At 72.7% G+C, this 112,227-nt stretch carries 104 protein-coding genes and 1 pseudogene (2 of these 105 cut by a window edge); 45 read left to right on the top strand and 60 right to left on the bottom strand.

What is annotated here, in order from left to right:
• The 5 genes from Srubr_RS03915 to Srubr_RS03895 form a co-directional block, all read right to left on the bottom strand.
• Positions 1–1,536: the 5' portion of a DUF885 domain-containing protein gene (locus Srubr_RS03915; protein ID WP_189998504.1), read on the bottom strand. Its footprint begins 153 nt before the window's first position; the window shows 1,536 of its 1,689 coding nt (coding positions 1–1,536); the start codon lies at positions 1,534–1,536; its stop codon lies beyond the left edge, outside the window.
• A gap of 53 nt (positions 1,537–1,589) precedes the next feature.
• Positions 1,590–1,766, bottom strand: a complete 177-nt coding sequence (locus Srubr_RS03910) for a hypothetical protein (RefSeq protein WP_373313623.1) — start codon at positions 1,764–1,766, stop codon at positions 1,590–1,592.
• A gap of 208 nt (positions 1,767–1,974) precedes the next feature.
• On the bottom strand, positions 1,975–3,426 hold the full coding sequence (locus tag Srubr_RS03905) for a GNAT family N-acetyltransferase (protein ID WP_229926937.1): 1,452 nt from the start codon (positions 3,424–3,426) through the stop codon (positions 1,975–1,977).
• A 126-nt stretch (positions 3,427–3,552) separates the two neighbouring features.
• Positions 3,553–5,139 (bottom strand): alkaline phosphatase D family protein, encoded by a 1,587-nt coding sequence (locus tag Srubr_RS03900; protein ID WP_189998502.1) that lies wholly within the window; start codon positions 5,137–5,139, stop codon positions 3,553–3,555.
• A gap of 177 nt (positions 5,140–5,316) precedes the next feature.
• Positions 5,317–6,147, bottom strand: coding sequence for an alpha/beta fold hydrolase (locus Srubr_RS03895; RefSeq protein ID WP_189998500.1), 831 nt, complete (start codon positions 6,145–6,147; stop codon positions 5,317–5,319).
• A 137-nt stretch (positions 6,148–6,284) separates the two neighbouring features.
• On the opposite strand from Srubr_RS03895, the gene Srubr_RS03890 reads away from it, so the two are divergent.
• The gene (locus Srubr_RS03890) at positions 6,285–7,169 is read left to right on the top strand and encodes an RNA polymerase sigma-70 factor (RefSeq protein WP_189998499.1); all 885 of its coding nucleotides are present in this window, start codon (positions 6,285–6,287) and stop codon (positions 7,167–7,169) included.
• A gap of 282 nt (positions 7,170–7,451) precedes the next feature.
• Complete coding sequence (locus Srubr_RS03885) at positions 7,452–8,213, top strand: GntR family transcriptional regulator (RefSeq protein WP_189998497.1); 762 nt, start codon at positions 7,452–7,454, stop codon at positions 8,211–8,213.
• 663 nt (positions 8,214–8,876) lie between these two features.
• On the opposite strand, the gene Srubr_RS03880 is transcribed toward Srubr_RS03885, so the two are convergent.
• The 3 genes from Srubr_RS03880 to Srubr_RS03870 form a co-directional block, all read right to left on the bottom strand.
• The gene (locus Srubr_RS03880) at positions 8,877–10,031 is read right to left on the bottom strand and encodes an ROK family transcriptional regulator (protein ID WP_189999919.1); all 1,155 of its coding nucleotides are present in this window, start codon (positions 10,029–10,031) and stop codon (positions 8,877–8,879) included.
• A gap of 95 nt (positions 10,032–10,126) precedes the next feature.
• Positions 10,127–10,783, bottom strand: coding sequence for a response regulator transcription factor (locus Srubr_RS03875; RefSeq protein WP_189999918.1), 657 nt, complete (start codon positions 10,781–10,783; stop codon positions 10,127–10,129).
• 14 nt (positions 10,784–10,797) lie between these two features.
• On the bottom strand, positions 10,798–11,952 hold the full coding sequence (locus Srubr_RS03870) for a sensor histidine kinase (protein WP_189999917.1): 1,155 nt from the start codon (positions 11,950–11,952) through the stop codon (positions 10,798–10,800).
• A gap of 107 nt (positions 11,953–12,059) precedes the next feature.
• On the opposite strand from Srubr_RS03870, the gene Srubr_RS03865 reads away from it, so the two are divergent.
• Genes Srubr_RS03865 through Srubr_RS03855 form a run of 3 tightly spaced genes read left to right on the top strand, consistent with a single transcriptional unit; the run spans position 12,060 to position 14,178 of the window.
• Positions 12,060–12,980: an ATP-binding cassette domain-containing protein gene (locus Srubr_RS03865; protein ID WP_189999916.1), complete on the top strand. Its 921-nt coding sequence runs from the start codon at positions 12,060–12,062 to the stop codon at positions 12,978–12,980.
• A gap of 2 nt (positions 12,981–12,982) precedes the next feature.
• Positions 12,983–13,693, top strand: a complete 711-nt coding sequence (locus Srubr_RS03860; RefSeq protein WP_189999915.1) for an ABC transporter permease subunit — start codon at positions 12,983–12,985, stop codon at positions 13,691–13,693.
• A gap of 41 nt (positions 13,694–13,734) precedes the next feature.
• On the top strand, positions 13,735–14,178 hold the full coding sequence (locus tag Srubr_RS03855; protein ID WP_189999914.1) for a hypothetical protein: 444 nt from the start codon (positions 13,735–13,737) through the stop codon (positions 14,176–14,178).
• Between the two features lie 79 nt (positions 14,179–14,257).
• On the opposite strand, the gene Srubr_RS03850 is transcribed toward Srubr_RS03855, so the two are convergent.
• From Srubr_RS03850 to purB, 3 genes are all read right to left on the bottom strand, one after another.
• Complete coding sequence (locus tag Srubr_RS03850; protein ID WP_189999913.1) at positions 14,258–15,649, bottom strand: cellulase family glycosylhydrolase; 1,392 nt, start codon at positions 15,647–15,649, stop codon at positions 14,258–14,260.
• Positions 15,650–15,844: 195 nt separating this feature from the next.
• Positions 15,845–16,339, bottom strand: a complete 495-nt coding sequence (gene mug, locus Srubr_RS03845; RefSeq protein WP_268257610.1) for a G/U mismatch-specific DNA glycosylase — start codon at positions 16,337–16,339, stop codon at positions 15,845–15,847.
• Between the two features lie 71 nt (positions 16,340–16,410).
• On the bottom strand, positions 16,411–17,853 hold the full coding sequence (gene purB, locus Srubr_RS03840) for an adenylosuccinate lyase (RefSeq protein WP_189999912.1): 1,443 nt from the start codon (positions 17,851–17,853) through the stop codon (positions 16,411–16,413).
• 191 nt (positions 17,854–18,044) lie between these two features.
• Between purB and Srubr_RS03835 the strand changes: the two genes are divergently transcribed.
• On the top strand, positions 18,045–18,218 hold the full coding sequence (locus Srubr_RS03835) for a hypothetical protein (protein ID WP_189999911.1): 174 nt from the start codon (positions 18,045–18,047) through the stop codon (positions 18,216–18,218).
• An 83-nt stretch (positions 18,219–18,301) separates the two neighbouring features.
• Here Srubr_RS03835 and Srubr_RS03830 read toward each other — a convergent pair whose 3' ends face one another.
• The 5 genes from Srubr_RS03830 to Srubr_RS03810 form a co-directional block, all read right to left on the bottom strand.
• Positions 18,302–19,090 carry an SGNH/GDSL hydrolase family protein gene (locus tag Srubr_RS03830; protein WP_189999910.1) on the bottom strand — a complete coding sequence of 263 codons (789 nt, stop codon included), beginning with the start codon at positions 19,088–19,090 and terminating at the stop codon, positions 18,302–18,304.
• Between the two features lie 176 nt (positions 19,091–19,266).
• On the bottom strand, positions 19,267–20,286 hold the full coding sequence (locus Srubr_RS03825; RefSeq protein WP_189999909.1) for a hemolysin family protein: 1,020 nt from the start codon (positions 20,284–20,286) through the stop codon (positions 19,267–19,269).
• Positions 20,283–21,746, bottom strand: a complete 1,464-nt coding sequence (locus tag Srubr_RS03820) for a hemolysin family protein (RefSeq protein WP_189999908.1) — start codon at positions 21,744–21,746, stop codon at positions 20,283–20,285. Before Srubr_RS03820 ends, Srubr_RS03825 begins: the two co-directional genes overlap by 4 nt.
• A gap of 208 nt (positions 21,747–21,954) precedes the next feature.
• Positions 21,955–22,380, bottom strand: coding sequence for a GNAT family N-acetyltransferase (locus Srubr_RS03815; protein ID WP_189999907.1), 426 nt, complete (start codon positions 22,378–22,380; stop codon positions 21,955–21,957).
• A 46-nt stretch (positions 22,381–22,426) separates the two neighbouring features.
• Positions 22,427–23,314, bottom strand: coding sequence for an LLM class F420-dependent oxidoreductase (locus Srubr_RS03810; RefSeq protein WP_189999906.1), 888 nt, complete (start codon positions 23,312–23,314; stop codon positions 22,427–22,429).
• A 163-nt stretch (positions 23,315–23,477) separates the two neighbouring features.
• Here Srubr_RS03810 and Srubr_RS03805 point away from each other — a divergent pair, with 163 nt between their 5' ends.
• Together Srubr_RS03805 and Srubr_RS03800 are read left to right on the top strand one after the other, a co-directional pair.
• A complete protein-coding gene (locus Srubr_RS03805; RefSeq protein ID WP_189999905.1) occupies positions 23,478–23,714 on the top strand; it encodes a toxin-antitoxin system HicB family antitoxin in 237 nt (78 codons plus the stop codon).
• Positions 23,711–24,085, top strand: coding sequence for a fic family toxin-antitoxin system, toxin component (locus tag Srubr_RS03800; protein WP_189999904.1), 375 nt, complete (start codon positions 23,711–23,713; stop codon positions 24,083–24,085). The genes Srubr_RS03805 and Srubr_RS03800 overlap by 4 nt, the downstream gene beginning before the upstream one ends.
• Positions 24,086–24,239: 154 nt before the next feature.
• On the opposite strand, the gene bioD is transcribed toward Srubr_RS03800, so the two are convergent.
• Genes bioD through bioB form a run of 3 tightly spaced genes read right to left on the bottom strand, consistent with a single transcriptional unit; the run spans position 24,240 to position 27,424 of the window.
• On the bottom strand, positions 24,240–24,956 hold the full coding sequence (bioD, locus tag Srubr_RS03795; RefSeq protein WP_189999903.1) for a dethiobiotin synthase: 717 nt from the start codon (positions 24,954–24,956) through the stop codon (positions 24,240–24,242).
• A 1-nt stretch (position 24,957) separates the two neighbouring features.
• A complete protein-coding gene (locus Srubr_RS03790) occupies positions 24,958–26,238 on the bottom strand; it encodes an adenosylmethionine--8-amino-7-oxononanoate transaminase (RefSeq protein ID WP_189999902.1) in 1,281 nt (426 codons plus the stop codon).
• Complete coding sequence (gene bioB, locus Srubr_RS03785) at positions 26,231–27,424, bottom strand: biotin synthase BioB (RefSeq protein ID WP_189999901.1); 1,194 nt, start codon at positions 27,422–27,424, stop codon at positions 26,231–26,233. Before bioB ends, Srubr_RS03790 begins: the two co-directional genes overlap by 8 nt.
• Before the next feature lie 147 nt (positions 27,425–27,571).
• Between bioB and Srubr_RS03780 the strand changes: the two genes are divergently transcribed.
• On the top strand, positions 27,572–28,699 hold the full coding sequence (locus Srubr_RS03780; RefSeq protein WP_189999900.1) for an 8-amino-7-oxononanoate synthase: 1,128 nt from the start codon (positions 27,572–27,574) through the stop codon (positions 28,697–28,699).
• 80 nt (positions 28,700–28,779) lie between these two features.
• On the opposite strand, the gene Srubr_RS03775 is transcribed toward Srubr_RS03780, so the two are convergent.
• Positions 28,780–29,001: a DUF397 domain-containing protein gene (locus Srubr_RS03775; RefSeq protein WP_189999899.1), complete on the bottom strand. Its 222-nt coding sequence runs from the start codon at positions 28,999–29,001 to the stop codon at positions 28,780–28,782.
• A 9-nt stretch (positions 29,002–29,010) separates the two neighbouring features.
• Positions 29,011–29,871 (bottom strand): helix-turn-helix domain-containing protein, encoded by an 861-nt coding sequence (locus tag Srubr_RS03770; protein WP_189999898.1) that lies wholly within the window; start codon positions 29,869–29,871, stop codon positions 29,011–29,013.
• Positions 29,872–30,085: 214 nt separating this feature from the next.
• Between Srubr_RS03770 and Srubr_RS03765 the strand changes: the two genes are divergently transcribed.
• Complete coding sequence (locus tag Srubr_RS03765) at positions 30,086–30,523, top strand: ATP-binding protein (protein WP_189999897.1); 438 nt, start codon at positions 30,086–30,088, stop codon at positions 30,521–30,523.
• Between the two features lie 1,521 nt (positions 30,524–32,044).
• Here the strand turns inward: Srubr_RS03765 and Srubr_RS03760 are convergent.
• From Srubr_RS03760 to Srubr_RS03750, 3 genes are all read right to left on the bottom strand, one after another.
• A complete protein-coding gene (locus tag Srubr_RS03760; RefSeq protein WP_189993650.1) occupies positions 32,045–32,518 on the bottom strand; it encodes a C40 family peptidase in 474 nt (157 codons plus the stop codon).
• A gap of 585 nt (positions 32,519–33,103) precedes the next feature.
• Positions 33,104–33,409 (bottom strand): hypothetical protein, encoded by a 306-nt coding sequence (locus Srubr_RS03755; protein ID WP_030775161.1) that lies wholly within the window; start codon positions 33,407–33,409, stop codon positions 33,104–33,106.
• A 7-nt stretch (positions 33,410–33,416) separates the two neighbouring features.
• Positions 33,417–34,052 (bottom strand): ATP-dependent Clp protease proteolytic subunit, encoded by a 636-nt coding sequence (locus Srubr_RS03750; protein WP_189993648.1) that lies wholly within the window; start codon positions 34,050–34,052, stop codon positions 33,417–33,419.
• An 85-nt stretch (positions 34,053–34,137) separates the two neighbouring features.
• Here Srubr_RS03750 and Srubr_RS03745 point away from each other — a divergent pair, with 85 nt between their 5' ends.
• The 8 genes from Srubr_RS03745 to Srubr_RS03710 all read left to right on the top strand — a co-directional run bounded on the left by Srubr_RS03745 (position 34,138) and on the right by Srubr_RS03710 (position 40,969).
• Positions 34,138–34,425: a type II toxin-antitoxin system Phd/YefM family antitoxin gene (locus tag Srubr_RS03745; RefSeq protein WP_189993646.1), complete on the top strand. Its 288-nt coding sequence runs from the start codon at positions 34,138–34,140 to the stop codon at positions 34,423–34,425.
• A 234-nt stretch (positions 34,426–34,659) separates the two neighbouring features.
• Complete coding sequence (locus tag Srubr_RS03740; RefSeq protein ID WP_189993644.1) at positions 34,660–34,962, top strand: urease subunit gamma; 303 nt, start codon at positions 34,660–34,662, stop codon at positions 34,960–34,962.
• Positions 34,963–34,972: 10 nt separating this feature from the next.
• Entirely contained in the window at positions 34,973–35,284 is a 312-nt protein-coding gene (locus Srubr_RS03735) for an urease subunit beta (protein WP_189993642.1), read from the top strand.
• Positions 35,277–36,998 (top strand): urease subunit alpha, encoded by a 1,722-nt coding sequence (locus Srubr_RS03730; RefSeq protein WP_189993624.1) that lies wholly within the window; start codon positions 35,277–35,279, stop codon positions 36,996–36,998. Before Srubr_RS03735 ends, Srubr_RS03730 begins: the two co-directional genes overlap by 8 nt.
• A 14-nt stretch (positions 36,999–37,012) precedes the next feature.
• On the top strand, positions 37,013–37,687 hold the full coding sequence (locus Srubr_RS03725) for an urease accessory protein UreF (protein ID WP_189993622.1): 675 nt from the start codon (positions 37,013–37,015) through the stop codon (positions 37,685–37,687).
• 101 nt (positions 37,688–37,788) lie between these two features.
• A complete protein-coding gene (ureG, locus tag Srubr_RS03720; RefSeq protein ID WP_189993620.1) occupies positions 37,789–38,466 on the top strand; it encodes an urease accessory protein UreG in 678 nt (225 codons plus the stop codon).
• The gene (locus Srubr_RS03715) at positions 38,454–39,227 is read left to right on the top strand and encodes an urease accessory protein UreD (RefSeq protein ID WP_229926607.1); all 774 of its coding nucleotides are present in this window, start codon (positions 38,454–38,456) and stop codon (positions 39,225–39,227) included. The genes ureG and Srubr_RS03715 overlap by 13 nt, the downstream gene beginning before the upstream one ends.
• Before the next feature lie 146 nt (positions 39,228–39,373).
• Positions 39,374–40,969, top strand: a complete 1,596-nt coding sequence (locus Srubr_RS03710) for an alpha/beta hydrolase (RefSeq protein ID WP_189993618.1) — start codon at positions 39,374–39,376, stop codon at positions 40,967–40,969.
• 51 nt (positions 40,970–41,020) lie between these two features.
• On the opposite strand, the gene Srubr_RS03705 is transcribed toward Srubr_RS03710, so the two are convergent.
• The 6 genes from Srubr_RS03705 to Srubr_RS03680 all read right to left on the bottom strand — a co-directional run bounded on the left by Srubr_RS03705 (position 41,021) and on the right by Srubr_RS03680 (position 48,675).
• A complete protein-coding gene (locus Srubr_RS03705; protein ID WP_229926606.1) occupies positions 41,021–42,043 on the bottom strand; it encodes an NAD-dependent epimerase/dehydratase family protein in 1,023 nt (340 codons plus the stop codon).
• Positions 42,044–42,101: 58 nt separating this feature from the next.
• Positions 42,102–42,815, bottom strand: coding sequence for a lysophospholipid acyltransferase family protein (locus tag Srubr_RS03700; protein WP_189993616.1), 714 nt, complete (start codon positions 42,813–42,815; stop codon positions 42,102–42,104).
• Between the two features lie 125 nt (positions 42,816–42,940).
• Complete coding sequence (locus tag Srubr_RS03695) at positions 42,941–43,558, bottom strand: NADPH-dependent FMN reductase (protein WP_189993614.1); 618 nt, start codon at positions 43,556–43,558, stop codon at positions 42,941–42,943.
• 151 nt (positions 43,559–43,709) lie between these two features.
• Positions 43,710–45,179, bottom strand: coding sequence for an MFS transporter (locus tag Srubr_RS03690; RefSeq protein WP_189993612.1), 1,470 nt, complete (start codon positions 45,177–45,179; stop codon positions 43,710–43,712).
• Between the two features lie 398 nt (positions 45,180–45,577).
• Positions 45,578–47,353, bottom strand: a complete 1,776-nt coding sequence (locus tag Srubr_RS03685) for a S9 family peptidase (protein WP_189993610.1) — start codon at positions 47,351–47,353, stop codon at positions 45,578–45,580.
• On the bottom strand, positions 47,350–48,675 hold the full coding sequence (locus Srubr_RS03680) for a M20/M25/M40 family metallo-hydrolase (protein ID WP_189993608.1): 1,326 nt from the start codon (positions 48,673–48,675) through the stop codon (positions 47,350–47,352). Before Srubr_RS03680 ends, Srubr_RS03685 begins: the two co-directional genes overlap by 4 nt.
• Positions 48,676–48,758: 83 nt before the next feature.
• On the opposite strand from Srubr_RS03680, the gene Srubr_RS03675 reads away from it, so the two are divergent.
• The 5 genes from Srubr_RS03675 (at position 48,759) to Srubr_RS03655 (ending at position 53,462) form a co-directional block, all read left to right on the top strand.
• Complete coding sequence (locus Srubr_RS03675; protein ID WP_189993606.1) at positions 48,759–49,295, top strand: winged helix-turn-helix domain-containing protein; 537 nt, start codon at positions 48,759–48,761, stop codon at positions 49,293–49,295.
• A 251-nt stretch (positions 49,296–49,546) separates the two neighbouring features.
• Positions 49,547–50,218 (top strand): NAD(P)H-binding protein, encoded by a 672-nt coding sequence (locus tag Srubr_RS03670; RefSeq protein WP_189993605.1) that lies wholly within the window; start codon positions 49,547–49,549, stop codon positions 50,216–50,218.
• A gap of 480 nt (positions 50,219–50,698) precedes the next feature.
• A complete protein-coding gene (locus Srubr_RS03665; RefSeq protein ID WP_189993603.1) occupies positions 50,699–51,976 on the top strand; it encodes a helix-turn-helix domain-containing protein in 1,278 nt (425 codons plus the stop codon).
• A complete protein-coding gene (locus tag Srubr_RS03660) occupies positions 51,973–52,791 on the top strand; it encodes a class I SAM-dependent methyltransferase (RefSeq protein WP_203854912.1) in 819 nt (272 codons plus the stop codon). The genes Srubr_RS03665 and Srubr_RS03660 overlap by 4 nt, the downstream gene beginning before the upstream one ends.
• 8 nt (positions 52,792–52,799) lie before the next feature.
• Complete coding sequence (locus Srubr_RS03655; protein WP_189993601.1) at positions 52,800–53,462, top strand: O-methyltransferase; 663 nt, start codon at positions 52,800–52,802, stop codon at positions 53,460–53,462.
• Positions 53,463–53,657: 195 nt separating this feature from the next.
• Here the strand turns inward: Srubr_RS03655 and Srubr_RS03650 are convergent, their stop codons facing one another.
• The 8 genes from Srubr_RS03650 to Srubr_RS03615 all read right to left on the bottom strand — a co-directional run bounded on the left by Srubr_RS03650 (position 53,658) and on the right by Srubr_RS03615 (position 69,269).
• Positions 53,658–54,752 (bottom strand): HAD-IIIC family phosphatase, encoded by a 1,095-nt coding sequence (locus tag Srubr_RS03650; RefSeq protein WP_229926605.1) that lies wholly within the window; start codon positions 54,750–54,752, stop codon positions 53,658–53,660.
• Positions 54,749–55,885, bottom strand: a complete 1,137-nt coding sequence (locus Srubr_RS03645) for an acyl-CoA dehydrogenase family protein (protein ID WP_189993597.1) — start codon at positions 55,883–55,885, stop codon at positions 54,749–54,751. The genes Srubr_RS03650 and Srubr_RS03645 overlap by 4 nt, the downstream gene beginning before the upstream one ends.
• On the bottom strand, positions 55,878–56,174 hold the full coding sequence (locus Srubr_RS03640) for an acyl carrier protein (protein ID WP_189993594.1): 297 nt from the start codon (positions 56,172–56,174) through the stop codon (positions 55,878–55,880). Before Srubr_RS03640 ends, Srubr_RS03645 begins: the two co-directional genes overlap by 8 nt.
• Positions 56,171–57,025 (bottom strand): 3-hydroxyacyl-CoA dehydrogenase family protein, encoded by an 855-nt coding sequence (locus Srubr_RS03635; RefSeq protein ID WP_189993592.1) that lies wholly within the window; start codon positions 57,023–57,025, stop codon positions 56,171–56,173. Before Srubr_RS03635 ends, Srubr_RS03640 begins: the two co-directional genes overlap by 4 nt.
• Positions 56,998–59,508 carry a type I polyketide synthase gene (locus Srubr_RS03630; protein ID WP_189993590.1) on the bottom strand — a complete coding sequence of 837 codons (2,511 nt, stop codon included), beginning with the start codon at positions 59,506–59,508 and terminating at the stop codon, positions 56,998–57,000. The genes Srubr_RS03635 and Srubr_RS03630 overlap by 28 nt, the downstream gene beginning before the upstream one ends.
• Positions 59,509–59,569: 61 nt before the next feature.
• Positions 59,570–63,955: a MupA/Atu3671 family FMN-dependent luciferase-like monooxygenase gene (locus tag Srubr_RS03625; protein WP_189993587.1), complete on the bottom strand. Its 4,386-nt coding sequence runs from the start codon at positions 63,953–63,955 to the stop codon at positions 59,570–59,572.
• Positions 63,952–69,030, bottom strand: coding sequence for a non-ribosomal peptide synthetase (locus Srubr_RS03620; RefSeq protein ID WP_189993586.1), 5,079 nt, complete (start codon positions 69,028–69,030; stop codon positions 63,952–63,954). The genes Srubr_RS03625 and Srubr_RS03620 overlap by 4 nt, the downstream gene beginning before the upstream one ends.
• Positions 69,031–69,074: 44 nt before the next feature.
• Positions 69,075–69,269, bottom strand: coding sequence for an MbtH family protein (locus Srubr_RS03615; protein ID WP_189993712.1), 195 nt, complete (start codon positions 69,267–69,269; stop codon positions 69,075–69,077).
• A 632-nt stretch (positions 69,270–69,901) separates the two neighbouring features.
• Here Srubr_RS03615 and Srubr_RS03610 point away from each other — a divergent pair.
• Together Srubr_RS03610 and Srubr_RS03605 are read left to right on the top strand one after the other, a co-directional pair.
• The gene (locus Srubr_RS03610; protein ID WP_189993584.1) at positions 69,902–70,300 is read left to right on the top strand and encodes a DUF6153 family protein; all 399 of its coding nucleotides are present in this window, start codon (positions 69,902–69,904) and stop codon (positions 70,298–70,300) included.
• A gap of 95 nt (positions 70,301–70,395) precedes the next feature.
• Entirely contained in the window at positions 70,396–71,040 is a 645-nt protein-coding gene (locus Srubr_RS03605) for a DUF305 domain-containing protein (protein ID WP_189993582.1), read from the top strand.
• A gap of 48 nt (positions 71,041–71,088) precedes the next feature.
• Here Srubr_RS03605 and rocD read toward each other — a convergent pair whose 3' ends face one another.
• The 8 genes from rocD to Srubr_RS03565 all read right to left on the bottom strand — a co-directional run bounded on the left by rocD (position 71,089) and on the right by Srubr_RS03565 (position 78,449).
• Positions 71,089–72,306, bottom strand: a complete 1,218-nt coding sequence (gene rocD / locus Srubr_RS03600) for an ornithine--oxo-acid transaminase (RefSeq protein ID WP_189993580.1) — start codon at positions 72,304–72,306, stop codon at positions 71,089–71,091.
• The gene (gene ddaH, locus Srubr_RS03595) at positions 72,306–73,115 is read right to left on the bottom strand and encodes a dimethylargininase (protein ID WP_189993578.1); all 810 of its coding nucleotides are present in this window, start codon (positions 73,113–73,115) and stop codon (positions 72,306–72,308) included. The genes rocD and ddaH overlap by 1 nt, the downstream gene beginning before the upstream one ends.
• Before the next feature lie 160 nt (positions 73,116–73,275).
• Complete coding sequence (locus Srubr_RS03590; RefSeq protein ID WP_189993576.1) at positions 73,276–73,761, bottom strand: Lrp/AsnC family transcriptional regulator; 486 nt, start codon at positions 73,759–73,761, stop codon at positions 73,276–73,278.
• A 34-nt stretch (positions 73,762–73,795) separates the two neighbouring features.
• Entirely contained in the window at positions 73,796–73,972 is a 177-nt protein-coding gene (locus Srubr_RS03585) for a hypothetical protein (protein ID WP_189993574.1), read from the bottom strand.
• A gap of 136 nt (positions 73,973–74,108) precedes the next feature.
• The gene (locus Srubr_RS03580; protein ID WP_189993572.1) at positions 74,109–75,059 is read right to left on the bottom strand and encodes a cytochrome c oxidase assembly protein; all 951 of its coding nucleotides are present in this window, start codon (positions 75,057–75,059) and stop codon (positions 74,109–74,111) included.
• Between the two features lie 138 nt (positions 75,060–75,197).
• Positions 75,198–76,223: a 6-phosphofructokinase gene (locus tag Srubr_RS03575; protein WP_189993571.1), complete on the bottom strand. Its 1,026-nt coding sequence runs from the start codon at positions 76,221–76,223 to the stop codon at positions 75,198–75,200.
• A 237-nt stretch (positions 76,224–76,460) separates the two neighbouring features.
• Complete coding sequence (locus Srubr_RS03570) at positions 76,461–77,189, bottom strand: type 1 glutamine amidotransferase (RefSeq protein WP_189754472.1); 729 nt, start codon at positions 77,187–77,189, stop codon at positions 76,461–76,463.
• Between the two features lie 21 nt (positions 77,190–77,210).
• On the bottom strand, positions 77,211–78,449 hold the full coding sequence (locus Srubr_RS03565) for a Mur ligase family protein (protein WP_181793633.1): 1,239 nt from the start codon (positions 78,447–78,449) through the stop codon (positions 77,211–77,213).
• A 153-nt stretch (positions 78,450–78,602) separates the two neighbouring features.
• Between Srubr_RS03565 and def the strand changes: the two genes are divergently transcribed.
• Entirely contained in the window at positions 78,603–79,160 is a 558-nt protein-coding gene (gene def, locus Srubr_RS03560) for a peptide deformylase (RefSeq protein WP_189993569.1), read from the top strand.
• A gap of 18 nt (positions 79,161–79,178) precedes the next feature.
• Here def and Srubr_RS03555 read toward each other — a convergent pair whose 3' ends face one another.
• Positions 79,179–79,823: a TetR family transcriptional regulator gene (locus tag Srubr_RS03555; protein ID WP_189993567.1), complete on the bottom strand. Its 645-nt coding sequence runs from the start codon at positions 79,821–79,823 to the stop codon at positions 79,179–79,181.
• 164 nt (positions 79,824–79,987) lie between these two features.
• Here Srubr_RS03555 and Srubr_RS03550 point away from each other — a divergent pair, with 164 nt between their 5' ends.
• Positions 79,988–81,244 (top strand): acyl-CoA dehydrogenase family protein, encoded by a 1,257-nt coding sequence (locus Srubr_RS03550; RefSeq protein ID WP_189993565.1) that lies wholly within the window; start codon positions 79,988–79,990, stop codon positions 81,242–81,244.
• A gap of 40 nt (positions 81,245–81,284) precedes the next feature.
• On the opposite strand, the gene Srubr_RS03545 is transcribed toward Srubr_RS03550, so the two are convergent.
• The 8 genes from Srubr_RS03545 to Srubr_RS03510 all read right to left on the bottom strand — a co-directional run bounded on the left by Srubr_RS03545 (position 81,285) and on the right by Srubr_RS03510 (position 89,303).
• On the bottom strand, positions 81,285–81,806 hold the full coding sequence (locus tag Srubr_RS03545) for a cupin domain-containing protein (RefSeq protein ID WP_030603852.1): 522 nt from the start codon (positions 81,804–81,806) through the stop codon (positions 81,285–81,287).
• A gap of 7 nt (positions 81,807–81,813) precedes the next feature.
• A complete protein-coding gene (locus Srubr_RS03540) occupies positions 81,814–83,028 on the bottom strand; it encodes a cytochrome P450 (RefSeq protein ID WP_189993563.1) in 1,215 nt (404 codons plus the stop codon).
• Positions 83,025–84,089: a type III polyketide synthase gene (locus Srubr_RS03535; protein WP_189993561.1), complete on the bottom strand. Its 1,065-nt coding sequence runs from the start codon at positions 84,087–84,089 to the stop codon at positions 83,025–83,027. Before Srubr_RS03535 ends, Srubr_RS03540 begins: the two co-directional genes overlap by 4 nt.
• 400 nt (positions 84,090–84,489) lie before the next feature.
• Entirely contained in the window at positions 84,490–84,723 is a 234-nt protein-coding gene (locus Srubr_RS03530) for a DUF6213 family protein (protein WP_030603860.1), read from the bottom strand.
• Positions 84,724–84,749: 26 nt separating this feature from the next.
• On the bottom strand, positions 84,750–86,135 hold the full coding sequence (locus tag Srubr_RS03525; protein ID WP_189993559.1) for an NADP-dependent succinic semialdehyde dehydrogenase: 1,386 nt from the start codon (positions 86,133–86,135) through the stop codon (positions 84,750–84,752).
• A 77-nt stretch (positions 86,136–86,212) separates the two neighbouring features.
• The gene (locus Srubr_RS03520) at positions 86,213–86,686 is read right to left on the bottom strand and encodes an NUDIX domain-containing protein (protein ID WP_189993557.1); all 474 of its coding nucleotides are present in this window, start codon (positions 86,684–86,686) and stop codon (positions 86,213–86,215) included.
• Positions 86,683–88,221 (bottom strand): ATP-dependent DNA ligase, encoded by a 1,539-nt coding sequence (locus tag Srubr_RS03515; RefSeq protein WP_189993555.1) that lies wholly within the window; start codon positions 88,219–88,221, stop codon positions 86,683–86,685. Before Srubr_RS03515 ends, Srubr_RS03520 begins: the two co-directional genes overlap by 4 nt.
• A 155-nt stretch (positions 88,222–88,376) precedes the next feature.
• Entirely contained in the window at positions 88,377–89,303 is a 927-nt protein-coding gene (locus tag Srubr_RS03510; RefSeq protein ID WP_189993553.1) for an NAD(P)/FAD-dependent oxidoreductase, read from the bottom strand.
• Positions 89,304–89,380: 77 nt separating this feature from the next.
• Here Srubr_RS03510 and Srubr_RS03505 point away from each other — a divergent pair, with 77 nt between their 5' ends.
• The 6 genes from Srubr_RS03505 to Srubr_RS03480 all read left to right on the top strand — a co-directional run bounded on the left by Srubr_RS03505 (position 89,381) and on the right by Srubr_RS03480 (position 94,825).
• On the top strand, positions 89,381–89,953 hold the full coding sequence (locus tag Srubr_RS03505) for a helix-turn-helix domain-containing protein (protein WP_189993551.1): 573 nt from the start codon (positions 89,381–89,383) through the stop codon (positions 89,951–89,953).
• Between the two features lie 247 nt (positions 89,954–90,200).
• Positions 90,201–91,172, top strand: a complete 972-nt coding sequence (locus tag Srubr_RS03500; RefSeq protein ID WP_189993549.1) for an NADPH:quinone oxidoreductase family protein — start codon at positions 90,201–90,203, stop codon at positions 91,170–91,172.
• Positions 91,169–92,350, top strand: coding sequence for an acyl-CoA dehydrogenase family protein (locus Srubr_RS03495; protein WP_189993546.1), 1,182 nt, complete (start codon positions 91,169–91,171; stop codon positions 92,348–92,350). The genes Srubr_RS03500 and Srubr_RS03495 overlap by 4 nt, the downstream gene beginning before the upstream one ends.
• Positions 92,347–93,420, top strand: a complete 1,074-nt coding sequence (locus Srubr_RS03490) for an acyl-CoA dehydrogenase family protein (protein ID WP_189993545.1) — start codon at positions 92,347–92,349, stop codon at positions 93,418–93,420. Before Srubr_RS03495 ends, Srubr_RS03490 begins: the two co-directional genes overlap by 4 nt.
• Before the next feature lie 155 nt (positions 93,421–93,575).
• Positions 93,576–94,529, top strand: coding sequence for a phosphatidylinositol-specific phospholipase C/glycerophosphodiester phosphodiesterase family protein (locus tag Srubr_RS03485; protein ID WP_189993543.1), 954 nt, complete (start codon positions 93,576–93,578; stop codon positions 94,527–94,529).
• Between the two features lie 101 nt (positions 94,530–94,630).
• The gene (locus tag Srubr_RS03480; protein ID WP_189993541.1) at positions 94,631–94,825 is read left to right on the top strand and encodes a hypothetical protein; all 195 of its coding nucleotides are present in this window, start codon (positions 94,631–94,633) and stop codon (positions 94,823–94,825) included.
• A gap of 12 nt (positions 94,826–94,837) precedes the next feature.
• Here the strand turns inward: Srubr_RS03480 and Srubr_RS03475 are convergent, their stop codons facing one another.
• Both Srubr_RS03475 and Srubr_RS03470 read right to left on the bottom strand, forming a co-directional pair.
• Positions 94,838–96,076 (bottom strand): phosphodiester glycosidase family protein, encoded by a 1,239-nt coding sequence (locus Srubr_RS03475; RefSeq protein ID WP_189993540.1) that lies wholly within the window; start codon positions 96,074–96,076, stop codon positions 94,838–94,840.
• Positions 96,077–96,288: 212 nt separating this feature from the next.
• On the bottom strand, positions 96,289–97,767 hold the full coding sequence (locus tag Srubr_RS03470; protein WP_189993538.1) for a purine-cytosine permease family protein: 1,479 nt from the start codon (positions 97,765–97,767) through the stop codon (positions 96,289–96,291).
• 90 nt (positions 97,768–97,857) lie between these two features.
• Here Srubr_RS03470 and Srubr_RS03465 point away from each other — a divergent pair, with 90 nt between their 5' ends.
• Positions 97,858–98,493 carry a TetR/AcrR family transcriptional regulator gene (locus Srubr_RS03465; RefSeq protein WP_189993536.1) on the top strand — a complete coding sequence of 212 codons (636 nt, stop codon included), beginning with the start codon at positions 97,858–97,860 and terminating at the stop codon, positions 98,491–98,493.
• A 99-nt stretch (positions 98,494–98,592) separates the two neighbouring features.
• A complete protein-coding gene (locus Srubr_RS03460) occupies positions 98,593–100,254 on the top strand; it encodes an amidohydrolase (RefSeq protein WP_189993534.1) in 1,662 nt (553 codons plus the stop codon).
• A 60-nt stretch (positions 100,255–100,314) separates the two neighbouring features.
• Here Srubr_RS03460 and Srubr_RS03455 read toward each other — a convergent pair whose 3' ends face one another.
• A complete protein-coding gene (locus tag Srubr_RS03455; protein ID WP_189993710.1) occupies positions 100,315–100,980 on the bottom strand; it encodes a DedA family protein in 666 nt (221 codons plus the stop codon).
• Between the two features lie 760 nt (positions 100,981–101,740).
• On the opposite strand from Srubr_RS03455, the gene Srubr_RS03450 reads away from it, so the two are divergent.
• From Srubr_RS03450 to Srubr_RS03440, 3 genes are all read left to right on the top strand, one after another.
• Positions 101,741–102,853, top strand: coding sequence for an aminotransferase class I/II-fold pyridoxal phosphate-dependent enzyme (locus tag Srubr_RS03450; RefSeq protein ID WP_229926604.1), 1,113 nt, complete (start codon positions 101,741–101,743; stop codon positions 102,851–102,853).
• Positions 102,850–103,992 carry a GNAT family N-acetyltransferase gene (locus tag Srubr_RS03445; RefSeq protein WP_189993532.1) on the top strand — a complete coding sequence of 381 codons (1,143 nt, stop codon included), beginning with the start codon at positions 102,850–102,852 and terminating at the stop codon, positions 103,990–103,992. The genes Srubr_RS03450 and Srubr_RS03445 overlap by 4 nt, the downstream gene beginning before the upstream one ends.
• A 209-nt stretch (positions 103,993–104,201) precedes the next feature.
• Positions 104,202–104,366 carry a hypothetical protein gene (locus Srubr_RS03440; protein WP_189993531.1) on the top strand — a complete coding sequence of 55 codons (165 nt, stop codon included), beginning with the start codon at positions 104,202–104,204 and terminating at the stop codon, positions 104,364–104,366.
• Positions 104,367–104,481: 115 nt separating this feature from the next.
• Here the strand turns inward: Srubr_RS03440 and Srubr_RS03435 are convergent, their stop codons facing one another.
• Positions 104,482–104,682 (bottom strand): cold-shock protein, encoded by a 201-nt coding sequence (locus Srubr_RS03435; RefSeq protein WP_189993529.1) that lies wholly within the window; start codon positions 104,680–104,682, stop codon positions 104,482–104,484.
• A gap of 332 nt (positions 104,683–105,014) precedes the next feature.
• Between Srubr_RS03435 and Srubr_RS03430 the strand changes: the two genes are divergently transcribed.
• Positions 105,015–105,410, top strand: coding sequence for a DUF2267 domain-containing protein (locus Srubr_RS03430; RefSeq protein ID WP_189993526.1), 396 nt, complete (start codon positions 105,015–105,017; stop codon positions 105,408–105,410).
• Between the two features lie 119 nt (positions 105,411–105,529).
• Here Srubr_RS03430 and Srubr_RS03425 read toward each other — a convergent pair whose 3' ends face one another.
• Complete coding sequence (locus Srubr_RS03425; RefSeq protein WP_189993524.1) at positions 105,530–105,982, bottom strand: hypothetical protein; 453 nt, start codon at positions 105,980–105,982, stop codon at positions 105,530–105,532.
• Between the two features lie 117 nt (positions 105,983–106,099).
• On the opposite strand from Srubr_RS03425, the gene Srubr_RS03420 reads away from it, so the two are divergent.
• From Srubr_RS03420 to Srubr_RS03405, 6 genes and pseudogenes are all read left to right on the top strand, one after another.
• Positions 106,100–106,663 (top strand): GNAT family N-acetyltransferase, encoded by a 564-nt coding sequence (locus Srubr_RS03420; protein WP_203854911.1) that lies wholly within the window; start codon positions 106,100–106,102, stop codon positions 106,661–106,663.
• A 176-nt stretch (positions 106,664–106,839) separates the two neighbouring features.
• A complete protein-coding gene (locus tag Srubr_RS03415) occupies positions 106,840–107,763 on the top strand; it encodes an MBL fold metallo-hydrolase (protein ID WP_189993522.1) in 924 nt (307 codons plus the stop codon).
• Positions 107,764–107,973: 210 nt separating this feature from the next.
• Positions 107,974–108,519 (top strand): annotated as a pseudogene (locus tag Srubr_RS41810) (TnsA-like heteromeric transposase endonuclease subunit); the annotation flags it as partial.
• Positions 108,520–108,598: 79 nt separating this feature from the next.
• Positions 108,599–108,784, top strand: a complete 186-nt coding sequence (locus tag Srubr_RS40215) for a hypothetical protein (RefSeq protein WP_229926603.1) — start codon at positions 108,599–108,601, stop codon at positions 108,782–108,784.
• Positions 108,754–109,296, top strand: a complete 543-nt coding sequence (locus Srubr_RS40210; RefSeq protein ID WP_229926602.1) for a hypothetical protein — start codon at positions 108,754–108,756, stop codon at positions 109,294–109,296. Before Srubr_RS40215 ends, Srubr_RS40210 begins: the two co-directional genes overlap by 31 nt.
• A 1,940-nt stretch (positions 109,297–111,236) precedes the next feature.
• On the top strand, positions 111,237–112,227 hold the 5' portion of the coding sequence (locus tag Srubr_RS03405) for a hypothetical protein (protein ID WP_189993519.1). Its footprint extends 755 nt past the window's final position; 991 of the gene's 1,746 nt are visible here — the first part of the coding sequence; it begins with the start codon at positions 111,237–111,239; the stop codon falls past the right edge of the window.

Here is a 112,227-nt window from a genome sequence, read left to right as displayed (position 1 = left end):
GCCGATCGCCTGGCCCGGCATGGTCAGATACCGGGTCAGCTCGCTCTCCACGAAGTCCGCCGGGCGGCTGCTGTGCGCCCCGAAGAACTCCTGCGCCAGTTCCGGGGTCCAGCGCTCGCCTGGGTGGAACGGCGAGTCGGCCGGGATCTGGAGCCCCAGGTGCATGCCGATGTCGATGATCACCCGCACCGCGCGCATCATCTGCGCGTCCAGATAGCCGAGGCGCTCCTCCGGGTCGCCGAGATAGCCCAGTTCGTCCATCAACCGCTCCGCGTACAGCGCCCAGCCCTCGACGTTGGCGCTGACCATGCCCACCGTCGCCTGGTAGCGGGAGAGGCTGTCCGCCACGTGCGCCCACTGCGCGAGCTGGAGGTGGTGACCGGGTACGCCCTCGTGGTACCAGGTCGACACCAGGTCGTAGACCGGGAAGCGGGTCAGGCCCATCGTGGGCAGCCAGGTGCGGCCGGGCCGGGAGAAGTCCTCCGACGGGGACGTGTAGTAGGGGGCCGCCGCGCCACCGGGCGGCGCGATCCGCGACTCCACCCGGCGCACCCGCTCGGCCAGTTCGAAGTGCGTGCCGTCCAAGTCCGCGATCGCCCGGTCCATCAGGCCCTGGAGCCAGTCGCGGACCTCGTCCACGCCCTCGATGTGCCGCCCGTGCTCGTCCAGGTGCGCGAGCGCCGCCCACGGCGTCTCGGCGCCGGGCAGGATCTTCTCCGCCTCCTCGCGCATCTCGCCGAGGATCCGGTGGAACTCCGCCCAGCCGTAGGCGTACGCCTCGTCCAGGTCCAGGTCGGTGCCGTTGAAGTAGCGGGCCGAACGCGCGTACCGCTCCCGGCCGACCACGTTCGGGGCGCCCTCGACGGCCGGTGCGTACACCCGGCGCAGCCAGTCCCGCAGTTCCACCACGGCACCGGTGGCCGCCCGCGCCGCCTCGTCCAGCTCCGCGCGCAGGGCGTCGGGACCGGCGGCGGCGAAGTCCTCGAACCAGCCGCGCCCCTCGCCGGTGTCCGCCCACTCGGTCAGCTGGCCGATGAACGTGGCGGTCGGCCGCGGCCCCGCGAACAGCTTGCGCTCCAGGCCGAGTTCGAGGGAGGCGCGGTAGCCCGCGAACGCCTCCGGCACCGCGCGCAGCCGCTCGGCGATCGCCGCCCAGTCCTCCTCCGTCTCCACCGGGGTGATGGTGAAGGCCTCCCGGACCGCGTGGCCGGGCGTGTGCATGTTGCCGACCTCACGCAGGTGTTCGCCGGCCTCGTGCATCGCGAGCTGGGCGGTCAGCCGCTCCCGCAGCAGCCGCCCGCAGCGCCGCTCCACGTCACCGCCGGCGCCGGGCCGCCGCTCCGCCTCGTCCAGCCGCGCGAGCGTGTCCCGGGCCAGCCGCGCCTGCGCGTCCCAGCCGTCGGGCGAGTAATCGGGCAGCCTGCTGGAACTCTCCCGCACACCGAGGAAGGTGCCGGTGACCGGGTCGAGGGCGATGAGGTCGTCCACATAGGCGTCGGCGACCTGACGGGGCAGCGGGTTCTGGGTATCGGACATGCGGCCCATCCTCGTACGCCGGGGATCTCCGCGTCACCCGGGTACGTCGGTATTCAGCTCTGGGCGTGGCCGGGCGGCAGCCGGGGCCCGCACGCCCACTGCCGGAAGACCGGCCGGGGCTCCGCCCGGGCGACCTCCCGCCGTGCCGTGAACTCGTTGGGCACCAGCCGCCGGAGGCAGGCCGTGTGCGTGAGCCGCTGTTGGCCGGCCGTGTGCGCGACGGGCCGCATGCACCGGACGGTCGTCCACGGCCGCGGCAAGCGCAGCGCGACGACCTGGGCCGGCCGGGCCCGGCCTGGACCGGGCACCGGGCGCTCCGATCCGGGCGCTCCGCGCGGACGGCAGGGGGGCGAAGGCGTCGCGGGAGGCGGTGCGTCGAGGGTGGGCAGGCCCCGCGGGGATGATCGCGCGGGGCCTGCCTCGGCGGTGCGGCGGCCGTCAGTCCCGGTGGACCGGGTCGGTGTGGCGGCGGTGTGCGGTGGGGTCGAGCGGGGAGGCCGAGGAGTGCCCGGGGGCGTCCAGGCGGGCCGTGATGACCAGGGTGCCCTCCTCGATCTGGTAGTCCAGGGGCAGGCCGAGGGCGCGCATCGCGGCGATCATGCCGGTGTTGGACGCCTTGGTCACGGCGTACACGCTCGCGCACCCGGCCTCCGCCGCCATCCCGACCAGCCGGCCGAGCAGTTCGCCGCCGACGCCCCGCCGCTGCCACTCGTCCTCGACCAGCAGCGCGACCTCGGTCTCGTCGCCGTCCCACAGCAGATGCCCGAGGCCGACGATCCGGCCGGAGGCGGTCTGCGCGGCCAGCGTGCGGCCGAAGCGGGGGCTGAGCAGATGGTTCAGATAGCGGTCCGCGTCACCGACCGGGCCGTGGTAGCGCAGCCCCAGCGTCCGCGCCGAGCACCGGTCGTGCATCGCCCTGGCCGCTGCCAGGTCCCCGGTGTCGACCCGGCGCACCGTGATGTCGTCGCCCTCGGGCAGCGTCAGCACATCCTGCCCGCGGGGGATCCGCGGCCCGAGCCGGCCGTCCAGCTCCACCAGCGCCCGGGCGCGCGCGAACTCCGTCGGGGTGAACGGCAGATACGGCCGCTCCACGGTGAGCACCCCGCCCTCGGGTGCCGGCAGCCGCATCACGGTGTCCTCCAGCACCCCCTCGGCGGGCACCGGCAGCGGGCCCCGGCCATCGCCGGCCGGCGTGGCGGGCAGCGACCGGATCGTGCACCGGCCCAGCAACTGCCGCAGTGCCAGCGGCAGTTCGGAGGCGTCCAGCGCGGTACGGGCGGCCAGGCCCAGCACCCGGGTCGGCGCGTCGACCAGGTCGTGGGCGTCGGCCCGCTCGATCCACGTGGACGTGCCCCCGGCCAGCGCGACCGCCCGGGTGAGGCCGGCCGCCGTCAGCGTGCCCGGTGCCCGCAGCAGGAACTCGTCCACCGTGCCGTGGGCCAGCGGGTGGGTCTGGAGGCTGAGGATGTCCACCCGGTGCCCGGCGAGCGCCGTGCACAGGGCGGCGAGGGACCCCGGTTCGTCCTTCACCGTCGTCCGCATCCGCCACAGCGTGCCGGGACCGGCCGGAGCGGCCACCGGGGCGCCGGGCTGTCCGGACGGCCCGGCCGGCCGCGTCTCGGCGGCCGGCCGGGCACCGGTATCGCTCAGGGGCGGCGCGTGTCCGTGGCGGCGTGACCACCACACGTGGAAGCCCGCCGTCGCGGCCAGCACCATCGCCGAGATCACGAGCAGGGCCGGTCCGTCCGGCCCGTGCCCGATCAGGTTGGCCACCGCGTCCGCGATGGCCACCGCCGTGAACAGCGCGGCGAGTTCGACGACGTCCCGCCGCCAGTGGTGCACGGGCCGTCCGTGCCGGGCCCGGGTCACATCAGGCATCTCTGGAGTCATGCGGCCACTGTGCAGGAGGGGTGTTGCGCGATCACGAACTGATTGTGTCCGACGAGTAAAAGCATGCTCCGCCCCATTTGTTGCGTTTTCTACGGCCGACCGGTCACCCTCCCCGCTCCGGCCCGCCTACTGGCCGACCCGGCCCGGCTGGAGCGTCCGGCTGAACAGCACGCCGCCGTCCTGCTCCCGCAGCCGTACCGTCAGCTCGCCGCTGTCCCCGTCGATGTCCACCTCGCCGAAGAACTGGTAGCCGCCGGCCGGGGAGACGTTGGACGCGGCCGGCGCCTTCACGAACACCCGCTCCGGGCCGAACGTGCCGTCCAGCGGGCTGGCCGGGAACGCGCCGGCGTTCAGCGGCCCGGAGACGAACTCCCAGAACGGCTCGAAGTCGGTGAACGCGGCCCGGGACGGCTGGTAGTGCTGGGCCGAGGTGTGGTGCACGTCCGCCGTCAGCCACAGCGTGCCGGTGATCCGCCGGTGCTTGACGAACCACAGCAGCTCGGCGATCTGCAGCTCGCGCCCGAGCGGCGCGCCGGGGTCGCCCTGGGCCACCGCCTCGAAGTTCGGCCGGCCCTCCGTCGCGTCCGGTACGACGAGACCGATCGGCATGTCGGCGGCGATCACCTTCCACACCGCCCGGGAGCGGGCCAGCTCCCGCTTGAGCCACTCCAGCTGCTCCCGGCCGAGGATGCCCTGCGGGTCGGTCGTCTGGTCGTCCGGCGAGTTGGCGTTGCGGTAGGTGCGCATGTCCAGCACGAACAGGTCCAGCAGCGGGCCCTGGCGCAGCACCCGGTAGACGCGGCCCTCCCTGGCGCCCGGCCGCAGCGTGGGGAGGGGGAAGTACTCGCCGAACGCCCGCTGGGCGCGCGCGGCGAGGACGTCGACGCTCTTCTCGGTGTACCGGGTGTCGGTCGTGGCGATCACCTCGCCCGGGTACCAGTTGTTGCGCACCTCGTGGTCGTCCCACTGGATGACCGAGGGCACCCGGGCGTTGAACGCGCGCAGGTTGGCGTCCAGCAGGTTGTAGCGGAAGTTGCCCCGGTACTCGGCCAGGGTCTCGGCGACCTTGGCCTTCTCCTCGGTGGTGATGTTGCGCCAGGTGCCGCCGCCGGGCAGTGCCTGGGTCTCGGGGATCGGGCCGTCGGCGTATATGTTGTCGCCGCTGCACAGGAAGAAGTCGGGGTCCAGCCGGGCCATGGCGTCGTAGATGCGGTAGCCGCCGAGGTCGGGGTTGATGCCCCAGCCCTGGCCGGCCAGGTCGCCCGACCACAGGAAGCGCACGCCGTCCCGGCGGCGCCGGGAGACCGTGCGGAAGGTGCCGGTGACGGGCTCGCCGGTGCGGCGCGAGTCGTCGGGGTCGGCGAGCAGCACGCGGTAGTGGATCTGCTCGCCGGACGGCAGGCCGTGCAGCCGGGTGGTGCCGGTGAAGTCCGTGCCTGCGCCCAGCAGCGGGCCGCGCCAGCGGCGCGGGTTGCGGAACGACTCGGTGGCCGAGGTCTCCACGATCATCCGGGCGGGCCGGTCCGCACGCACCCACACCAGGCCCGAGTCCGCGGTCACGTCCCCGGTCTGCACCCCCCAGCCCGCCTCGGGGCGGCCGGAACGGGCGAACGCCGGGGCCGCGCCGAGGCCGACGGGCAGGGTCAGGGCCGCCGACGCGGCGAGCGAGCCGCGCAGTACGCTGCGGCGGCCCGGGAGTGGACGATGGGACATGGCTGCGCCTCCAGGGACGGGATCCGGCCAGTGTGCGCAGCCACACCTACTGGGGCGGCGCGGCGCGCACGCGAACCGGAGGTGAACTCCCGTCGCGGGCAGGACCGTCTGAGCGGCGCGCGACAGCGGACGGCCGGACTCGCCGCCCGGCCGCGCCGCCCCGGTCCGCAGGCTGCGTCAGCGGCTGCCGTCCAGGATCACCCGCGCCACCAGCGCCGGGTCGTCGTTCATCGGGACGTGACCGCAGCCGGGCAGCCGGACCAGCCGGGCGTGCGGGACGATCCGCTTGGCGCGGACGCCCTGGCGGGGCACCAGGAGCCGGTCCCGGGCCCCCCAGGCCACCGTGACCGGCAGGCCCGGCACGGCGTCGGTGAACCGGACCGTGGCGCCCGCCCGCAGGGTCGCCGTGAAACCGGTGGCCGTCGCGAGCGCGCGCGTCTCGGCGACCACCGCCTCCGGCGAACGGCGTGCCGGGCGGGCGTAGATGGTGCTGGTCAGCGCGGTGCGGCCGGCCGCCGTGCGGGACAGCCCCGCCACCACCGGCGGCGGTAGCCGGCGGGCGATGCCGCGCATGCCGAGCAGCACCGTGAAGGCGTACCGCCGCTCGGCCTGTGACCAGAAGCCGGCGGGGGACAGGGCCGTGACGGACCGTACGAGCTTCTCCCGGCCCAGTTCGAGGGCGAGCAGGCCGCCCAGCGAGTTGCCGGCGACGTGCGGGCGGTCCAGGTCCAGCGCCTCGAACAGGGCGCCGAGCACGGCGCCGGTGGTGGGCAGGTCGTAGGCCAGCCCCTGCGGCAGGGCCGGGGACGCGCCGAAGCCCGGCAGGTCCACGGCGATCACCTCGCGCTCGGTGGCCAGGATGTCCACGACCGGGTCCCAGGCCTGCCGGTGGTGGCCGATGCCGTGCAGCAGGACCAGCGGTTCCCCGCGGCCCACGCGCGCGTAGGACATGGTCACCTCGCCCGGGCCGTGGGGGGCGGGGACCTGGAAGGAGACGGTGGCGGACATGGGGTGCTCCTCGTCTGTGCTGCCGACGGACGCCGTAGACAGCTTGTCAGCAATCGCCTACCGGCGGGTAGCCCCGCGCGGACACCGACTCCGATACCAGGTGGACACCGGCGGGCGGGTGACGATGGGATGGACCGGTGACCACACAGCCCGCCACCGATGTCTTCGAAGAACACCGGCCCCTGCTCATGGGCGTCGCCTACCGCATGCTCGGCCGCGTCGCCGACGCCGAGGACGTGGTCCAGGAGGCATGGCTGCGCTGGTACCACGCCGACCGCGACGAGGTCCGCGAACCGGGCGCCTACCTGGTGCGCGTCACCACCCGGCTGGCCATCGACCGGCTGCGCCAGGCCCAGCGGCGCGCCGAGGCCTACGTCGGCCCCTGGCTGCCGGAGCCGTACCTGACCGAGTTCGCCGACACCGCCCCCGACTCCGCCGACCGCGCCGTGCTCGCCGACACCGTCTCCCTCGCCGTCCTGGTCGTCCTTGAGTCGCTGTCCCCGCTGGAACGGGCGGTGTTCGTGCTCAGGGAGGCGTTCGGCTACCCGTACGCCGAGATCGCCACGCTGCTGGAGCGGACCGAGCAGGCGGTACGGCAGCTCGCCGGGCGGGCCCGCCGGCACGTGGCCGAACGACGCCCCCGCTACGACGTCGAACCCACCCGGCGCCGGGAACTGACCGAGCGTTTCCTCGCCGCCGCCGGCGAGGGCGACCTGGAGGGGCTGATGTCCCTGCTCGCCCCGGACGTCCGGCTGGTCGGCGACAGCGGCGGCAAGGCCAAGGCGCCGGTGCGCGTCCTGCACACCGCCGACAAGGTCGGCCGCTTCCTCGTCGGCGCCGCGCGCAACGCCCCGGCCGAGCGGACCTACCGCGTCCTGGAGACCAACGGCGGCCCCGCCCTGCTGATCCTGGCCGACGGCAAGCCCGACAGCCTGTTCCAGGTGGACATCGCCGACGGCCGCATCACGTCCGTCTACATCATCCGCAACCCGGACAAGCTCCGGCACCTCACCGCCCGCTGAGCCACCGCCCCGGCCCGCGAGCCCCCGTCGTCCCGGCGGGGGCTTCGCCGTACCCCGGTCATCCCCGCCGTACGACGGGAGCTTTGCCGCGATGTCACACACACGGATGCGCGCGAACGCCTCGTGAACGCTTCGCTGCCGGTGGTCCGGATACCGGCGGGGCGGCCGAGGATTGGTCTTGACCAAGGGTGAGCGCCGCCCTATGGTCGCAGAGAAGTGCAACAACCTTTAATAAACAAGGGCGCCAAAAACCGCCGGACCACGGCTCTCGCGGAGGACAGGGTGGGGACGACGCAGCTGGAATCGGTACCGGAACCGAAGTACTGGCATCTCAAGACCGTGCTCAGCGAGGCACTCGACTCCGAGTTCTCGGTCGGCGAGATCCTGCCCAACGAGCGTGATCTGGCCGCCCGCTTCGGCGTGGCCCGCGCGACGCTCCGCCAGGCCCTCGAACAGCTGGAACTGGAGGGCCGGCTCCAGCGCAGGCGCGGGGTCGGCACGACCGTCGCGCCCCCGCGCGTGGGCGTGGCCGTCGGCACGCGGCAGCACATCTGGCCCGGCGCCGCCGGAGACGCCTGGCAGCCCGTCGACAGCGCCCAGGCGGTGCCGCCCGCCGCGGTCGCCGCCGCGCTGGGGACCGGCGCGGACGAAGCCGTGCACACCGTGCGCCGCTCCCGGATGTCCCACGGCCAGCAGGTCGCCACCGAACTGCTCTACATCCCGGCGGCCTCGGTACCCGGCCTGACCGCGATCGACGCCCCGTCCGGCGCGGCACGCGCGCGTGCGGTGCTGCGGGAGCTCCAGCACCTGCCGCTGGAGGGGGAGGACCGCGCGGTCGAGCTGGGCTCCGCGCGCGCGGACGACGCCAGGGCCCTGGACCGGCTCCCCGGCTCCCCGGTGCTCGTCGTCACCACCCGCTTCCTCGCCCAGGGCAGCACCGCGGTCCTGTCGGTGGCGACCTACCGCGCCGACACCTGCCGGCTCACCTTCGGCGACTCGGCGGGCGTGGAGATACACCACGACCCGCGGCAACGGGCCTCCTGAGCCCCGGCCGGGGAGTTCTCCGGTGCGGGGCCGCGATCGCCGTGCGGCCCGGCGTCCAAGACCTCCGTGGCCCGGACGGTGGCCCGACCCGTACGCACTGTGCGGCCGGGTCCGGCCTGGACACCGCCGCCAAGTCATCCCGGCCCGCGTTTGCGGCACGCCGGGTCCGGCCAGGACACCGCGAGGCACCCGGCCCGCGCTTTCCACGTGGCCGGGCGCGGCGGGGACAGTGCCGGGGCGGTACGCGTTCCCGAGTCCGGGCTCAGCGCCTCGTGCCCACTATGCGGCCGAGTTCGGCGGCCCGTGCCCATGCCACGTCCGGGCTCAGCGCCTCGCGCTCACCTCGCGTCCGGGCTCAGCGCCTCGCGCGCTCACCTCGCGTCCGGGCTCAGCGCCTCGTGCCCACTATGCGGCCGAGTTCGGCGGCCCGTGCCCATGCCACGTCCGGGCTCAGCGCCTCGCGCTCACCTCGCGTCCGGGCTCAGCGCCTCGCGCGCTCACCTCGCGTCCGGGCTCAGCGCCTCGTGCCCACTATGCGGCCGAGTTCGGCGGCCTGTGCCCATGCCATGTCCGGGCTCAGCGCCTCGTGCCCACGCCGCGTCCGGGCCCAGCGCCCCGTACCCGCTTCGTGCCCACGCTCGGCCTCCGCCCCGGCGGCCGGGCTCAGCGTCGCGTCACCGTGCCGTCCACGGTGAACAGCTTCTCCTCCACGTGGTCCATCGCGAGCCGCAGCGCCCCCGTGGCCACCGCCGCCTCGCCCAGGACCGACAGGGCCACCCGGGGCGGACGCAGGCAGTAGCGGGCCAGTTCGCGGCGCAGCGGCTCCAGGACGCCGTCCAGGCCGGCCGCCCAGCCGCCGATCACGACCAGCTCCGGATCCAGCGCCAGCACCAGCGCGGCCACGTCGTGCACCAGCCGCTGGATGAACCGCTCCACGGCCGCCCGCGCCCGCAGATCACCGCCGCGCGCCAGCGCGAACACCTCGGCGACCGCCTGCTCGTCCAGCGGGTGCAGCGGCTCGTCGGTGGTGGACAGCAGCGCCTCCGGCGTCGCCTCCCGGCCCAGCAGATGCAGCGCGCCGATCTCCCCGGCCGCCCCGCCGTAGCCCCGGTGCAGCCGCCCGCCGATCAGCGAACCGGCCCCGGGGCTCAGCCCGGCCAGCACGAACACCACGTCGTCCGTTTCGATCGCCGCGCCCTTCCAGTGCTCCGCGAGCACCGCCGCGTTGGCGTCGTTCTCCACCAGCACCGGGCAGCGGAAGGACCGGCCGAGCCGCTCCCCGAGCCGCAGCCCCGTCCACCCGGGCAGCGCCGTGCCCAGCCGTACCGTGCCGTCCGCCTCCACGATGCCCGGCGTGCCCACGCCCACCGCGCGCAGCGAACCGCGCGCGACCCCGGCCCGGCGCAGCAGCTCGGCGACCGCGCCGCGCAGCCGGTCGAGCCGCTCGTCCGCCGGGGCGCCCGCGCCGACCTCCTTGGCCTGCGCGCCCAGCACCCGGCCGTCCAGGTCGGACAGCAGCGCGGCGACCCGGTGCGGCCCGATCTCCAGGCCCAGCAGATGCCCCGCCTCGGCCCGGAACCGGAACCGCCGCGCGGGCCGCCCCTGCCGGCGCGTGCCCCCCTCGTCGGCCGCCGTCTCCACCACGAGACCGGCCTCGATGAGCCCCTCCACGACGCCCTCGACGGTCGGCCGGGACAGTCCGGTGACCCGGGTGATCTCGGTGAGCGTCGCGCAGTCCGTGGTGCGCAGCGCGTGCAGCACCACCGCGGAATTGATCCTTCGCAGCAGCGAGGGATCGCCGCCGGTCAGCTGCCCCACCGTCCGTCCTCCCAGCTCGCGGGCGTGTTGGCCGGATCGTACTCGGCCGGGGGCACCCCGGCGAGTGCCGGGTTCCGCGCGCGGTCGCGGCCCGCTCAGCCCGGCTCCACGAACCCCGACTCGTAGGCCGCGATCACCGCCTGCGTGCGGTCGCGCGCGCCGAGCTTGGCCAGGACGGCGCTCACATGCGACTTCACCGTCTCCGCGCTCACCACCAGCCGGGCGGCGATCTCCGCGTTCGACAGCCCGCGTGCCATCTGCCGCAGCACCTCCGCCTCCCGCTCGGTCAGCCGGGCCCGCTCCAGCGCGGCCCGCGCTGGCCGTCCGCCGTCGCCGTACCGGGCGGCGAGCCGCCGTACGGAGGCCGGGAACAGCAGGGAGTCGCCCGCCGCGACCAGCCGCACCGCGTGCACGATCTCGGCCGGCCGGGCCCGCTTCAGCAGGAACCCGTCGGCACCCGCGCGCAGCGCCTCGTACACGAACTCGTCGTCCTCGAAGGTGGTCACGACCAGGATCTTCGGCGGATCGGGCACCGTGCGCAGCACCGCGCGCGTCGCCTCGATGCCGTCCATCAGCGGCATCCGGACGTCCATCGCGACCACGTCGGGCCGCACTTGGCGCACCAGCGGGATGACGGCCGCGCCGTCGGCCGCTTCGCCCACCACCTCGATGTCGGGCTGCGCCTCCAGCACGGCCCGCAGACCCGTGCGGACCAGGGGTTCGTCGTCGACGAGCAGGACGGTGACCGGCATCCGGCCAGCCTAGATCACCCCAGCGGCAGTTCCGCCCGCACCCGCCAGTCGCCCTCCTGGGGGCCGGTGACGGCGGAGCCGCCGAGCAGCGCGGCCCGCTCCCGTATGCCGCGCAGACCGCTGCCCCGCCCGGGGCCGGGTATCGCGCCCGGCAGCGGATTGCGCACCTCCAGGGCGAGCGTGCCGCCGGTGACCGCGACCCGGACCCGCACCGGCACCGGACCCGCGTGCCGCAGCGCGTTGGTGAGGGCCTCCTGGAGGATGCGGTACCCCTCCCGGGACACCGGTCCCGGCACGGCCTCCACCGGACCCGTCACCTCGGCGTCGACCTTCGCGCCCGAGGCCCGCGCCGACTCCAGCAGCCGGCCGGCGTCCGCCAGCGTGGGCCGTGCGCTCAGCGGCCGTTCGGCCTCCCGCAGCACGCCCAGGACCCGCTCCAGGTCCTCCAGCGCGGCCCGGCCGGTGTCCTCGATGGCGGTCAGCGCCCGGTCGGTGAACTCCGGATCACCGGCCGCGCGCGCGGCACCCGCCTGCACCACCGCCAGCGTCAGGGCGTGCCCGATCGAGTCGTGCAACTCCCGCGCGATCCGGGTGCGTTCCAGCAGCTGCTCGGTGCGCTGCTCCAGCGCGGCCAGCCGCTCGGCCGCCGACGGCCCGAGCAGCCGGCGCGCGGCGGCCGTGATCAGCTCGCCGAGTCCGACGACCGCACCGTAGAAGACGAGCAGCGGCAGCGGCGTCAGCAGGGCCCACGCGCGGTGCGAGGGCAGCCGTTCCAGCAGCGGCATCCCGGTCGTCGGCGCGCCCCACGCGCACCGCGCCAGTTCGTACGCGATGACGGGCAGCCACACGGACGCGAACATGGCCACGGCGCCGAGCCCCATCCGCAGCTCCAGCCACAGCACCGTACGCAACCGGTCCCGCCAGGTCGCCGCCGGCGCCTCGGAGATGCCGGGGTCCGGCTCGCCGGGCGTGAGCATCAGCCGCGCCTGCACCCCCTCCCCCCGCCGCACGGCGGGCACCAGACCGAGCGGCACGAGGAACAGGGCGGGCATCCACGGGGCCGACGGGTCGATGAAGAGCCAGACGCTGACCACCAGCATCGGCACCCACAGGTGCAGCAGGCGCGTGTACGTCGTCGCGCGCAGCAACGGGCGGAGAAGGCGGGGCATGACCTCATCGTCGCAGCCGGCACTGACAACGGGCCTCCCCCGCACGGGGGAGACGGTCCCCGCCGACGGGGGAGGCCCCGGCCGCCCGGCCCCGCCAGGCTGGTGCCATGACCAGCATCGACGTTCGCGACCTCACCAAGGAGTACGGCGGCCGACGGGCCGTGGACGGCCTCACCTTCAGCGTCCGCCCCGGCCGGGTCACCGGCTTCCTCGGCCCCAACGGCGCCGGGAAGTCCACGACCTTCCGTCTCCTTCTCGGCCTCGACCGGCCCACCGCCGGCACCGCCACCATCGGCGGCGACACCTACGCCCGGCTCCGTGAGCCGCTGCGCCGGGTGGGCGCCCTCCTCGACGCCCGGGCCGCGCACGGCTCGCGCACCGCCCGCGGCCATCTGCTGGCCCTCGCCGCGAGCAACCGGATACCCGCCCGCCGGGTCGACACCGTGCTGGAGGAGACCGGCCTCGCCGCCGTGGCCCGGCGGCGGGTGCGGACGTACTCGCTCGGCATGCGCCAGCGGCTCGGCATCGCCGCCGCCCTGCTCGGAGAGCCCGAGGTCGTCCTGCTCGACGAACCCGCCAACGGCCTCGATCCCGAGGGCATCGTGTGGATCCGCACCCTGTTGCGCCGGCTCGCGGACGAGGGCCGCACGGTCCTGGTCTCCAGTCATCTCATGGGCGAGACCGCCGCGTTCGCCGACCACCTGCTGATCCTGGGCCGGGGCCGGCTCCTCGCCGACACACCGGTGAGGGACTTCATCCACGCGCGCGTGCGGCCCCACGTCCGCATCCGCACCACCGATCCCGCCGCCCTGGCCGATCTCCTCGCCCGGCACGGTCACGACGCCTCCCGCGAGGAGGACGGGGCCTGGGCCGTGCGGCACGCGAGCGTGGACGACCTCGGCCGGCTGATGTCCGAGGCGGGCGTCCCCGTGCTGGAACTCGCCGCCCAGGAGGCCACCCTGGAGGAGGCCTACCTCGATCTGACCGCGTCCGAGACCGAGTTCAGCGCACCGCGCCAGGAGGCCTGACCATGCCGTTCGTCCCCGTCCTCCACGCCGAGTGGATCAAGATCCGTACCCTGCGCTCCCACCTGGGCGCCCTCGCCGCGATGCTCGTCGCCACCGCCGCGTTCTCGGCGCTCGCCGCGGCCGACGCCGACGACTCCGACCCGCTGTTCTCGGTGTTCTTCGGCGTCAGCTTCGGGCAGATCGCCGCGATCGGCTTCGGTACGACGGCCGTCTCCTCGGAGTTCCGGGGCGGCGCGCTGCGGCTGACGCTGGCGGCGGTGCCCGACCGGGGGCGCTGGTTCGCGGCGAAGGTGACGGCGATCGCCCTGCCGACGCTGGCCGTCGGGCTGCTCACCGGGCTCGTCACGCTCCTGGTGGGCCGGGCGGTCCTCGGCGCGTCCGCGCCCGGCTGGGCCGAGGGTGTGCGCGGCGCGGTCGGCTGTGGTGTGCACCTGACGCTGATGGCCCTGTTCGCCGCCGGGCTGGCGGCCGTGCTGCGCAGCGGAGTCGCCACCCTCTCCGTGCTGATCCCGTTCCTGCTGATCGTGTCCTTCGTCATCGGCGACCTGTCCGGCTCGATCGCCGACTTCCTCCCCGACCGGGCCGGTCAGGTGGCCCTGCACAGCAGCTGGGACGGTGCCCTCGGGCCGTGGAGCGGGATCGGGGTGACCGCGCTGTGGACGGCGGCGGCCCTCGCGGCGGGCGCCTGGCGGGTGCGGCGCAGGGACGCCTGACGGAGGACCAGTTGTCAGTGGTGCCCGCTTTACTGGACCGCATGGACATCGCGGAGAGCCTGACCCTCATCGAGCTGCTGTGCGCCCGGGAGTTCCCGGCGGTGCCCGGCAGGACGGAGCACGGCGAGAGCGGGCCCGGCTACCACATAGCCGCCTTACGGACCAGCGAGGGGTTCTGGGAGGGCGACGGCAGCGAACGGGAGGAGACGGAGGCGCAGTACGAGGCCGACCGGGACGGGCTCGCCGAGCGGCTGGGCGAACGGTGGGGGGGTCCGCAACACCTCAGCCTGTACAGCGTGTTCGAGCGGACCATGGCGGGCGAGGAGATCGCCGAACCCTGGGCCGGGCTCAGCGGTCACGTCCCGGACGTCCTGCTGTGGCGGACCCCGGAGCCGGACCGCTGGGTCGCCCTCGGCGTCTCCCAGTGGGACAAGGAGTCGCCCTTCCAACTGCTCGGCGTGGTGACGGAGACGGACCCGCCGTGAGACGGGTCCGGGCCGTGATGATTGGGAGCGCTCCCAATCGCCGGTGCGGGGCTCCGGTCCCGCCGGAGCCCCGTCGGGGTCAGCTGGTGGGGAAGGAGTCGGCGGTGCTGATGCGGCTCTTGAGCAGTGCCCCGGACTCGCTCAGCACACCGCTGCTGCTGTAATCGGTGCCGTCGCAGGTGCCGGGCTTGAACGCCGCGCTGCTCTCGTTGGCATCGGAGTAGGTCCAGTTCGCGTAGCTGATCTTCAGCTGGTCGAGCAGGTCCAGCCAGGCCGTGGTGCTGGTGCGGTCCATCGCCCCGCCGCCGGTGGCGCTCACCGTGCCGAACTCGGTGACGAACAGCGGCAGCTTCGAGGCCGCCCGGCTCACCGTGGCGCGGTAGTTGTCCTTGTGGCTCGCGGCGTAGAAGTGGAAGGCGTACATGATGTTGGTGGCGTTGACCGGGTTGTTGACGACCTCGGTCTCATTGGAGCCGTCCGAGACGCCCAGCGAGGACCAGCCCCGGGTGCCGACGATGATCACGGCGTCCGGGTCGGCGGCCCGGATCACCGGGATGACCTGCTCGGCGTAGCTCTTGATGGCCGTCCAGCTCACGCCGTTGGGCTCGTTGGCGATCTCGTAGATCACGTTCTTCTTGGCGGCGTTGCGGGCGGCGACGGACGCGAAGAACGTCTTGGCGCGGTCCAGGTTGTAGTTGGGGTCGCCCGGCGTGAGGGTGTGGAAGTCGATCAGGGCGTACATGCCCCGGGCCTCGGCCATGTCGACGAGGCTGTTCACCCGGCTGGTGAAGCCCGCCGGGTCGGTCTCGTAGCCGTTCTCCTGCACGTACATGGCGATGCGCAGCAGGTCCGACTTCCAGTCCTTCGCCAGCGCGTCCAGGGACGCGTTGTTGTAGCACTTGCTGAACCACTGGATGCCGTGCGTGCTCATGCCCCGCAGCTGGATGGGGCGGTTGTACTGGTTGCACAGGTTGACGCCGCAGACGTGCAGCTGTCCGTTGACGCCCACGGGCGTGCCGGTGCCCGGGTCGGGGTTGGGGTCGGGGTCCGGCGGCGGGTCCACCACGGAGCCGGTGCAGGCGACGCCGTTGAGCGTGAACGCCGAGGGCTTGGGGTTGGAGCCGGTGAAGGAGCCGACGAAGCCGAGGTCGGTCGACGCGCCGGTGGCCAGGGTGCGGTTCCAGTCGATGCCGGCGGCGCTGACCGTGGAACCGGACTGCGACCAGGTGGCGTTCCAGCCCTGGACGAGCTTCTGGCCGGAGTCGGGCAGGGCGAACTTCAGCGTCCATCCGGTGACCGGGTCGCCCAGGTTGGTGATCTTCACTCCGGCCTGGAAGCCGCCCTGCCACTGGCTGGTGACGGTGTAGTCGACCTTGCAGCCTGCGGCGGCCGCCGCAGGCTGGGGGCTGAGCAGTGTCGTCAGGCCCACGGCCGTGGCGCAGGTCGCCAGCAGGGCCACAATGCGTTTCAAAGCGTTCCTCCTCGTGTGAAGCGGGAACAGCACGATGGGAGCGCTCCCAAAGCCCATCGGCCCGAGACCGTACACCGGTGGATCGAGGCGCGTACAGACGTACGACAGTGAACGATGAGGCGTTCCGGGTGATGGCCGATTGACGACGGTGCCGCGGCCAGGGCGCCTTCCGGGGCCTCCCGGGCGTCGGGCGGGTCAGCCGGGCACGCCGGCCGCCTCGCGCAGCCGCCGGAACTCCTCCGCCATCGCTGCGGGGCTCCAGTGCGCGTTCAGCCCGCTGGGGTTGGGCAGGACCCAGATCCTGGTGCCGCCGATGGTCCGCTCCTGCGGACCCACCTTGGCCGTGCGGTCGCCGAAGGCGGCGCGGTAGGCGGTCACGCCGACGACGGCCAGCCATCCCGGCCGCAGCCGCGTCACCTTCTCGGCCAGCAGCCGCCCGCCCTCGACGTACTCCTCGGCGGTCAGCTCGTCCGCCCGCGCGGTCGCCCGGGCCACGACGTTGGTGATGCCGAGCCCGTACGTCAGCAGCTCGTGCTGCTCGGCGGGGATCAGCAGCCGGGGCGTGAAGCCGGAGCGGTGCAGCACCGGCCAGAAGCGGTTGCCGGGGCGGGCGAAGTGGTGGCCGGTCGCGGCCGACATCAGCCCCGGGTTGATGCCGCAGAACAGCACGCGGAGGCCGTCCGCGACCACGTCCGGGACGAGACGGTCGCGGGCGGCCTCCAGCTCCGCCTGGGTGAGGCGCGGGGTGCGGGGCGCGCGGGTCAGAGGATCGCTCCGGGGGTGTAGCCGGCCGCCTCGGGGTGCTGCTTCACGATCTCCTCGATCCGGGCGACGACCGCGCCGACCTGACCGGCGGCGGCGCCGGTGAAGGACAGCTTGTCGGCCATCAGCTCGGCCAGGCGCTCCCGGTCGAGCGGCAGGCGCTCGTCGGCGGCGAGCTTGTCGAGCAGGTCGTTGCGCTCGGCACCCTGCTCGCGCATCGCCAGCGCGGTGGCGACCGCGTTCTCCTTGATCGCCTCGTGCGCGACCTCCCGGCCGACGCCGGCCCGCACCGCGCCCATCAGCACCTTGGTGGTCGCCAGGAACGGCAGGTAGCGGTCCAGTTCACGGGCGATCACCGCGGGGAACGCGCCGAACTCGTCGAGCACCGTCAGGAACGTCTCCAGCAGGCCGTCCAGGGCGAAGAAGGCGTCCGGCAGGGCGACCCGGCGCACCACCGAGCAGGACACGTCGCCCTCGTTCCACTGGTCGCCCGCCAGCTCGCCGGTCATCGAGGCGTAGCCGCGCAGGATCACCATCAGGCCGTTGACGCGCTCGCAGGAGCGGGTGTTCATCTTGTGCGGCATCGCCGAGGAGCCGACCTGGCCCGGCTTGAAGCCCTCGGTGACCAGCTCGTGGCCGGCCATCAGCCGGATCGTCTTGGCCAGCGACGACGGGGCCGCCGCGAGCTGCACCAGCGTGGTGACGACCTCGTAGTCCAGCGAGCGCGGGTAGACCTGGCCGACGGAGGTGAAGGCCTGCGAGAAGCCCAGGTGGCCCGCGATGCGCTGCTCCAGCTCGGCGAGCTTGGCGGCGTCCCCGCCCAGCAGGTCCAGCATGTCCTGCGCCGTGCCCACCGGGCCCTTGATGCCGCGCAGCGGGTAGCGGCCGAGCAGCTCCTCGACGCGGCCGTAGGCGACGAGCAGCTCGTCGGCGGCGGTCGCGAACCGCTTGCCGAGGGTGGTGGCCTGCGCGGCCACGTTGTGCGAGCGGCCGGCCATGACCAGCTCGGCGTACTCGCCGGCCAGCTTGCCCAGGCGCGCCAGCACGGCCACCGTGCGGTCCCGCATCAGCTCCAGCGAGAGCCGGATCTGCAGCTGCTCGACGTTCTCCGTGAGGTCACGGGAGGTCATGCCCTTGTGCACGTGCTCGTGCCCGGCGAGGTCGTTGAACTCCTCGATCCGCGCCTTCACGTCGTGCCGGGTGACCTTCTCGCGCTCGGCGATCGAGGCCAGGTCGACGGTGTCCAGGACGCGTTCGTAGTCGGCGATCGCCTCGTCCGGCACCTCGATGCCGAGGTCCTTCTGGGCCCGCAGCACGGCGAGCCAGAGCCGGCGCTCCAGCCTCACCTTCTGCTCGGGCGACCAGAGCGTGGCGAGCTCGGCGGAGGCGTACCGTCCGGCGAGGACGTTCGGGATGCGGGGCTTGGCGGGCGCTGAAGTCACGTGTCCAGAGTTTACCGTCCGTCCATACAGGGTCCGTACCGTCCAGGGATGTAGGAAAGTACAGGTCAACGGGTTGCTGCGCAGGTCTTCGCGGGCCCGTCCGCAGGAGGGGTCGCGGGCGCGTGGGTTGCCCTCCGGGGGTTCCCCAGTTTGCCACGAGCACGTCACACTGACCCAGGAAAGGGGGACGCATGAAGAAACTCATCCGATACGGCGACGCCCTCGCCGTCGCCGCCGGCGGCGCCACGCTCGCCGCGGCCGGCACCCTCGGGACGGTGCACCCCGCCCTCTGGGCATGCTGGGGCGCGGCGGCGGCAGCGGTAGCCGCCTCCCAGTGGTACCGGTACGGCCTCACGCGCCGGTAGCCGCCGACGGCACATGCGGCGGGCCATGTCCCGCGCACCCCCGGAGAGTCGTACAGCCCTACGAACGGCGGAGTACGTCGACGCTAGGCGCGAGCCTCGTAGGGCAGCAGTTCCGGGCGCTTGGGCGGGCGGCCGTCGCCGGAGGAGCGGCCGGTGAGGCGGCGGCCTATCCACGGCAGCAGGTGCTGCCGGGCGAACCGTACGTCGGCGATCCGGCGGGCCACCCAGTCCGGCGGGGCCGTCGCCGGCAGCGGCACGTGCCACTCGGCGTCCTCCGGCTCGTATCCGAGCGTCTGCCACACCGCCTCGGCGACCCGGCGGTGTCCCTCCGCCGTCAGGTGCAGCCGGTCCACGTCCCACAGCCGGGGGTCCGCCAGCGCGGGCGCTCCGTACAGGTCGACCACCACGGCGCCGTGCTTGCCGGCCAGCTCCTCCACGCAGGCGAACAGCTGCTCCATGCGCGGCCGGAACCGCTCCAGCACCGGGCCCTGGCGGCCGGGGCTGCGCATCAGCACAAGTCGCCCGCAGGAGGGCGCCAGCCGCTCCACTGCCTCGGTGAGCAGATCCCGGACCCGGATCATGTCGCACTTGGGACGCAGGGTGTCGTTCAGCCCGCCGACCAGGGTGACGACGTCGGCCCGCATGGCCGCCGCCACCTCCACCTGCTCGTCGACGATCTGCCCGATCAGCTTCCCGCGGACGGCCAGGTTGGCGTAGCGGAACCCGGGCGTGCGGGCGGCCATCCGTGCGGCGAGGACGTCCGCCCAGCCCCGGTAGGAGCCGTCGGGCAGCAGGTCCGACATGCCCTCGGTGAAGGAGTCGCCGACGGCGACCAGGCTGGTGTACGGGGGAGTGGTGGGATTCGTGTGCATGGCGACAGCGATGCTATCCCGGCGCCATACCCGCCGGTCGGTCGCCCCGGAGCCCTCGCGCACGCCTCCGGTCGGTCGCCCCGGAGCCCTCGCGCACACCCCCGCTCGGTCGCCCCCGGAGCCCCGTGCACGCCCCCCGCTCGATCGCCCCGCAGCCCCGCGTCCGCCCCCGGGCGTCACCCCGCCGCGGGCTGGCCGAACAGTTGCCGCAGCACGTCCTCCATGGTCACCAGGCCCGCCAGCCGGCCGTCCTCGCCGAGTACCGCGGCGAGGTGGGTACGGCTGCCGCGCATCGCGGTGAGCACGTCGTCCAGCGGGGTGCTCTCCCGGACCCGCGCGATGGGCCGCATGTCCCGCAGCCGGAACGGCATGTCCCGGGGCGAGGCGTCCAGCGCGTCCTTCACGTGCAGATAACCCACGATCCGCCGCCCGTTGTCGACCACCGGGAAACGGGAGAACCCGGACTCGGCCGACAGCCGCTCCACCTGCTCAGGGGTGACGCCGACGCGCGCATACACCACCCGGCGCAAGGGCACGACCACGTCCCGCACCGGCCGGCTGCCCAGCTCCAGGGCGTCGTGCAGGCGCTCCTGCGCCCGGTTGTCGATCAGGCCCGCCTGGCCGGCGTCCTTGACGATCTCGGCGAGTTCGGCGTCCGTGAAGGTGGCCGACACCTCGTTCCTGGCCTCCACCCGCAACAGCTTCAGCAGCCCGTTGGCGAACGCGTTGATCGCGAAGATCACCGGGCGCAGCGCCCGGGAGAGCGCGACCAGTGGCGGGCCGAGCAGCAGCGCGCTGCGCACCGGTTCGGCCAGCGCGATGTTCTTGGGGACCATCTCGCCGAGCAGCATGTGCAGATAGGTGGCGAGGGTCAGCGCGATCACGAAGGACACGGCGTGACCGGCGCCCGACGGCACGCCCACCGCGTGGAACACCGGCTCCAGCAGGTGCGCGATCGCCGGCTCGGCGACCACGCCGAGCACCAGCGTGCACAGCGTGATGCCGAGCTGCGCGGCGGCCAGCAGCGCGGACACGTGCTCCAGCCCCCACAGCACGCTGCGGGCGCGGCGGTCGCCCTCCTGGGCCAGCGGCTCGATCTGGGAGCGGCGCACCGAGATCAGGGCGAACTCGGCGCCCACGAAGAAGGCGTTGACGACGAGGGTCGACAGGCCGATCAGCAGTTGTACGACGGTCATCGCGTCCCCTCCCGTGTCCCGCGGGCCTCATCGGCCCCGGCCCCGTGACCGCGTCCGGTCCCGTCGGCCCCGTGGCGGGCGGTCCTGTCCCGCCGCCTGGTCCCGGAGCCCCGCCTCGTCCCGCCGTCCTGACCGGCCGTGCCGGTCCGTTCGTCGTCCAGGGGCGCGTGCAGCAGCAGCCGGGCGGCCCGGCGGCCGGAGGCGTCCACGACGTCCAGGCACCAGCCGGCCACCTCGACGCTGTCGCCCGCGGCGGGTATCCGGCCCAGCTCGGTGGCGACCAGGCCGGCCAGCGTCTCGTACGGCCCCTCGGGCGCGCGCAGTCCCACGCGCGCGAGCTGGTCGGTGCGGACGGCGCCGTCCGCCGCGTACAGGGCGCGGCCCGCCTCGTCGGCGCCGGCCGGGGCGAGGTCGGCCGTCTCGTGCGGGTCGTGCTCGTCCCGCACCTCGCCGACGACCTCCTCCACGATGTCCTCCAGGGTGGCCACGCCGGCCGTGCCGCCGTACTCGTCGATGACGACGGCCATGGTGCGCCGGCCGCCGAGCCGGTCCAGCAGCCGGTCGACGGTCAGCGACTCGGGCACCAGCAGCGGCTCGCGCATGATCTGCGCGACCGTGCGGTGGCGCCGCTGGTCGGCGGGGACGGCCAGCACGTCCTTGATGTGGGCGGTGCCGACGACGGAGTCCAGGCTGCCCCGGTAGACCGGGAACCGGGACAGGCCGGTGGCCCGGGTGGCGTTGGCCACGTCCTCGCAGGTGGCCTGCATGTCGAGGGCGACGACCTGCACGCGCGGCGTCATCACGTTCTCGGCCGTGAGGTCGGCCAGGTTCAGGGTGCGGACGAACAGCTCCGCGGTGTCCGGCTCCAGCGCGCCCTCCTTGGCGGAGTGCCGGGCGAGGGCGGCCAGCTCCTGCGGGCCGCGCGCGGAGGCCAGCTCCTCGGCCGGTTCGACGCCGAGCCGGCGCACGAAGTGGTTGGCCGTGTTGTTCAGGTGGGTGATGAAGGGCCGGAAGGCCGCGCTGAACCAGCGCTGGGCGTTGCCCACCCGCTTGGCCATGGCCAGCGGCGAGGAGATCGCCCAGTTCTTCGGCACCAGCTCGCCGACGACCATCAGGACGACCGTCGACAGGGCCGTGCCCAGCACCAGCGCGATCGAGCCCGCCGTGGCGCGGGACAGCCCCAGCGCCGTGAACGGCCCGGCGAGCAGTTTGGCGATCGAGGGCTCGGCGAGCATGCCGACCACCAGGTTGGTGACGGTGATGCCGAGCTGGGCGCCGGAGAGCTGGAACGTCAGGTTCCGTACGGCCTTCAGGGCGCCCGCGGCACCGCGCTCGCCGCGGGCGGCGGCCCGCTCCAGCTCGCCGCGTTCCACCGTGGTCAGCGAGAACTCGGCCGCCACGAAGGCGCCGCAGGCCAGCGACAGCAGGATCGCCACCAGGAGGAGGAGCACTTCGGTCATCGGGTCACCCCCGTCCCAGGATCGGACAGGGTGGGGCGGTGCGCGCGGTGTCGCGGACTGGGAGGCTCGCCCATGGGCGGACGCTCACAACCTTTCATAGAGGGCCGAGTGCTCCCTCAAGGGTAAAGGATGGGCAAAAAAGCCTCCCGGGTCTCCCGTCCCGGCATCCGGCCCCGGTCCGCAGGTCGAGTCGTCCCGGCCTGCGCTCTCAGTCCGTGAGCGGCTTCACCCAGCGCCGCCAGTGCTCCTCGGGCCCGTACCCGGCCGCTCCCCAGGCGTGGTGCGCGGTCTCGTTGCGGACCAGCACCATCGCGTCCGCGCGCCGCCCGCCGAGCCGTACGAACCGCTCCTCGGCGGCGGCCAGCAGTGCCGAACCGATGCCCTGCCGCCGCCGCTCCGGGTGCACCGCGAGCCGGTACAGATGACACCGCCAGCCGTCGAAGCCGGCGATCACCGTGCCCACCAGCTCACCGCCACGCTCGGCCAGGAGCAGCGCCCCGGGGTCGCGGGCCACCAGCCGCTCCACCCCGGCGCGGTCGTCGCTGATGCTCGTCCCCTCGGCGGCCGTCTTCCAGAACGCGAGCACGGAGTCGAGGTCGGCGGGAACGGCGGCACGTATACGCAGGTCGGTCATGCCCCCATCATGATCGGAAACGGCTCGCGGGCCTACGGGATTTCGGTCACGCGGACTCGTCGCGCAGCCGTGCCAGCACCGGCGCGAACGCCTCCATGTACGGCTCCAGCACGGTCAGGTACGAGAACCCGTACCGCTCCCGCTGCGCCCGCACCTTCGCCACCACGTCCTCCAGTGGCCCGGCCAGCACGATGGGCAGGGCCGCCGCCTGCTCCAGGGTCAGCCCGGGCTGCCGCTCCAGCAGCGGCTTCAGCACCGGCTCGGGATCGTCGGTGACGGCCACCAGCTGGATCAGCAGGTTCAGCTCGGCGGGCGCCGGCCGGTGCCGCGCCCGCGCCCGGTAGCGGGCCACCCGCTCGTCCAGCTCCTCGGCGGTGAGCGGGTCCAGCGCGCCGGGCGTGTCGCCCGGCCGGGCCCCGGTGAAGGCCGCGATGTCCGCGTGCTCCGCGGTCAGCCGCAGCATCCGGTCGCCGTTGGCCCCGATCAGCACCGGTACCCGGGACTGCGCGGGCCGCGGCCGGTGGTCGTCCGAGCCGAGCAGCCGGTCCAGCTCCGCGACCGTCCGCTCCAGGTGGTCCACCCGCTCGCGCGGCGAACCGTACGGCAGCCCGGCCGCCTCGTGCTCCGCCTGCGTGTAGCCGGTGCCGAGGCCGAGTTCGAGCCGGCCGCCGGTCAGCGCGTCCGTGGTGGCCACCTCGCGGGCCAGCAGCGCAGGGTTCCAGAAGCCCGCGTTGAGCACGAACGTGCCGACCCGCGGCCGCTCGGTGGCCTGCGCCGCCGCGACCAACGCGGGGAACGGCGCGGGCATGCCGAGGTGGTCCGGGACGAGGATCACGTCGTAGCCCAGTTCCTCCGCGCGCCGGCACTTGGCGCGCCACTCGTCGGCGGGCGCGAGGTCCAGCAGGTTGACTCCGAAGCGGAACGGACGCGACATGAACTCTCCCCGGTCGATGGTCACTTGTATCGGTCCGATTCCATCATGTCCACGCCGCCCCGGTCGGCCGAGCCGATCACCGTCCGTACCGGCGCACGGCCGCCGGTCCCCGTGCCACCGTGCGCCCTTGCCGCTGCTAGCACCCCGGCGCTAGCGTCGAGGCATGGCGAAGACCCAGCTGAACGTGCGGGTGGACGAGGGCACCGCCCGGGTGGCCCGCGAACGCGCCCTGGCCCGCGGCATGAGCGTCAACCGCTATATCGAAGAGCTGGTCAGACAGGACGCCGGGGAGACCGGCCGCACGTTCGTGGAGGCCGCCGCCGACTTCATGAAGCAGTACGAGTCCGTGTTCGCCGAGGAGTTCGCCGAGGCGCACGGCACCACGGGCCGGAATCCTTGAACGATCTCCGTATCGACCTCGCCTGGCTGCTCATGCTCGCCGAACAGAAGACCCCGGGGGACCCGCAGGTCACCGACTGGGGTGCCCTGGTCGCCGCCGTGGCCCGGCACCAGGCGGAGATATTCGGCGTCCCCGTCTACGCCGACCCGTACGCCCGCGCCGCCTCCCTGCTCCAGCTGCTGATCCACGTCCCCGCCCTGGAACGCGCCAACGCCCTGTTCGCCTCCGCCGTCGCCTACGCCTATCTGGTCGCCAGCGGCGAGAAGATCGCCACCACCCCCGAGCAGGTCCGCGACCTCGCCCGGCTGGTGAAGGACGGCGCGGCCGGCGTCGACGACATCACGCGCGAACTGCGCCGCTGGAGCCGCTGAACGGCACCCGCCCGGCAGCCTCCCCGGAGTGCGCTACGGGGGAGCAGCTCGTCGATCCGTGCCCGACGGGCACCCACCCGCACGGGGACCGTGGGGTGGGTGGCGTCGTCGTACGTCATGCGCACGGGCACAGCTGCCGTGCCGGCCGCGTCCGCTACGCGGCCTCCCGGGTGCGGAACGCCTCCGCGTCCCAGGTCCCGTCCAGCCGCGGGGCCAGCCAGCCCGGAGCCGCGGTGCGGAACTCGGCGGGCGGCAGCGCCCCCGCCCCGGCGGGCAGCGCGCCGAGCAGCGGGACGCCGGCCACCTCCGGCAGGTCGGCCACGTTGCAGCGGGTGGCCAGGTCCGGCTCGCCCGGCCAGCTGCCGATCACCACACCGGCCGGCTCCAGCTCCCGGCGGCGCAGTTCACGGGCCGTCAGCTCCGTGGCGTTGAGCGTGCCGAGCCCGGCCCGCGCCACCACCAGCACCGGCGCGCCCAGCAGCCGGGCCGCGTCGGCCAGCGTGCCGCCGTCCTCGTCGAACCGGACGAGCAGCCCGCCCGCGCCCTCCACCAGCACCAGATCGTGCTCGGTGGCCAGCTTGGCGGCCCGCTCGGCCACCTCCCGGGGACGCACCGGCGCCATCCCGGCCCGCCGGGCCGCCGTGTTCGGCGCCAACGGCTCCGGGAATCGAGCCAGTTCATCCGTCGTGACCGGCCCCGCGAGCCACGCGACCTCGTCCGCGTCGCCGCGCTCGTCCGGCCGTACGCCCGTCTGGGCGGCCTTGAGCACGGCCACCGACCGCCCGGCCGCGAGCGCCGAGGCGGCGACGGCCGCGGTGGTGACGGTCTTGCCGACCTCCGTGTCCGTGCCCGTGATCACCAGTACCCGCATGTCATCCCTCCCGCGCCGCGGCGCACACCGCGCGCGCGATCCGTGCCACGTCCTCGTCCGAGGTGACGTAGGGCGGCATCGTGTAGATCAGGTCGCGGAACGGGCGCAGCCACACACCGGCCCGTACCGCCGCGTCCGTCGCGGCCCGCATGTCGACCGGGTGGTCGAGCTGGACGACACCGATGGCGCCGAGGACCCGGACATCGCGCACCCCGGGAACGTCCCGCGCCGGGGCCAGCCCCTCGCGCAGGCCCGCCTCGATCCGCTTGACCTCGCCGAGCCAGTCCTGGCCCAGCAGCAGCTCGACGGAGGCACAGGCCACGGCCGCCGCCAGCGGGTTGCCCATGAACGTCGGTCCGTGCGCGAGCACCGGCACCTCGCCCCGCGAGATGCCGTCGGCCACCCGAGCGTTGCACAAGGTGGCCGCCAGCGTCAGATAACCGCCGGTCAGCGCCTTGCCCACACACATCACATCGGGCGCGACGGCCGCGTGGTCCGCCGCGAACAACGCCCCGGTGCGGCCGAAACCGGTGGCGATCTCGTCGAACACCAACAGCACGTCGTGCGCGTCGCACGCCTCGCGCAGCACCCGCAGATACGCGGGGGAGTGGAAGCGCATCCCGCCCGCGCCCTGCACCACCGGCTCCACGATCACCGCGGCCAGCTCGTCGGCGTGCCGGGCGATCAGCTCCCGCAGGTGCTCCGCGTACGACTCCTCGTACCCGGCGGGCGGCGGGTCCGCGAACAGCTGGCGCGGCAGCACGCCGGTCCACAGCTCGTGCATCCCGCCCTCGGGGTCGCACACCGACATCGGCTGCCAGGTGTCACCGTGGTAGCCGCCCCGCCAGGTCAGCAGCCGCCGCTTGGCCGGCCGGCCGAGCGAACGCCAGTACTGCAGGCACATCTTCACCGCGACCTCGACCGACACGGACCCCGAGTCGGCCAGGAAGACGTGCTCCAGGCCGTCCGGTGACAGGTCGACCAGCAGCTTCGCGAGCCGGACGGCGGGCTCGTGGGTGAGCCCGCCGAACATCACATGGCTCATCAAGCCCAGCTGCTCGCGCGCGGCCTCGTTCAGGACCGGGTGGTTGTAGCCGTGGATGGCCGACCACCACGACGACATGCCGTCGACCAGCTCGCCGGAACCGTCCGCCAGCCGCAGCCGGACCCCGCTGGCCGCCTCCACGACGAGCGGGTCCACCCGGCCGGGCATCGGGCCGTACGGGTGCCACACATGCCGCCGGTCCAGCTCCAGCAGCTCCGCGACGCCCATCTCAGGCATTGGGCGCGAGGTCCGTGCCGGCCCCCCGGCGGCGCACGGCGACCAGGTCGGTGCGCGGCTCGGCGGCGGCCGGAGCACCCGCCGTACCGCACACCCCGCCGCCCGCGTGCGAGCCGCAGCCGCCCTCCGTGTGCGAGCCGCAGCCGCCCTCGGCGTGCGAGCCGCAGCCGTGCGCGGCGTCGGCCCGGTGCGCCGGCAGCGTCACCTCCCCGGCGCCCTCCACCTCGAACCCGGCGTCCGCGATCATCTCCAGGTCGGCCTTGCCGGCCTGGCCCTCGCTGGTCAGGTAGTCGCCGAGGAAGATGGAGTTGGCCAGGTGCAGCGCCAGCGGCTGCATGGAGCGCAAGTGGACCTCGCGCCCGCCCGCGATCCGGACCTCCACGTCCGGGCAGACGAACCGGACCATCGCCAGGATGCGCAGGCAGCGCTGCGGGGTGAGGTTCCACTCCTTGGCCAGCGGGGTGCCCTCGAACGGGATCAGGAAGTTCACCGGCACCGAGTCCGGGTCCAGCTCGCGCAGCGAGAACACCACGTCCACCAGGTCCTCGTCGCTCTCGCCCATGCCGGCGATGAGACCCGAGCAGGCGGACAGCCCGGCCGCGTGCGCCTTGCGCACCGTGTCCACCCGGTCGGCGTACGTGTGGGTGGTGGTGATGTCCCCGTAGGTGGACTCCGAGGTGTTGAGGTTGTGGTTGTAGGCGTCCGCGCCCGCCGCGCGCAGCCGCTCGGCCTGGCCGTCGGAGAGCAGACCGAGGCAGGCGCACACCTCGACCTCCTCGTTCTGCTCCTTGATCGCCTTGATGGTCTCCGAGACCCGGTCCACGTCCCGGTCCGTCGGTCCGCGCCCGCTGGCCACCAGGCACACCCGCTTGGCCCCGCCCGCGAGCCCCGCGGCGGCGGCCTGGGACGCCTCGTCCGGCTTGAGCCAGGTGTACTTCAGGATGTCGGCCTTGGAGCCCAGCCGCTGGGAGCAGTACGAGCAGTCCTCGGGGCACAGGCCCGACTTGAGGTTGACCAGATAGTTGAGTTTCACCCGTCGCCCGAACCAGTGCCGGCGCACCTTACCGGCCGCGGTCACCACGTCGAGCAGGTCGTCATCGGAGGTGGCCAGCACGGCGAGCGCTTCCTCGCGCGTCGGCATCTCGCGCCGAAGCCCCTTGTCCACCAGCGTGTTCAGCAGGTCCATGAGCGACGATCCTGTCCTACGGGACCGCTCCCGGCCAAGGAGACTTGGCACAACAGAGACGGTTCAACGTGTGGGTATTGCCACACCCTGGGCGGCTGAGCGTGCGGCTAGGGTCTGTTCGATACCTACAAAAGCACCGGAGGACCCATGGCGTTCGGCTGGATCGATGAGCAGGCCGAGGCGCGCCGCCGCGCCGGACTCGTGCGCGCCCTGCGCCCGCGCCCCGCCGACTCGCCGCTGCTGGACCTGGCGAGCAACGACTACCTGGGTCTGTCCCGCCATCCCGAGGTCACCGAGGGCGCCGCCGGGGCCGCCCGGCGCTGGGGCGGCGGCTCCACCGGCTCCCGGCTGGTCACCGGAAGCACCGAGCTGCACGCCGAACTGGAGCGCGCGCTGGCCGCGTTCTGCGGGTTCGAGGCGGCGCTGGTGTTCTCCTCCGGGTACGCCGCGAACCTGGCCGCGGTGACCACGCTGGGTCCGCACGGCTCGCTGATCGTCTCCGACGCGGGCAACCACGCCTCCCTCATCGACGGCTGCCGGCTCGCCCGGGGCGAGACCCAGGTCGTCGGGCACGCCGACCCCGAGGCCGTGCGCAAGGCCCTGGGGACCCGCCGGGGCGCGGCGATCGTGGTCTCCGACACGGTCTTCTCGGTCGACGGGGACCGGGCACCGCTGGCCGAACTGGCCGCCGCCTGCCGGGAGCACGGGGCGGGACTGGTGGTGGACGACGCCCACGGCCTCGGCGTGCTGGGCGACGGCGGCCGGGGCTCGGCGTACGCGGCCGGCCTCGCGGGCGCCGACGACGTGGTGGTCACGGCCACCCTGTCCAAGTCGCTGGGCAGTCAGGGCGGCGTGGTGCTGGGCCCCGCGCGGGTGATCGACCACTTGGTGAACGCTGCCCGGACCTTCATCTTCGACACGGGCCTGGCGCCGGCGGCGGCCGGCGCCGCGCTGGCCGCGCTGCGGCTGCTGGAGCGCGAGCCGCAGCGGGCGGCACGCGCCCGCGAGGTGGCCGCGGAACTGCACGCACGGCTGACCACCGCGGGTCTGGAGGCGGTACGTCCGGACGCCGCGGTGGTCTCCGTGCGGGCTCCGTCCCCGGAGCGGGCGGTGCGCTGGGCGGCCGACTGCCGCTCGGCGGGTCTGGCCGTGGGCTGTTTCCGTCCTCCTTCCGTGCCCGACGGCATCTCACGGCTGAGGCTGACCGCCCGCGCGGACCTCTCCGGGACCGAGATCGAACGCGCTGTACGTGTCATCGGCGAAACGCGACCATGAGTCGGCGTGACACGGCCGTGAATCGCGCGAAAGTGATGAAAGGTTGAACGAATCTGATCAGAGTGTGAGTCGGAACGTGGTCAGAGGGCGGTCACAAATCCCGTCCAGCTCTCGGGGGAGAAGAGCAGGGCGGGGCCGGCCGGGTTCTTCGAGTCGCGCACGGCGAGCAGTCCGGCCGCGGGGCCGGAGCGCGGCAGTGCCGTCTCCACGCAGTTGTTCGCGCCCGTGCTGCGGCTGCTGCGCAGCCAGCGCACCTCGTGCAGGTCGGTACTTACGGGGACGTTCCGAGGCAGAACTGACATGGTGCCTCCTTACACGCCGTCACCTATCCCGGCGATGTAGTCCAACGAGTCCTCGGGGGAAAGGGCGTGGAACTGAAGGGTGTTGAAGGCCTCGGAGTAGGCCATCAGGTCTTCTTTCCGTTCCAGGTAGAGGCTACTCGTCAACTGGTCGAGAACAACCACGTCCAGATCAGAAGTGCTCGGAAATGAGAAGATAACGAAAGGCCCGGTGAGGCCGATATGTGCCCCCGCGGTGAAGGGCAGCACCTGGAGCCGTACCTGCGGCAGCCGGGCCGCCTCCATCAGCCGCCGGCGCTGCCGGGCCATCACCCCGGGACCGCCCACCTCCCGGCGCAGCACCGCCTCGTCCAGTACGGCGCTCAGCGTCAGCGGCGGGTCCGAGCGCAGCACGTCCTGCCGGGCCAGACGCACCTCCACCAGGGTGTCCAGGCGGTCCTCGTCCAGGTCCTTCACGGCGGCCCGGGTCACCGCGCGGGCGTACTCGGCGGTCTGCAGCAGACCGGGCACGACCGTGGTCTCCAGGGTGCGCATCGCGCTCGCCTGTGACTCCAGGCTGATGAAATCCCGGTACGTGGGCGGCAGTACGCCCCGATAGGCGTGCCACCAGCGGTGCCGGCCGCTCGTCTCCTCCGACCCCGCCAGTATCAGCAGCAACTCGCGCAGATGCCTGTCCCGCACCCCGTAGGCGTCCAGCAGCAACCGCAGATCGGCCGGTTTCACGCCGCTGGCACCGGTCTCGATACGGCTCACCTTCGACTGGTGCCAGCCGACCAGCCGGGCCGCCTCACCGCTGGTGAGCCCGGCACCGGTGCGCAGCGTGCGCAGTTCGGCGCCCAGCTTGCGGCGGCGCACCGCGGGACCGTTCTGCATCGGCTCCTCCTTACTCCGTCCGGACCGCCCCGATACGGTCTCGCGTCGCACAGTTCACCGCTTCGGGCGACAGATATATGCATATCTTGGTGGATCGCCCCCCGTGACCGTCCCGGTGATGGCAGTCTGACGGACAAGCACCAGTCCGGGACCGTACTCGAACCCACCGCCGTATGGCGGGCCGCGGTCCCGTTGGGAAAGGGACGACGTCGCCATGGCAGACCATCTGGAAGCCTCCGTCACTCTGCCGAGCGATCCCGCCTCGGTCTCGGCCGCGCGCTCCTACGTAGTGGGCACCCTTGCGGAGTGGGGCCTGCCCTCGGACACCGAGACGGCCGACACCGTCCGGCTGATCGTGTCCGAACTCGCCACCAACGCCGTGCAGCACACCTTCGGGCAGTCACCCACCTTCACCGTCGACATCGCGCTGCACCATGACGAACAGTTGCGCATCGGCGTCACGGACAGCCATCCCCGCTTCCCGAAGAGACTGCCCGCCGCGGTCCAGCAGGACAATGGGCGCGGCATGGTGATCATCCGCTGGCTCACCGCCGAGTGCGGCGGCCGGCTCCGGGTCCGCCCGACCAGCGAGGGCGGCAAGACGGTCTCCATCGAACTGCCTTGGTGCCTGCCGGAGCCTCCGGCGGTCTGACGGACGGGGGCGGGCGGTGCCGCTTCCGGCCTCGCGGTCGTAAGGGGAGGGCTCGCAAGGGCGGCGGGGGAGGGGGAGGGATGAGGGGGCAGTGAGGAAGCCCAGCCACCACGGGCCTGCCGGACTGGGCCGCCCAGGTATGTGCGGAGCGTTCTCCGGCGGCGGCTTGGGGCAGGCCAGGCCGGCATCCCGTACACGGGGGCACCTCGCCTGCGCTGTACGACGCTCCGGGCAGCGAGGCCCCACGGCGAGCCGACCGAGACGGCACGACCCACCAGCCACGCACCCGGGCCGCCCCCGCCGGGCGTGGCCATGCAGGTGTGCCGGGCAGTCACTCGGACGCCGGGTTTCCCGAGTGTCCGTACGTACCGCAGCACCGACGTGCCACCGAGCGCTGCGGGTCCGAGCCTGCCTGCCCGCGCTCGAAGCGGGCATGGTGGTCCGGCGAGTGCTGCGGGCCTGGGGCGCCCGCCCCGTGCCGGAGGGCGGCGGGTGGGGGACCGGTGAGTGTCCGGGTCCGAGCCTGTCGGTCCGTGTCGGAGGTCGTGCGGTGGTGGTGCGGCGAGCGCGGCGGGCCTGGGGCGCCCGCCCCGTGCCGGAGGTCGTCCGGTGGCGGTCCGGTGAGTGTCCGGGTCCGAGCCTGTCGGCCCGTGTCGGAGGTCGTGCGGTGGTGGTGCGGCGAGCGCGGCGGGCCTGGGGCGCCCGCCCCGTGCCGGAGGTCGTCCGGTGGCGGTCCGGTGAGTGTCCGGGTCCGAGCCTGTCGGCCCGTGTCGGAGGTCGTGCGGTGGTGGTGCGGCGAGTGCTGCGGGCCTGGGGCGCCCGCCCCGTGCCGGAGGGCGGCGGGTGGGGGACCGGTGAGTGTCCGGGTCCGAGCCTGTCGGTCCGTGTCGGAGGTCGTGCGGTGGTGGTGCGGCGAGCGCGGCGGGCCTGGGGCGCCCGCCCCGTGCCGGAGGTCGTCCGGTGGCGGTCCGGTGAGTGTCCGGGGCCGAGCCTGTCGGTCTGGTGCCGGAGGTCGTCCGGGCGGTCCGGTGAGCGCCCCTGGGTCCGAGCCGTCAGCCCGCGCTTGGAGGGGGCCGTGACGGTCCGCCGAGCGCCCCAGGCCCGAGCCTGACCGTCCGTGCCGGAAGGCGGCCGTGGTGGGCCGCCGAGCGTTCCGGACCCGAGCCCGCCGCCCGTGCCCGGAGACGGCGCCTTCCTGGTTGGACGTCACTTTTCAGCCGGACGTCTCGTCAGCGGCCGCGCGCCCGTCTGGGCCCCAGGCTTGGCTGCCCCCACGCCCGCCTGGGCCCGCACCCGCCGGGCCTCGCCCGCCTGGCCCCACGCCCGTCTGGGCCCGCACCCGCGGGGCCTCGCTCGTCTGGGTGCACGCCCACCGGGCCCCGCACGTCTGGTCTCCATGGCGGTCGCGGTCGGCTCCCAAGGTCCCCGCCGCCCCACGGCTTCAGGCGGTCGGGAGAGGAGGTGTCGGCGGTGGGCTGGAGCGGCCCTGTCGACGGAGCCGCTCCCGGTCGTGCGGGCGGGTCAGCCGACCCGGCCGTACCAGACGCTCTTGGACCAGATCTTCTGGAGCTTCACCACGTCCCCGGTCTTCGGGGCGTGCCAGATCTTGTTGTGGCCGGCGTAGATGCCGACGTGGTAGACGCTGGAGCCCGAGTGGAAGAAGACCAGGTCGCCGGCCTTGCGGTTGCGGGCGGAGATGTGTCGCGACTTGTTGTACTGCTGGGCGGCGGTGCGCGGCAGCTTCTTGCCGGCCTTCTTGAACGAGTACACGGTCAGCCCCGAGCAGTCGAACCTGTTCGGTCCGGTGGCCCCCCACCGGTACGGCGCACCCTTCTTGGATGCCGCGACCTTGAGAGCCTTCGACGCGATCGTCGCGGCGGAGGCGTCCGTGGCGAGACCGGGCACCGCGATCGAGCCGCCCACGGCGGCGAGGGTGAGTGCCGAGGCCGTACCGGCCCGGGCCATCAGCGACGGGACTCGATTGAGCGCAGTCATGCGCAACCCTTCGTCAGCCGCCTGTGAAGGATGACCTGTCGGATTCGGGCTGGCGAAGTAGCCCGGCCGCGTTGCCACGGCTTCACCCCAAGGGCCGCCCGGAACCTCCGCCCCCCGCCCGACCCGTGTCGGACGACTGGACTTCCGTACCGGCGAACCCGCCTTGCTTGGGTCCTCCACTCCTGCCGATCCACTTCCGTCGACCGGTCATCCGGGCGGCGGCAGGACTCGGCGTCCGCCCGGATCGCCCCGCCGCGGTGGCGGGGGCTTGTCGTCAGACAGGGATCTTGGCTCACAACTGTCTGAAAATCCCAACGGAATCGGGGATTTGTGGTGTTCCTCACCACTCACCCGTTCGGGTGGACAGTGCTCTGTTCGAGGCTACGTCAGATCATCGTCGTAGCCCCGGACCTGGGGTGATGTCCTCGTCGGCGATCGACGGACCCGTGCCTTGCGCAACTCGGGAGGCCCGGAAAACGATCGGGATGTACACCGGTCGGCGGTACGTCGTTCGGGCCGTTTCAACTCCGGTCCGAACGACGCGTGTCGACATATCGGTGCCGCCGGGCCGGACCGGTGTCCGCCTCAGCCGACGTCGTCCGGCGGGAGCGCGACGCGAGCGGCCCGGCGCTCGCCGTCCAGCACCCGCAGTGCCCGTGCCAGCGTGTCCCCGTGCAGCTCCGTCTCGCCCCGCTGGTGCATCAGCGCGAGCGCGTCCCGCAGCTCTGCCGCCTTGCGCACCAGGGCCTGGGCGGCGCGCAACCCGCCGTACGTGGGCCCGTGCCGGGCCGGATTGACCCGGCCCAGCAGGTCGACGGCCTCCAGATAACGATCGATCAACTCGCCCTCGGCACGGGTCAGGGCGGGCAGCGGCGGCAGGTCCGGCAGCATGGGCGGCTCACCTCGCGTCCGGTGCGCCGGACGTGTCCCGGCGGCTGGGCACGATGCCGTCGACCAGACCGTACGCCAGCGCCCCGGGGGCGTCCAGGATCAGGTCGCGCTCCAGGTCCTCGTGGACCTGCGCGGCCGTGCGCCCCGTGTGCCGGACGAGCATCTCCTCCAGGGTGGCGCGGACCCGGGTCAGCTCCTCGGCCCGGACGAACAGGTCGCTGGGCCGTCCGCGCACCGGCTCGGGCAGCGCCGGCTGTTCGAGCACGACGCGGGCGCCGGGCAGCATGAACCGCTTGCCCGGGGTGCCGGCCGCGAGCAGCACCGCGGCCGGGCCGGCGGCCTGGCCCAGGCAGTAGGCCGCCACGTCGCAGCTGACGTAGCGCATCGTGTCGTAGACCGCCGCCATGGCGTCGAGGGAACCGCCGGGCGAATTGATGTACAGCGTGATGTCCCGCTCCGGCGCCTGGTGTTCCAGATACATCAGCTGGGCCGTCACATCGCCGGCCGTCGCGTCGTCGACCGGTGCGCCGAGGAAGACGATCCGGTCCTGGAAGAGCCGCGCGTACGGGTCCAGGGTGCGCACGGTGCCCCCGGAGCGCTCGGTGAATTCGGGCAGGACGTGCCGGGCGGACGGTCGGTGCATGGACATACGCCTCCTCTGACGAGGCCCCGATGGGCTCGACTTCTGTACAGAATGTACAGGACGTACGGCACGTTATGATGGGGGTATGGCCTACGAGATTCCGGTGACGCAAGCCAGGGCTGAGCTCGCCGACCTGATCAACCGGGTGGTGTACGGCGGTGAGCGCGTCGTCGTGACCCGGCACGGCAAGCCGCTGGTCGCGCTGGTCTCGGCCGCCGACCTGGAGCGGCTGGACGCGCTGGACGCGCGGGACGAACCGGGCGAGGAGCGGGTCATCAGCTCGGTCTCCGGGGTGCACGACGCGGGTGCGGTGCCGCAGGAGAGGCAGCGCTTCGGGATAGCGGCGGAGCACCGTCGGCCGGGTGCTCCCTGAGTCGGTCCGCCGCTGTCTCTGCCGGAGCCCATAGCGCGGTCATGGGCCGGCCAAGGTCTGGTTAACGTCGTTGAAACTCCGGCGCTCTAGCCTGCCCCTCCATGCCATCAGGGGTTTTTCTGCCCGGAATTGAGAGCGATCCGGGGAATTTGTCTGTGTGTTACACCTATCCCGTCGTGATGGCTGCGGCAACCGGACCCCGCACGGTCCGGAGCAAGGACAGTGAGGTGGGACGTGCAACTGACCCCGCACGAGCAGGAGAGGCTGCTGATCCATGTGGCGGCCGACGTCGCAGAGAAGCGCAAGGCCCGCGGACTGAAGCTCAACCACCCCGAAGCGGTCGCCCTCATCACGTCGCACGTCCTGGAGGGCGCGCGCGACGGCCGCACGGTCGCCGAGCTGATGTCCTCCGGCCGCAAGGTCCTGACCAGGGGTGATGTCATGGACGGCGTTGCCGAGATGATCCGTGACGTGCAGGTGGAGGCCACCTTCCCGGACGGCACCAAGCTCGTCACCGTCCACGAGCCGATCATCTGAGGGCGCCGCGATGATTCCCGGAGAGATCCTGTTCGCGGACGAGCCCGTCACCTTCAACGACGGCTGTGATGTCACTCGTCTGACTGTTCTCAACGCCGCCGACCGGCCCGTCCAGGTCGGCTCCCACTACCACTTCGCCGAGGCAAACCCCGGCCTGGAGTTCGACCGCGCCGCCGCCCGCGGCCGGCGCCTGAACGTCGCCGCCGGCACCGCCGTCCGCTTCGAACCCGGCATCCCCGTCGAGGTCGAACTGGTGCCGCTGTCCGGCGCCCGGATCGTGCCCGGGCTGCGCGGCGAGACCGGAGGTGCCCTCGATGCCTGAGATCTCCCGCGGCGCCTACGCCGACCTGTTCGGCCCCACCACCGGCGACCGCATCCGGCTCGCCGACACCGATCTGCTGATCGAGATCGAGGAGGACCGCTCCGGCGGCCCCGGCGCCTCCGGTGACGAGGCGGTCTTCGGCGGCGGCAAGGTCATCCGCGAGTCCATGGGCCAGTCCCGCGCCACCCGCGCCGAGGGCGCCCCCGACACCGTGATCACCGGTGCCGTCGTCGTGGACCACTGGGGCATCGTCAAGGCCGACGTCGGCATCCGCGACGGCCGGATCACCGCCCTCGGCAAGGCCGGCAACCCCGACACCATGGACGGCGTCCACCCCGACCTGGTCATCGGCCCGGAGACCGAGATCATCGCGGGCAACGGCCGCATCCTGACCGCGGGCGCCATCGACGCCCACGTCCACTTCATCTGCCCCCAGGTCGCCGACGAGGCGCTGGCCTCCGGCATCACCACCCTGGTCGGCGGCGGCACCGGACCCGCCGAGGGCTCCAAGGCCACCACCGTCACCCCCGGCCCCTGGCACCTGGCCCGGATGCTGGAGGCGATGGAGGCCTACCCGGTCAACGTCGGCTTCCTCGGCAAGGGAAACACCGTCAGCCACGAGGCGATGCTCTCCCAGATCCGCGGCGGCGCCGTCGGGCTGAAGCTGCACGAGGACTGGGGCTCCACCCCCGCCGTCATCGACGCCGCGCTCACCGTCGCCGACCGGACCGGCATCCAGGTCGCCATCCACACCGACACCCTGAACGAGGCGGGCTTCGTCGGCGACACCCTCGCCGCGATCGCGGGCCGGGGCATCCACTCGTACCACACCGAGGGCGCCGGCGGCGGTCACGCGCCCGACATCATGACGGTGGTCTCGCAGGCCAACGTCCTGCCCAGCTCCACCAACCCGACCCGGCCCTTCACCGTCAACACCACCGAGGAACACCTCGACATGCTGATGGTGTGCCACCACCTCAACCCGGCCGTCCCCGAGGACCTGGCGTTCGCCGAGTCCCGGATCCGGCCGTCCACCATCGGCGCGGAGGACATCCTCCACGACCTCGGCGCGATCTCGATCATCTCCTCCGACTCCCAGGCCATGGGCCGGGTCGGCGAGGTCGTCCTGCGCACCTGGCAGACCGCGCACGTCATGAAGCGCCGGCGGGGCGCGCTGCCCAGCGACGGGCGCGCCGACAACCACCGGGTACGGCGCTATGTCGCCAAGTACACCATCAACCCGGCGCTCGCCCAGGGCCTGGCCGCCGAGACCGGCTCCGTGGAGAGCGGCAAGCTCGCCGACCTGGTGCTGTGGGAGCCCGCGTTCTTCGGGGTCAAGCCGCTGCTGGTGCTCAAGGGCGGGCAGATCGCGTACGCGCAGATGGGCGACGCCAACGCCTCCATCCCCACCCCGCAGCCGATCCTGCCCCGCCCGATGTACGGCGCGATCGGCCGGGCCCCCGCCGCCAACTCGGTCAACTTCGTGTCCCACCTGGCCGTCGAGGACGGGCTGCCGGAGCGGCTCGGGCTCGGCAAGCGGTTCGCGGCGATCGAGTCCACGCGCGCGGTCACCAAGGCCGACATGCGCGAGAACGACGCCCTGCCGGACGTCCGGATCGACCCCGACAGCTTCGCCGTGCACATCGACGGCGAGCTGGTCGAGGCCACCCCGGCCGCCGAACTTCCCATGGCCCAGCGCTACTTCCTCTTCTGACAGGCGTTCTTCCGATGACACGGGCAGCACTGCTCGTCCTGGCCGACGGCCGCTTCCCCGCCGGAGGGCACGCGCACTCCGGCGGGGCCGAAGCCGCCGTCAAGGCCGGACGCATCACCGACCCCGCGAGCCTGGAGGAGTTCTGCCGGGGCCGCCTGCACACCGCGGGGCTGATCGCGGGCGCGCTGGCGGCGGCGGCCGTCCTCGGCGCCGACCCGCGCGCACTGGACGCGGCGGCCGACGCCCGCACCCCGTCCCCGGCGCTCAGGACCGCCGCCCGGCGCCTGGGCCGGCAACTGCTGCGGGCCGCGCGGACGACCTGGCCGTGCGCCGAACTGGACGCGCTCGCCCGGGAGTTCCCCAAGGGTGCCCACCAGCCGGTCGTGCTCGGACTCGCCGCCCGGGCGGCCGGGCTCACGCCCGGGGACGCGGCCCACTGCGCGGTCTACGAGAGCGTGAGCGGACCGGCGACCGCCACCGTGCGGCTGCTCGGCCTCGACCCGTTCGACGCGACGGCCGTGCTGGCCCGGCTGGCGCCCGAGCTGGACCGGGTCGCGGACGCCGCGGTGGAGGCTGCGCGGTCGGTGGCCGCCGAGGGCGTCGACGCGCTCCCGGCGGTGTCGGCCCCGCTGCTGGAGGTCATGGCGCAGGCCCACGCGGCCTGGCCGGTGAGGCTGTTCGCGTCATGAGCCCGCCCTTCCGCCCACCCGTCTGAACAACAGCTTCCGCCCCCGGCCGGTACCTCTTGTCCCCCCGACCGGTACAAGGCCTCTCGCACAAGGAGCCGTCCATGCACCTCGACCACTCCCACCCCGCCCCCTCCGCCGTCAGCGCGGACGCCCACCGCCCGGACGGGTCCCGCCGAGCCCTGCGGATCGGGCTCGGCGGGCCCGTCGGGTCCGGCAAGACCGCCACCGTCGCCGCCCTGTGCCGGGCGCTGCGCGACGAGTTGTCCCTCGCGGTCGTCACCAACGACATCTACACCCGCGAGGACGCCGAGTTCCTGCTCCGGGAGGCCGTGCTGCCGCCCGAGCGGATCACCGCCGTCGAGACGGGCGCCTGCCCGCACACCGCGATCCGCGACGACATCTCCGCCAACCTCGAAGCGGTGGAGGACCTGGAGGACGCGGTCGGCCCGCTGGACCTGATCCTCGTGGAGTCCGGCGGCGACAACCTCACCGCCACCTTCTCCAAGGGGCTCGTGGACGCCCAGATCTTCGTGATCGACGTGGCCGGCGGCGACGACATCCCGCGCAAGGGCGGCCCCGGCGTCAGCACCGCCGACCTGCTGGTGGTCAACAAGACCGACCTCGCCCCGTACGTCGGCTCCGACCTCGCCCGGATGGCCGCCGACGCCAAGGCGCAGCGCGCCGAACTCCCGGTGGTCTTCCAGTCGTTGCGCGGTGACAGGGGCGTCGCCGACGTGGCCGCGTGGGTGCGGGGGCGGCTCGCCGCGTGGGCCGCGTGACCGCCTTGGGAGTCCGGGTCCGGGCCAGGGCCCGGATCGTCGCCCGCGCCGACGGGCGCGGCGGCACGGCCCTGCCCGTCCTGGACGGCGAGGGCCCGCTGGCGCCGCGTCGCACCCGGTCCGCCGGGGCCTGGGCGAAGGTCGTGCTCGTCGGCGCGATGAGCGGGCCGCTCGGTGGCGACCGCTTCACCCTGGACGCCCGGGTGGAGGAGGGTGCCCGGCTGCACGTCGGGTCGGCCGCCGCCACCCTCGCCCTGCCGGGCCAGGCCAAGGGCGAGGCCCGGTACGACGTCCGGCTCGACGTGGCCGACGGCGGCGAACTGCGCTGGCTGCCCGAGCAGTTGATCTCCGCCGACGGCAGCGACCTGTACGTCACCACCCGGGCCGAACTCGGCGCCGGCGCCCGGCTCGTGCTGCGCGAGGAGCAGGTGCTGGGGCGGACCGGGGAGCAGCCCGGGCGGCTCACCAGCCGGCTGACCGTACGGGTGGCGGGCCGGACCGTGCTGGACCAGGAGCTGTCCTGCGGACCCGGCGCGCCGGGCGGCTGGGACGGTCCGGCGGTGCTCGCCGGTCACCGGGCGGTGGGCCAGCTGGTCGTCGTACGCCCGGAGTTCGCGACCGACCCGGTGCCCGCGCGGATACTCGGCGAGTACGCCGCTCTGGTCCCCCTCGCCGGCCCCGCCGCGCTCGTCAGCGCGGTCGCCCCGGACGCGCTGAGCCTGCGCCGGACCCTGGACCAGGTACTGACCGCCTTCGGCTGACCGGTCACTCACCCTTTCGCTCAACGGGACATGATCATCCGGTTATCGGATTGGTAAAGATGGCTGGAAAACCCTGTCCCCGGCCTCCTCACAGCCGAGAGGATCCCCGTCTGACCACTCGCATCGAGGTAGGGGGAGGGGCCCACGTGAGGGAGAACAGACCGAAGAGCCGCCTGCTGGCGCTCGGTTCCGCCGGAGTACTCGTCACCGCCACCCTGATCGCCGGCGCCGTGACGGCGCCCGTGGCCGGGGCCGCCTCCCGGCCCGCGCAGGACCGGGAGGCCAAGGGCGCCGAGATAGCCGCCGCCCGGGCCGCGAAGGCGGGCATCAAGTGGCGGGACTGCCCGGCCGACTGGGGGCTGGAGAAGCCCATCCAGTGCGGCTGGGTCAGCGTGCCGCTGGACTACGCCCGCCCCCACGGCAAGCAGATCAAGCTCGCCGTGGACCGCATCGGCAACACCGGCACCAAGAAGGAGCGCCAGGGCGCCCTCGTCTACAACCCCGGCGGCCCCGGCGGCTCCGGTCTGCGCTTCCCGCGCCGGGTCACCACCAACAACGCCATCTGGGCGAATGTCGCCAAGGCCTACGACTTCGTCGGCTTCGACCCGCGCGGCGTCGGCCACTCCACGCCCATCTCCTGCGTCGACCCGCAGGAGTACGTCAAGGCGCCCAAGATGGACCCCGTGCCGGACAGCGAGGCCGACAAGACCGCGCAGCGGAAGCTCGCCCGTGCGTACGCCGAGGGCTGTGCCGAGCGCAGCGGCGCGATGCTGCCGCACATGACCACCCCCAACACCGCCCGCGACCTGGACGTCATCCGCGCCGCGCTGGGCGAGAAGAAGCTCAACTACCTCGGCGTCTCCTACGGCACCTACCTCGGCGCCGTCTACGGCACCCTCTTCCCGGGCCACCTGCGCCGCATGGTCGTGGACAGCGTGGTCGACCCCTCCCGCGAGAAGATCTGGTACCAGGCCAACCTGGACCAGGACGTCGCCTTCGAGGGCCGCTGGCAGGACTGGCAGGACTGGGTCGCCGCCAACGACGCCGCCTTCCACCTCGGCACCACCCGCGCCGCCGTCCAGGCCAAGTGGCTCCAGCTGCGCGCCACCGCCAAGAAGCACCCGATCGGCGGCGTCGTCGGCCCGGCCGAGCTGATCTCCTTCTTCCAGAGCGCGCCGTACTACGACTCCTCGTGGGTGCCGGTCGCCACGGTCTTCAGCAAGTACGTCGCCGGTGACACCCAGGCGCTGGTCGACGCCGCCGCCCCCGACCTGTCGGACACCGCGGGCAACATCGCCTCCGAGAACGGCAACGCCGTCTACACGGCCGTCGAGTGCGCCGACGCCAAGTGGCCCACCAGCTGGCAGAAGTGGAACCGGGACAACACCCGGCTCCACCAGGACCACCCCTTCCTGACCTGGTCCAACGCCTGGATGAACCTGCCGTGCGCCACCTGGCCGGCCAAGCAGCACACCCCCGTCGAGGTCAAGACCCACAAGGGCCTGCCGAAGGTGCTGATCGTGCAGTCCGCCCGGGACGCCGCCACCCCCTACGGCGGCGCCGTCGAGCTGCACAAGCGCTTCCAGGGCTCTCGTCTGATCACCGAGAAGAACGCGGGCTCCCACGGCGTGACCGGCCTGGTCAACCCGTGCGTCAACCAGCGCGTCGACGCCTACCTGCTCAAGGGCGCGCTGGACGGCAAGGACGTGACCTGCGCCCCGCACGCCACGCCCAAGCCGTAACCGCGCCACCACGCCGACCAGGGGCGGCCGGAGCTTCCGGCCGCCCCTCGGCTATGCCGCCCACCAGGCGTCCTCCGCCGCGTAGTCGAACAGGTCCGGGTACGCCTGCGCGAGCAGCGGAAACGCCTCCCGCCAGTCCCGCCCGCGCACCATCCCGGCGAGCCACTCCACCGTCCGGGGCAGACTGTCCGCGTACGACACCACCGGCCGGTAGCCCAGCTCGCGCCGAGCGGCGGACATGTCGCACACCACCGGCCGCGGCACCGACCAGGGCGTGCTCCCCACCGAGCCCTCCGGCGGGCCGTCCAGGCACACCGTCCGGGTCTCGGCCCCCATCACGGCGTCCACCGCCGCGCCGATCTCCGCGACCGTCGGCGCCTCGTCGTCACAGGCGTTGAGCACCCGCGTACCCGGCCGGGCCGCCGCCAGCCGCACCAGCTCGGCGATGGTCCGGGTGCTCGACGGATGGAACCGGCTCTCGCCCCGGTACGCCAGCACCCGTCGCCCGCGGCCGTCCAGGTTCCGCTTGACGAAGTACAGCTCGCGCGGCAGCGGACTGTACGGCCCGTGCACCGCGCCCGGCCGCAACACCGTGACCGGGAACGTGTCACCGGCGGCGAGCAGCTCCGCCTCCAGCGCGGCCTTGCGGGTGCTGTAGGTGGCCTCGCCCGGCGCGACCGTCGGCTGGGTCTCGGGGACCGGCACCGGGTAGGCGGGGAAGCCGTCCGGCTCGTCCTGGGTGTCGAAGCCCCGCCCGGAGCCGTCCTCGTACACGGCGACGCTGGAGATCACCACCGCCGAGCCGATCCGGTCCGCGAGCGACGTCAACTGCCGGGCGTGCCCGGCGTCATAGGCGACCACGTCGACCAGCAGCTCACAGCCGTCGCCCACCAGCGCGGCCAGGGCGTCGCCGTCCGCGCGGTCCAGCCGGGCCGTGCGCACCCCCTCGTCCCAGTCGGCGTCCCGGACCCCGCCGCGCGAGGCCGCCGTCACCGCCCAGCCGTCCCGGGCCAGCGCGTCCACCACCGGACGGCCGATCTGCCCGGCCGCCCCGATCACCACCGCTTTCCTCATGCGGCGAGCCTAGGCACCCCCACCGCCTCGGTCGCGGATTTTCTGCCGACGGCAGAGATCAGCCGAGCGGCGTCCGGCGCGGCCCGCGCTCCCCGGCGGCCTGCCGCTCCTTGACGACGGCCGCGTACTCGTCGACGTACTCCTGCCCGGACAAGGCGAGGATCGCGTAGACGATCTCGTCGGTGACCGCGCGCAGCACCGCCTTCTCCCGCTCCAGGCCCGCGTAGCGGGAGAAGTCCAGCGGCTCGCCGAAGCGGATCGTCACCGGGCGGATCCTCGGGACGACCCGGCCGGGCGGCTGGGCCTCGAACGTGCCGATCATCGCGCAGGGCACCACCGGCACCCCCGCCGTCAGCGCCAGCACGGCGACCCCGACCTTGCCCTTGTACAGCCTGCCGTCGTGCGACCGCGTGCCCTCCGGATAGATGCCGAGCAACTCGCCCCGGCGCAGCACCCCGAGCCCCTCGCGGATCGCCGCCTGCCCCGCCTCCTTCCCGGAGCGGTCCACCGGGATCTGACCGGCGCCGCGGAAGAAGAACGCGGTGAGCCGGCCCTTCAGCCCCGGACCGGTGAAGTACTCGGCCTTGGCGAGGAAGGTGATGCGGCGTTTCAGCACCGCCGGCATCAGGAAGTGGTCGGAGAACGACAGGTGATTGCCCGCGATGATCGCCGGACCCGACGCGGGCACCCGCTCCAGCCCCTCGATCCGGGGCCGGAAGACCAGCCTGAGCAGCGGGCCCAGCAGCACGTACTTGAGGACGTAATAGAACACGGCTCGCCTCCTGCTCGACCAGGCCCGCTCGGGTGCACCTGTCGTCATCTGTAGCCGTGTCGAGGCGGTCTGATGCCGGCCTCTTGCCGGGTTGGCCGACATGCGGTCAGGGCTGGAGGGTCATCTCATTCGGCGTGCCCGGCAGCCCGTCGCCGGGCGTTCTCCTCTCTGGACGCGGCGAGGACACGCATCGTGGCGAACTCGACGACCTGCGCCGCTATCTCCTCCAGCTGTCCTTGGACGTGGGGGTCCTCGCAGGCGCCGGCGGGCGAGAAGCGGACCGTCGAGATGTTGATCGCGGCGCCCAGTGGTGTGGGCCAGCCGCGCAGCGCGTGGGTCACATCGCGCAGCGCGGCCAGTGTGGAGACGGCGCCCTGCCAGCCATGGGCGACCGCCACGCATCCGACGGCCCGTTCACTCAAGTAGGGCCGTATGTCCTCGCGCAGTTCCTCGACGTGGTCCAGGGCGTTCTTCACCAGGCCGGAGATCCCGCCGTGATAGGCGGGGCTGGCGAGGACGAGGCCGTCGGCGCCGGCTATGGCCGACAGGAGCCGGCGGGCCTGCGGTGCGCCGGCGCCGTGCCGGGGGTCGTACAGCGGCATGGCCAGTGAGGGTCCGCTGATCAGCCGCACTGACGCGCCGCGTTTTTGCGCCGCGTCCAGTACCGTCCGCAGGGCCTGCTCGGCGGTTGACTCGGGCCGGCTCGAACCGCCGACACCGACCACGTTCACGATCCGGTGCACTGGGGTCGCGCCTCCTTCTCTCTCGGGTCTCCGGGGTGTGCGCGGTGCTCATGCCGGGCGAGCGGCTCCGGATGGGAAAAGGTGATTCCACCCGTGCGCGGTGGACCCGGACACGGAGTGGAATCATCTTTTGCTCGTTCGTGCCAGGAGGTCAGGCGGTGGACGTCACGCCGTCCTGCCTCTCGGGCTCCTCGGCGGCCGGAGCCTGCGGGCTCCGCCTGAAGTTCATCACGACCAGCACGATCAGCACGATGCCGGCCACGGTGGCCCACATGGCGGAGCGCACTCCCTCGGCGGTGGCGACGCGCAGCGCCTCACCGGTCAGCCCTTCGTGACCGGAGTTGGCGACCGCCACCAGCACGGCCAGGCCGACCGCGGCACCGACCTGCTGGCCGGTCGAGGCGACACCCGAGGCGATGCCCTGTTCCTCTGCCGCGACCCCGGTGGTCGCCGCCGCGTACATCGCGGTGAACACGGTGCCCTGACCGAGGCTGAGGATGAGCACACCCGGTACCAGCTCCAGGTAGGAGCCGGTCCGCGAGACGGAGAAGGCGAAGGCCACGGTACCGGCGACCCCCAGGAGGAGCGCGCCGGTCAGCGTGGCACGCACCCCGAAGCGGGTGGCCAGCTTCCCGCCGGACAGGTTGCCGATGAGCACCCCCACACACGGCAGGAGGAAGGCGATACCGCTCTTCGTCGCGGAGTAGCCGTGCACGGTCTGCCAGTAGAGGGTGTAGAAGTAGGGCAGCGCGCCGAACGTCCCCATGAAGATGAAGGTGACGACGGTACCGGTGCTCAGGTTGCGGTTACGGAACAGGCGAAGCGGTAACAGCGGGTCCCGGCCGCGGCCTTCGATGGTGACGAACGCGGCGAGCACGGCCACCGCGACGGCCGCGGTGATCAGGATGGTCGGCGAGGTCCAGCCCGACACCGGTCCCTGGACGAGGGTGAACACCAGCAGCGTCGATCCGATGGTCGCGGTCAGCGCACCGGGCAGGTCGAACTTGCGCCCGGAGGCGGTCCGGTCGGTGTCCTTCGGGATGATGGCGAACGCCAGCAGCATGGCACCGCCGGCGAGCGGGACGTTGGCGAAGAAGATCGACGCCCAGCCGAACGCGCCCGTCAGTACGCCGCCGAGCAGCGAACCGAGGATCATGCCGCTGCCACCCGCGCCGCCCCAGATCGCCAGCGCGCGGTTGCGCTCGGGGCCTTCGGCGAAGGTCGTGGTGACCAGTGACAGCGTGGAGGGGGCGAGGAAGGCGCCGCCGATGCCCTGCACCGCACGCGCGACGATCAGGGTCGTCGGATCGCCCGCGAGCCCTCCGACCAGCGAGGAGACCGCGTACAGGAACAGGCCGAAGATGAACATCCGGCGGCGTCCGAACAGGTCCGCCGCACGGCCGCCGAGCAGCAGGAAGCCGCCGAAGGCGACGGCGTAGGCGCTGACGACCCACTGGAGTGTCTGGGCGGAGAAGCCGATGCCGGTACGGATCTCGGGCAGTGCCACGAAGACGATGCTGTAGTCGATCGCGTAGATGCACTGGGCAAAAGCCAGCAGTGCCAGGATCCAGCCGAGGCGTCGGCGGGATGGCGCCTCGGCGCCGGCGACCGCAGGAGACATTTTCTGTGCCGTCCCTTCAGGGTTTTCTCGGGTGCTGGTCGGTGACGCACGGAGTAGGACGGGCCGGTGGCGATCGACAGCGCCTGGGCGGTCGTGCTCCCGCCGGTCGGGTGGATGTCGCAGGTGACTGGTTCGGTGCTCGTGCCGTGTCTCATGGCGCGAGCGTTCGGGGGTGGGGCCGTCGTCGGTTTCCGCGGGATCGGGCGAAGGGTGTTCTCATGAATGCGTGTGCCCCGTCAGTCGTTTTCAGGTCAGCGTGTGGCCCCGGTCTCCCGGGCGGCCGGTCGGAATTCGGGATTCCTGCCCTGCGCGGCATTTGCTTCCCCAGCCGGAAGACCGGCTCCTTTCGATCCGCCGGGTTCGCGGGAAACGCCTTCGCCGGGATTCGCGCACTCCGGTTAGGGGTGTTCGGCATCCTTTTCCGGGGTGTTCGAGCACGGTGCGAGGTGATCGCGGAACCATTGCACGACAGCGGTGTCGAGTCGGTCCCGTTCCTCTCGGTCGTCCGGCAGATGACCGCGGGAGAGGCGGATGAACCGGACGGTTTTGCCCAGTCCGGTCAGCGTCTCGTAGAGCTGCTCGGTACCGTTGATGACTACGGTGGTGTCGCCTTCCGCGTGTGCCAGCAGCAGCGGCGCCCGGATGTCGGCCGCATGGGTCAGCGGACTCGCCGCCTTCAGCCTCGCCCGGTCCTCCGGGTCGTCGACGTCCCCGATCCACTCGACGACCCGCCGGCTCCACGTGGGCGGCAGGGCCCGGACGTCCGTTTCCAGGTCCGCCGGCCCGCAGATCGCGACGCCGGCCCGCCAGTGGTGCGGCAGCCTGGTCAGACAACTGAGCGCCGCGAACCCGCCGTACGACATCCCGTGGACACCGAGCCGGTCGCCGTCCACCCAGTCCAGGCTCCGCAGGAACCGTGCGGCGGCGTCGAAGTCGGTCAGGTCGCCGCCTCCCCAGTCCCGGTAGATCAGCCGCTGATAGGCCAGTCCCCGTCCGGTCGACCCGCGCACGTTCGGCGCCAGCACGGCCATCCCGGCCCGCACCAACCGCTGGATCAACGGATCGTGGACCGGCAGCGCGGCCCACTCCGGACCGCCGTGGACGGTCAGCACCGCGGGGACGGGGCCGGCCGCCGAACGCGGGCGGTACAGCAGCCCGCTTATCTCCAGTCCGTCCGCCGCGGTGAACCGGACCGTCTCCGGCGCCACGAGGTCACCGGGCAGCCCGTCGCCGAAGTCGGTGAGCCGGTGTGACTCGCCGGTCGCGAGGTCCACCAGGAAGAACTCGGTCGCCCGGTCGGCGGCGCCGACCTGTACGAGCAGACGGTCCCCGGCGAACCGCGGCACGAAGCCGTCGTAACCGAACGGCTGGGAGGCGAAACCCGGCAGCGCGACCGCGGTCCGCGAGGTGCACAGCGTCGTGTGCTGGTCCTGGGGCACGGTCCAGACGACCTGCGGACCCACGATCACGTTCTCCACATCGGCGTCCGGCGTGGCGATCCACTCCAACGGCCGGCCGGGCACGAGCAGAGCGACACCGAGGAAGTCACGGCCCTCGGTGGTACACACGTAGATCCCCTCCTCGGTCCACCCGCCCGGCTGGTATTTCGCCGGGCCCTCGTGCGGGGTGAGGTGCCGGACGCGGCCGGTCGTGAGGTCACAGGCGAACAGGTCCTGGTCGGTGTTCTGATGGAACCTCAGGACGAGCAGGTACCTGGAGTCCGGTGAGAAGCACATCGGCACGTACCGGTCGTCACCCTCCAGGACCATCCTGGTCGCACCGGTCGTCAGGTCGCGTACGTAGACGTCGAGGCAGGTGGCGTCGCGTGCGTTGGTCGCGTACGCGAGCAGCCGGCCGTCCGGGCTGTACGGCTGGCTCCCGCTCGAGTACGGCACGCCTATCTCGCGCCTGACACCGGGTCCGGCGGCTATCCACTCCACCTCGCCGGTGCGCGGATCGAGCTCGGCCAGCCGGTAGTCCTGGCCGCCGGTCACGTCCGTCACGGCGAGCAGGCGGGTCTCGTCGGGCCGCCACGCCAGCCGGGTGACCGCGCCGTCGACCGGGAACAGCAGCCGCTCGCCCGTCCAGGTCCGGAACCACGGCTGCGGCCGGCCGGACTCGTCGCTGACGTACGCGAAGCCCTCCTTCGCGGGCCAGGCGCCCCACACGGTCATGAGTGGGCCGCCAACGCGAGCTGGATCGTCGCCGCGGCGACGATCCCACGGCGGAACCGGTCGAGGTCGAGGTTCTCGTCGGCCGCGTGGTTGGCCTCGTCGGCGTTGGCCAGCGGCACGCCGTAACAGGGGCACGAGAGCCCGTCGCTGAGCACGGCCATCGGCAGGCTTCCACCGAGCGAGGGAACCAGTAACGGTCTTCGCCCGTGCACGTCCTCGACCGCCTGGACGATCGTCGCCGTATAAGGGGTCTCGGGCAACGTGGTGGACGGTGCCATGGCCGCGCCGGCCCTGAACTCCACATCCGGGGCGTACCTCGCGACGTGCCGCCGGATGGCGTCGGCGACCTGGCCGGGTGTCTGGCCGCCGACCAGCCGGGCCTCGCACCGGGCGACGGCGACGTCAGGGATCACCGCGCGGTGGTCGCCGGAGTCCTCGCAGCTCAACGAGTTCACGGTCAACGTGGGCAGGGTCAGGCGGGCACGGATTCCCAGCCAGGGCGGCGGCTCCAGGCCGTCCGCCCCGATCGCTTCGAGCGTCTGGGCCACGTTCACCGGGAAATCCTCCAGCGCGGCACGTTGACCGTCGGTCAGCGGCGCGACGTCGTCGGCGAAGCCGGCCACGGTGACCGTCCCGTCCGCCGACCGCATGGTGGCCAGCAGCTGCACCAACGCCCACGCCGGGTTCGGCGCGACCCCACCCCAGTTCCCCGAGTGCAGCGGCCGGTTCGCGCCTCGCGCGCGCAGTTCGAACATCAGGATGCCGCGCACGCCGAGGACCACGCACTCGTGGCCCGATTCGTGCACGGGCCCATCGCTCCAGATCACCAGATCCGGCTGACCGACCTGGCGTACGGCCGCGGCCAGGTGGGGGCTGCCGATCTCCTCCTCGCCGTCGAGCAACACCGTGACACGGCAGGGAAATCCGCCGGTCAGGTCCCGCAGGGCACGCAGCCCCAGCAGGTGCGCGAGGTGCTGCCCCTTGTTGTCGCCCGTGCCGCGCCCGTACATCCGGCCGTCACGGATCGACGGCACGAACGGCGGCGTCGTCCACAGTTCGAGCGGCCCGGCCGGCTGCACGTCGTAGTGACCGTAGATCAGCACGTGCGGCCCCGGCCCGTCCGCCGTACCCACCAGTGCGGGCCAGCCACCGGTCTCGACCTCGCGAGCGTGCAGGCCCGAGGCGCGTAACAGCCGAAGACCGTGGGCCGCCGCCTCGGCCATGCCCTCGCCGGTCCGGCTCACACTCGGCCGGGAGATCCAGTCCGCCAGCTCTCCATCCAGATCCTGGGCGCTCACCCAGTCCCGGAGCTGCTTGATCACAGACCCTCCAACCGATTGCACAGAATGAAATCGATGGCAGTCAAGCAAACCGGTACCGGCCTTGGCAAGGTACAGTCCCGGATGTGGAAGCGACGATCGAAGACCTCAAAGCACTCGGGCACCCGGTCCGCTGGCGGATCCTGCGGCTGTGTCTGGACCGCGCGTTCACCAACAAGGAGCTGTCGGTCGAGCTCGACCTCGCTCCCGCGACCACCCTGCGTCACGTCCGGGCCTTGGTGAAGACCGATTTCCTGGTCGCCGAACCGGTGTGCGCCGGTGAGAACGGCGCACTGCAACGGCCCTATCGCGCCACCGCGCGCACCCGGGGTCTGATCATCCCGCCCGACGACTCCGGTCTGGCCCAGCAGGTCGACCTGGCCGTGCTCGGCGCCCACCGTACCGAACTGATAGCGGCGGGCAAGGACTCCGGCCGTGGCGCCAAGCGGGGCGTACTGCGGTTGCGGCCCGAGTCCGTGCAGTCGCTCCAGCGCAGGATCCAGGAGCTGATCGCCGAGTACCCCGACGAACCCGACGGCGAGCCGCTGAGCTACCTGTGGTCCCTCGCCGCCCGGCCCCAGACCGATCTCGAACCCCGGGAGAGCGATGGAGAGTTCGATTGACCAATAGGTGCGGCGGGTGCTTCACTCATTAGCCATTCGAGTGACGCCCCGGAGTCGCCATGGCGGCCGGCAGGACGAAGCCATCGGTTGCTTGTCGGATACCTGCCGGAAATCGCACGTCAATGAACGGGCCGGGTAAGTCGCCGGTATTGATCATTCGGCACGGCACAGGCTGGACGGGACAGCTCCGCACGCTTGCGGCATCGAATGCGGGGAAACCCGAAGTTCCCATTCCGGAAAAAGGGTATCGAATGAAGATTGTCATCGCCGGTGGCCACGGCAAGGTCGCCCTGCGGTTGACCCGGCGCCTGGCCGAACGCGGCGATTCCGTCGTGGGCATCGTGCGCAACCCCCGCCACGTCGACGACATCAGGAAGGCGGGCGGCGAGGCCGTCGTCCTCGATCTCGAGCGCGCGACGGTGGACGAGGTGGCCGCCGCCCTGGCCGGCGCGGACGCCGTCGTCTTCTCGGCCGGCTCGGGCAACAGCGCCACCGCCGCCCGCCGCGACAAGATGGACCGGGCCGCTGTCGTACTCGTCATGGACGCGGCGGAACAGGCGGGTGTGCGACGGTTCCTGCACGTCAGCTCCATCAACGTGGGCTGTGCCGACGAGCGCGGCATCGGTGAGGGGTACTCCGTCTACCTGCGGGCCAAGCACGCCGCCGAACAGCACATCTTCGCCCGGACCGGGCTCGACTGGACGGTACTGCGGCCCGGCGTGCTCACCGACGGGGACGGCGACGGCACCGTCGAACTCACCGTCGGGAACAGGGTCGGGCCCAAGCGTGCCAGGTTCGACCAGGTCGCCAGGGAGGACGTCGCCGCCGTGCTCGTGGCGCTCCTCGACCGGCCCGACACCGCCGGCCGCGTCTACGTGGTGGTCGGCGGCGGCACTCCCATCGACGAGGCGATCGTCGTCTAGGACGCGCCCCATGGACCACGGTCGTGCGACCCGGGACCGGTGGGGATCCCGGCGGCACCGCGGGCACTGAGCGAACAACCGACGCGGTTCGGCCGTCCTGAGTCGGATGAGCATCTTGAGGGAGCGATTCAGGACGCCGTCACGACAGTGACGTCACCTTCTGCCGCCCGGACAGCCGGGCGGGCGGGGCGTCACGCACACACGCACGGTCCGATTCCGGACAGTGGGCTCGGCACGAAGGGTCTCCTTTCACGACACGGGGGGTTATTTGTTGTGCAGTCAATCGCCAAGGTCAGACCGACGGCGACGGCCAGAGCCGGAGTCATGGTCGTCGGCAACAGCGCCACCGACACCTCTCAGCCGGACGAACGGGCCGATCGCCGGTCAGGTTCCGTCGCGCCGGGTTCCACCGCGGTGGCCGATCCGCCGCCCCGCCGCCCACCGGCCACGGCTCCGACGGCGCGCTGCACCCACTGGGCGGTGACCGCGGCGGCCATACCCTGCTGGGCAGCGGGCAACGTCGGGGCCGCGCACCTGGAGCCGGGGCACGTCGGCGGCCCGGCGTCCGAGGCGCACGGGCTCGGCCTGCTGCTGTTGATGCTGGACGGCTGCACCCGAAACGCGGCATCCGCCGCGTGCGAGAAGGTGCTGCGCGACCGGCGCGTGCCCGACGGGGCGGTCCATCCGGCGGTGACCACCGTGGTCGTCGCCGCCAGCCCGGCCCGCTGGTCCGACCGGCCTTCGGCGGCCGCCGGCCGGCCCGACCCGGCCCGGGCCTGGTTCGCCGAGATCGGCTACGCGCACTGCTTCGCCTTGCTGATGGCCGGTCAGGTGCGGCACACGTCACGAACAACCGGCAACGGGTACCGCGACGAGGTGGCCGCCGGGGACTCGGCAGTGGCCGACGGCTGGCTGGCGCTGCGCGGCCAGGTCGCCAACGTGGCCACCGCCATCGCCGACGCGGAGACCGCCTCGCGCCTGTTCGACGGCGGCACTTCGCGTCTCGTGCTGGCACCGGGTCCGGCCGAACTCGCCCTGTCCTGCGACGAGGCCGGCCCGCGACGGACCCGGCAGCCCGCCGACCGGGCGTCCGAGAGCCGCCTGCTCGTCCCGTGGTCGACCCTGAGCCAGGCGTGGATCACAGCGGCCGACGGAAACACCACCCTCGCCGCCAGACAGGCACTCTCCGCGGCCGACACCGCCAGGGCCCTGGGCCAGCACGCCGTCGAGGCGACGGCAAGCTACGACGTGGCCCGTCTGGGCAGTCCCCACGCCGTACGGCACCGCCTCGCCGCGCTCACCGACCTGGTGCCGGGGCCGGTCGTGCCGGTCATGGCCGGCGCCGCGGCCGCGTTGGCCCGCTCCGATCCCGCGGGTCTGGACGTCGCCACGGCGAGGTTCAACGAACTCGGGATGGATCTGCTCGCCGCGGAGACCGCCACCGCCGCGGCCGCACTACGGCGCACCGCCACGCCCTCCAGCACGATCGCGTGTCCGACCGCGACCACCCCGCTGTTACAGCTCACCACCCCGCTGGTCGGCCTGACCAGCCGCGAGCGGGACGTCGCGCTGCTGGCCGCCCACGGATTCACCAGCCCCGCCATCGGACACCGGCTGGGACTGTCCGCCCGAACGGTCGACAACCACCTGGGCCGCGCCTACCAGAAGCTCGGCGTGACCAGCCGCCGCGATCTGGCCCCGCTGATCGTCGCCGACCGCCCCGCACCGCCCGTACCCGCCGAAGGGAAACAGCGATGACCTCCATGAGCGACCTCGACAAGATATCCGCCAACAGAGAAGGCTTCAATCTGCGAGCACGGGCGCACATGCAGTCCTCCTACTACGACGTCGAAAGGTTCAAGCAGGGGCACAACATGCTGCGCAGGCTGGAACAGGAGGAGCTGGGCGACGTCAGCGGCCGGTCCCTGCTGGAACTGCAGTGCCACATCGGCGTCAACTCGCTCTCGCTCGCCCGCATGGGCGCTCAGGTCACCGGCACCGACATCTCGGACGAGGCGATCGACATCGCCCGCGAGCTCGCCGAGGACCTCGGTCTCGACGCGAGTTTCGTCCAGGCGAACCTCTACGACCTGCCGAAGGTGCTCGACGGTGAGTTCGACATGGTGTTCACCGGATACGGCACCCTGTCGTTCCTGCCCGACCTCACCGGCTGGGCCGAGGTGGCGGCGCGGTACGTCAAACCGGGCGGCACCCTCACGGTCGTGGAGATCCACCCGATGCTCACCCTCTTCACCGACGTCGGCGGCGAACTGCGGCTGGCCCGCTCCCTGTTCCAGTCCCGGCAGGTGCACCACGAGATGTCCAGGACGTACGCGGACCGGATCGCCGACGAGGTGGAGGTGGAGACGCACAGCCTGTACGGCTGGCGGTGGAGCGTGGAGGAGGTGCTGAACGCGCTCATAGGCGCCGGCCTGACCATCGAGCGCGTCCGCGAGGTCCCCTACGACGCGCGGCAGCGGCTGTCGTTGATGGAACCCGACGGAGACCACAACTGGCGGATTCCGGGTGACCCGATCCCGCTGTCGTTCTCCTGCACCGCCAGGCGGCGGTGAGCCCCGGCATGGCAGACCAGATCGTGGCGACACCGGAAATCCGCGAGTACGTCCGCGCCGTGTCCCTGCGCGAGGACCCGGTCCTGGCCGAACTCCGCGAGGAGACCGCGGGGTTGCCGGGCGGCCCGGCCATGCAGGTCATGGCCGAGGAAGGCCAGCTGCTGGCGCTCCTCGTCAGCCTGTCCGGTGCCGGATCGGTGCTGGAGATCGGCACCTTCACCGGCTACAGCACGCTGTGCATGGCACGTGCGCTGCCACCGGACGGCACGGTGGTCACCCTCGACCTCAACGGGCGCTGGCCGGCGATCGGCGCCGCGTACTGGCAGCGCGCCGGGGTCGCCGAACGCATAGACGTCCGCATCGGTGACGCGACGCGGACGCTCGCCGCCCTCGCCGACGAGCGGGGCGAAGCGAGTTTCGACCTCGTGTTCATCGACGCGGACAAAGCCAACTACGGGGCGTACTACGAGGCCGCGCTCCACCTCGTGCGACCGAAGGGGCTGGTGGTCATCGACAACACGCTCTTCTTCGGCCGAGTGGTCGACCCGGACAGCCACGACCCGGACACCGCCGCGGTACGGGCGCTCAACGCGTCGCTGCGCGACGATCCGCGCGTGGACGTCTCGATGCTCACGATGGCCGACGGGATCACACTCGCCCGCAAGAGGTGACTGTCGGCTCGTGAACAGTGTGGCGGCGGCGGGCACATCGTGCCGGCCGCCGCCTCGTCGCGACCAGCGGTCCAAGGGCGACCAAGGGCACGCCACGGCAGTGGCCGGGCTGATCTCCCGCCCGGGGCCCGGCGAACGCGCAAAGTCCTCCGACGGCCCGTCGGAGGACTTTGCGCGCGGTGAAGGCCGCTGGTGTCAGGTCGTGGTCAGGGGGACGGTGGTGAGACGTATCGTGCAGGGCGCCGGTTTCGGTGCCGGTGTGATGTGCAGGCGCTGCGTCCGCCCGTCCCGCGGCGGCGGCAGTTCGGCGAGGCAGGCACAGAGCTCGTCGGTGAACCCGGTGAACCGGTAGGCGACTTCCATGATCCGGTTGCGTTCGGTCGGCCGGAAGTCCGCGACCAGATGGGTGCCGGCCGTCGCCGCCTCGCCGATCAGCCAGTTCAGTACGGTGGCGCCGGCGCCGTAGGAGACGACCCGGCACGAGGTGGCCAGGAGCTTCAGGTGCCACACCGCCGCCCCGGTCTCCACGAGCGCGACACCGACCGCTCCGTGCGACCCGAAGCGGTCGCTCATCGTCACCGCGAGGACCTCGTGGCGTGCGTCGTCCAGGAGGGCGCGCAGGTCGGCGTCGGAGTAGTGGACACCGGTCGCGTTCATCTGGCTGGTGCGCAGTGTCAGCTCCTCCATCCGGGACAGGTCGTCGGCGGTGGCCCGGCGGATGTCCATCGCGAGGTCCAGCGAGCGCAGGAACTCCTGGGACGGGCCGTCGAACGACTCCTGCTCGGCCTGGCGCCGCGCGTTCGCCTGGTACATCTCGCGGCGGCGGCGCGAGTCGGCGGTCACGGTCGCCGGGGTGAACTCGGGCAGCGACAGCAGTCCGGGCGCCGACTCGGCCGGATAGCAGCGCACCTGCGGCAGGTGGAAGGCCACCTCGGCGCGTTCGGCCGGCTGGTCGTCGACGAAGGCGATCGTGTGGTGGGCGAACTTCAACTCGTCGGCGATCTCCCGGACCGACGCGGACTTCGGGCCCCAGCCGATCCTGGCGAGCACGAAGTACTGGGCGATGCCGAGGTCCTCCAGGCGCTCCCATGCCGGGCCGTGGTCGTTCTTGCTGGCGACCGCCTGAAGGATGCCGCGGGAGTCGAGGCCCACGATGGTCTCGTGGACCCGGTCGTCGACGGTCACGTCGTCGCCTTCGAGCAGGGTGCCCTTCCACAGGGTGTTGTCCAGGTCCCAGACGACACACTTGACGGTGGTGACCGGTTCGTTCGGTGGCAGTGCTCCGCTCACTGGGCCTCCTCCTGCCGCGCCGTGCCGTGCCCGGTCGCCAGAGCGTGTCTGGCGAGTTCGAGCTGGCATATCTCGCTGCTGCCCTCGATGATCTCCATCAGTTTCGCGTCCCGGTAGGCGCGGGCGACCACGTGGCCGTCCGACGCGCCCGCCGAGGCCATGATCTGCATGGCCGACGCGCTCGCGCGCACCGCCTGGGTCGCGCTGACGTGCTTGGCGAGAACGGTGGCGATCACGAGGTCCGGCGACCCCGACTCCCAGCAGTCGCCGGCCTGCCGGCACACCGCGGTGGCGACCCGCTCGGCGGCGTAGAGCTCGGCGATCCTGCGGGAGACCAGCTGGTGCTCCGCTATCGGTTTGCCGAACTGCCGCCGCGTTCGCGCGTGTTCGGTCACCGCGCCGAGGCAGCCGCGCAGGATGCCGACGCAACCCCATGCCACCGACATCCGGCCGTAGGCCAGGGCAGTCGTCACCAGGAACGGCAGCGACAGCCCGGTGCCGCCGAGGACGTTGGAGGCCGGCAGGCGCACACCGTCCAGCCGCACCCGCGCGTGGCCCGCCGCACGGCAGCCCATCGGGTGCGGGACCTTCTCGATGCTGACGCCCTCGGCGTTCGTGGGCACGATGACCGCTGCCGCCTCGCCGCCCGCTTTCCCGATGACGACGATCAGGTCGGCATAGGCCGCGGCGGTGATCCACGTCTTGCTGCCGTCCACGATCACCGCGTCGCCGGCGAACCGCAGCTCGGTGGTCATCGCGCCGAGGTCGCTGCCGGCGTCCGGCTCGCTGAAGGCGACGGCCGCGAGCCGGCCGCTGGTCAACTGCGGCAGGAACACGGCCCGCTGGTCGGCGGTGCCGAGGCGTTGCACGGTCCACGCCGCCATGCCCTGCGAGGTCATCACACTGCGCACGGAGCTGCACAGGCTCCCGGCGTGGGCGGTGAGCCTCCCGCTCTCCTGGCTGCCCAGGCCGAGTCCGCCGTACTGCTTGTGCACTTCGGCGCAGAGTACGCCGGCGGCGCCCAGTTGGCTCAGGACGGTCCGGGGGATCTCACCGGCGATGTCCCACGCGCCGGCGTTGTCCTCGACGAGACGCCAGATGTCCTCGCTCCCCGGCCGGAGCGGCTCAGACATCGCTGGCTGCGGCGGACTCCGCCCGGAGCCGGCCGACGAGCGCGGCCATGCTCTCGACCGTGCGGAAGTTGGTCAGCTGCAAGTCCGGTCCGGCGACCGTCACGGAGAAGGTCTGCTCAAGGAACACGACCAGCTGCATGGCGAACATGGAGTTGGCGACCCCGGTGACGAAGAGATCCTGGTCCACCCCGGGCCTGGTGCGGGTCTGCTCGGCCACGAACCCGGTGATCTCGTCGATGACGGCGTCCACGTCGAAGGGCGCCTTGTCGGTCTGCTGTTCCGCTGTCATGACTGTGCCTCACTGTAGTTGTAGAAGCCGCGGCCGCTCTTTCGGCCGAGTTCGCCTCGCCGGACCTTTTCGAGAAGGAGTTCGCTGGGACGGCACCGCTCGTCACCGGTCCGGGCGTACAGCGCCTCCAGAGCGTCGACGAGGTTGTCGATGCCGATCAGGTCCGCGGTGCGCAGCGGGCCCGTCGGATGCCCGAGGCAGCCCTGCATCAGGGTGTCCACGTCCTCGACGGTGGCGGTGCCGGCGCCGACCACCCGCGCCGCGTCGTTGATCATCGGGTGCAGCAGCCGGCTGGTCACGAACCCGGGGGCGTCACGGACCACCACCGCGCGCCGGCCGATCCGGGTCAGCAGCGAGAGTACCGACTCGACGGTCCCGTCCGCGGTCCGCGGGCCGCGGATCACCTCGACCATCGAGATCAGGTACGCGGGGTTCATGAAGTGCGTTCCGATGAGATCGCCCGGGCTCTTCACCCACGCGGCCATTTCGTCGATGGGTATGCCGGAGGTGTTGGTGATCAGGGGCGTGCCGGGGCGCACCAGCGCCGAGACGCCGGCGAGGACTTCCGCCTTCCTCTCGGGCAGTTCGGTGACCGCCTCGATGACCACCGCGGCGTCGGCGACCTCGTCCAGCGACAGTGTGGTGCGCAGCCGCGCCGGGGCGCGCCCGGCCGGCAGCGCGCCCATCAGCGTCGCGTGCCGCAGGCCGCCGGCGGTCGCGGCGGCGGCGCGCTCCAGCACGCCTTCGTCGATGTCCACCAGTACGACGGGCAGTCCGTGTCCGACGACGAGCGTCGAGATCCCGGTGCCCATGACGCCCGCGCCTACGATGGCGACGAGTGGCTCGTCCATGACGCCTCCTCCAAACCCAGTGGTTCGTAACTGCCGGAGTCGGGGCCGATCCAGTAGCGGCTGCGCTGGAACGGGTAGCCCGGCAGGGACACCCGCCGCGGTCGCGTTGTGCCGCGGAAGGCGTCCCAGTCGATGTCGACGCCGGACCGCCAGAGCCTGCCGACGGTGTCGTACAGCGCGGTGAGGCCGGACCGGCCCCCGTGCGCGGGGGCCAGCGACGGCAGCGCCGTCAGCCGCTTCGCCGTCTCCTGCCGGGCGACGGCTTCGGTCAGTGTGCTGTCCGGCCCCACCTCCAGCAGGATCCGGCCGTCGTCGCCGGCCAGTTCCCGCAGGCCGGCGGCGAAGGGGGCCGCCTCGCGCAGGTGGCGCGCCCAGTGGGCCGGCTCCGTGGCGTCCTGGGGGGTGATCCAGCCGCCGGTGGCCGTGCAGACGTACGGCACCTGCGGCGGTTCGAGCTCGTGGTGTGCCACCTTGGCGGCGAACGCGGACACGTACGTGTCGGGCACCCCGCCTGCCCCGGCGTGGGAGCGGGCCTCGGCGTCGGCGGCCGTGATGCCGAGGGCGTCCGCCAGGTCGATCACGCCGGCCAGGCAGGCCGCCACGTACTCGCCGTCGCCTTCGCCGGCCATCGCGGTGGGGTGCACTCCCCATGACTGCCACAGCCGTGCGAGGGCCCACTGCAGGCCGAAGGCCGCGAGCGGCACGCCGCGCGGGTCGTCGTGCCCGGTCCGCGGGCCGTCCCAGGTGGACGGGAAGAGCAGCGCGCGCAGGTCGTAGCCGAGCAGGGGCCGTGCCAGTTCGGCGCAGCGGTCCACTTCCCGGGCGAAGACCGGTTCGGCGCGGTGGACCGCCGTGGCGGCGTCCGGCCGGTGGGCGGCGCTGCCGGGGAACATGAAGACCACCTGGCGGGCCTCCGCGTCGTCGGCGGTGTCCACGGTGCCGGGCCGGGCCAGTGCCCGCAGGGCGGCCGTCGCCTCGGCCCGGTCGCGGCACACCAGGTGCCGGCGGAGCGGAAACGCGCGACGGCCGGCCTGCAGGGTGTGGGCGACGTCGGCGAGGTCGAGGTCGTCCTGGCGGTCCAGGCGGTCGGCGAGGTCCCTCGCGGCGTCCGCCAGGGCCTTGCCGCTGCGGGCGGACAGCACGAGCAGTTGCCGGTCGCGTGGGTCCGGCTCGGCGGCCCGCGGTGCCGGTGCCTCCTGGAGGACCAGGTGGGCGTTGGTACCGCCGACCGCGAAGGCGCTGACTCCGGCGCGCCGCGGCGTCGCGCCGCGTGGCCAGGGGCGGGCGGTGGTCGGGACGTAGAACGGTGTGCGGTCCAGCAGCAGGGCCGGGTTGGGTGTGTCGAAGTTGATGCTCGGCGGGATCTCGCCGTGTTCGAGGGCCAGCACCGCCCTGGCGAAGCCCGCCGCTCCCGCGGCGGCGTCCAGATGGCCGATGTTGGCCTTCGCCGAGCCGATCGCGCAGAACCCGCGTTCGCCGGTGTTGAAGGCCTTGGTGAGGCCGGCCACCTCGATCGGGTCACCGAGCGGAGTGCCTGTGCCGTGGGCTTCGATGTAGCCGATGCTCTCCGGCGCCACCCCGGCGACGGCCTGGGCGGTGGCGATCACCTCGGCCTGTGCCTGCATGCTCGGCGCGTTGAAGCCGAATTTCGCCGAGCCGTCGTTGTTGACCGCGCTGCCCAGGACGAGTGCGCGGATGTGGTCGTTGTCCGCGAGCGCGTCGCTGAGCCTGCGCAGTGCCACGACCGTGACGCCGTAGCCGGGCACGGTTCCGCCGGAGGCGGCGTCGAAGGGCCGGCAGTGGCCGTCACGCGCGAAGATGCCGCCCGCGACGACGGGGTAGCCGCCGATCAGCGGGACGGGCAGTGCCACTCCTCCCGCCAGTGCCATGTCGCACTCGTGGCCCAGCAACGCCTGGCAGGCGAGGTGGATGGCGACGAGCGAGGTGGAGCACGCCGACTGCACGGTCATCGCGGGCCCGCGGAGGTCGCACAGGTATGCCGCCCTGGTCGCGAGGAAGTCCTTGTCGTTGTAGGGGCGGGCGGAGAAGGCCGACAGCGATCCGCGGAACCGCGCGTTCGCCAGGAGGTTCAGGGGCAGGTACTTGTTGGCGAAGCAGCCGGCGTAGACGCCTACGGAGCCGTCGAACCGCGACGGGTCGTGTCCGGTGTCCTCGAGCGCGTGCCAGACGCATTCGGCGAAGATCCGCTGCTGTGGGTCGCTGATCCGCGCCTGCTCCCCGGTGTATCCGAAGAACTCGGCGTCGAAATGGTCGGCGTCCTCGATGACCGCGGCGGCGGGTACGTAGTCGGGGTGGGTGACCATGTCCCGCGGCCAGCCGGCGTCGACCAGTTGCCGGGTACTGAACCTGGTGACCGATTCGACGCCGTCGCGCTGGTTGCGCCAGAACGCCTCGATGGTGGGGGCTCCCGGCAGCCGGCCGGCGAGCCCCACGACCGCGATCGGCTCCACTGCGTCTTCCATGCCGGTACTCACCCAAGGCCCCCCTCGGCTCGCTGCCCTGTCGGAAAGTGCGCGGACACGCTCACGCCCCCGTCCTGCCCGCTCGGCGCGCGGCGGCCCGGCCCGCGACGCGGCGGGCGGCGGCCCGGGCGGCGCCCGCGCCGACCGCCGCATCGAGTCCTTCGGCCGGCTTGCGGTCGATGGCCTCGGCGAGTGCGCGGGCGGACGGGTAGCTGAACATGTCCACCAACGACAGCCCACTGTCGCGGTGTTCGAGCAGGCGTGCCCTGGCCACGACCACGAGCAGCGAGTTCCCGCCGAGTTCGAAGAAGCTGTCGTCCAGGCCCACCCGGTCCACGCCGAGTACCTCCCGCCACACCTCGGTGACCAGCCGTTCGGTCGGGGTGGTCGGCGGCGCGTACGCGGTCGTGCCCTCGGGCCGCGCGTCCGACAGGTCGGGCAGTGCCCTGCGGTCGACCTTTTTGTTCGGGGTCAACGGCATCGCGTCGATGGGGTGGAGGACGCTCGGCAGCATGTAGCCGGGCAGCCGGGTGGCGAGGAAGGCGCGCAGTCCGGTGGCGGTCGCGGGCCGGTCGGGCGCCGGAACGTAGTAGCCGGTGATCCGCTGTTCCGCGCCGGTGCCCCGGATGACGGCGGCGGCCGAGCGGACACCGGGGTGTTCGGCGAGCGTGGTCTCGATCTCGCCGAGTTCGATCCGGTGGCCGTGCAGCTTGACCTGGTCGTCGAGCCGGCCGAGGAATTCGAGTGTGCCGTCGGGTGTCCAGCGGGCCAGGTCGCCCGTGCGGTAGACACGCGCGCCGGGCCGGCCGGCGAACGGGTCGGGCTGGAAGCGTTCGGCGGTCACCTGTGTGCGGTGGAAGTAGCCCCTGACCACGCCCTCCCCGCCGAGCAGCAGTTCCCCGGGCACGCCCGTCGGACACGGCCGCATGTCGCGGTCGACCACGTAGGCCCGTACGTTCGCCAGCGGCCGCCCGATGGTCACCGGGCCGCCGTCGGGCGGTATCCGGGACGTCGTCGCCCAGACCGCGGCCTCGGTCGGCCCGTACATGTTGTGGACCGTGCCCGCGACGGTGCCGGCGAGTTCGCGGGCCAGGTCCGCGGGGAGCGCTTCCCCGCCCACCAGCAGCCGGTCGAGCCCGCGCAGCCGGGCGCGCGCGTCCTGGTCGGCCAGCAGGGCGCGGGCCAGGGACGGCGTGCACTGCAGGTGGGTCACCGCGTGCTCGCGCAGCTGTTCGGCTATCGGTTCCTCGGCCTCGGCCAGCGCGGCGTTCCTGCGCTCGTCGCTGATCTCCCTGACGGTGTTCAGGTGGGTCAGGGCGTCGAGTGCCGCTTTCTCCTCGACACCGAAGTCGATCAGGCAGGCGACCTCGTCGACGCCGGTGGCCTTCATCCGGTCCACCATGTCGGCGCAGACCTGCGGTGTGCCGAGCAGGCTGGCGGTGGCGAAGAACCGGTCGAATGCCCGGTCGATCAGTTCCCGCAGTTCCCCGGGGGGCAGCGCCTTGAAGTCCTCGGCGCTTCGCGTGGTGACGCCGAGCGAGGAGATCAGGTCGAAAGAGGTCTCCAGGTACCGGCTCATCGGTTCCCGGACCAGCTCGCGGACCTCGTCGAGGTCCGGGCCGACGAACGTGTGGACCATGACCACCACGTGGCCGTCCCCGGGTCCGTGCCCGTGCTCGCGCCAGGTCCTGCGGTACAGCGCGATCTTCTCGGCCAGTTCCTCCAGGCTGTGTCCGAGGAGGTGGGTGAGCACCCCGGTGCCGGCCTCGCCCGCCATCCGGAAGGTCTCCGGGTGCCTGGCACTGGTCAGCCACACCGGCAGCTCCGGTTGGACGGGCCGGGGGAAGACGCCGACCTCGACCTCGGCGCCGTTGCCGTTGCGCCGCGGCACTTTCTCGCCGCGCCACAGCCTGCGGACCTCCGCGAGGCCCTCCATCATCAGCTGCTTGCGCTTGTCGTACCGGTCGGGTGCGAGCGTGAAGTCGTTGGCGTGCCAGCCGGACGCCAGGGAGATGCCGACCCGGCCGGCCGAGATGTTGTCCACGGCGGACCATTCCTCGGCCACGCGCAGTGGGTCGTGCAACGGCATGACCACGCTGCCCGCGCGCACCTGGACGCGCTCGGTGACCGCGGCGACGGCCGCCGCCGTCACCGAGGGGTTCGGGTACAGCCCGCCGAACTGGTGGAAGTGGCGTTCGGGGGTCCACACGGCGGTGAAGCCGTTGCGGTCGGCGAACCTCGCGCCGTCGAGCAGCAGCCGGTAACGGTCGTCGGAGCCGGCTTCGCAGTCGCTGCCGAAGTAGAGCAGGCTGAAGTCGATGTGGCGGGCACGGGCCTTGGCCACCGCGGCCGACCGCGCGGCGGCCAGGGCCGACGGCAGGGGCGGTTCACGGCGCAGCACGATCCGGTGGCCGTGGATCAGCGCCCACAGCAGCTCGACCACGGAGATGTCGAAGGAGACGCTGGTCAGCGCGAGCCAGGTGCTGGGCTCGTCGGCGCCGAAGACGTCGTTCATCCCGGCGAACAGGTTGACCACGTTGCGGTGGGTGACCATGACGCCCTTGGGCTGTCCGGTGGAGCCGGACGTGTAGATCACGTACGCCAGGTTGTCGGCGGTGACCGCCGGGAGTGGGCTGTCGGGCGGGCCGTCCGGCGTCGCGGCAAGGCCGGGGACGACGACGTGGGCCGCGCCGAGGCGCTCCGCGGCCGCGGCGGAGCCGGAGTCCGCGACGACCAGCCGCACGCCGGCGTCGCCGACCATGAACGCCAGCCGGTCGGGCGGGTAGTCGGGATCCAGCGGAAGGTACGCCGCGCCCGCTTTGAGGATTCCCAGCAGGGTGACCATCAGCAGGGACGTGCGGCCGAGGTGGACGCCTACCGGTTCGTCCGGTGCCACGCCGAGTCGGCGCAACCGGGCGGCGAGCCGGTCGGCGAGCCCGTCGAGCTCGCGGTAGGTCAAGGTGGCGTCGGCCGCGATCACGGCGACCGCGTCGGGGGCCGCCGCCACCCGCCGCTCGAACAGCTGGTGCACCAGGGCGCCGGGGACCTCGGCCCGGGGGCCGGTCTGCCAGGCGGCCAGGGCGGCGAGTTCGCCCGCCGGCAGCACCGCCAGTTCGTCGACGGGACGGTCGGGGGCCTGCGCGGCGGCGGTGACGACGCTGACGTACCGTTCGGCGAGCCGCTGGGCGGTCGTGGCGTGGAACAGGTCGGTGCTGTACTCCAGGCGGCCGGTCACGCCGGCCGGGGTCCGGGTGAGGCTCAGGGTGAGGTCGAACCTCGCCGCGCCGGTGTCGCCCAGTACCGGCTGCACCTGGCAGCCGTCCAGGCGCAGCCCCGTTCCCTCGTCTTCGTACCGGTAGCTGAACAGGACCTGGAACAGCGGGTTGTGCGCGAGGTCGCGGTCGGGGTGCAGTTCCTCGACGAGTTTTTCGAACGGCAGGTCCTGGTGGGCGAGCGCTCCCTTGACCTCCGTCCACAGCCGCTGGATCAGCTCACGGAACGTCGGGCCGTGGGCGAGGTCGCAGCGGAGCACCAGGGTGTTGGTGAAGAACCCGATGAGACGGGCCAGTTCGGGCCGTTCCCGGCCGGAGACCGGCGTGCCGACGACGACTTCGTCCTGGCCGACGTGTGCCCGCAGCAGTACCGCGAAAGCGGCGAGCAGGACGCTGTAGAGGGTGACGCCTTCGCTCCTGCCCAGCTCTTCGAGCCGCTGGACCGAATCCGGCGGCAGCTCGAAGGTGAGCGCGGCACCGCGGTAGCTCTGTACCGGTGGGCGGGTGTGATCGGTGGGCAGGAGCTGGGCGGGCAGGCCGGCCAGCCGGTCCGTCCAGTACGCCAGCAGCCGGTCGAGTTCGGGTCCGCCCAGCGTGCTGTGCTGCCACTCGGCGAAGTCGGCGTACTGCATGGGCGGTTCGGGCTCGCGGCACTCCTGGCCGGTCAGCGCGGCCCGGTAGTGGATCTCGAGCTCCCTGCCGAGCGTGCCGACCGACGCGGCGTCGCAGGCGAGGTGGTGCACGGTGAGCAGCAGCCGGTGCCGCTGTTCGCCCAGGCGCAGCAGGCGGGCGCGGATGAGCCGGCCGGCCACCAGGTCGAACGGGGCGCCGGCCTCCTCGTCCGCGAGCCGCGGCGCCTCCTTCGGCGTGCGGCCCGCAGCGGTCAGGTCCGTGACGGGTACGGAGACCGGGGCGGGCGGCAGGATCACCTGGTGGGGGGTGCCGCCGGTGGAGCGGAAGGCGGTGCGCAGGATCTCGTGGCGCCGCACGACCTCGGTCAGCGCCTGTTCGAGCGCGCCGCGGTCCAGCGGGCCGGTGATGTCGTAGCCGAGCGGGACGTTGTAGACCGAGCTGCCCGGCTGTAGTTGGTCGAGGAACCACAGGCGCTGTTGTGCGTACGACAGCGGAGCCGCACTGTTGTCCGGCCCGGCTTCCGGTTCGATGGCCGCGCTCACTGCTGCACCTCGGGTTCCTGCGTGTCGCGCAGGAGCGACTCGCCTTCCTCGTCACCGGGCCGGCCGGCTTCGGACACCGGCCGCACGGCGATGCGGCGGTTGCGCGGCGTGATCGGGGCGGGGCCCGTTGCCGCTCCTGTCGTGGCGGCGGTCACGGCGTCCGCCAGGCTCGCCACGGTGGGCCGCTGGAGGAACGCGGAGATCGGGACCTGGACGTCGAAGGCCTCGTTGACCTGGGCCACCAGCCGGGCCGCCAGCAGGGAGTGGCCACCGGCGCGGAAGAAGTCGTCCGTGCGCCCCACAGGCTGGTCGTGGAGCAGCGCCGAGGCGAGCCGGGCGACGCGTTCTTCCGTCGGTGTCCGCGGCGCCTGCCGTGTGGGGGGCCGGGCCGGGGTGCTCGGTGCCAGGGCGGCCAGCGCGTCGTGGTCCACCTTGCCGTGTTCGGTGAGCGGCAGGGCGGGGAGCAGCACGATCCCGTCCGGGATCATGTACACGGGCAGCCGGTCCCGCAGGAACGCCAGCAGCTTGTCCCCGGAGGTGGTTTCGCCGCGGCCGTCGGTGCAGACGTACGCCGTGAGCGAGGCTTCGGCTCCGGGCGCCGACGCGCGGGCGACGACGACGGCGTCCCGTACGTCCGGGTGTTCCCTGAGCGTTGCCGCCACTTCTCCGGGCTCGATCCGAAAGCCCCGGATCTTGACCTGTTCGTCCGCGCGGCCCAGGAAGTCCAGCTCCCCGTCGGCGCGTCGGCGGACCAGGTCACCGGTGCGGTACAGGCGTGCGCCGGGCCGAGCGGTGAAGGGGTCGGCGAGGAAACTCTGTTCGGTGAGTTCGGGGCGGTTGACGTAGCCGCGCGCCACCGCCGTACCGCCGAGGTACAGCTCGCCGCGGACACCGATGGGCACGGGCTGTCCTTCGGCGTCCAGCACATGGGCGTCGACCCCGCTGATCGGCCTGCCGATGGGCGGGCGCGGTCCGGCCGGGGCGGGCGGGACGAGGCCCGCTGTCGCCACCACGGTGTTCTCCGTCGGCCCGTAGTGGTTGAAGAGCTGGAACGGCAGGCCGTCGGAGGGTGCCGCCGGCAGCACGTCGCCGCCGGTTAGCAGCGCCCGCAGCGCGCTGTCGGCCGGCCACGGTTCGTCCAGTGCGGCCGCGGCGACGGGGGTGGGCAGGAACGCCGTGGTGATCTTCTGCTCGCCGAGCCAGCGCACCAGTTCCGCCGGCGCGGCCCGCAGGTGCGGCGGGACGACGTGCAGGGTGGCGCCGGCCGCGAGGGTGGGCCAGATCTCCCACGTGGACGCGTCGAATCCGGGGCTGGCGAACAGTGTGCTGCGGTCGGCCGGTCCGAGCGCGTACTCGGCTGTGTGCCAGGCGACCAGGTTCGCGAGCCCCCGGTGTTCCAGCGCGACGCCCTTGGGCCGGCCGGTGGATCCCGAGGTGTAGATGAGGTAGGCCAGCCGCTCCGGGGTGAGCTGGTCGGCGTGGACCGGCGCGGTGTCGGTGTCGGTGTCTGTGTCGGCGTCCAGGCCGAGGACGTCGAGGCTCTGCGCGAAGGCCGGCAGCTGCTGCCGTGTCCGGGGCGTGGTGAGGATCGTACGGGCGCCGGCGTCCCGCACGATGAAGGCGACGCGCTCGGCCGGGTAGTCCGGGTCCAAGGGCAGGTAGCATCCGCCGGCCATGAGCACCGCGAGTTCGCCGACCACCAGCTCGGGGGAGCGGTCGGCGTACACCGCCACCGGTTCCTCGGCGGCGATGCCGGACGCGCGGAGCCGGCGGGCCAGTGCGCCGGCGCGCTGCCACAACTGTCCGTAGCTGAGCTGTCCCTCGGGCCAGCGCACGGCGACGGCGTCCGGTCGCGTCCGCACCTGCTGTGCGATCAGCTCGGTCACCGGCCGGGTGCCGGCCGCGGCGGGCCCGTGGGACCAGCTCTCCAGCTGGGCCGCCTCCTCGTCCGGGAGCAGGCGCAGCGTGCCCACGCGCGTCTGCGGCCGGGCCACCGCGTCGGCGAGCAGGGTCAGGTAGTGCGTGACCATCCGCTCCATGGTGGCTTGGTCGAACAGGTCGGCCGAGTGCTCCCAGATCATGGCGAGGTCGTCGTCCTCGGGGCGGGGCGCCCGGCCCAGGCGCTGCTCGGCCCGCGGGATCACGATCACGTTGAGGTCGGCCTTGGCCGAGTTGTTCGAGCGTTCGGTGACCTTGCCGGTGAGCCCGCCGAAGTCGATGTCGGGCACCGCGGAGTCGTGGAAGCTGAACATGACCTGGAACAGCGGGGTGCGCGAAGGGTCGCGGACCGGGTCGATCGCGTCGATCACCGCGTCGACGGGGGTGTCCGACCAGGCCAGTGTCTCGGCGACGCTCTGGCGCACCTGCGCCAGCAAGTCGCTGAACGACTGGTCGGCCGACACCTTGGTGCGCATGACCAGCGTGTTGACGAGCATGCCGAGCAGTGGCTCCAGCTCGGGCACGTTCCGGTTCGCCGCGCCGGTCCCGACGAGCATGTCCCGCTGTCCGGTGTAGCGGTACAGCAGTGCGGCGAAGCCGGCGTACATGGTGGAGAACAGCGACACCCGGTTGTCCCGGCTGAAGGCGCGCAGCCGGCGCGCCAGTTCGGCGGGGATCCGGATCCGCGGCGCCCGGCCGCGGAAGGTCATCACCGGCGGCCGTGGCCGGTCGGCGGGCAGTTCCAGCGTGTGCGGGGCGCCGGCCAGGCGGGCGGTCCAGTGGTCGACGTGGGTGCGCAGCACGTCACCGCGCATCCAGTCCCGCTGCCAGATGGCGTAGTCCGCGTACTGGACGGCGAGTTCGGGCAGCGGCGAGGGCTGTCCGGCGGCGAAGGCCGGGTAGAGGGCGCGCAGCTCGGACAGGAACACCGACAGCGACCAGCCGTCGTGGACGAAGTGGTGTTCCACGTGGAGGAACGTGTTGTGCCCGTTGCCGTGGCGCAGCAGGACCCAGCGGGCCAGGGGCGGTTCGGTCAGGTCGAACGGTTCGCGCAGGTGCGCGGCGACGACCTCGTCGGCCTGTTCCGCCGGGACGTCGAGGACCTTGAGCGGCGCCTTGGCCTGCGCGAGCGGGCGCTGGTAGCCCACCCCGTCGACGGAGACGAAGGCGGTGCGCAGGATCTCGTGGCGGCGGACGATCTCGTCGAGCGCCGCGCGCAGGGCGTCTACGTCCACCTCGCCCCGCAAGGACACGGTGGCCTGGAAGTTGTAGGCCAGGTTGCCGGGCGAGAGCTGTTCGAAGAACCAGACCCTCTCCTGGGGCAGGGACAGCGGGATCGGCCGGTTCCGGTCGGCCCGGCGCACCGGCGGCGCGGTCGGCGCGATCACCTGGGCGGCGGGTTCCGGGCCGTTGTTCCCGGCCGCGGCGGCCCGCTGGTCGATGATCGCGGCGAGGTCGGCGACGGTGGGCGCGCCGAACAGCTCGGGCACGCTCACCACCGTGTGCAGTTCCGCGGTGATGCGGGCGGCGAGCCCCGCGACGAGCAGCGAGTTCCCGCCGAGGGCGAAGAAGTCGTCGTGGACGCCGACTTCGGTGCCGCCGAGCAGCCCGGCCACGATCCTGGCCAGTGCGGCCTCGGTCGGGGTGCGGGGCGGGACCGCGGTGTCGGCCAGGCCGGCCGCCGTGCGGCCGGGGGCGGGCAATGCGGCGCGGTCGACCTTGCCGTTGGGGGTGAGCGGCAGCGCGGGCAGCACGACGACCGCTGCCGGCACCATGTACCCGGGCAGCCGGGCCGCGACGAACTCGACCAACTCGGTCGTGGGGACGCCGGTGACCGCGTAGGCGACCAGGCGCGCGTCCGGCCGGCCGGAGTGTTCGACCACCACGAAGGCGTCCCGGACGCCGGGGTGCTGCTTGAGAACCGTGGCCACCTCGCCGGGTTCGATCCGGAACCCGCGGATCTTGGCCTGGTCGTCGTAGCGGCCGATGTACTCGAAGACCCCGTCCGGGCGGCGGCGGACCTTGTCGCCCGTGCGGTACATGCGCTCTCCCGGGGCGCCGATGTCGGGCACGAACACCGCCGCGGTGCTCGCCGGGTCGTGCAGGTATCCGCGTGCCACGCACGCGCCGCCCAGGCACAGTTCGCCGACCTCGCCGTCGGGCACCGGGTCGAGCCCGTCGAGCACGTAGCAGCGCACGCCGTCGACCGGCACGCCGATCGGCGGCGGCACGGGTCCCTCGGGCACGACCTCGCCGGCCGTCACCTTCACCGTGGCTTCGGTCGGCCCGTAGAGGTTGATCACGGTGAACGGCAGCCCCTCGGGCACGCCGCGCTGCATCGCCGAACCACCGGTGTGCAGGTACCTGAGCACCGTGTGCGCGGGCCAGGCCTCGTCGAGGACGGCCTCGGCCAGCGGGGTGGGCAGGAAGGACACGGTGATCTGCTCGTCCGCCAGCCAGGCGGCGAGCGCGGACGGCGAGGCGCGCACCTCGGCGGGCGGCACCACCAGCGTGGCGCCGGCGGTCAGGGTGAACCAGATGTCCTGGACGGACACGTCGAATCCGGGACTGGCCAGCAGGGTCGAGCGGTCCTGGGGCCGCGTGCCGTAGGTCTTGTGGTGCCAGTGCATCAGGTTGGCCAGGCTCGCGTGGGTCACCGCGACGCCCTTGGGCCGGCCGGTGGAACCCGACGTGTAGATCACGTAGGCCAGTGCGGCGCCGTTCGGGCCGGGCGGCACCGAGGCGGTCGCCGGGGAAGGCTCCTCGGTCAGATCGACCAGCAGGACGTCGTCGCCCAGCGGAGCCCCGCCGGACACCAGCGGCGCGGTGCTGAGGACCGCGACGGCGCCGGAGTCCTGGAGCAGTTGGCGGACCCGCGCGGCCGGGTGGGCCGGGTCCAGCGGCAGGTAGGCCCCGCCCGCCAGCAGGACGGCCAGCTCGGCGACCACCAGCTCCGCCGACCGGTCGGCGTAGACGGCCACGACGCTGTCCTGGCCGACCCCCCGCCCGGTGAGCTCGCTCGCCAGAGCGGACGCGTGCGCGGCAAGGTTTCGGTAGGTCAGTCTCAGGTCACCGTCCTGCACCGCGACCGCGTCCGGCGCCTCGGCCACCCGGACGTGAAATTCATTGAGCACCATCTCGCACGTCATCCTTCACTGCTGAGAGTGGGTGGCTGAACGGCTTACTGGGCGGCCCGGCGCAGACTCAGCGGGCGCATGTCCGTCCAGGCTTCGTTGATGTGGGCCAGGCATTCCGCCTTGGACCCGCTGACGCCTCCGTCGCGCCACCCGAGGGGCAGGTCGCGGTCGGCGGGCCAGATCGAGTACTGCTCCTCGTCGTTGAGTACGACCACGTAGGACCGGGTGTCGTCGTCCATGGGTTCCTCCGGTTCGGCGCGATACAGGGTGGTGTGCCGCTCGTCGTGACCCCCGCGGCCCGCCGTGCCGGGCGACGAGGCCGTGGACTCGGACACGACGGACACGACGGGAACGAGGGGCACGGCGGCACTCGCACCGCGGCAGACCGTGAGGACGGACGTGCGTGCGGAGCATCACCACCGGGTCCTCCTCAGGTGAGGCCCGGGAACGGCCGGCCGCCTCGGCGCCGTCAGGGCAACCGGGGCTCTTCCGCACTCGGTGACCAGCGAGCACCGGATGCGCGTGGGACCCGAGACACGGCCGTCGGCGAACTACCGCCCATGCGTTTCATGCCGACAGCATGGGTCGCATCGGTTCCCGCCGACAGAGCATGGTAATTACTCCGGCGGTCCGTTAAATCAAGAATTGGGCGGATAAGCGGTGTTCGTCGGTCGGTGCAGCGGGCGCCGGTGACGGGCCGGGCAAGCCGGGGGGGTACCGGGTCCGAGGGGTGCCCGGTTCCCCGCGGCCAGTACCGCCACGCGTCGTACACCGCTCGGTTGCCCGCACACCGCCGAGCCGAACCGGGGCGCGCGGGTGTGTCGGAGGGCCTTGCCCGTGCGCCGTTGCACGCCCCCCGTACGATGACCTCATGCGCACCACCGGACAGCACCCGCGGCGACCGCTCGGGCGGTACCGCGCGCTGTCCGTGCTCGCGGTGCTGATCGGGCTGCTGGGCATGCACGCCCTCGCGCCCGGCGGCGGGGCGGGACACACGGAACACGCCGGACACGCCCACGCCACGCACAGGACGGCCGCGCTCGTCGCCGTCGACGACTGCGTCGGCCACAGCGGCGGCCACCGGCTGCACCACGCCGACCCCAGCTGTGCCTCAAGCGCGCTGACCGGCGGGCCGCACCTGGCCGCGCCGGCCCCGGACCCGGTGCCGGGACCGGCCACCGCCCACCGCCCGCTCACCGCGTGGACCACCGCGCCGGACGGCGCCCGCGACCCACCCGACCTGGCCGAACTCCAGCTCCTGCGGATCTAGAGGCCGCCCCGGCCGCGCCCGCCCCGCCACCCGCGGGACGCGCGGCCGTGCCTGAGCGCGCCCGAAATCCCTTCCGAACAGCAGGAGTTCTTCCCATGATCACCCGTACCCTGACGCGCCGCGCCGCCCTCGCCACGGCTGCCGTGACCTCCGCGCTCGTCCTCGCCGCCTGCGGCGGCAACAGCGACGACAACGGCGACGGCGGCACCGGCCACACCGGTCACGGAGCCTCCGCCGCCTCCGCCACGCCGAGCGCGTCGGCCGGCGCGCACAACGCCCAGGACGTCGCCTTCGCCAAGGGGATGATCCCGCACCACCAGCAGGCCCTGGAGATGGCGGAACTCGCCGCCGACCGCGCCTCCTCGGCGCGGGTGAAGGACCTCGCCGCCCGCATCGAGAAGGCACAGGACCCGGAGATCCGCACCCTGACCGGCTGGCTGAAGGCCTGGGGCGAGCAGCCCCCCACGGCCGGCACGGACCACTCCGGCCACAGCGGGATGTCCGGCATGTCCGGGATGATGAGCGAGGACGACATGGCCGCCCTGAAGAAGGCCACCGGCAAGGACTTCGACACCCGGTTCCTGTCCCTGATGGTCGAGCACCACCAGGGCGCCGTCGAGATGGCCGCCACCGAGAAGCAGCGGGGCCGCTCCGCCGACGCCAAGGCCATGGCGGACGCGATCATCACCGCGCAGGACGCCGAGACCAAGGAGATGAAGCAGCTCCTCGGCGCGAAGTGACACCGCGGCGGGGGCCGGCACCGCCACCGGCCCCCGCCCGCGCGCTCCTCAGACCAGCACCTTCTCCAGCGCGCCCAGCGCCGACCGCAGCTCCTCCGCCGTGATGGTCAGCGGCGGCGCCAGCCGGATCGTGGAGCCGTGGGTGTCCTTGACCAGGACCCCCTCGCGCATCAGCCGCTCACTGATCTCCCGGCCGGTGCCGAGCGCCGGGTCGACGTCCACCCCGGCCCACAGCCCCCGGGCCCGGAACCCGGTCACGCCCCTGCCGGTCAGGTCGGTCAGCCCGTCCCGCAGGAGCACCCCCAGCTCGGCCGCCCGGCGCTGGAACTCGCCCGTCTCCAGCAGCTCCACCACGGCCGTGCCGACCGCCGCGGCCAGCGGATTGCCGCCGAACGTCGAACCGTGCTCGCCGGGACGCAGCACGCCCAGCACCTCGCGCCGGGCCACCACCGCCGACACCGGCACGATGCCGCCGCCCAGCGCCTTGCCGAGCAGCAGCATGTCCGGCAGCACGTCCTCGTGCTCGACGGCGAGGGTACGGCCGGTGCGGCCGAGGCCCGACTGGATCTCGTCGGCGACGAACAGGCAGCCCGCGCGGCGGGTCAGCTCGCGCACCCCCGCGAGATAGCCGTCGTCGGGCACGATCACGCCCGCCTCGCCCTGGATGGGCTCGATCAGCACCGCCGCCGTGGTGTCGTCGACCGCCGCCTCGAGCGCGGCCAGGTCGTTGTACGGCACCACCCTGAAGCCTGGCGTGAAGGGCCCGAAGCCGGCCCGGGCCGTCTCGTCCGTGGAGAAGCCGACGATCGTCGTCGTACGGCCGTGGAAGTTCTCCGCCGCGACCACGATCGTCGCCCGGCCCTCGGGGACGCCCTTCACGTCGTACGCCCATTTGCGGGCCACCTTGATGCCGCTCTCCACGGCCTCCGCGCCGGTGTTCATCGGCAGCACCATGTCCAGCCCGGTCAGCTCCGCGAGCCGTTCGGCGAAGTGGGCCAGCCGGTCGTTGTGGAAGGCGCGGGAGGTCAGGGTGAGCCGGTCGAGCTGGCGGTGGGCGGCCTCGACCAGCGCCGGGTGCCGGTGGCCGAAGTTCAGGGCCGAGTAGCCGGCCAGCATGTCGAGGTAGCGGTTGCCCTCGACGTCCTCCACCCAACTGCCCTCGGCCCGCGCCACGACCACGGGCAGCGGGTGGTAGTTGTGCGCGAGCACCGGCTCCTCCGCGCGGATCAGCTGCTCGGACGTACGGGGGCGCGCGGGTGCGGTCATCAGCGGATCTCCTGGGTGCAGCACTTGATGCCGCCGCCGGCCTTGTGGAGCTCGGACAGGTCGACGGGGACGGGGACATAGCCGTGGTCGGCGAGGCGTGCGGCCAGCGCCCCGGCCTGGGGGGCGATGAAGACGTGCCGGCCGTCGCAGACGGAGTTCAGGCCGAAGGCCAGCGCGTCCTCGCGGGTGGCGAGCACCGCCTCCGGGTACAGCCGCTGGAGCACTTCGCGGCTGCCCGGCGAGAAGGCCTCCGGGTAGTAGCAGACGTTCTCGTCGTCGAGCACGAACAGCGCGGTGTCCAGGTGGTAGAAGTACGGGTCCACCAGCCGCAGGCCGATCACCGGCCGGCCCAGGTACTCCTGCGCCTCCCGGTGTGCCTCGGGGGTGGTGCGGAACCCGGTGCCGGCGAGCACGTACCGGCCCGTCCACACCAGGTCGCCCTCGCCCTCGGCCACCGACTCAGGCCGGTACACGTCGTAGCCGGCCGTCTTGAACCAGGTGTCGTAGTGCTCCGACTCCGGGCGCCGCTCGGGGGCGTGGAAGAGGGAGCCGAAGACCCGGCCGCCGACGACGAGGGCCGCGTTGGCGGCGAAGACCATGTCCGGCAGGCCGGGAACCGGCTCGACGCGGTCGACGGTGTGGCCGTGATCCTCGTAGGCGCGGATCAGCGACCGCCACTGCTCCCGGGCCAGGCCCGCGTCGACGGGGAGGCCGGGGTGCATCCAGGGGTTGATCGCGTACTGGACGGCGAAGTGCCTGGGTTCGCAGACGAGGAATCGCCGGGGACGCGGCACACGACGTTCGGTCACAGAGGGTTCCCTCCGCTTTCCTGTGTGTCACTAGGGGGTGACACCACGGTAGGAAGGGAGGGAGACGGCCGACAAGCGCGAAAGGCTGCGTAGATGCGCAGCATCGCTGCGTTCTCACCGGCACGCACGCACGCCTCCTGCGCGCGCCCCCGCTGTCCGGTCACTCGGGGGCCGCGTGGGTGGCACCCGCCTCCGGGCTCTCCGGGAGCAGGTGGGACAGCACCATCACGCTGATCGTCTTGCGGATGAACGGCTCGGCGCGAATCCGCTCCAGCACCTCCTCGAAGTGCTCCACGTCCCGCGCCCGCACGTGCAGCAGCGCGTCGGCGCCGCCGGTCACCGTCATGGCCGCCGCGATCTCCGGATGGTTGCGCACCACCTCCGCCAGGCGCCGGGGCGGAGCCGCGCCCTCGCAGTAGACCTCGACGTACGCCTCCGTGCGCCAGCCCAGCGCCGCCGGTTTCACCGTCGCCGTGAACCCGGTGATCACCCCGGTCTCCCGCAGCCGGTCCACCCGCCGCTTGACCGCCGTGGCGGACAGCCCCACGTCCGTGCCGATCTCGGCGAAACTCGTGCGGGCGTTCGCCATGAGCGCGGTGATGATCCGGCGGTCCAGCTCGTCGAACGCGGGTGTCCTGCTGTTCATGCGGGCACTGTAGCCAGCTCCCGCGGGCCGTGGCTCAGGACCGGGTGACGACCACGGCCAGGGTCAGCAGCCCCAGCACCACCCAGCCGAACCACAGCCAGCCGTTGCTGCCGAGCGCGACCGTGTAGGCGGTCACGAGGACCAGCGCGCCGGCCGTGAGACCCCCCATCGTCTTGGCGGAGCCATTGGAGCCGTTCGTGGTACCGGGCATCGCGACACCCTCCTCGTGGTCCGTCCCCGACCCATGGTGCCCCGATTCCCGCCCCGGCGGGATACGGCGGGACACCGCGGGGTACGACGACGGGCCGGAGCCCGGTCGGCTCCGGCCCGTACGGGACACCCCGGCTTCAGCCCTCGCGGGCGCTCAGCGAGGCCAGATAGGCGTTGTACGCCTCCAGCTCCTTGTCACCGTCCCGGTCGGCGGCCCGGTCCTTGCGCTTGGCCTGCCGCTGCTCGGAGCGGTACCACTGGAACAACAGCGCGATCAGCACCAGCACCGACGGGATCTCGCTGAACGCCCAGGCGATGCCGCCCGCCGCGCTCTGGTCGGACAGCGCGTCGATGCCCAGCGAGGCCGGCGGGTGCTCGAAGGTGTCCACCATCGTGGTCGACGCCATCATGAGCGCGATGCCGAAGAACGCGTGGAAGGGCATGCCCGCGAACAGCTCCAGCATCCGCATCAGGTGGCCCGGCCGGTGCGGGCCGGGGTCCACACCGATGATCGGCCAGAAGAACACCACACCGACCGCGAGGAAGTGCACCATCATCGCGATGTGCCCGGTCTTCGAGCCCATCAGGAAGTCGAACAGCGGGGTGAAGTACAGGGCGTACAGGCTGGCGATGAACAGCGGGATGGTGAACGCCGGGTGGGTGATGACCCGCATGTACCGGCTGTGCAGCAGCATCAGCAGCAGCTCGCGCGGCCCCTTGCGGCCCCTGCCCGCGGCCGGCAGCGCGCGCAGCGCCAGCGTGACGGGGGCGCCGAGCAGGATCAGGATCGGCGACAGCATGCTGATCACCATGTGCTGCACCATGTGCACGCTGAACATGACCATGCCGTAGTCGTTCAGCTTGGTGCACATCACCAGGGCGATGGTGAGCACGCCGGCGACGAACGACACCGTCCGCCCGGCCGGCCACGCGTCCCCGCGCCGCCGCAGCCGTACGACGGCCCACCCGTACAGGGCCAGCCCGGCCACGCAGGCGACGAGGAAGAAGGGGTCCGCCGACCACGCAAGCCCTCGCCCCAGCGTGAACGGCGGCAGATCCATCATCATGCCGTGCCCGCTGTGATCCATCCGCCGGCTCCTGTTTCGTGGGGGTTGTGCGAGTTGTCCGCCCCCAAGAGTAGAACCGCCCCCGGTCCTGACCGCGACCGGGGGCGGATTGTTCTGCCCTGAACGACAAGACGCCCGCGCACCGCGAGACGCCGCGAACTACAAGACGCACTCCGCCTCGTCGTACCGCGCGGCGGGTACCGTCTTCAGCGTCTCCACGGCGTCGGCCAGCGGCACCATGACGATGTCGGTCCCCCGCAGCGCGGTCATCGCGCCGAACTCCCGCCGGTGCACCGCCTCCACCGCATGCCATCCGAACCGCGTGGCCAGCACCCTGTCGTACGCCGTGGGCGTCCCGCCGCGCTGCACATGCCCGAGGATCACCGGCCGGGCCTCCTTGCCGAGGCGCTGCTCCAGCTCGACCGACAGCTGCCGGGCGATGCCCGCGAAGCGCTCGTGGCCGTAGACGTCCTTGCCGCCCTCGTCGAAGTCCATGGTGCCGGGACGCGGCTTGGCGCCCTCCGCGGCGACCACGATGGCGAACCGCTTGCCGGCCGCGAACCGCTCGCCGACCTTCCGTGCCAACTCCTCGATGTCGAAGGGCCGCTCGGGCACGACGACGGCGTGGGCGCCGGCCGCCATGCCGGAGTGCAGCGCGATCCAGCCGGTGTGCCGGCCCATGACCTCCACGATGAGCACCCGCTGGTGGGACTCGGCGGTGGTCTTCAGCCGGTCCAGGGCCTCGGTCGCCACGGTCACCGCGGTGTCGAAGCCGAAGGTGACATCGGTGACCGCGATGTCGTTGTCGATGGTCTTGGGCACGCCCACGATGGGCAGACCGTTGTCCGAGAGCAGCCGGGCCGCCTTCAGGGTGCCCTCACCGCCGATCGGGATGATCGCGTCCAGGCCCAGTTCCGCGACATGGCCCCGGGCGCGCTCCACGCCGTCCCGCAGGTGCTCCGGGCGAACCCGGGAGGAGCCGAGGACGGTGCCGCCGCGGGCCAGGATGCCGGCCACGGCGTCCAGGTCGAGCTTGCGGTAGTCGCACTCCAGGAGGCCCTTCCAGCCGTCCCGGAAACCGATGACCTCGTCGCCGTGGTCGGCGACGGCACGGTGCACGACGGACCGGATGACGGCATTCAGGCCGGGGCAGTCGCCGCCGGACGTGAGGACACCAATGCGCATAGCCCGAAATACCTTCTCAACGTGGGCCGGGTGACCGGACCACGTTGTCCGGCGGATTCCCGGCCACCCTACCGGCGTGAGGGGGTGGCTCCACAGCGGGCGTCCGCCTGCTGGACGCGCCCGCACATGTGAGCGGACGAGCCGTCAGGCGGGCCCGCCGGAAGTCTGCCGGACCACGCTGAGATCCCGTTGAAGGGACGGTTACGGGGGCCGCCGTAACCGCCCCTCGCCCGTGGGCTACGCGGGCTGCTGGGCCGCCGCGATGCGCTCGTTGCGCAGCGCCTCGTACCAGCGGTCGTCGATCGGCGGCAGCGCGTTGACGTCCAGCGCCAGCTTCAGCAGCAGGTCGGCGATCAACGGGTTGCGGGCGAGGACCGGTCCGTGCATGTACGTGCCGAACACCGTGCCGTTGTACGCGCCCTCGGTGCCGTCCCCGGTGCCGTTGCCCTTGCCGATCTTCACCCGGGCGAAGGGGCGGGCCGTCGGGCCGAGGTGGGTGACGCCCTGGTGGTTCTCGAAGCCGGTCAGCTGGGGCAGCCCGAGCTGCGGGTCGATGTCCCCGAGCACGTCACCGACGCACCGCTCGCCCTCGCCGCGCACCGACACCACGTCGAGCAGGCCGAGGCCCGGCTCGCGCTGGCCGAGGTCGTTGATGAACTCGTGGCCGAGGATCTGGTAGCCGGCGCACACCGAGAACACGATCGCGCCGTTCTCCACCGCGCGGTGCAGATGCCCGTCCCGGCGCAGCCGCTCGGCCGCGAGCCGCTGCGGACGGTCCTCGCCGCCGCCGATCAGGTAGATGTCGCCGGAGGTCGGGATCGGCTGGTCGCTGCGCACGTCGAGCCGGGCCACGTCCAGGCCGCGCTGCCGGGCCCGGCGCTCCACGACGAGGGCGTTGCCCTGGTCGCCGTAGGTGCTCAGCAGGTCCGGGTAGATCCACACCAGCCGCAGTTGGTTGTCGCTCATGAGGTGATCGCCCTTCGAAGATCAGTTGCCGACGCGGCGGCGCAGGTCCTGGAACGCGGTGTAGTTCGCGATGACCTCGATCCGGCCCGGCGGGCACATCTGCACGGCCTGGTCGAGGTTGTCGCAGACCTGGAAGTGCTGGTTCGCGACCTCCAGGCGGACGGCGAGGTCCAGCTTCCGGTCGCCGATGACGAAGATCGGGTGGCCGGTCAGCCGGGTGTAGTCGACGTCCCACAGCCAGGAGGTGTCGGTACCGTCGGCCCCGCGCGCGTTCACGGACAGGATCACCGGCGCCGGCGGCGGGTCGATCAGGGAGAACGTCTCCAGCCAGCCGGCCGGGTTCTTGGCCAGCAGCAGCCTGAGGTCGCGGTTCTGGAACTGCACCACGTCGTACCGGCCGGCCACCGCCTGCACCTGGTACATCCGCTCCAGGGCGACCTGCGGCGGCACCCCGAAGACGGCGGCGACGGCCGCGGAGGACGCGGCGTTGGCCTTGTTGGCGCGGCCCGGCAGCTGGAGGTGGATCGGCCACGCGGACCCGTGCGGGTCCAGCACGTGGTCGCCGGACAGCGCCCAGGTCGGCGTGGGCCGGCGGAAGCCGCACTCGCCGCAGAACCAGTCGTCGCCGGGGCGCTGCATCACACCACCGCACGACGGGCAGGACCAGGCGTCGTCCTTCCACATCTGGCCGGCCGCGACCCAGACCACGTTCGGGGAGGAGGACGCGGCCCACACCACCAGCGGGTCGTCGCAGTTGGCGACGACGACCGCCTTGGAGCCGGCCAGGCCCTCGCGCCAGTTCTCGGCGAGCATCCGGGTCTCGGCCGCGCGGTCCAGCTGGTCCCGGGAGAGGTTCAGCAGCGCGATGCACTTGGGGTCGGTGTCCCGGGCCACTCCGGCCAGGTACTTCTCGTCGACCTCGATGACGCCGAACTTCGCGTCCGAGCCGCCCGCGAGCGCCGAGGTGATGCCGGCCGGCATGTTGGCGCCGAGCGCGTTCGACACGACCGGACCCGCGGCGCGCAGCGCCTCGGCGATGAGCCGGGTGGTCGTGGTCTTGCCGTTCGTCGCCGACACCAGGACGACGTCCAGGTTCTGGGCGAGCCGCCCGAGCAGGTCGGGGTCGAGTTTCAGCGCGACCCGGCCACCGATCACCGACCCGCTGCCGCGTCCCGCGGCGCGCGATGCCGCAGCGACCGCCTTGCCCGCGGTCACGGCCAGCTTGGCCCGCGGCGTGAGCGGGTCCGAGTTGCCTGCCATCAGTTCTCGATCCTCCTTGCGTACGCGCCGCGCCTGGGGCCATCCGGCAGCGTGGTGGGACCCTCAGCCTATCGAGATCCGTTCACACACCCGAATTCCGGCCTCCGCTCACCCGCGGCGGGCATGAGCTGAAGGAACCGTACCCTTGCCGCCATGCGACACGGTTCCATTCCGGGCGCCCGCGGGCGCGTCCGGCCCCTCACCCTGCTCGGCGACGCGGCACTGCGCGAGCCCTGCCGGGACGTCACCGACTTCGGCCCCGCCCTCGCGGCCCTCGTGGAGGACCTGTTCGCCACGATGTACGCGGCGCGCGGGGTCGGGCTGGCGGCGAACCAAGTGGGCGTGCCCCTGCGGGTGTTCGTCTACGACTGCCCCGACGACGAGGACGTGCGGCACCTGGGCCACGTGGTGAACCCGCGGCTGGTGGAGGCGGACGGCGTGGTGATCCGGGGCCCGGAGGGCTGCCTGTCGCTGCCGGGGCTGGAGGCGGGCACCGAGCGCTACGACCACGCGGTGGTCGAGGGCCGGACGGTGGCCGGGGAGCCGGTCACCGTGCACGGCACCGGCTTCTTCGCCCGGTGCCTCCAGCACGAGTGCGACCACCTGGAGGGAGAGATCTACGCCGACCGTCTGACGGGGTGGCGCCACCGGAGGCTGATGCGTCAGGTCTCCCGCGCCTCCTGGCACCGGGGGAGCGGTACGGCGGGGTAGGCCGGTGGCCGGCGGCCGTCAGAAGCCCGGTCCGCCCAGCCGGTCCCCGGCGGCGGCCAGCCGGCCCCACAGCAGGTCGGCGAGGGAGCGCACCAGCTCGGCCCGGGAGCAGGGACGTTCCCCCAGCCACCAGTCGCCGGCCGCGTGCATCATCCCGACGATCCCGTGGCCCCACACCCGGGCCAGCTGCCGGCTGTCCGGTCCCAGGTCCACCCGCTCCTCGATGACCTGGGCCAGCTCCTCGCCCATCCGCCGCAGCAGCGGCACGGAGTGCTTGCCGACGTCGAAGCCCTGTTCCCCGCCGGCGCTGCCCTCGGCCGGATGCATCAGGAACCGGTACACCTGGGGCCGCGCCTCGATGGCGGCGAGGTAGGTGTCGAGGGTCGCCTCGACCCGCTCGCGCCGCCCGGCGGGCGCGTCCAGCGCCGCCCGCAGCGAGGCCAGCAGGGCGTCGGTGTGCCGCTGGGCCAGGGCCGCGTAGAGACCGCCCTTGTCGCCGAAGTGCCGGTACAGGATCGGCTTGGTGATCCCCGCTTCCGCCGCGATCGCGTTCATCGACGCCTGCGGGCCGTCGCGCAGCACCACCCGGTCGGCGGCCTCCAGCAGCTCGCGCCGGCGGCGGTCGGCGGACCGCTGCTGCTCGGTCCGCTGTGTGGTGTCCATGTGCTCTCCCCACCCGTGCTGATTCGGTGACGCCTGCGCAAACTAACACTGACGGCGTCCCTGACATCGAACGGGAGGCCGAGGGACTCGGCGGTTGACAATCCTACCGGCCGGTAACAGACTCGCGTTACCGTTAGTAACATCGCAGCGCCGCTGGAGGGGACATGGCCGAGTTCACCATGGAGCTCAACGACGAGCAGAAGGAAGTCCGGGACTGGCTCCATGGCTTCGCCGCGGACGTGATCCGCCCGGCGGCCGCCGAGTGGGACGAGCGCGAGGAGACCCCCTGGCCCGTCATCCAGGAGGCCGCGAAGGTCGGCATCTACTCCCTCGACTTCTACGCGCAGCAGTACTTCGACCCCACCGGTCTCGGCATCCCGATGACGATGGAGGAGCTGTTCTGGGGGGACGCCGGCATCGCCCTGTCCATCGTGGGCACCGGCCTCGCCGCCGTCGGCGTCCTCGCCAACGGTACCGACGAGCAGATCGGCACCTGGATCCCGCAGATGTACGGCGACCAGAACGACGTCAAGGTCGCCGCGTTCTGCTCCTCCGAGCCCGACGCCGGCTCCGACGTCGCCTCCATGCGCACCCGCGCCGTCTACGACGAGGCCAAGGACGAGTGGGTGATCAACGGCACGAAGACCTGGGCGACCAACGGCGGCATCGCCAACGTCCACGTGGTCGTCGCCGTCGTCGACCCGGAACTGGGCTCCAAGGGCCACGCCTCCTTCATCGTCCCGCCCGGCACGCCCGGCCTGTCCCAGGGGCAGAAGTTCAAGAAGCACGGCATCCGCGCCTCCCACACCGCCGAGGTCGTCCTGGACGACGTCCGGGTGCCCGGCTCCTGCCTGCTCGGCGGCAAGGAGAAGCTGGACGAGCGCCTCGCGCGGGCCCGGGAGAAGGCCAGGGCCGCCGGGGGCGTGGGGGTCCCCCCGGCCGAAGGCTGGGGGAGGGTGAAGAACGCGGCGATGGCCACCTTCGAGGCGTCCCGGCCGGCCGTCGGCGCCATGGCCGTGGGCACCGCCCGGGCCGCCTACGAGGTCGCGCTCGACTACGCCAAGACCCGCGAGCAGTTCGGGCGGCCGATCATCGACAACCAGGGCGTGGCCTTCCAGCTCGCGGACATGCGCACGCGGATCGACGCGGCACGGCTGCTGGTGTGGCGGGCCTCCTGGATGGCCGTCAACGGCAAGCCGTTCACCGCGGCCGAGGGATCCATGTCCAAGCTGTTCGCGAGCGAGACCGCGAAGCAGGTGACCGCGCAGGCCGTCCAGATCCTGGGCGGCAACGGGTACACGCGGGAGTACCCGGTGGAGCGGATGCACCGGGACGCCGCCATCTACACCATCTTCGAGGGGACCAGCGAGATCCAGCGGCTGGTCATCGCCCGGACCCTGTCGGGCATGCCCATCCGCTGACGTCGGGGCGGAGCCGCGCAGCGCACCCGGCTCCGCCTCCTCACCGGTGCTTCAGCGGCGTCAGCTGTTCGATGTCGTACTTCGCCCTGAGCGCCTCGATCGCCTCCTGGTCCGGCGGCCCCCCGTCGGCCAGGATCTCCAGCAGTTCCTCGAAGTAGCGTTCGTGGTCCGGCGGGGGAGACGCCTGGAAGAACATCTTCGCCGGGCTCTCCGTCGGGTTGGCGAAGGCGTGGGGGCAGCCCGGCGGTACGACGATGACCGTGCCCGGAGTCGCGCGCACCACCCGGCTGCCCGAAGGCGACTGCCACTTCTGCCAGTTGTCGGGGGTACGGATGCGCGGCTCGAAGGCGAGGACGTCCAGCTCGCCTTCGAGGACGTAGAACAACTCCTCGCTGCGCGTGTGCACATGGGCGCCCACGTCGAAGCCGGGCGGCACCTCCACCTCGAAGGTGGAGGCCATCCGCGAATGGGTGCCGGTGACCTTGAACGTCACCCGCTGGGCCGGGGTCTCGACGACACGGCCGTGCCCCGGTGGCACGTACAGTCCCTCGGTCTCGGTCATGAGCGCCTCACCACGTCACCGGAAGGGCCTCGGGGCCCCGGATCAACACGCCCTTGCGGAACGGGACCTGATCCGGCGGTACGGCCAGTCTCAGCCCCGGCACCCGGTCCAGCAGGGCGTCCGTCAGCAGCTCCTCCTCCATCCGGGCCAGGATGCCGCCCGGGCAGTAGTGCGGGCCGAAGCCGAAGGCCGCGTGCGGGTTGGGGCTGCGGGAGAAGTCGATGGCGTCCGGGTCGGGGAAGACCTCGGGGTCGCGGTTGGCGGCCAGGTACGAGACGTAGACCGGGTCGCCCGCGCGGATGCGGACCCCGCCGATGTCCACGTCCTCCAGGGCGACGCGGGACAGCCCGACCGCGTTGCGGTGCGGGATGTAGCGCAGGAGTTCATCGATCGCCCGGGGCCTGAGCTCCGGCTCCGCGCGCAGCCGCCGCAGCAGCGCGGGGCGGGTCAGCAGCAGGTAGAAGAGCTGCCCGCTGTTGCTGGTGACCGCCTCGCCGCCGATCTGGAGGAGGACGGCGAGGCCGACGGCCTGGTCCAGCGTGATCTCCGCACGGCCCACCGCGGCGCCCAGCAGCGAGGTGACGTCCTCGCCGGTGCCGTGCTCGCGCCGCCCGATCAGCTCGGCGAAGTACGCGGCCATCTCCCGCTTGGCCCGCTCGCTGATCCGCTTGCCGTGCGAGGACGAGAGGATCAGCCCGGTCCAGGTGTGCAGGGCGTGCCGGTCGCCGGCCGGGACGCCCATCAGCTCGCAGATCACCGCGATCGGGAACGGGCCGAGCACCGCGCTGGTCAGGTCCGCGGGCGGACCGCCGCGCAGCAGCTCGTCGACCAGCTCCGCCAGCTCGGCCCGCGCCTTCCCCCGCACCCGCTCCACGCCCTTGGCGCCGAACGCGGCGGCCACCGAGCGGCGCAGCCGGGTGTGTTCGGGCGGATCGAGGAAGCCGACCGCGCCCGGTTCGGGGATGAAGTGCGGGGCGAGCCGGGTGACCTGCTTGGCCCTGACCGCCGCGCGGCTGAAGCGGGGGTCGCCCGCCACCCTGCGCACGTCCTCGTACCGGGTGACCAGCCACGCCCAGCCCTCGCCGTGCGGCAGCTGGACGCGGGTGACCGGGCCCTCCGCCATCAGGTCGGCCAGTACCGGGTCGAAGTCGGTCCCGGGCAGGTCGAGCGCCGGCCAGTGCCGTACCGGGGGCAGGGTCTCGGGGAGCGCCGGCGCGGTCACCGCCCGGCTCCGTCCCCGTCGGCCCAGCGCCCGACCGTCATCTCGGCGGTGATCCCCGGGCCGAACCCGGCGAGCAGCCCGCGGGCCCGGTCCTCGGCGCCGCCCTCGTCGAACAGCCGGCGCAGCGCGTCCAGGACGACGGCGCTCGCGATGTTGCCGTACTCGGTGAGCGTGGCCCGGCTGAACCGGAAGGCGTGCGGGTCGACCTCGAGGAACTTGCTCAGGTCGTCGAGGATGCGCGGACCGCCCGCGTGGATGATGTAGAAGTCCAGGTCGGACGCGTCCCAGCCGTGCGTGCCGGCCAGTTCCCGCAAGGCCGGGGCGAGCGGCTCCATGGTGGTCGGCACCCGCTTGTCCAGCAGGAAGTGGAAGCCGGTCGCGCGCACGTCGTAGGCGATCCAGTCCTCGGTCTTCGGGATCAGGTAGGAGCCGTTGCGCTCCAGGGTGACGCCCCGGCCGCCGCGCCCGCGGACCACGGCGGCGGCGATGCCGTCGCCGAACAGCCCGTTGGAGAGCAGCGAGCCGACGCCGAGGTCGGTGGGCTGGTAGCACAGCGAGCAGAACTCGCAGGCCACGATGAGGGCGTTGGCGTGCGGGTAGGCCGAGCAGAAGTCGTGCGCCCGGTTGATCGCCGCGCCCCCGGCCGCGCAGCCCAGCTGGGCGATCGGGAGCTGACGGGTGGTGCTGTCGAAGTCCATCTCGTTGATCAGCCACGCCGTGAGCGAGGGCATCATGAAGCCCGTGCACGACACGTAGATGATCACGTCGATGTCACTGGTGAGCAGTTCCGCGTCGTCCAGCGCGCGCTGGATCACCGCGGGGACCCGGGCCTTGGCCTCGGCCTCGTAGAGCTTGTTGCGCTCCTCGAAGCCCGGGTGCTTCAGGGTCTCCTCGATGGGCTGGACGATGTGCCGCGTCTTGACGCCGGTGTTCTCGATCAGCCTGAGGGCGAGTGGCAGTTGTGGGTGGTCGGCGTGGCGGGAGCGCGCCAGCTCCAGCGTCTCCTCCATCGTGATCACGTACTCCGGGACCGACACCGAGGGCTTGCACAAGGTCGCCATGAACCGTCCCTGCTTTCCGCGTTCCGACAGGGCCTTCGCCCGCCGGTCAGAAGGTGGGTTCGCCTCTGTGGGCGCTCCACCCACCGTCACCCGGGAGGGCGATGATCTCGCGTTGGATTACTCCGAACCGGGGACCCCGGGGTCCGGCCCGCAGGGCGATTCCTGCGGCCGGACGAGGGAAAACGGCAGGCCGGCCGTTATGCCTGAGGGCCCGGCGGCGAGGAGAACGGGCCGCGGGCGGGGAGGGCTCGGGCCGTGGACGGCAGGCGGTTCGGGCCGCGGGCGGCCGAGGCCCGGTGGGCACGGCGGGGGCGCCTTGAGCACAGGCGGCCGGGGCATGGGGCGGGAGCCTGGCGGACGCGGCCCGGCTGCCGGGGTGGTGAGGGCGTTCGGGCGCGGCCTACTGCGTCCCGCTGCTGTGCGCGATGCACGCGACGTCGATCCGGTCCGCCAGCTTGGCCAGCTCGATGGTCAGCGCCGCCACGGTGTCCTCGTCGAGCCCCTGCTCGCCCGCCTCGACCAGATGCAGCCATCGCGCGCCCACGGTCCGCAACAACTTACTCACGTCGGCCGCGGAGACCTGCAAGGCCCCGCGGTCGTCGACGATCAGAGGCAGGGTCACTTCGCGGTTCACAGAACGGGATGGTAGCCGCGCGGCCCTCACGCACCCTGCCAAACCGTGGTGATGTTGCAGAACTCCCGGATTCCGTGCCCGGACAGCTCACGCCCGTACCCCGAGCGCTTCACCCCGCCGAACGGGAACGCCGGGTGGGAGGCGGTCATCCCGTTGACGTACACCGAACCGGCCTCGAGGTCCCGGGTGAACCGCTCGACCTCGGCCTCGTCCCGCGTCCACACGTTCGAACTCAGGCCGAACGGCGAGTCGTTGGCGATGAGCACGGCCTCGTCCACGTCGTCCGCCCGGTACAGCGTGGCGACCGGTCCGAACGCCTCCTCGCGGTGCACGCGCATCTCCCGGGTGATGCCGGACAGCACGGTCGGCGGGTAGTACCAGCCGGGCCCGTCCGGCCGCTCGCCGCCGCACAGCACCCTCGCCCCGCCGCGCCGGGCGTCGTCGACCAGCTCCTCCAGGTCGGCGCGGCCCCGCTCGCTGGCGACCGGCCCGACCTCGGTGTCCTCCGCCAGCGGGTCACCGACCTTCAGGGCCCGCATGCCCGCGACGAACTTCTCGGCGAACGCCTCGTAGACGTCGGTGTGCACGATGAACCGCTTCGCGGCGATGCAGGACTGCCCGTTGTTCTGCACCCGCGCGGTCACCGCGACCTCGGCCGCGCGGTCGAGGTCGGCGGAGGGCATCACGATGTACGGGTCGCTGCCGCCCAGCTCCAGCACCGTCTTCTTGATCATCTCCCCGGCGGTGGACGCGACCGCCCGGCCCGCCGGTTCGCTGCCGGTCAGGGTGGCCGCCCTGACCCGCTCGTCGCGCAGGATGTCGTCCACCGCGCCGGAGCCGATCAGCAGCGTCTGGAAGCAGCCCTCCGGGAAGCCCGCCCGGTGGAAGAGGTCCTCCAGGTACAGGGCCGTCTGCGGCACGTTGGAGGCGTGCTTGAGCAGGCCCACGTTGCCGGCCATCAGGGCGGGCGCCGCGAACCGGACCACCTGCCACAGCGGGAAGTTCCACGGCATCACGGCGAGCACCGGGCCGAGCGGGCGGTAGCGCACCCGCACCCGCGAGGCGCCCGAGTCGCGCACGTCCGACTCGGCGGGCTCCTCGTCGGCCAGCAGCCGTTCGGCGTGCTCGGCGTACCAGCGCATCGCCTTGGCGCACTTCGCCGCCTCCGCGCGGGCCTGCCGGACGGGTTTGCCCATCTCGGTCGTGACGACCCGGCCGATCTCCCGCTGGTCCTCGTCCAGCAGCTCGGCGGCCTTGTCCAGCAACCGGGCGCGCTCGGCGAACGAGGTCGTCCGGTAGGTGCGGAACGTGGCCTCGGCCAGCTCCAGCCGGCGTTCCAGCTCGTCCTCGTCCATGGGCTCGTACGTCTTGAGCGTCTCGCCGTTCGCCGGGTTCACCGTCGCGATGGGCATGACCGACCTCCCTGGGAGCGGGCTTGTCTCGACCTTCGCGCGCGGCCCGGCAAGCCGCAACGCGACAGGTCCTCCGATCAGCCCGAGTGCTCCGCCAGCCGGTCGAGAAACGCGGCCTGCGCCGTGATGATCACCGCACGGGCCCGGTCCGGGGTGAACCACGCCACCCGGTCCAGCTCCGGGAACTCCTGGAGCCGGCCGGACCGCGGCGGCCACTCCATGGTGAACGTCCCCGGCTCGATCGTCTCCGGGTCGAAGTCCGCCGCAACCGCCCAGGCCGTGACGATCTTGCCGTTGCGCTGTACGACCTCGCCCAGCGGTACGGCCTCCCCGTCCGGCGGCGCCACCCCCAGCTCCTCGCGGAACTCCCGCCGGGCCGCCTCCCAGGCCGGCTCCGCCGGGTCGTACTCGCCCTTGGGCACGGTCCAGGCGCCCGCGTCCTTCCTGGCCCACAGCGGGCCGCCCATATGGCCGAGCAACACTTCCAGGCCCCGATCCGTGTGCCGGAACAACAGCAGTCCCGCGCTGCGCCTCGCCGTCCGCGCCGTCATGGCCCGACCTCCGGATGGGCTGCCAGCAGGGACTGAACGGTGTCCGCCTCCTCGGGGCGCTTGTCCTCGCGGTAGCGGAGCACGCGGGCGAAGCGCAGGGTGACCCCGGCCGGATAGCGGGTGGAGCGCTGCAGGCCGTCGTAGGCGATCTCCACGACGAGTTCGGGGCGCACCCGCACCACCCGGCCGTCGTCCTCGACCGCCAGCTCCTGAAGCCGCCCGGTCTGCCAGGCGAGCATCGCGTCCGTCATGCCCTTGAAGGTCTTGCCGAGCATCGCGAAGCCGCCGTCCTCGGTGCGGGCGCCGAGGTGGAGGTTGGACAGCCGGCCGGTGCGCCGGCCGTGGCCCCACTCGGCGGCCAGCACCACCAGGTCCAGGGTGTGCACGGGCTTGACCTTCAGCCAGGACGCGCCTCGCCGGCCCGCGCTGTAGGGCGCGTCGAGCGCCTTGACCACCACGCCCTCGTGGCCCCGGGCCAGGGTGTCCGCGAGGAACCGCTCCGCCTCCGCCAGGTCCTCGGGGCCCGCGACCAGCGTGCGCCGCACCCGCATCGGCTCGGGCACCAGCCGGGCCAGCTCCGCGTGCCGCTCGGCGAACGGCAGGTCGAGCAGGTCGCGGCCGTCCACCGCGAGGGCGTCGAAGAAGACGGGGGAGACCGGGACCTCCTCGGCCGCCCGCGCCACGTCGGACCGGGAACCCACCCGGCCCGCCGTCTCCTGGAAGGACCGGGGTCGCCCCGCCGCGTCGAAGGAGATCACCTCCCCGTCCAGGATGAACCCCTCGCTGGGCAACTCCAGTGCCGCGGCCGTGACTTCGGGCAGCCGGCCGGTGATGTCGTCCAGGGTGCGGGTGTGGACCCGCACCCGGTCGCCGTCCCGGTGCACCTGGACCCGGATGCCGTCCAGCTTCTCCTCCACCGCGCAGGCGCCCAGCTTCCGCACCGCCTCCGCGACCGACGACGCGCTGTGCGCCAGCATCGGCAGCACCGGGCGGCCCACCGTGAGCCGGAACCGCTCCAGCGCCGCCGGCCCCTCGCCGAGCAGCGCCTCGGCCACCGCCTGGAGCGACCCGGCGAGCATCACGGCCCGCCGTACGTCCGCCGAATCCGCCCCGGTCGCCTGGGCCAGGCCCTCCACCGCGACCGCGTCCAGCGCGCCCTGGCGGACCTCCCCGGTGAGCAGGCCGAGCAGGAAGCGCTGCTCGGCCTCGGTCGCCGCGCCCATCAGCTCGCCGACGATCCGGGACCGCTCCGCCTGCGCCCCGGGCCCGGCCACCTTGCCCAGCTCGCCGAGCCGGGCGTCGACCTCGCGCACGGTGAGCGTCGGCTCGGCGGCCGGCGGCACCGGGCGGCCCAGCACCTTCCAGCCGACCCCGAGCCGGCCCTGCGGCAGCCGCCCGGCCAGATACGGGATGACGATCGGCACGTCCTCCGGCCCGGCCTCCCGGAACAACTGCGCGAGCAGCGCGGTCTTGCGGGACCGCGCCGCCGTCGCGGCGACCTCCCGGGACACCTCGGCCAGCCGGGTCAGCAGCATGTCCCCAGAGTGCACCGGGGGCGCCCGGTCCACACCCCCACGGCCGCGTCCAGGCCGGTCATCAGCGGTTCCGTGCCGACCCGCCGCGCCCGCGGGCCGCGTGGTTTCCCGCCTGCGGGTCGCGTCGTGGCTGGTCGCGCGGTTCCCCGCACCCCTTACGGGGCGCTTTCGTCGAGGTCGCTCATCAGCAGCTCCGCGTTGATCGCCACGCCCGCCCGGTAGCCCCGGCTGGCCGCGTTCACCACCTGCTCGGTGGGCCCGCTCGCGTTGCCCGCCGCCCACAGCCCGGGCACGCTGGTCAGGCCCCGTTCGTCGATCACCGGATAGCTGCCGAACGGGGTCTCGCGCATGTCCGCGCCCAGCTTGACCAGCAGATCGTTGTGCGGGACGGCGCGCGGGGCGGCGTACAGCACCGCGCGGTCGTGCACCGTGCCGTCCGAAAGCCGGACTCCGGTGAGCCGGTCGTCGGTGACCACCAGTTCCGCCACCTCCCCGGGCACCACCCCGACCCCGGCGGCGGCCAGCCGGCGCAGGTCCTGGTCGGTCAGCTCGGCCTCGTCCACCCGGTGCAGGAAGAGCCGTACGTCCTTCGACCACTGGGTGACCATCAGCGCCTGGTGCACGCTGAGCGGCGAGGTGGCGAGCACCCCGGTCGGCAGGTCGCGCATTTCCCAGCCGTGGCAGTACGGGCAGTGCAGCACGTCCCGGCCGAACCGCCCGGCCAGGCCCGGGACCGGCGGCAGCTCGTCGCGCAGGCCGGTCGCGATCACCAGCCGCCGGGCCCGCACCGCCCGGCCCCCGGCCAGGACGACGGTGAAGTCCGTGTCCCTCCTCGCGTCCACCACCCGGCCTTCGACGAGCTCCACGCCGTACCGGGCGATCTCCGCGCGCCCGACCGCCAGGAACTCGGCCGGGGACATGCCGTCCCGGGAGAGGTACCCCTGCATGTGCGCGGACGGCGCGTTGCGCGGCTCGCCCGCGTCGACCACCAGGGTGCGGCGCCGGGACCGGCCCAGCACCAGCGCGGCGGACAGCCCGGCCGCCCCGCCGCCGACGACGACCACTTCGTAGTTCTCGGTCATGGTGACCACCTCCGCCCCGACCGTCGCCCAAGTCGTGCGGTATTGACAAACATCTTTGCCGAACCTGCAATGAGACCATGAGTACCGACGACGTTCTTGCCGAGGTCGGCCCCCGGCTGCGGCGGCTCCGCAAGGAGCGGGAGGTGACCCTGGCGGCGCTGTCGGAGGCCACCGGCATCTCCGTCAGCACCCTGTCCCGGCTGGAGTCCGGCCTGCGCAAGCCCAGCCTGGAACTGCTGCTGCCCATCGCCCAGGCCCACCAGGTCCCGCTGGACGAACTGGTCGGGGCCCCGCCGGTCGGCGACCCCCGGGTGCGGGCCCGGCCGATCACCCGGCACGGGCGCACCCTGTATCCGCTGACCCGGCAGCCCGGCGGGCTCCAGGCCTACAAGGTGGTCGAACCGCAGCGCGGCGCCGAGCCCGACCCGCGCACCCACGAGGGCTACGAATGGCTGTACGTGCTGGCCGGGCGGCTGCGGCTGGTGCTCGGACAGCACGACGTGGTGCTCTCGCCGGGCGAGGCGGCCGAGTTCGACACCCGGGTGCCGCACTGGTTCGGGCCGGCGGGGGACGGGCCGGTGGAGTTCCTGAGCCTGTTCGGGCCGCAGGGGGAGCGGATGCACGTACGGGCGCGGCCGGCCCGTTCCTGACGTGCGCGTCGCGTGCGGGGCTGCCACTCCCGTGGCGTGCGCGTCGCGTGCGGGGCTGCCACTCCCGTGGCGTGCGCGTCGCGTGCTGGGCTGCCGCCCCCCCCTGTGACGTCCGCGTCGCGCGTGCGCTGCTGCCCTGTGACGTCCGCTCGGAGTCCGGGGCCCGTCGGCTGTTCCCTGATCGGCAAGCGACCGCTTAGTATGCGGTCGGACCCGGTCAGACGAAGCAGTCCCGTGGAGGCCCCGCATGCAGGCATGGCAAGTGCACGAGAACGGCGAGCCGAGCGAGGTGATGCGCCTGGCGGAGACCGAGCGGCCCACGCCCGGTGACGGCCAGGTACTGCTCAGGGTGCGCGCGGCCAACGTCAACTTCCCCGACGCGCTGCTGTGCCGGGGCCAGTACCAGGTGCGCCCGCCACTGCCCTTCACGCCCGGCGTGGAGATCTGCGGCGAGACCGAGGACGGCCGCCGGGTGATCGCCAACCCCGCGCTGCCGTACGGCGGTTTCGCCGAGTACGCCGTCGCCGACGCCCGCGCCCTGCTCCCCGCGCCGGACCCGCTGGACGACGCCGAGGCCGCCGCCCTGCACATCGGCTACCAGACCGGCTGGTTCGGCCTGCACCGGCGCGCCCGGCTGGAGGCGGGCGAGACCCTGCTCGTGCACGCCGCCGCCGGGGGCGTGGGCAGCGCCGCCGTCCAGCTCGGCAAGGCGGCCGGCGCCACCGTGATCGGTGTCGTGGGCGGCGAGAAGAAGGCCGCCGTCGCCCGGGAACTGGGCTGTGACGTGGTGGTCGACCGGCGCGCCGAGGACGTCGTCGCCGCCGTGAAGGAGGCCACCGGCGGCCGGGGCGCCGACGTGATCTACGACCCGGTCGGCGGCGAGGCATACACCCAGTCCACCAAGGTCGTCGCCTTCGAGGGCCGGATCGTCGTCGTGGGCTTCGCCGGCGGCACCATCCCCGCCCCCGCCCTCAACCACGCCCTGGTGAAGAACTACTCCATCCTCGGCCTGCACTGGGGCCTGTACAACACCAAGAACCCGGCACTGGTCCGGCACTGCCACGAACAGCTCACCGAGCTGGCCGCCCGGGGCGCCGTCAAGCCGCTGGTCAGCGAGCGGGTGCCGCTCGCCGGCGCGGCCGGCGCCGTGCAACGGGTCGCCGACGGGGTGACCACCGGCCGGATCGCCGTCGTACCGGAGAACGGAGCCGCCGCATGACCGACGCCCGAGAACTGCGCGGGCGCACCCGGGAGTTCCTCGCCCAGCACCCGCCCGCGAGCACCGACCGCCTGGACTTCCTGCGGGCCCGGTTCGACGCCGGCCTCGCCTGGGTGCACTACCCCGAGGGCCTCGGCGGCCTCGGCGCCCCGCGTTCCCTCCAGGGCGTCGTGGACGCCGAGCTGGCGGCCGCGGGCGCCCCCGACAACGACCCCCGGCGCATCGGCATCGGCCTCGGCATGGCCGCGCCGACCATCCTCGCCTACGGCACCGAGGAGCAGAAGCGGCGCTTCCTGCGGCCCCTGTGGACCGGGGAGGAGGTCTGGTGCCAGCTGTTCAGCGAGCCCGGCGCCGGCTCCGACCTGGCCGCGCTCGGCACCCGGGCGGTCCGTGAGGGCGACACCTGGGTGGTCAACGGGCAGAAGGTGTGGACCTCCAGCGCCCACCTCGCCCGCTGGGCCATCCTCATCGCCCGCACCGACCCGGACGTGCCCAAGCACCAGGGCATCACCTACTTCGTCTGCGACATGACCGACCCGGGCGTGGAGGTCCGGCCGCTGCGCCAGATCACCGGCGAGGCCGAGTTCAACGAGGTCTTCCTCACCGGCGTCCGCATCCCCGACAGCCGCCGCCTCGGCGCGGTCGGCGACGGCTGGCGAGTCGCCCAGACCACCCTCAACAACGAGCGCGTCGCCATCGGCGGCATGGCCCAGCCCCGCGAGGGCGGCATGATCGGCCCCGTCGCGAAGACCTGGCGCGAACGCCCGGAACTGCGCACCCACGACCTGCACCAGCGGCTGCTGACGCTGTGGGTGGAGGCCGAGGTGGCCCGGTTCACCGGCGAGCGGCTGCGCCAGCAGCTCGCCGCCGGCCAGCCCGGACCCGAGGGCGCCGGCATGAAGCTCGCCTTCGCCCGCCTCAACCAGGAGATCAGCGGCCTGGAAGTCGAACTGCGCGGCGAGGAGGGCCTGTTGTACGACGACTGGACCTTGCGCCGCCCCGAACACGTCGACTTCACCGGCCGTGACGCCGGTTACCGCTATCTGCGTTCCAAGGGCAACAGCATCGAGGGCGGCACCAGCGAGGTGCTGCTGAACATCGTGGCCGAGCGCGTCCTGGGCCTGCCCGCCGAACCGCGCACCGACAAGGACGTCGCCTGGAAGGACCTCGCCCGATGACGGACCTGCTGTACTCCGAGGAGGAAGAGGCGCTGCGCGCCGCCGTCCGCGACCTGCTCACGGACCACTGCCCGCCGGCCGGCGTGCTCGCCCGCACGGAGTCGGACGCGCCCCACGGCCGGGCCCTGTGGAAGTCGCTCGCCGAGGACATGGGCCTGGCCGGCCTCCTGGTGCCCGAGGAGCAGGGCGGCCAGGGAGCGTCCCACCGCGAGGCGGCCGTCGTCCTGGAGGAACTGGGCCGGGCCGTCGCCCCCGTGCCCTACCTGACCAGCGCCGTCGTGGCCACCGAGGCGCTGCTCGCCTGCGGCGACGGCGAACTGCTGAGCCGGCTGGCCTCCGGGCGCACCATCGGCGCCCTGGCGGTCGGCCTGCACACCGGCCCGGCCACCGGCGTCGAGACCGTACGACTGGAGAACGGCACCCTGCACGGCGAGCTGACCGGCATCGCGGACGCGGCCGTCGCCGACGTGCTGCTCGTCCCGGCCGACGACGGCGGCCTGTACGCCGTCGCCGCCGACGCCGTGACGGTCCTGCCCCGGATCTCCCTGGACCTGACCCGGCCGCTGGCCACCGTACGGCTGGCCGGTGCCCCCGGCCGCCGCGTCGGGGACACCGAGCCGGCCGTGCGCCGGGCCCTGCGCGCCGCCGCCGGACTGCTCGCATCCGAGCAACTGGGAGTGGCCGACTGGGCGTTGGCGGAGACGGTCCGCTACCTGAAGGAGCGCAAGCAGTTCAACCGGCCGGTCGGCGGCTTCCAGGCGCTCAAGCACCGGCTGGCCCGGCTGTGGCTGGAGGTGGTCCACCTGCGGGCCGCCGCCCGCGCCGCCGCCGACGCCCTCTCCACGGGCCAGGACACCGACGTCACGGTGGCCGTCGCCCAGGCCTACGCCGCCCCCGTCGCCGTACGCGCCACCGAGGAGGCGCTGCAACTGCACGGCGGGATCGGCATGACCTGGGAACACCCGGTCCACCTGTACCTGAAGCGGGCCAAGGCGGACTCGATCGCCTACGGCACGGCGGGCGCCCACCGCGAGGCGCTGTCCGCGCTGGTCGATCTCCAGGCCCCCTGACACCCACCCGTGTCCGGCGAAGCCCGCCCCACCCGGGGCGGGCCTTTTGCGCACAGGAAGTGAACAGCGCGCCAACTCGCCGCCGCGAAGGCTCCGTTGAGGCACCCCCGCACGCATACTCTCCCCGGTCCCCATCACCCCCAGGGAGGCAGTGCATGACCCTCACCACCCGTCGCGGAGCCCTCACCACCCTCGGCGTCGCCCTCGCGGGCACCCTCGCCCGTCCGGCGAGCGAGTCACCGGCCGCGAACGGCACCCTGCCCGCGAACGACGCCCTGCCCGCGAGTGATATACGGGACGTGAGTGACGTACGGGCCGCGAGCGACGCGCCGGCCGGTGACCGCCGCCGGCGGCCCCGCCCGCTGTGGCGGGCCCACGCCCACAACGACTACGCGCACCCACGCCCCCTGCTCGACGCCCTCGACCACCGCTTCGGCAGCGTCGAAGCCGACATCTTCCTCGTCGGCGACCAGCTCCTCGTCGGTCACGAGGCGTCCGACCTCGACCCGTCCCGCACCCTGGAATCCCTCTACCTGGAACCGCTCGCCGCCCGCGTCGCCGCCCACCACGGCTCGGTCTACCGCGGCGCGCACCGGCCGCTGCAACTCCTCGTCGACATCAAGACCGAGGGCGCCGCGGCCTACCTCGAACTCGACCGCCACCTGCGCCGCTACCCGCGCCTGTTCACCCGGTACGCGCACGGCCGCGTCCGCCCCGGCCCGGTCACCGCCGTCGTCTCCGGCGACCGGGCGGCCCGTACCCCGATGGCCGCGCAGACCGAGCGGCGCGCCTTCTACGACGGCCGGCTCGCCGACCTGACCGGCTCCGCCCCGGCCTCCCTCGCCCCGCTCATCAGCGACAACTGGACGCAGCACTTCACCTGGACGGGCACCGGGGCGTTCCCGGACGCCGAGCGGCGCAAGCTGCGGAGCATCACCGCCGCCGCCCACGCCCGCGGACAGCGGGTCCGGTTCTGGGCCACCCCCGACACCGCCGGCCCCGCCCGGGACGCCCTGTGGACCGAGCTGCTGGCCGCCGGGGTGGACCACCTCAACACCGACGACCTCGCCGGGCTGGAGGCCTTCCTGGACGCCCACGCACCGGCGTAAGACCACACGTTCGGCGGACGTGTCAGCCGCCCGGACGAACCCCCCGCTACGTCACACTTGCGCCCGAACGCCGCACATGGGGCGTGGCGGAGGAGGTTCCGATGGCGATTTCCATCTCGGTGGTGCTGCTGCTCCTGGTCCTGGCCGTGATCTTCGTGCGCAACGGCGCGCTGAAGGTCTCCCACGGCCTGGTCTGCATGCTGCTCGGCTTCTACCTGGCCAGCACCAGCATGGCGCCCACCATCCACAGCGGGCTCACCGCGACCGCCGACCTGGTGAGCAGCCTGCGGCCCTGACCCGGCCGGGGGTCAGCCGGCCGAGAAGACGCCGATGCCGTTGGGCACGGGGCGCTCGGCGCCGCCACTCGGGTGGTTGCGCACGGTCACGGCGCGGTCGCCGGTGTCGCGGGTCACCATCTCCGTCGAGCCGCCGCCGTCCAGGTTGAAGCCCTCGGTGGCGCCGAGCGACCGCAGGACGTCCGCCTCCTCGTGGACGGTCAGCCCCGAGCGGTAGTCCGCCGCCCCGTCCAGCGCCAGGAGCAGCAGCTGCCGGCCGCCGTCCTTGACCCCCACAGCCGTGCGCACCGCCGAGGTCTCGTCGTCCAGCCCGGGCAGCGGGGCGCCGTCGCGGACGATCGGGAAGCCGCCGATCGCGAAGGCGTACGGCACCTCGGACGAGGCCGCCGTCAAGGCGTGCGTGATCCGCACCGCGTCGCCGACCGACAGCTCGCGCAGCTTCCGCGCGCCCTCCTCGCGGCCCACCAGGACCGTGGTGTCCGCGGGGATCGTGCCGCCGCCCGGGGTGCCGGACGCGGAGACCACCCTGCCGTCGCGCACCGTCACCTCGTAGGTGTCCTCGCTGCACGGCGCCGAGCGCTGGGTGTCGGTGCCGCAGACGGCACGCTCGCGGGAGGCGCCGCCCCAGCGCGCGGTGAACGCGCCGACCGAGTTCACCGGGAGCGCGTACTGGTTGAGGCCCTTCAGGGGCAGCGTGCCCTGGGGTGTGCCGACCGAGCCGGTGAGGGAGAGGCGGTCCAGGCGGGCCCGCCGGTCGGTGCCCACGCCGAGCACCTCCCGGGTGTCGGTGCCCGGGGGCAGCGCGGGTCCGAACCGCTGGCCCTTCGGCACCGCCGCCTTGAGCACCTGCCCGTCCGCCACGGCCGGTCCGACGGGCGCCCCGGTGGCCTCCACGCCCGGGTGCTGGGACTCGGTGATGTGGAAGAAGTCGCCGTTCACCCCGGCGACCGCCCCGGCCGAGTCCGCCAGCCGGGAGACCGTCGCCCGGGCCGCGACCGTGCCCGGGTACAGCAGGCCGACGCGGACGTGCGGGTTGCCCAGGTCCACCGTGAGCAGGTGGACGCGGGCCGTGCCCTTCGCCGCGTCGACGTCGAACTGCCGGTAGGTGACGCCCGGCACGATCCGCCGGCCCGTCGGCGCGGCAGCGGCCGGTGCCGCGCCCGCCAGGGCCGCCCCGGCCAGCACGCCGAGTGCCGTGACCGTCGTGAGAACCGCTCTGCCCGCCGCCGAACGCCCGTTCCGTCTGGACACCCTGCCTCCTGATGCTCCGTCAACTGCCCCCGCGTGCAGGGGCAGTGCAGCAGACTCGGGCGGCCGGTGGTACGACTACGCGTCGACGACGCGAGAACGGGTGAGAAAACGTACCCCCTCGGGTGTCTCCGGCGAGCAGCCGCCGCCATGTCCCGTGCGGTGCCGCCGTCCTGAGCGGCCGGGGCGCGGCGCCTCCTCGACTCCCCCCTGACTCACGGTTGTTCGGGAAGCCGTCCGGCGCGCGGTGCCGCCTGCCTTTGGCGCGCGGACAGCAGGGCGTACGTCCCCGAGGCCACCGCCATCCCGGCCGGCAGGGCCAGGTCGACACCGCCCAGGGCGGCGGCCACGGGACCGGTGTAAACGCTGTCGACGCACAGCGCGGAGGCCGTCACGCCCGCGATGAGGGCCATTGCCCCGGCCCAGTTGAAGCCGCCGGTGTACCAGAACGGCCCGCCGGGTGACTCGTCGGCGAGGGCGGGGCCGTCGTAGCGGTTGCGGCGCAGCAGGATGTCCGTGGCGTAGACGGCCGTACCCGGGCCGAGCAACAGCACGGTCAGCTGGAGCACATCGCCGACGGCGTCGAGGAAGTCGGAGACCAGCAGCGCGTACAGGGTGAGCGACACGGCCACCGCGCCGTCCACCAGGACGCTGAGCGTGCGCCGGATGCGCAGGCCGACGGCCTGGAGGGCGAGTCCGGCGCTGTAGGAGGTCAGCGCGTTGAGCGCGACGGTGCCGAGGACGAGGGCGAGCAGGAACACCGGGCGGAACCAGCCGGGCAGCAGCGTCTGCAGCGAGGACTCCGGGTCGTTCATGTCGACGGCGGTCGCGGCGCAGGCGCCGATGCCGCACACCAGGACGCTCGGCACGAACCCGCCGAGCGCGGTCCAGCCGGCCACCGCCTTCGCGGGGGTGGCGCGGGGCAGATAGCGGGAGAAGTCCGCGCTGGTGGTGTACGACAGCGGGCCCGAGGCGATGAGGGCGGTCCCGGCCGCCACGGTCGCCCACAGATCCGTGCCCGTCAGCGGCTGCCCGGGGGCGTAGCCGAAGTCGGTGTGCCGCAGCACCGCGACGCCCACCACGGCGAACACCGCCGACAGCACCAGGGTGATCGCCGGGTAGAGCCGGACGATCGCTGCGTGGCCGTAGACGCCGATGGCGAGCGTGACGGCGGCGATCAGCACCACGACGGCCGCCTTCACCCCGGCGGTCACCGGCAGGCCGGCCCGGTCCACCAGGGAGAAGGCCGCGGTGGCCGCCGCCGCCAGGTTCAGCGCGAAGTAGCACACGGAGATCAGCCACCCGGTCACCGCGTTGTTCACCCGGTTCCCGCGCACCCCGTACAGCGCCCGGGTCACCACCTCGCTCGGCGCGCCCGCCACCGGTCCCGGGACCGCCAGCAGGCCGGTGAGAAGCCAGAACAGATTGCCCACGACGATCACCACGAGCGCCTGCCACAGGCTCAGCCCCATCAGCACCAGCGCGCCGCCCACCACCAGGCTCAGGTAGGTGACGTTCGCGGCGGCCCACACGGAGAACAACTCGCGCGGCCGGCCCCGGCGTTCGGACTCCGGGATGTGGTCGATGCCGTGCGCCTCGACACCGGCGCGCTCGGCGGCCCGGGAGGCGGAGGCGGCGCCGTCGGCGGGCGTGGGCCCTGCGCCGGGGTGCGGATCGGGAAGCGTGGACGCCATGGGGCCTCCGGAAGCCGTGGGAGGGGCCTGGTCGCTTATTGGGCGGGTGACCAGTTGCTTATTGGTCGCACACTCAATAGCATCGCCGTCATGTCGTCAAGCGTTCAGCGCAAGCGGATCCGCAAGGACCCGGCCGCCCGGCGGGCGGAGATCATCGCCACCGCCGCGGCCGTCGCCCTCGCCGAGGGCCTGGAGTGCGTCACCCTCCGCCGGATCGCCGAGGAACTCGCCGTCCGCCCCGGGCTGATCAGCCACTACTTCCCCTCGGCCGAGGACCTCGTCGCCGAGGCGTTCGGCAGCGCGGCGACCGGCGAACTCGACCGCCTCCTCCCGGCCGAGCGCGCCGCGACCACGCCCACCGGGCGGCTGGCCCGCTTCCTCGCCCACACCTCGGGGGAGGAGTACGACGCGATCAGCCGGCTGTGGATCAACGCCCGCCACCTCAGCCGCTACCGGCCCGTGCTCCGCGACCGGGTCGCCCGGCAGGAGGCCGCCTGGCGCGGCCGGCTCGAAGACCTGATCCAGGACGGCGTGGATGCCGGCGAGTTCGTCACCGACGATCCGCTGACGGTCGCCGTACAGCTCCTCGTCGTCCTCGACGGCCTGGGCGTCCACGCCAACACCGCGACGCCCGAACGCCCGGCCGCGGTGCTGCGCCTGCCTCGCACCACGGCCGAGCGGGAGCTCGGGCTGCCGCCCGGCACGCTCGACGAGGCCGCCGGCTGATCCACCGGCCCCGTGCCCTGCCCGAAAGCCAACGGCCTCGATGTGCCCGCTGTGGGTCAAGGGGCCTTCGATACGCCCCCTGTGAGTGAAGGAGCCTCCGTGCCCGCCGATCTCGTCCTGCTCTCCGCCCGGCTGCTCGACCCGGGCACGGGCCGCCTCCTGCCGCACACCGCGCTCGCCGCGGAGCGGGGGCGGATCGCCTTCCTCGGCGACGACCGGGACGCCCGCGCCCTCGCCGGGCCCGGCACCACCGTGGTCGACCTGCGCGGGGCGGTGGTCACCGCCGGGTTCACCGACGGGCATCTGCACCCGGTCTCCGGCGCCGAACGCACCATGGGCGTCGACCTGTCCGGCTGCCGCGACCTGGCCGCCGTGCGCACCGCGCTCGCCGCGGCGGTACGCGACCTGCGCCCGGGCGCCTGGCTGCGCGGCTGGGGCCTGGACCCCAACGCCTTCGGCACCGCGCCCGTGGCCACCGCCACACTCGGCCCCGTCCTCGACGGTGTGCCCGCGCTGATCGACCTGTTCGACGCGCACTCGGCGCTGGCCAGCGAGCGGGCGCTGGAACTGGCCGGCGTCGACGGGCCGCGCCGCTTCGAGCAGGGCTCGGAGATCGTCTGCGACGCCGCCGGACGGCCCACCGGACTGCTGCTGGAGGACGCCGCCTGCGAGGTCGTCGAGGCGGTCGCCCCCCGGCCCACCGAAGCGGAGGTCCGCGCCCGCGCCGCCGAGGTACTGGCCGCCATGGCCGCGTCCGGGCTCACCGGCGGCCACGCCATGGACGCGAACGGCGACAGCCTCGCCGTCTACGCCGCCCTGGAGGCCGAGGACGCCCTGCCCCTGCGGCTGCGGATCGCCCCTTGGTGCCGGCCCGAGGCGAGTGACGCCGACCTCGCCGAGCTGGTCCGGCTCCAGGGCACCGGCGGCGCGCTGTGGAGGGTGGCCGGCGTGAAGCTGTTCATGGACGGCACCATCGACAACGGCACCGCCTGGCTGGAGGCCCCCGACTGCCACGGCCAGTCGGACCACGCCTACTGGCCCGACCCCCGGCGCTACAGCCGGGTGATCGCCGACCTGCACCGGGCCGGCGTGCCCACGGCCACCCACGCCATCGGCGACGCGGCGGTCCGCCACGTCCTGGACGCCGTCGAGCGGGCCCAGACGGAGAGCGGGCGGGCGGGTGGTACCGGCAGTGCCGGCACTCCGGGCGGTACGGGAGTCGTACGGCACCGGGTCGAGCACATCGAGACCGTCCCCGACGACACCGTACGGCGGTTCGCGCCGCTCGGTGTCGCCGCCTCGATGCAGCCCACCCACTGCTGCGAGTTCACCCGGGCGGACCACACCGACAACTGGTCGCGCCGACTCGGCGAGGAGCGGGCCGGGCGCGCGTTCCGCTGCCGGGACCTGTGGGAGGCCGGGGCACGGGTCGTCCTCGGCTCCGACTGGCCCATCGCGCCGTACCCGCCGCTCCAGGTCATGGCCGGCGCCCGGCATCGGCGGCCCGCCGACCTCTCCCTGCCCCCGCACGGCCCCGAACAGGCCCTCACCCCGCTCCAGGCGCTCCAGGGCATGACGGTGAACGCCGCCTGGGCGGCGGGGGAGGAGGACCGGACCGGCCGGCTCGCCGTCGGCCACCGCGCCGACCTCACCGTCCTCGCCGACGACCCGCTGCGCGTGCCCGACACCGAACTGGCCGAGCTGCCGGTACTGCTGACGGCGGTGGCGGGACGGGTCACCCATCGGGCGGCGGGGGTGTAGCGCGGGGGAGCGCCGGCCAGGGCGCGCAGCGCCGCTTGCTGGGGTGGGGCGCGCCCCGGTTCAGCCCGCGGACCCGTCCCGTTCGCGGCGTCCACGGCGTTCGCGGCGTTCATGGCGGGAGCGGCGGAGCTCCGGCAGCAGCGGGAGCAGGGACACGAGGACGACCAGGGCCACCAGCGGCAGCAGGTAGTCGTCGATGTGCGGGACGGACGCGCCCAGGGTGTACCCGGCGAGGACCAGCGTCTGCGACCACAGCACCCCGCCCACCGTCTGCCACAGCGTGAAGGTCCGCGCGGGCACGCCCAGCATCCCCGCCACCGGGTGCAGCACCGTCCGCAGCAGCGGCACGAACCGGCCGATCACCAGCGCCTTGCCGTAGCCGTAGCGGGCCAGCAGCCGCTCGGCCCGCTCCGCCGCGTCCGTCACCCGTCGGTTGGACGTGCGCGCCAGCAGCGCTCGCCCGCCGTGCCGACCGATCAGATACCCCGCCTGACCGCCCGCCACCGCCCCCACGGCCGCGCACACCAGCACCTGCCACAGCGTGAGCCGGGGCGGCTGCTGGGCGCTGCCCGCACACAGCACGCCGGCCGGGAACAGCAGGGTGTCACCGGGCAGGAAGAAGCCGACGACCAGCAGGCCCGACTCGGCGAAGATCACCGCCAGCACGCCCAGCGCGCCGAAGGCGGCCAGCACCGAGGCGCTGTCCATCGGATTGACGGCGGTCACCTGCCCGAACCTCCCGGCCTGTGCGCGGATTCGTCCGCTCACCAGCATCACCCGCCCGGCGCACCCGCGCGCACCGGTTGTCTTCGATCGGCTCGGGGTTGGCCGGTACCGGCCGGTGCGGGCGGGATGCCGTCCGTCGGTGCGGGGTCGACACCGCACCGACGGACGGTCGTACGACACGCTGCCGGGCCCGGTCGGTCTGTAGCCGTACCGGCTCTTCAGATGGCGTCAGAAGTTTCGCAGCGTCCGCTGGCGGTCGCCCAGGGCCGGAGGTGCGGCCGCCCTCGTGCAGATGGATGTGGATGACCTCGTGGTCCAGCGCGCCGATGAAGGACGTCGACCCGGCCGTCGGTCCACTGGCGCGTCGCGCGGTTCCCGACCGCCCAGCCGACGGTGGCGACCGCCACGCCGGTGTACGGCCGGGCGCGGTCGGCGGAGCCGTAAGCCCGAGTCGTACCGCACTCGCACCCCCTGTCGCACCGTCCAAAGGACTCGATTCACTCGAATGGCTTAACGAAACCAGGCCTTGGCTTTTCATTTCATTCCTCTGGCTGAGAGGATGCCGAGGCCACCCTCTCCGCATTTTTGTATGAAAATCTCAAAAGGGTGGCGAGTCGAATGTGAGAGCGCAGTGGCAGATATTTTCGACAAGCAGTTGACGGCCGTCATGCAGCACGCGACACGCATGCGCCCGAGGGCCGTCTACAACGCACTTGAGGCACGCGGAGGGGAGGTGTTCCTGGGTGGAAAACGCCTGGTCATGGCCGCCCGAAACGATTATCTTGGCCTTTCCGGCCACCCCCGTGTCGTCGCCGCGGCGGCCGACGCGGCCCGTCGCTGGGGTGCCTCCGCCTCGGCGAGCCGGCTGATCGGCGGAACGCTCACCCTGCACGAGGAACTGGAGGCCAGGCTGGCCGCCTTCCTCGACGCCGAGGCGGTGATCGTGACCACCACCGGCTTCGAGGCGAACCTGGCGCTGGCTCCCCTGCTCGGCCGCGGTGACATCGTCTTCAGCGACAAGGCCAACCACGCCTCGCTGATCGAGGCGGTGCGGCTGGGCTTCGCCGACAGACGCTGGTACCGGCACTCGGACATGGCCGACCTGGAGCGCAAGCTCGCGGTGGCCGATCCGGACGCGGCCAAGGCGATCCTCACGGACGGCCTGTTCTCCATGGAGGGCGACCTGTGCCGGCTGCCGGAGCTGGTCTCGCTCGCCCGGCGCTACGGCGCCCGCCTGGTGGTCGACGGCGCCCACGACATCGGACTGCTGGGACCGGGCGGACGAGGGGTGACCGACCACTTCGGGCTGCCCGACGCCGTCGACCTCCACACGGGCACCCTGTCCAAGGGATTCGGCTCCATCGGGGGCTTCCTGGCCGGGCCCGCCGAGGTGATCCACTACCTCCGGCACACCTCGCGGTCCGTCATCTTCACCACCTCCATCCCCCCCGCCTCGGCCGCCGCCGCGCTGGCGGCCCTGACCATCATCGAGACCGAGCCGGAGCGCCGGGCGCGCGCCTTCGAGGTGGCGCGGCAGGTACGGGACGGCCTGCGCGGCCTCGGCTTCGACACGGGCGAGTCGGTCACTCCGATCGTGCCCGTCATCACCGGGCGCAAGGAACTCGCCACGGCCCTGTGGCGGGAGGTCCTCACCGAGGGCGTCTTCACCAGCGCCGTCTCCGCGCCCGCCGTACCCGAGGAACGCTCGCTGGTCCGGCTGTCCCTCCAGGCCACGCACACCGACGAGGACATCGAGCGCATCCTCGTCGCGTTCGCCCACGCCGGCCGCCGCCTCGGGCTCATCCCCACCGGGCCGCCGCCCGTCCCGGTGCAGCCACTGCTGAGGGAAACGCTTCTGGACTGGGTGTCATGAGTGTCACGGTCACCCCGGTCGGCACGGACACCGACCTGACCGCCTTCATCCGGCTGCCGTACGACCTCTACCGCGACGACCCGCTGTGGGTGGCCCCGCTGGAGCGGGAACGGCGCTCCTTCCTGGACCCGGCCCGCAATCCGTACCACCGGGTGGCCGGCGTGCGGCTCTTCCTCGCACGGCGGCACGACACCGTCGTCGGCAGGATCGCGGCGATCGTCGACCCCCGTTACAACGAACGGCACGGCCCGGACCGCGGACTGATCGGCCTCTTCGAGTGCGTCGACGACCACGAGGCCGCGGCAGCTCTCTTCGACACGGCGGACGGCTGGCTCGCCGCGCAGGGAATGAAACGCACCTTGGGCCCCCTCGGATTCACCACCAATGACGAGTGCGGCGTGCAGATATCCGGCTTCGACCAGCCGCACATCGTCATGATTCCCCGTAACCGGCCGTATTATCCGCAACTGTTTTCCGCATGTGGATTCGAGAAGGCCAAGGACCTGGTTTCGTACGCCATTCCGATTCCCGATGACGGGGAGCCCCCGGCGGAATACCGCGAAGCCGCGGAACGCGTCCTCGCGACCCCGGGCCTGACGGTGCGGTCCCTGGATCCGCAGCGGACGGAAGCCGATATGGAGACCGTCCGGAAGCTCTACAACGAAACGTTCACCCACAGCTACGGTTCGGTCCCCGTCGACGAAGCGCAGTTCGGCTACATGATGAAGAAGCTCAAGCCCCTCCTGCGCCCCGGCCTCCTGCAGATCGCGGAGATGCACGGCGAACCCGTCGCCTTCCTGCTCTGCCTGCCCGACGCCCACCAGGCACTGCACGCGGCCCGCGGCCGGCTCACCACCATGGGCCTGCCCGTCGGGCTGATCCGGGCCGCGCGAGCCGTCCGTCGTATCGACCGCGTGCGCTTCGCCGCCATGGGCGTGGCGAGGGAGCACCGGTCCCGCGGTCTGGCCGCGGCCCTGGTGACCGAGGCCCAGCGCGCCGCCTTCCGCCTCGGATACACCGAGATCTCCTACTCCTGGGTCCTGGAGGACAACCACGCCTCCCGCCGGCACGGCGAGGCCCTCGGCGGGGTCCACACCCAGACGCACCGCCTGTACGAGCGCGCCACGTCCGCGCTGTGACGGACGCCGCGAAGTCCGGTCGGCTCGCGCGGCGGCGCCACCGCCTGGCGGGGACGAAGGTCCGATGGGCCTCGACGATCGCGTCGTAGGAGCGGGACGGGACCGGCGATCAGCAGCCGTCCTCGAAGAACGGCGTCCGGGCATTCCGCAGGTCGGCCTGGGTACCCGACGGCTCGCGAAAGACCCGACGCAGCGAGGAGGCGGTCACGGTGACCGTGCCCGAGGAGAACCGTCCGAAGACGTCCACCACGGACGATGTCATCGAGTCGCCGGCCGACACCGGCAAGGAAGAACAGCAGCCGGGGGCCTCCGGCCGCTCGATGCGCGAGGCGATGGAAGAGGCCGGGATCACACCGGACGACTTCGAGAAGTAGCCGGACGGCCCGGCCGCCGACAGGCCGGCGCGCAGGCCCCTGCCCAGGGTGCGCTCGCGGTGACATGCCGAGGGCCGGCGCCTTGACGGCACCGGCCCTCTTGCTCAGCGACGCCTCAGAGGGCGCGGACGCGAGCGGCCTGCGGACCCTTGGGGCCCTGGACGACGTCGAACTCGACGCGCTGGTTCTCCTCAAGGCTGCGGAAGCCCTGGCCGTCGATCTCGGAGTAGTGCACGAAGAGATCCGGGCCGTCGGCCTGGGCGATGAAGCCGAAGCCCTTCTCGGCGTTGAACCACTTCACGGTTCCCTGAGTCATTTGCTGCTCCTTACAGGGGCTGGGTACGGGAGCCGCACCGTGCGGACTCCCGGGCCGGCCTGGACGCGACTTCTCCAGTTCCCTGAAGGAGGCGGCGCCCGCGACATCGTTCTTCGCGAGCGTGCGGTGAAACACAGACACAAAAACTACGACCGCCCGGTACAACGGGCGGCCTCCCGGATTCATTCCCGCCGCCGGGAACTCGGCGGATCCGCCTCCACGCCGTCCGGCCACGTGTCCGCTTCGTCTGGATGTGAGCGTAGATGTCGGCTCCACGGGCACCCGTCAGACCGCATCGCCCTCAACCACAGCACTCACCGGTGGGAGGCAGCATGATCAGCCATCAGCATCTGGTGGAAGAGGTGTCGTCGCGGACCCATCTCGACGACACGGAGGCCGCCGACGCCGCCGTGCACCTCGTGCTCGCCGCGCTGAGCAGCCGTCTCGATCCGCCGCGCCGGGAGCACCTGCGCAAGGCCGTGCCGGCCCACGAGCGCCCCGCGCTGCGCTATGGGGCCGACGTGGCGGACGACTCCGCGGCGTCGCTCGACGATCTGCTGGCGGACGTGGCCCGGCCCGCGGGCGCCACCCCTGAGCAGGCGCTCTTCCTGGCGCAGACGGTGGTGTGCCGCATCGCGGCCGAGGACACGGATCTGGCGGAGGACCTGCTGCGCGCCCTGCCGGACGAGTTCGGCACACTGTTCGAGGAGCCGGACCGGGCGCCCTGAGGCGGACCGCCAGTTTCACGGACACTCCGACCGTGCCTGGCAAGACCGGTCACCACGAGGCACCGCGGAACTCCGGAGGCACCCCTCGGCGGGACCGGCGACACGTCATGCCCGGCCGTTCACCCGCTGCCCTCGTGCAAGGCGCCGTAGGTCGCGAGCCCGTACATCAGATGCGGTACGGCATCCGACACCCAGTCCGACGCCGACCAGCCCGCCGGATCGCTCACGCCCAGTCGTGCCGTCGGCAGGTCGGTCGCGGTCATGGCGAGGGCACCGGTGACCACGCCGCCCAGCCAGCAGGGCAACCGGAGCCCGGCGTGGCGCGCGAGGGACACCACCACGCCGGTGCCGACCCCGACAGCGATCCCGGACAGGCCGCCCAGCCCGGAGAGCCGGTTCTCCCTGTCTTCCCCCGACCCCGGCACCGTGCCCTGGGTTATCTTGTCGACGGTCTGGGCGGGAGCCTGACTGGAGGGCCTGCCCCGCAGCGCCATGTCGGCGAAGGTCGCCGCGTTCAACACGGTCGTCCCGACAGCGCCGGCGGCACACCCCCGTACAACGCTTCGCATCATGCGACCCCGAGTGCCCGCCGCATATCCGTGTGAACCGTGTCAAATACCCTCATGGATGGTCTGCGGCCCTCAGGGCCGCCATGCTGCCTGTCCGGTCGGCGGTCGTAGCGTCGGGCCATGACCACTGCTACTGACGACATGTACCGATACCGCACCGCCCTCCCCGAGGACGCCCCGGCCATCAAGGCCCTCGACGGCTCCTTCACCACCGGCACCGTCTTCCGGGTGACCGCGACGGAGGAAGGGTTCACGCTGCGGGAGGTGCCCGTGGAGCCACCGCTGACCAAAGTGTTCCCCCAGGACGAGTCGGACGGTGACGCGGGGGGCGACGACGACACGGACTCCCGTACCTTCGTCGCCCAGGCCGCCTCCGGGGAGCTGGCCGGGTTCGTCGTCGTCTCGTACTCCCGTTGGAACCGCCGGCTGGTCGTCGAGGACATCCAGGTCGCCCCGGAGCACCGGGGCAAGGGGGTCGGCCGTGCGCTGATGGGGCTCGCGACGGAGTTCGCGCGCGAGCGGGGGGCGGGCCACATCTGGCTGGAGGTCACCAACATCAACGCCCCGGCGATCCACGCGTACCGGCGGATGGGCTTCGCGTTCTGCGGGCTCGACACCACCCTCTACGACGGCACGCCCTCGCGGGGTGAGCAGGCGCTCTACATGATCAGGCCCTGCCCGTGATCCGACTCGATAGCAGCGCTAACGGCTGTGAGCTGGGCTTATTCAGGATGAGCGGCTTCCATGCGCAGACGCTCGTGGTCAACGCTAACGAACTGTGTTAGCGTTGAAAACACTCCTGGGGCCTGCCCTCGTCAGGTGCCCGACTGTCCGTAAGACAAGAGAGATGGCCTTACCTGATGAACCGTTCGACGCTCCTCCGTACCGCCGTAGCCGCAGCCAGCGTGTCGCTCCTCGCCGCCTGTGGCGGGAACGCCAGCGCCGACGGTGAGGAGAAGAAGCCGTCATCGCCGTCCGCCGCTTCGACGCCCTCCGCTGCCGCCGCCGCGTTCACCGTCACCCACGTGGGCGGCCCGACGGCGGTCCTGGAGATCGCCGGTCAGCGCATCCTGATCGACCCCACCTTCGACGCGCCGAAGAAGTACAAGTCCGGCATGTCCAAGATCAAGGGCCCCGCCTTCGGCCCCGAGAAGCTCGGCAAGATCGACGCCGTTCTGCTTTCCCATGACCAGCACGACGACAACCTCGACGGCAAGGGCCGTGAGCTGCTGAAGGACATGCCGGTCGTGTTCTCCACGCCCGGTGCTCACAAGCGTCTCGGTGACCACATCACTCCCATGAAGAGCTGGGAGGAGCGGGAACTGAAGTCCTCCGGCAGCACCATCAAGGTCACCGCGGTGCCCGCCCTGCACGGTCCCGACGGCGTCGACCGCGGGGCGGACGGTGAGGTCACCGGGTTCGTGCTCAGCGGTGAGGGAGTCCCCACCACCTACATCTCCGGTGACAACGCCTCGGTCAAGGTCGCCAAGCAGGTCGGCGACCGGATCAAGAAGGACATCGGGGCCATCGACACGGCCATCCTCTTCGCCGGCGCCGCCCGCACCCCCGCGATCCTCGACAACGCTCCGCTGACCCTCACGTCGAAGAACGCCGCCCTGGTGGCGAAGGACCTCAACCCGCGCAAGGTCGTCCCGATCCACACCGACAGCTGGGACATCTACTCCGAGGACATCAAGTCCCTGGTCAAGGCGTTCAAGGACCAGGGTGTCGACGGCAAGCTCGTCGACGTGGAGCCGGCGGGGGAGAAGAAGAACCTGTCCTGAGAAGACGGGGTCCGGCTCGTGTAGGTACTCAGAATCGGCGTCATGTTCTCGCGAGCGACGACCTCTGAACAGCACTTATGACGCGGCGCTGAGATTCCGGTCCGGAATGATCACCCTTTCGGGTGATCGAAGGTGTGTGCGGCCGTTCGTACTTCAGTGCCCGTGTAACTGTCCCGGGGATCAGGGTCAGTTACACGGGCACTGGGGCGGATGGTGGATGTAGAGGTGTGTGTACGGCTCGCCGAGGACGAGGTGTCCGAGGGCCTCGCCTGGGAGTCGGCGCCGTTGGAGATGCTGTACGCGGCCGAGCCGTGGCGGACCTTCCGCTGGTACATGGGGCAGAAGCACTACTTGGGTTCGTACTGGTCGAGTACGCAGTCGGATCACGTGATCTGCGAATCGCGGCTGGAGCTCGCGCGGCTGCTGTACGCCGACTTCGACCGGGACGTGACGGCGATCGTGGCCCAGCCCTTTCTTGCTGAGAGCCGACGTGGACGGCGCGCTGCTCCAGCACATTCCGGACTACCTGATGACCACGACCACGGGCCCGTTGGTCGTCGACGTCAAGCCGAGCCACCGGGTGGCCCGGCCGGAGCACGCGTTCACCTTCGCCTGGACCCGCGGGCGGTCGAGTCCCGCGGCTGGCGCTACAAAGTGTGGAGTGAACCGCCGGACGCCGAGTTGGCCAACGTCCGGTTCCTCGCGGGCTACCGCCGCGACTGGCTGTTCGAGCCGGACGCGTCCGAGGAGATACACGACGAGGCGGTAGACGAGGAGCCGCGGGCCGGAGCGGCTTTTCGATCCGGTCGTCCTCGACGAAGTACGCGACTGGGGCGTGGACGGGGGCACGCTGGGAGAGGCGTTCGCCTGCCTGCCGGACCGTCCGGCTCCGCTGGTGCGGGCCGCCGTCCTGCATCTGCTGTGGAAACAGCAGTGGATGACCGACCTGAGCGTTCCGCTGAGCGCCCGCAGCGTGCTGAGGAGCGCGTCATGGGCTGGGCCGCGGTACGCGTGGGAGTAGGGAGTCGCTTCTCCTACGACGGCCAGATCGTCGAGGTGGTCGAGCTCGCCAGCACGCAGGCGGGCGGAGAAGTGGTCCTCAAGGACGGCCGGGGACGGCTGCTGCGCCTGGCCGTCAAGGAACTGCTGCTGTCCGACCGCGCCCACATCATGCTGGACGGGCCAGGCCCGCAGGAGACGGCGGCGGTCGTGCTGGCCCGCCTGGACGCCGGGGAGCGGGAGCTGGTGCTGGAGCGGGCTGCGCATGTGAGGGAGGTGCTCACCGGGTTCCACAGCGGCAGCGAGGAACTGCCGGTCGTGGGGAGCCCCGCTCCGCCTGCACGGCGGGCGAGCCGTTGGAGAGTCGGTACGCGGCGAAGGCGGCCGAGCTGGGGGTGGCCGCGCGCATGGTCAAGTGGTGGGCGGCTGCCTTGCCGAGAACGGCGGCAGATGGCGGCTGAGCTGGAGGCTCGGCTGGTCCTTCGCCTGCCTCGATCACCACCTGCTGCTGGTCGACGCCTGCCCGCGCTGTAGCCGCATGCCGCGGCATTTCCCGGCGACCACCCGGCACCCGCCTGTTCCGGGCCGCTGCCGCAGCCCTTCGGAGAACGACTCTCCGCCGGCACGCTGCGGCCAGCCGTTTGAGGAGGTTCCCGCGCTCACGCTCGCCGCACAGGGAACCATAATCGCGGCCCAGAAGCTCATCGAGAAGGCGATCTCCTCCGGACAAGCCTGCTTCGGCGTCTACCAGGACAACCCCCAGCCCAGTCTTGCGCTGTTCGGAGACCTCGGGCACTGGCCTGCATCCTCCTTCGCCGCGTCCCCGACCGGCTGACGGGCTTCGCGCCACCGGAGATCCTGGCGCTGCACCAGCAGCCCCTGCCTCAGAAGCGGCGGTCCTTCGACCCCGTCGAGGAGACCCGTCCGGGACGTCTTGCCCCGCAGCGGGCCGCGACCGCCGCCCTCGCCGTCAGCGCGGCCCTGCACATCCTCGAGCAAGGCGACGCCCACGAGGCTGGAGCCGCTCTCCGCCAGCTGATCAGTGACGCTGACGGCAGCATTCCGCTCAGGGTCGGGCACCGGTGGACCCACACCAGCCCGGTCTTCGACGCCCTCCACCTCGCGACCCTGGCACCCCGCTTCAAGCACACCGACCAGTTGCGTTACCGCACCGCGGACCGGATGCCCCGCAGGCCCGGGCGCTCGGCGGCAACGCGGGTCGCCGAGCGTGCCCGCAAGATTCCCACGCAGCTCTGGCCGGCTTGGTCCGCCCGGCTGAGCCCCCAGAACGGGGCCCTCTCGCGTACGATTCGCCCGGCCCTGTCGTGCTACCTCCTGCTGATCGGTGGCACGGGAGACTTCACCGCGGCGGCCCGCCTCCTTCACGCACCGGTGGAAGACAGGCTGGGATCTCACATGACATTCCGGCTCACGAAGCGGGACCACTTCCAAGGCATCAGTCTCGGTCCGTCCGCGCTGGCGGACTATCTCGACGAGGAGGGGTCGCCGATCGACTACGACCGCCGTCGCACGGTCGACTACCGCGACCTGCTGCCACTGAGCACATGGCGACAGCTCTGCCGGTACATCGGATCGAATCCGGCGGAGTACGGCGCCACCAGTTCGCCCGAACGCTGCTGTTCGAACGACTCAGCGGGCTCCCTGCACCCCTCGCCCCGACCGCCTACGCGCCCAACACGCAGGAACTGCGGACAAGCTGCGGACCTTTGAGACCGATCTCACCCCGCGCTGATGAGCCAACTCGAAAGACACGCGACCGAGTTCCTCGCTCGACAGGGAATCCGCGACAAACCTCTCTCCTGGCAACCCCCGACGGACACCGTCCGCGATCTTGAGTTGCCAGGGTGCGACCTGCGGGACATCGACCCCGGGGTGCTGCACCGGCTCATCAGGCACGAATGCCTGACGACAGCTCAGGCCGCCCGCCGCCTCGACGTCAGCCATGACGCCGTCCGCTTCGTCCTGCAGGAGCAGCCGGCCCCTCCAGGGGCAGCGAAGAGCGCGAAGTGGGGAAGAGGAGGGGCTGTTCGCCGGGCTCGACTGGACGACGGCCGGGTCTGGCATGCAGCTCATGATGCAGGGCTCGCCGGGAGCCGCCAAGCGGCCCTGGCATGCGGAGGGCGCCGAGCAGCGGCTGAAGGTAGTCGAGGACCCCGCTGGCGTGGGTGAGCGGCGGCGGAGGTGGCTAGGATTTTGGGGTGTAGGGCTCGTGTCATGCGGTGCTGCTAAGCGGGTAGGGGATTTGGACGTGCCAAGTGCCTGTGCGGCTGAGTCACGTGGGTCTCCGGTCTGGCGGCCAAGTCGGCGTTCAGGAAGGCTGCGGGCCTGTTGACGGGGCGTCTGGTGTTGTTCAACGGGAGAGCTGCCAAGGGCGGTGACCTCCCGCTTCAACGTGCGTCGTCCTGTCGCGGCTTGGTGGCGTGACGGTAATGCGGAGACTGTGAGGGGGAGCGGTGGAGAGAAAGTCCGACGCACGCGTCCAATTATCGACGCGCGTGTTCGATGGCGTGGAAAGGCTGGGATGGGAGTACGTCCATCCGGTTCCTCGCCCGCACCTAGATCGCGACAATCCGCCGGTATGGCATGAGCCTCCCATGCCCACTTATCGATCAGGTGCACTTTCTCAGGGTGTGGGGTGCATCTTCGGTACGTTGCTTTTTGTGGGGGGTCTCTTCGCCGTACAGGGTATTTCTCTTATTGCTGCCATGGCGTGGGTGCCTGCAGGGATAATCCTCTTCATACGTGTCGCCCCCTATCTTGAATACAAGGGGAAAGTGTCGGTTGCGAAGCAGGAACGGGAAGAACTCAGAGCGACTCACGAGGCCGCGTTCGAGCGTTGGAAGACAGAGGTCCTCGCGCACGATGCCGCGGAGCGGCGGCGCGTCGACACGGCGTTGCGGTGGTTTCCGGTTCATCTCGCATCCCGACCGCGTCGGGTTGATGTCTATGGCGGCACGGCGGATGGGTGGGCGGCTCTTCTGGTGACTCTGGGGGCGTCTCTCCTCGCCAACGGAAAGGGACTGTGGCTCCTCGATTTCAGTCATCAGACGGTGGGGCGGGAGCTGGCGGCCTTGGCCGATACGCGGGGGGTGCCGGTGGTGCGAGTGGAGCTGCCGTCGGCCTCCGCGCCGCCTGACCTGTCGTGGGGATTGTCCCCGGAAGAACTGGCCGAGGTGCTGGCGGAGGCCCTTTCCACGCTGCGGCCGGACGGGGCCGACGTTGACTTGCGCGCGACGGACGCCAGCCTCCTGCACTCTGTGCTCGAGCGACTGGACGGAGCGGTTACCTTCGGCCGGATCGCTTCCGGACTGGAGGTCCTCCTACGCGTCCACGAACCCGACCGCGCGCCGGAACCGCTGTCGGCCAGGGAGCTGGACAGCCTCACCACGGCCATCGATGTCGTCGGGCAAAGCGAGCGGATCCAGAACGAGCTGCGCTTCGTAT

Source organism: Streptomyces rubradiris (assembly GCF_016860525.1).
GTDB classification, from domain to species: domain Bacteria; phylum Actinomycetota; class Actinomycetes; order Streptomycetales; family Streptomycetaceae; genus Streptomyces; species Streptomyces rubradiris.
Note: the sequence above shows the minus strand (reverse complement) of the source record. Positions and strands in the feature narration are given on the sequence as shown.

What these genes read in the sequence shown, in the direction of transcription:
- Srubr_RS03750 (WP_189993648.1), bottom strand. Translation starts at nt 34,052, where the DNA reads ATGCACCGACCGTCCGCCCGGCACGTCCTGCCCGAATTCACCGAGCGC.
- Srubr_RS03605 (WP_189993582.1), top strand. Translation starts at nt 70,396, where the DNA reads ATGATCACCCGTACCCTGACGCGCCGCGCCGCCCTCGCCACGGCTGCC.
- Srubr_RS03590 (WP_189993576.1), bottom strand. Translation starts at nt 73,761, where the DNA reads ATGAACAGCAGGACACCCGCGTTCGACGAGCTGGACCGCCGGATCATC.
- Srubr_RS03575 (WP_189993571.1), bottom strand. Translation starts at nt 76,223, where the DNA reads ATGCGCATTGGTGTCCTCACGTCCGGCGGCGACTGCCCCGGCCTGAAT.
- Srubr_RS03640 (WP_189993594.1), bottom strand. Translation starts at nt 56,174, where the DNA reads ATGACAGCGGAACAGCAGACCGACAAGGCGCCCTTCGACGTGGACGCC.
- Srubr_RS03505 (WP_189993551.1), top strand. Translation starts at nt 89,381, where the DNA reads ATGAGTACCGACGACGTTCTTGCCGAGGTCGGCCCCCGGCTGCGGCGG.
- ureG (WP_189993620.1), top strand. Translation starts at nt 37,789, where the DNA reads ATGCACCTCGACCACTCCCACCCCGCCCCCTCCGCCGTCAGCGCGGAC.
- Srubr_RS03745 (WP_189993646.1), top strand. Translation starts at nt 34,138, where the DNA reads ATGGCCTACGAGATTCCGGTGACGCAAGCCAGGGCTGAGCTCGCCGAC.
- Srubr_RS03725 (WP_189993622.1), top strand. Translation starts at nt 37,013, where the DNA reads ATGACACGGGCAGCACTGCTCGTCCTGGCCGACGGCCGCTTCCCCGCC.
- Srubr_RS03445 (WP_189993532.1), top strand. Translation starts at nt 102,850, where the DNA reads ATGAGTGTCACGGTCACCCCGGTCGGCACGGACACCGACCTGACCGCC.
- Srubr_RS40210 (WP_229926602.1), top strand. Translation starts at nt 108,754, where the DNA reads ATGGGCTGGGCCGCGGTACGCGTGGGAGTAGGGAGTCGCTTCTCCTAC.
- Srubr_RS03860 (WP_189999915.1), top strand. Translation starts at nt 12,983, where the DNA reads ATGCCGTTCGTCCCCGTCCTCCACGCCGAGTGGATCAAGATCCGTACC.
- Srubr_RS03635 (WP_189993592.1), bottom strand. Translation starts at nt 57,025, where the DNA reads ATGGACGAGCCACTCGTCGCCATCGTAGGCGCGGGCGTCATGGGCACC.
- Srubr_RS03870 (WP_189999917.1), bottom strand. Translation starts at nt 11,952, where the DNA reads ATGCCCCGCCTTCTCCGCCCGTTGCTGCGCGCGACGACGTACACGCGC.
- Srubr_RS03810 (WP_189999906.1), bottom strand. Translation starts at nt 23,314, where the DNA reads ATGTCGCGTCCGTTCCGCTTCGGAGTCAACCTGCTGGACCTCGCGCCC.
- Srubr_RS03570 (WP_189754472.1), bottom strand. Translation starts at nt 77,189, where the DNA reads ATGAGCGACAACCAACTGCGGCTGGTGTGGATCTACCCGGACCTGCTG.
- Srubr_RS03430 (WP_189993526.1), top strand. Translation starts at nt 105,015, where the DNA reads ATGATCAGCCATCAGCATCTGGTGGAAGAGGTGTCGTCGCGGACCCAT.
- Srubr_RS03735 (WP_189993642.1), top strand. Translation starts at nt 34,973, where the DNA reads ATGATTCCCGGAGAGATCCTGTTCGCGGACGAGCCCGTCACCTTCAAC.
- Srubr_RS03705 (WP_229926606.1), bottom strand. Translation starts at nt 42,043, where the DNA reads ATGAGGAAAGCGGTGGTGATCGGGGCGGCCGGGCAGATCGGCCGTCCG.
- Srubr_RS03490 (WP_189993545.1), top strand. Translation starts at nt 92,347, where the DNA reads ATGACGGACCTGCTGTACTCCGAGGAGGAAGAGGCGCTGCGCGCCGCC.
- Srubr_RS03825 (WP_189999909.1), bottom strand. Translation starts at nt 20,286, where the DNA reads ATGACCGTCGTACAACTGCTGATCGGCCTGTCGACCCTCGTCGTCAAC.
- Srubr_RS03465 (WP_189993536.1), top strand. Translation starts at nt 97,858, where the DNA reads ATGTCGTCAAGCGTTCAGCGCAAGCGGATCCGCAAGGACCCGGCCGCC.
- Srubr_RS03425 (WP_189993524.1), bottom strand. Translation starts at nt 105,982, where the DNA reads ATGATGCGAAGCGTTGTACGGGGGTGTGCCGCCGGCGCTGTCGGGACG.
- Srubr_RS03790 (WP_189999902.1), bottom strand. Translation starts at nt 26,238, where the DNA reads ATGCCTGAGATGGGCGTCGCGGAGCTGCTGGAGCTGGACCGGCGGCAT.
- Srubr_RS03645 (WP_189993597.1), bottom strand. Translation starts at nt 55,885, where the DNA reads ATGTCTGAGCCGCTCCGGCCGGGGAGCGAGGACATCTGGCGTCTCGTC.
- Srubr_RS03480 (WP_189993541.1), top strand. Translation starts at nt 94,631, where the DNA reads ATGGCGATTTCCATCTCGGTGGTGCTGCTGCTCCTGGTCCTGGCCGTG.
- Srubr_RS03655 (WP_189993601.1), top strand. Translation starts at nt 52,800, where the DNA reads ATGGCAGACCAGATCGTGGCGACACCGGAAATCCGCGAGTACGTCCGC.
- Srubr_RS03855 (WP_189999914.1), top strand. Translation starts at nt 13,735, where the DNA reads ATGGACATCGCGGAGAGCCTGACCCTCATCGAGCTGCTGTGCGCCCGG.
- Srubr_RS03900 (WP_189998502.1), bottom strand. Translation starts at nt 5,139, where the DNA reads ATGTCCCATCGTCCACTCCCGGGCCGCCGCAGCGTACTGCGCGGCTCG.
- Srubr_RS03620 (WP_189993586.1), bottom strand. Translation starts at nt 69,030, where the DNA reads ATGGTGCTCAATGAATTTCACGTCCGGGTGGCCGAGGCGCCGGACGCG.
- Srubr_RS03580 (WP_189993572.1), bottom strand. Translation starts at nt 75,059, where the DNA reads ATGGATCACAGCGGGCACGGCATGATGATGGATCTGCCGCCGTTCACG.
- Srubr_RS03585 (WP_189993574.1), bottom strand. Translation starts at nt 73,972, where the DNA reads ATGCCCGGTACCACGAACGGCTCCAATGGCTCCGCCAAGACGATGGGG.
- Srubr_RS03535 (WP_189993561.1), bottom strand. Translation starts at nt 84,089, where the DNA reads ATGGCGACCTTGTGCAAGCCCTCGGTGTCGGTCCCGGAGTACGTGATC.
- Srubr_RS03685 (WP_189993610.1), bottom strand. Translation starts at nt 47,353, where the DNA reads ATGACCGTGTGGGGCGCCTGGCCCGCGAAGGAGGGCTTCGCGTACGTC.
- Srubr_RS03555 (WP_189993567.1), bottom strand. Translation starts at nt 79,823, where the DNA reads ATGGACACCACACAGCGGACCGAGCAGCAGCGGTCCGCCGACCGCCGC.
- Srubr_RS03565 (WP_181793633.1), bottom strand. Translation starts at nt 78,449, where the DNA reads ATGGCAGGCAACTCGGACCCGCTCACGCCGCGGGCCAAGCTGGCCGTG.
- Srubr_RS03815 (WP_189999907.1), bottom strand. Translation starts at nt 22,380, where the DNA reads ATGACCGACCTGCGTATACGTGCCGCCGTTCCCGCCGACCTCGACTCC.
- Srubr_RS03615 (WP_189993712.1), bottom strand. Translation starts at nt 69,269, where the DNA reads ATGGACGACGACACCCGGTCCTACGTGGTCGTACTCAACGACGAGGAG.
- Srubr_RS03905 (WP_229926937.1), bottom strand. Translation starts at nt 3,426, where the DNA reads ATGACTCCAGAGATGCCTGATGTGACCCGGGCCCGGCACGGACGGCCC.
- Srubr_RS03780 (WP_189999900.1), top strand. Translation starts at nt 27,572, where the DNA reads ATGGCGTTCGGCTGGATCGATGAGCAGGCCGAGGCGCGCCGCCGCGCC.
- Srubr_RS03910 (WP_373313623.1), bottom strand. Translation starts at nt 1,766, where the DNA reads ATGCGGCCCGTCGCGCACACGGCCGGCCAACAGCGGCTCACGCACACG.
- Srubr_RS03805 (WP_189999905.1), top strand. Translation starts at nt 23,478, where the DNA reads ATGGCGAAGACCCAGCTGAACGTGCGGGTGGACGAGGGCACCGCCCGG.
- Srubr_RS03470 (WP_189993538.1), bottom strand. Translation starts at nt 97,767, where the DNA reads ATGGCGTCCACGCTTCCCGATCCGCACCCCGGCGCAGGGCCCACGCCC.
- Srubr_RS03495 (WP_189993546.1), top strand. Translation starts at nt 91,169, where the DNA reads ATGACCGACGCCCGAGAACTGCGCGGGCGCACCCGGGAGTTCCTCGCC.
- Srubr_RS03770 (WP_189999898.1), bottom strand. Translation starts at nt 29,871, where the DNA reads ATGCAGAACGGTCCCGCGGTGCGCCGCCGCAAGCTGGGCGCCGAACTG.
- Srubr_RS03835 (WP_189999911.1), top strand. Translation starts at nt 18,045, where the DNA reads ATGAAGAAACTCATCCGATACGGCGACGCCCTCGCCGTCGCCGCCGGC.
- Srubr_RS03670 (WP_189993605.1), top strand. Translation starts at nt 49,547, where the DNA reads ATGAAGATTGTCATCGCCGGTGGCCACGGCAAGGTCGCCCTGCGGTTG.
- Srubr_RS03450 (WP_229926604.1), top strand. Translation starts at nt 101,741, where the DNA reads ATGGCCGCCCGAAACGATTATCTTGGCCTTTCCGGCCACCCCCGTGTC.
- Srubr_RS03420 (WP_203854911.1), top strand. Translation starts at nt 106,100, where the DNA reads ATGACCACTGCTACTGACGACATGTACCGATACCGCACCGCCCTCCCC.
- Srubr_RS03630 (WP_189993590.1), bottom strand. Translation starts at nt 59,508, where the DNA reads ATGGAAGACGCAGTGGAGCCGATCGCGGTCGTGGGGCTCGCCGGCCGG.
- Srubr_RS03415 (WP_189993522.1), top strand. Translation starts at nt 106,840, where the DNA reads ATGAACCGTTCGACGCTCCTCCGTACCGCCGTAGCCGCAGCCAGCGTG.
- Srubr_RS03895 (WP_189998500.1), bottom strand. Translation starts at nt 6,147, where the DNA reads ATGTCCGCCACCGTCTCCTTCCAGGTCCCCGCCCCCCACGGCCCGGGC.
- Srubr_RS03525 (WP_189993559.1), bottom strand. Translation starts at nt 86,135, where the DNA reads ATGCCCATCGCGACGGTGAACCCGGCGAACGGCGAGACGCTCAAGACG.
- Srubr_RS03500 (WP_189993549.1), top strand. Translation starts at nt 90,201, where the DNA reads ATGCAGGCATGGCAAGTGCACGAGAACGGCGAGCCGAGCGAGGTGATG.
- Srubr_RS03485 (WP_189993543.1), top strand. Translation starts at nt 93,576, where the DNA reads ATGACCCTCACCACCCGTCGCGGAGCCCTCACCACCCTCGGCGTCGCC.
- Srubr_RS03765 (WP_189999897.1), top strand. Translation starts at nt 30,086, where the DNA reads ATGGCAGACCATCTGGAAGCCTCCGTCACTCTGCCGAGCGATCCCGCC.
- Srubr_RS03545 (WP_030603852.1), bottom strand. Translation starts at nt 81,806, where the DNA reads ATGACCGAGACCGAGGGACTGTACGTGCCACCGGGGCACGGCCGTGTC.
- Srubr_RS03865 (WP_189999916.1), top strand. Translation starts at nt 12,060, where the DNA reads ATGACCAGCATCGACGTTCGCGACCTCACCAAGGAGTACGGCGGCCGA.
- bioB (WP_189999901.1), bottom strand. Translation starts at nt 27,424, where the DNA reads ATGGACCTGCTGAACACGCTGGTGGACAAGGGGCTTCGGCGCGAGATG.
- Srubr_RS03830 (WP_189999910.1), bottom strand. Translation starts at nt 19,090, where the DNA reads ATGCACACGAATCCCACCACTCCCCCGTACACCAGCCTGGTCGCCGTC.
- Srubr_RS03820 (WP_189999908.1), bottom strand. Translation starts at nt 21,746, where the DNA reads ATGACCGAAGTGCTCCTCCTCCTGGTGGCGATCCTGCTGTCGCTGGCC.
- Srubr_RS03730 (WP_189993624.1), top strand. Translation starts at nt 35,277, where the DNA reads ATGCCTGAGATCTCCCGCGGCGCCTACGCCGACCTGTTCGGCCCCACC.
- Srubr_RS03550 (WP_189993565.1), top strand. Translation starts at nt 79,988, where the DNA reads ATGGCCGAGTTCACCATGGAGCTCAACGACGAGCAGAAGGAAGTCCGG.
- def (WP_189993569.1), top strand. Translation starts at nt 78,603, where the DNA reads ATGCGACACGGTTCCATTCCGGGCGCCCGCGGGCGCGTCCGGCCCCTC.
- Srubr_RS03510 (WP_189993553.1), bottom strand. Translation starts at nt 89,303, where the DNA reads ATGACCGAGAACTACGAAGTGGTCGTCGTCGGCGGCGGGGCGGCCGGG.
- Srubr_RS03520 (WP_189993557.1), bottom strand. Translation starts at nt 86,686, where the DNA reads ATGACGGCGCGGACGGCGAGGCGCAGCGCGGGACTGCTGTTGTTCCGG.
- Srubr_RS03755 (WP_030775161.1), bottom strand. Translation starts at nt 33,409, where the DNA reads ATGCTGCCGGACCTGCCGCCGCTGCCCGCCCTGACCCGTGCCGAGGGC.
- Srubr_RS03690 (WP_189993612.1), bottom strand. Translation starts at nt 45,179, where the DNA reads ATGTCTCCTGCGGTCGCCGGCGCCGAGGCGCCATCCCGCCGACGCCTC.
- rocD (WP_189993580.1), bottom strand. Translation starts at nt 72,306, where the DNA reads ATGACCGCACCCGCGCGCCCCCGTACGTCCGAGCAGCTGATCCGCGCG.
- Srubr_RS03775 (WP_189999899.1), bottom strand. Translation starts at nt 29,001, where the DNA reads ATGTCAGTTCTGCCTCGGAACGTCCCCGTAAGTACCGACCTGCACGAG.
- Srubr_RS03435 (WP_189993529.1), bottom strand. Translation starts at nt 104,682, where the DNA reads ATGACTCAGGGAACCGTGAAGTGGTTCAACGCCGAGAAGGGCTTCGGC.
- Srubr_RS03875 (WP_189999918.1), bottom strand. Translation starts at nt 10,783, where the DNA reads ATGCCGGTCACCGTCCTGCTCGTCGACGACGAACCCCTGGTCCGCACG.
- bioD (WP_189999903.1), bottom strand. Translation starts at nt 24,956, where the DNA reads ATGCGGGTACTGGTGATCACGGGCACGGACACGGAGGTCGGCAAGACC.
- Srubr_RS03515 (WP_189993555.1), bottom strand. Translation starts at nt 88,221, where the DNA reads ATGCTGCTGACCCGGCTGGCCGAGGTGTCCCGGGAGGTCGCCGCGACG.
- Srubr_RS03660 (WP_203854912.1), top strand. Translation starts at nt 51,973, where the DNA reads ATGACCTCCATGAGCGACCTCGACAAGATATCCGCCAACAGAGAAGGC.
- Srubr_RS03610 (WP_189993584.1), top strand. Translation starts at nt 69,902, where the DNA reads ATGCGCACCACCGGACAGCACCCGCGGCGACCGCTCGGGCGGTACCGC.
- Srubr_RS03760 (WP_189993650.1), bottom strand. Translation starts at nt 32,518, where the DNA reads ATGACTGCGCTCAATCGAGTCCCGTCGCTGATGGCCCGGGCCGGTACG.